Genomic DNA, 115,343 nt, shown 5'->3' on the forward strand with positions numbered 1-115,343 from the left:
AGTTAAAGTATCATAAAAATGATTCTATTGTAGTGCATGTTTCTGAAAGAGGTGAACGCCCTAATGTGTCTCACAAAAAAGCTATTACCCAACAAAAAGTTATATCTAAAATCCAAGAATTGGGCGATGGATACAAAGATGTGATTATTGAGGGCAAGATTGTAGCCAAAAATAAAGGTGGCTATATTGTGGAATCAGAGGGAGTAGAATACTTCTTATCTCGTGCGCTCTCTTCTTTAAGACATGATGCTAATCATATAGGCAAACGCATTAAGGCTTGCATTACTCGTGTAGATAAAGAAAATCACTCTATCGCACTTTCTCGCAAACGCTTTTTTGAAATTAATGATAAGCGCCAACTTGAAATTTCTAAAAAACTATTGGAAAGTCAAGAGCCGATTTTGGGCATAGTAAGACAGATTACAAGCTTTGGTATTTTTGTAGAAGTGGAGGGTATTGAGGGATTAGTGCATTATTCTGAAATCAGCCACAAAGGTCCCGTAAACCCTGAAAAGTATTATAAAGAGGGCGATGAAGTTTATGTCAAAGCTATTGCTTATGACGAAGAAAAAAGACGCCTCTCTCTTTCAATCAAAGCCACTACCGAAGACCCATGGGAAGAAATCCAAGATAAACTCAAGCCCGGCTATGCCATTAAGGTTGTGGTAAGCAACATTGAAGATTATGGCGCTTTTGTAGATATTGGTAATGATATTGAGGGCTTTTTACATGTTTCTGAAATTTCTTGGGATAAGAATGTTAAGCACCCTAACAAATACCTAAGCGTAGGACAAGAAATTGATGTAAAAATCATTGAAATTGACTCTAAAAATCGCCGCTTAAGAGTGTCTTTAAAACAACTCACTAACAGACCTTTTGATGATTTTGAGGCTAAGTATCAAGTAGGCGATGTCTTAGAGGGTAAAGTTGCTACTTTAACTGATTTTGGAGCTTTCTTGGATTTAGGTGGTGTAGATGGCTTATTGCATAACCATGATGCTTTTTGGGATAAAGACAAAAAGTGCAAAGACCACTATAATGTTGGCGATGTGCTTAAAGTAAAAATTCTTAAAATCAATAAAAAAGACAAGAAAATCTCTTTAAGCTCTAAACATTTGATGCCTTCACCCACTGAAGAATTCGCCCAAAAGCACAAAATAGACGACATCATTAAGGGCAAAGTGGTTAGCATTAAAGATTTTGGTGTGTTTGTCCATGCTGATGGTATTGATATACTTATCAAGAATGAAGACTTAAGCCCTTTGAAAAAAGAAGAAGTTCAAATGGGCGAAGAAATCACAAGCGTGATTGTTGCCATTGAAAAATCCAACAATAAAGTGCGTGCTTCTGTGCATCGTTTGGAGCGTAAAAAAGAAAAAGAAGAATTGCAAGCCTTTAATGCAAGCGATGACAAGATGACCTTGGGTGATATTCTTAAAGAAAAACTTTAAGAGTATTAAAAGAGCATGAGATTTAAAACAACTCTTGTTCTTATCTCTCTAGCCATTGCTCTTGGCTCCTTAGCCTATTTATTTTTGCATCTTAATAAAGAGATTCCTCCAACCTCTCCAATCAGTCAAGCAAAAAAGCCAAGAGAACCCAAAATTATAAAGACAATTGATGATATTCTTTTAGAAGACCCTGATTTTGATGACGATAAATCATCTAATGACACACTTTCAAAATCCCCCACAAATTATCCTGTTGTAGAACGCCACTTTGAAGTCTCTTTTGATAAACATGCGTTTCAAAGCTCTAAACTGCTTGTTAAAGATTTAGAAGAATACCAATTTTTATGTTTAAAAGAAATCTTAAAGCAAGAAAAGATTGAATTTGCCTACGATAACACTCCCAAACAATCCAACATGATAATTTATTTAGATGATTCTAAACGAGAACGCCTTTTAGAAGACTTGAAATATTACAAAATACGCTATCATGCCATTCCATAAAATCTTAAAGGAATTTTTATGTATCAAGTAGCCATTTGCGACCCAATTCACACTAAGGGCATTGAGCTTTTAGAAGCTCAAAAAGATATTATCTTGCATGATTATTCTGCATGCCCTAAAACAGAGCTTTTAGAAAAGCTTATCCCTATGGATGCCCTTATTACTCGTAGTATGACCCCTATTACAAGCGATTTTTTAAGTCCTTTAACTAATTTAAAATCCATTGTAAGAGCGGGTGTGGGCGTGGATAATATTGATTTGGAAAGCTGTTCTCAAAAAGGTATTGTGGTCATGAATATTCCTACCGCTAACACCATTGCTGCAGTAGAATTGACTATGGCGCATATCATTAATGCAGTGCGAACATTTCCTGGCGCTAATGAACAAATCAAACACCAGAGATTGTGGAAACGAGAAGATTGGTATGGCACAGAATTAAAAGGTAAAAAACTAGGCATTATTGGCTTTGGAAATATTGGCTCAAGGGTGGGCATTAGAGCCAAAGCTTTTGAAATGGAAGTTCTAGCCTATGACCCTTATATCCCTTCTTCAAAAGCCACTGACTTGGGGGCGATTTATACGAAAAATTTTGAAGATATTTTACAATGCGATATTATCACTATCCATACCCCTAAAAATGAAGAAACCATTAACATAATAGGCACTAAAGAAATTGAACGCATGAAAAAAGGGGTTATCTTAATCAATTGCGCTAGGGGTGGGCTTTATAACGAAGACGCCCTTTATGAAGCCCTAGAGACCAAAAAAGTGCGTTGGCTTGGTATTGATGTCTTTTCTAAAGAACCTGGCATTCATAACAAGCTCTTAGACTTACCTAATGTCTATGCAACCCCTCATATTGGTGCTAACACCTTAGAATCTCAAGAAGAAATTTCTAAACAAGCCGCACAAGGGGTTATGGAGTCTTTAAGGGGTTCAAGCCACCCGCATGCTCTCAATTTGCCTATGCAAGTTTTTGAACCTAGCATGAAAGCTTACTTAAATTTAGCTCAAAAATTAGGCTATTTTGCTAGTCAAATCCATAAGGGTGTTTGCCATAAGATTGAGTTTAATCTTTGTGGAGAGATTAGCAAGCACGAAGATGCCCTTGTAGCCTTTATGCTCGTAGGTGTGTTAAAACCTATTGTAGGGGATAAAATCAATTATATTAACGCCCCCTTTGTGGCAAAAGAAAGGGGTATTGAAATCCAAGTTACTCTCAAAGAAAGTGCATCACCTTATAAAAACATGCTCTCTTTAACTTTAAATGCAACCAATGGCACAATGAGTGTGAGTGGCACCGTGTTTGAAGAAGATATTTTAAAACTCACTAATATTAATGGTTTTGATATTGATATAGAACCAAAGGGTAAAATGCTTTTATTTAGAAACACGGACATTCCAGGTGTTATTGGAAATGTGGGGAATGCGTTTGCTAGGCATAGTATCAATATCGCTGATTTTCGTTTGGGGCGTAACGCACAAAAAGAAGCCCTAGCACTTATTATTGTAGATGAAGAAGTTTCTTTGGAAGTTTTAGAAGAGCTTAAAAATATTCCTGCATGCTTAAGCGTTCATCATGTTATCATCTAAGGTTATTTGAGAATGCGAGATTTTTTAGAACTTTTAAAAGAGCATGATGAATTAGAAATCATTGATACCCCCCTTGATGTGGAACTAGAAATCGCTCATCTAGCCTACATAGAAGCTAAAAAACCTAATGGGGGAAAAGCCCTATTATTTAATCGCCCCATAAAAAAAGTCAAACACCAAACAAAAGTGTTTGAAATGCCTGTTTTAATGAATGCTTTTGGTTCGTTTAAACGCTTGGAGCTTTTATTAAAAACCCCTATAGAGAGTTTGCAACAACGCATGCAAGCTTTCTTACATTTTAATGCCCCTAAAAATTTTACTGAGAGTTTGAAGGCTTTAAAAGACTTATGGACTTTAAGACACATTTTTCCTAAAAAAACCACTCGCCCTAGAAATCTCATCATCAAGCAAGATGAAGAAGTCAACTTATTTGATTTGCCCATTTTAAAAACTTGGGAAAAAGATGGTGGGGCATTCATCACTATGGGACAAGTCTATACCCAAAGCCTAGATAATAAGAAAAAGAATGTAGGCATGTATCGCTTACAAGTCTATGACAAAAACCATTTAGGCTTACATTGGCAAATCCATAAAGACTCTCAACTCTTTTTCCACGAGTATGCTAAGGCTAAAGTAAAAATGCCTATAAGTATCGCAATTGGAGGAGATTTACTCTATACATGGTGTGCTACAGCCCCCTTACCCTATGGCATTTATGAGTTAATGCTCTATGGATTTATTAGAGAGAAAAAAGCACAAGTTATGCCGTGTTTGAGTAATGCTTTGAATGTGCCAAAAGATTGTGATATCGTTATAGAAGGGTTTGTGGATTGTGAAAAATTAGAGCTTGAAGGACCTTTTGGAGACCATACTGGTTATTATACCCCCATTGAGCCTTACCCCATCTTAGAAGTTAAAACCATTAGTTACAAAAAAGACGCCATTTACTTAGCCACCGTAGTGGGTAAGCCCCCCTTAGAAGACAAATACATGGGATATTTAACAGAACGCTTATTTTTGCCCCTGCTTAAAACAAACACCCCAAGTCTCATAGATTATTACATGCCAGAAAATGGAGCTTTTCATAATTTAATTTTAGCTCAAATAAACACACACTACAACGCCCATGCCAAACAAATCATGCATGCTTTTTGGGGTGTGGGGCAAATGAGTTTTGTCAAACATGCGGTTTTTGTGAATATTGATGCTCCAAATTTAAGAGACACTAACGCCATCATTGAATATATATTAAAAAATTTTTCTACCCAAAAGGTGCTAATCTCTCAGGGCGTGTGCGATGCACTAGATCATGCAAGCCCTGAATATGCTATGGGGGGCAAACTTGGTATTGATGCCACAACTAAAAGCGATACCCCCTATCCTACGCTTTTAAACGATGATTCATTATTAAGGCTTTTACAAGATAAAATGCCAAACATCATTCTTTTGAAACAATATTATACGCACACTAACAATCCCATTTGTGTAGTTAGCGTAGAAAAGAAAGACAAGAGTATCATTGAACTAAGTAAAAACTTGCTAGGTTTTGAAGAGTATTTACGCATTGTAGTATTTGTAGAGCATAGAAGCAATGATTTAAACAACCCCTACATGCTATTATGGCGTGTAACTAACAATATTGACGCACAGCGTGATATTCTCATCTCTAAGCATTGTTTTTTTATAGACGCTACTAATAAGGGTGTTATGGACAAGCATTTTAGAGAATGGCCTTTAGAAACTGATTGCTCCATAGAAGTCATAGAAAGTTTGAAAAATAAAGGGCTTTTAAAAGATTTTGAAAACTTAAATCAAAAATTTCATCTCACGCACTCTTTTAGCACGCATAAGGAAGAGTTATGTTAGATTATAAGCAAAGAATTGACACCCTAATTTCTACAATAGAAAAAGCTCGCATCGCTTATTCAAGACACCATGTCGTAAAAATAGTGGCTATTTCAAAAAACGCTTCCATAGAAGCCATTCAAAATTACTATGATTGCTCTCAAAGGGCTTTTGGAGAAAATAAAGTTCAAGATTTAAAAACTAAAATGCAAAGCTTAGAGCATTTACCCCTTGAATGGCACATGGTAGGCTCTTTACAAGAGAATAAAATTAACACCCTTTTGAGTTTAAAACCAGCCCTTTTACATTCTTTAGACTCTTTAAAACTTGCTTTAAGCATAGAAAAGCGTTGTGAAAAACTAGGCGTTACTTTAAACGCCCTTTTACAAGTTAATAGTGCGTATGAAGAAAGTAAAAGCGGAGTAATGCCAGAAGTTGTGCTTGAAACTTATGCTCAAATTAAAGAGTCTTGCAAGCATATCACATTAAAAGGGCTTATGTGTATGGGAGCTCATAGTGATGATGAAAAGAAAATTGAAAAATCCTTTGTTATTACTAAAAAACTTTTTGACAAACTAGAGAATGCAAGCATTCTTTCAATGGGCATGAGCAGTGATTTTGAATTAGCTATTGCTTGTGGGGCTAATCTTTTAAGGATTGGCTCTCATCTATTTAAATAAGGAATGGATATGAAAGTTATGATTAATGGCGAAACTAAAGAATTACCTAAAGATTGCAATGTCTCCCAAGCGCTTGAATTTTTGCAAATCAACCCAGAAATTCTTATGATTGCTTTAAATTGCATGGGTTTAAAAAGGGAGTTATGGGATAGCACCCTTTTAAAAGAAAATGACAAATTAGAATGCTTGCAATTTATGGGTGGTGGGTGATTTGAATAAAGAATATAAATTGCAAATTGGAGCTATCTTTATCTCTGATGCGCATTTTTTACCTAAAAGCTCTCATTTAATTGAGTTGCTTAAAAAACTTTTACAAACTAAACCCCCACAAATCTTTTTTATGGGTGATATTTTTCATGCGCTTGTGGGCTACTTGCCCTTAGATAGCGTTGAAAAAGAAATTATTGATTTAATCAATGCGTTAAGCAAAACTTCGCAAGTCTTTTATTTTGAAGGCAATCATGACTTTGGCATGCGTTTTATTCTTAATCCTAGTGTTATAGTTTTTAAACGCAAGCACCAACCCGCATTATTTCAATTCAATGACAAACGCTTTTTACTAGCCCATGGGGATTTGTTTATCACCAAAGCGTATGAATTTTATATCACACAGCTTACTTCCACTTGGGCGAGATTTTTTTTAAGTTTTCTAAACTTAATGAGCTTTAAAACCCTATACCCCCTTTTTAAAAAGCTCATCTATAAAAAGCCCATTCGCCATTGGGAGCTAGAGTCAGCCAAATTACAATCTTTTATTGAAAAACGCCTAAAAGCCTATCAAAACTATATCGCACAAAAAGGTCTTAAAGGAATTGATGGCATTATAGAGGGGCATTTTCATATTAAGCAAACAACCTCTTTGTGTCTTTCGCATAATAAATACACGCTTTTTTATTGCCCTTTGCCGTCTTTTTATAATCAACAAAGTATTTTTAAGGTATCATTAGACACTTTAGAACTATTTTAATCCTAAGGTATTTAAAGTTATGACAAACAAAGCATCAAGCGCTTTAAAATTAAGCGAAATAGAATTAGTAGATTTTCGCATTTATGGCATACAAAATAATATCCCCTATGAGGGTATTTATGGGATTAATGTTGCCAAAGTTCAAGAAATTATTCCCATGCCCACCATCTTTGAATACCCTACCGATTTGGACTATATTATTGGTGTATTTGATTTACGCTCTACAATTATTCCGCTTGTGGATTTATCCAAATGGATAGGAATCACTGCTGATTCAAGCAAAGATGAAGAAAAAACCGTTATTATCACTGAATTTAATAATGTCAAAATGGGCTTTTTAGTCCATTCAGCAAGGCGTATTAGACGCATTAGCTGGAAAGATGTAGAACCTGCAACTTTTAGCGCCTCAAATAATATTAATAAAGAAAAAATCACCGGTCTTACACGCATTGAAAACGACCAAACTTTGCTGATTTTAGACTTGGAGAGCATTTTAGATGATTTAGGGCTTAATGAGGTCTCAAAAGATGTTCCCGAGGAGTTTCCACAACAAAGTTTTGAAGGTGATGTTTTATTCTTAGATGATAGTAAAACCGCTAGAAAAACCCTAAAAAACCACTTAAGCAAATTAGGATTTAATATCACAGAGGCTGTAGATGGCGAAGATGGCTTGGCAAAACTAGAAAAACTATACGAGCAATATGGTAGCGAGCTAAGAAAACATTTGAAGTTTATCATCTCTGATGTAGAAATGCCCAAAATGGATGGCTACCACTTCTTGTTTAAAATTCAAGAAGATGCTCGCTTTGCCAATATTCCTGTAATTTTTAATTCTTCAATTTGTGATAATTACAGCGCTGAAAAAGCTAAGGAAATGGGAGCTAGTGTCTATTTAGTCAAATTTGATGCAGAAAAATTCTTAGAAGAAATTTCTAAAATTTTGGATAAGAATGTTTGAAACTACTCACAAACATTGTAAAATACTTTCACTTTATGAAAAAGGGGTTCTTTAATGGATGATTTACAAGAAATAATGGAAGACTTCTTAATTGAAGCCTTTGAAATGAATGAACAACTTGACCAAGACTTAGTAGAGTTGGAGCATAATCCTGAAGATTTGGATTTGCTCAATCGGATTTTTAGGGTAGCTCACACGATTAAAGGTTCTAGTTCTTTCTTGAATCTAAACACGCTCACACACCTTACCCACAACATGGAAGATGTCTTAAATCGTGCTAGAAAAGACGAACTCAAAATCACACCCGATATTATGGATGTGGTGTTGCGCTCAATTGATTTGATGAAAACCCTGCTTGTAACCATTCGTGATAGTGGCACGGACGCTAATAGTGGTAAAGAAAATGATATTGAAGAAGTCGTTAAGCAACTTCAAGCTATTACCAACCAAAGTGGTGAGGCTCTTACAGAAACACCACAAGAGCCTAAGAAAGAAGAAAGCGCTAAAGAAGAGTCTAAGACAGAAGAGAAAAGTCAAGCTAACCAAGACTCGCTTGATACTAGCAACCCACTAGCTGATGAGCCCGATTTAGATTATGCCAATATGAGTGCTGAAGAAGTTGAGGCTGAAATCGCACGCTTACTTAATAAACGACAAGAGGCCGATAAAGAGCGCAGAGCACAAAAGAAACAAGAAGAGGCACAAACAGAGGGCACTAAAGACGCTCAAACTCAAGCAACTCCAACACCAACTCAAGCTCCCACTCCAAAAGCCCCTACTCCTAAAGCAGAGACAAGCAAAGCTAAACCAAAAGCTGAAGAAAACAAGTCCCCCTCTATTGGCGTAGAACAAACCGTAAGAGTAGATGTGCGTAGGTTAGACCATTTGATGAATCTCATCGGCGAGCTTGTTTTAGGAAAGAACCGCTTGATTAGAATCTATAGTGATGTGGAAGAACGCTATGATGGCGAGAAGTTTTTAGAAGAACTCAATCAAGTTGTTTCATCTATCTCTGCAGTAACAACAGACTTGCAACTAGCTGTTATGAAAACTAGAATGCAACCGGTGGGTAAGGTATTTAACAAATTCCCTCGCATGGTAAGAGACTTAAGCCGAGAGCTAAACAAGAGCATTGAGCTTATTATTGAGGGTGAAGAAACCGAACTAGACAAATCTATTGTAGAAGAAATTGGCGACCCACTTATTCATATTATTCGTAACTCGTGCGACCATGGTGTTGAATCTCCAGAAGATAGAAAAATGCTAGGCAAGCCCGAAATGGGTCGTGTGGAATTGAGTGCTTATAATGAGGGTAATCATATCGTCATTAAAATTACTGATGATGGTAAAGGCTTAGACCCAGATGCTTTAAAGCAAAAAGCCATTGAAAAGGGCGTAATCAGCGAAAAAGAAGCTGATAGCATGAGCGATAAAGAAGCCTTTGGCTTAATCTTTAAACCCGGATTTTCTACCGCCAAGACCGTTTCTAATGTCTCTGGAAGAGGTGTTGGAATGGATGTGGTAAAAACTAATATTGAAAAGCTTAATGGTATTATTGAGTTAGAATCCGAAGTGGGCGTAGGCACTACTCAAAAGCTTAAAATCCCCCTTACTCTTGCCATTATTCAAGCCTTGCTTGTAGGCGTGCAAGAAGAATATTATGCTATCCCACTTTCTTCAGTTTTAGAAACCGTGCGTGTTAGTCAAGATGAAATTTACACCGTTGATGGCAAGAGCGTGTTGCGTTTAAGAGATGAAGTGCTTTCTTTAGTGCGTCTTTCAGATATTTTCAAAGTGGATGCAATTTTAGAATCAGGCTCTGATGTATATGTAGTTATTATAGGATTAGCCGACCAAAAAATTGGCGTGATTGTGGATTATCTAATTGGTCAAGAAGAAGTGGTCATCAAATCTCTAGGATACTATCTCAAAAATACTAGAGGCATTGCTGGGGCTACAGTAAGAGGCGATGGTAAAATTACTCTCATTGTAGATGTAGCTGCTATGATGGAAATGGCAAAGAGCGTGAAAGTTAATATTACTACCTTAATGAATGAATCAGAAAACGCTAAAGTAAAGAGCTCGCCAAGTGATTATGTGGTCTTAGCGATTGATGATAGTAGCACCGATAGAGCCATTATTCGCAAAAGTTTGAAACCACTAGGAATCACTCTTTTAGAGGCAACCAACGGATTAGAGGGACTAGAAATGCTTAAAAATAGCGATAAAACCCCCGATGCGATTTTGGTGGATATTGAAATGCCTAAAATGGATGGCTATACTTTTGCCTCTGAAGTGCGCAAATACAATAAGTTTAAAAGTCTCCCCCTAATTGCTGTAACAAGTCGGGTAACAAAAACTGATAGAATGCGAGGGGTTGAATCAGGAATGACTGAATACATTACCAAACCCTATAGCACTGAGTATTTAACCAGTGTGGTTAAGCGCAGTATTAAACTAGAAGGAGGCGAATAATGAGTAACCAGCTCAAAGATTTGTTTGAAAAACAAAAAGAAGGTAATGCAAGCACTAAGCAAGAGGATAATGAAGAAATTTTACAATTCATCGGTTTTATTATTGGCGATGAAGAATATGCTATCCCGATTTTAAATATTTTAGAAATTGTTAAGCCCATTGGCTATACACGAGTTCCTGAGACCCCTAATTATGTGCTTGGCGTATTTAATTTGCGTGGGAATGTTTTCCCCTTAATTAGCTTACGCCTAAAGTTTGGCTTGAGCGCTGAAAAACAAAACAAAGACACTCGCTATCTTGTAGTGCGTCATAACGACCAAATCGCTGGATTTTTTATTGACCGCTTGACTGAGGCAATCCGCATCAAGCAATCTGATATTGACCCTGTTCCAGAGACCTTGAGCGATAACAACAATTTAACTTATGGAATCGGAAAGCAAGATGATAGGCTTGTAACTATTCTCAATGTTGAAGAAATCTTAAAAAAAGATTTCTAAAATTATCAATATTTCCTAGATTTCTTAGCAAACCCTCTCAATCCTTTTTTTGGGGGGTTTGTTTAATTTTTCTATCACCCAAAATAAACATGTGTCTGTTGGGTTTAAAAGTGTATAACCCTAAATTCCCACCACTTAAACAAAATATAGAAAAATAATGTTAGCAAGCACTCTACTTGTCTGGCTCAAATTATTTTTTACAACCACTAACATTTTTGCCCTTGTTATAACTTTCATCAAATACAAATAGTATTTTTCTAAAAAATAGTTCAATTCTTTAATGCTAAACACCCTACCTTAACTCATCAATTGTTATCATTTCTGCAACAATTTTGATTATCAACAAACACTTCTCTTTCTGTTTAATTTTGACGCCTAAAATCTATCTAAATAAACCAACTCTCTTATCTTAACAACACCATGTAATTATTAGTGCTACTTAAATTAAAAAAATCATATCTTTTTATCTTCTCTTGTTTACTTTTTAATCCATTTAATAATTGCCATTTAACCCCCTATTTTCAGTGCTTTTCATCTATATGTCTATTTTCTTATGTTACTTTTTCGCTATTATCTTTTATAAAAAAGTGTTACTTTTTAAATAAAATTAATACTATTTCTGTTAAAATGCGTTTGCCCTTGAGGCTTTTATTTAATTCTAATCACAAGGAGAAAGGATGAAATTAACTCCCAAAGAGCAAGAAAAATTCTTGTTATATTATGCAGGTGAAATCGCCAGAAAGCGTAAGGCTGAAGGCTTGAAATTAAACCAGCCAGAAGCTATTGCCTATATTAGTGCACACATTATGGATGAAGCAAGGCGTGGTAAAAAAACGGTTGCGGATTTGATGCAAGAATGCATGCACTTTTTGAAAAAAGATGAAGTCATGGAAGGTGTGGGAAATATGGTTCCTGATTTAGGCGTTGAAGCATGTTTTCCTGATGGCACCAAGCTTGTAACGGTGAATTGGCCTATAGAGCCTGATAATCATAAAGCGGGTGAAATTAAATTTGGCAGTGATGAAGATATTGAAATCAACGCCCATAAACAAGCCACAGCCATTAAACTTAAGGTTAAGAATAATGGCACAAAATCTTTGCATGTGGGTAGCCATTTCCATTTCTTTGAAGCTAATAGAGCCTTAGAATTTGACAGAGAAAAAGCCTATGGCAAACGATTAGATATTCCAAGCGGAAATACGCTAAGAATTGGTTCTGGTGAGACTAAAGAAGTTACTTTAATTGATATTGGTGGGTCTAAGAAAATTATCGGTATGAATGGGCTTGTCAATAATATCGCTAACGAACGCCATAAGTCTAGCGCAATTGAAAACGCTAAAAAACACGGATTTTTAAAATAAGGAGTTTCCTATGAAAATGAAAAAACTTGATTATGTCAATACTTATGGGCCTACTAAGGGGGATAAAGTAAGACTCGGCGATACTGAGCTTTGGGCAGAAGTTGAGCATGACTATACAATCTATGGCGAAGAGTTAAAATTTGGTGCGGGCAAAACCATTAGAGAAGGCATGGGACAATCTAATAGCCATGATGAAAACACTTTGGATTTAGTGATTACAAACGCTTTGATTATTGACTACACCGGCATTTACAAAGCTGATATTGGGATTAAAAACGGCAAAATCCACGGCATTGGAAAAGCTGGGAATAAAGACATGCAAGATGGCGTTAGCCCTAATTTAGTCGTAGGTGTAGGCACAGAAGCTTTAGCGGGAGAAGGCATGATTATTACAGCTGGTGGGATTGATAGCCACACGCATTTCTTGAGTCCGCAACAATTTCCCACAGCCCTAGCTAATGGTGTAACCACAATGTTTGGTGGCGGAACAGGTCCAGTTGATGGCACAAACGCTACAACCATTACTCCGGGTGAGTGGAATATCCACAGAATGTTAAGAGCCGCTGAAGAATACGCTATGAATATAGGATTTTTAGGAAAAGGCAATTCTTCTAGCAAACAGCAATTAGTGGAGCAAATCCATGCAGGGGTTATTGGTTTTAAATTACACGAAGACTGGGGCACTACACCGAGCGCGATTGATACTTGCTTAAGTATTGCCGATGAGTATGATGTGCAAGTGTGCATCCATACAGACACCGTGAATGAAGCTGGGTATGTGAATGACACGCTCAATGCGATGAACGGACGCGCCATTCATGCATACCACATTGAAGGGGCAGGTGGAGGACATAGCCCAGATGTTATCACTATGGCTGGTGAGGAAAACATCTTACCAAGTTCAACTACCCCGACCATTCCTTATACCATAAATACGGTTGCAGAACACTTAGACATGCTAATGACCTGCCACCACTTGGATAAAAAAATTAGAGAGGATTTACAATTTTCACAAAGTCGTATCCGCCCAGGCTCTATTGCAGCTGAAGATGTCTTGCATGACAATGGCATGATTGCTATGACAAGTTCTGATTCTCAAGCTATGGGAAGAGCGGGGGAAGTCGTGCCTAGAACTTGGCAAACCGCCGATAAAAACAAAAAAGAGTTTGGTCCTTTAAAAGAAGACGCTAAAAATGGGAATGATAATTTCCGCATTAAACGCTATATTTCTAAATACACTATAAATCCTGCCATTACGCATGGCGTGAGTGAATACATCGGCTCTGTAGAAACAGGAAAAATCGCTGATTTAGTCGTGTGGAATCCAGCCTTTTTTGGTGTGAAGCCTAAAATCATCATTAAAGGTGGCTTGGTTGTATTCTCTGAAATGGGCGATAGCAACGCCTCTGTGCCAACCCCTCAACCTGTGTATTACAGAGAAATGTTTGGCCATCATGGAAAGGCTAAATTTGATACTAGCATTACTTTTGTCAATAAGCTTGCCTATGAAAATGGCATTAAAGAAAAGCTTGGCTTAGAAAGAAAAGTATTACCCATTAAAAATTGTCGCAATGTAACTAAGAAAGACTTTAAGTTTAATAACACAACAGGGAAACTCAGCGTAGACCCAGAGAGCTTTGAAGTCTTTTTGGATGGTAAGCTTTGTGTCTCTAAACCAGCGAGCGAACTACCCTTAGCCCAACGCTATACTTTCTTCTAAAAAAGATTTTTATAATGGAGAAGACTTAAAAAGTCTTCTCTACAATGAATTTAAATTCTACTTTCTAAATAATACTGATTAGAACAAGCGTTGATAGATAACTATCTTTTAGATTAGTTTTATATTCACTTCACACACTCGCTAAAATAATGCAAGAAACCTTGCTTAGCCGTTTTAAGTCAGTTCTATAGATTTTGGTCTTTTTACTCTTAAAATTGCTTGACTGATTGCATCTCTTACAACTTAAAACACCCATCCATAGTTCATAAACACATGCATGTTTTGTATGTTTTGATTCAAAGCCACTTCGTTAATCAAATTTTCTGTAATCAATTGCGCCTTGATGCTTTGTTTAATAAGGGGCATACTAATACCTAATGAAATTTTAGAGTGTTTGTAACGATAGTTAAAACCTGTAGTGAAATACACATTGCCTCTATGCTTATTGGCATTTATAACCCCATTAAATTTATAGTAATTATATAGACCCCTAGCTCCAGCAAAGACTCCAAAAGAAGATTTAAAATTTTTGCCCGCATACACATTGATAAAATCTATTAAGAGATTGACGCCACCCCCTACTCCATATTGCTGTGTTTGATTGAGTAAGCCTTGTCTTTTAGAAAAATTGTAATTAAACATCGCATAGTAAGAAAGACCAACAACATTGTTGAAGTAATTTTGATAGCCTATTTGAGTGTTAAAGCCTAGCATAGGGGATTTTTGTCGCTTGCTTGTGTGTGAAGGATTTATAGATGACTGAATCGTGTCATTGAGTGTTTGCATCATATTTGAAACATTTGATACCATGAAATTGTAAGCAAAATAATGCGCATTGCTTGGGGTATTTAGATTTTTAAAATAAGGAACATCTTCACTTTTATTATACAAGGAGCAAGTCTTCTCATCCCAAGTGCATTTAATCACTTGAAAGGGAATTTCACCTTTTTGAGCCATATTAAGCCATACTTTAGCTGTTATTGAAGTAAAACCCTCGCCATGCGCTATCCTATCGCCACCATTATAAGTCATATTTCCATAATGCATGTAACCTTTTGTGTGAGCATATTCATGCATGAATTGATAAAACTTTTCTAAATGACCATAGGAAACAGCTTTAGAATCCCAAAGGAGTGGGTTGGTATATTCACTAAAAGTAGAAGTGTCTAAAGCATAGAGGTCTCTAATTCCTAATCCCTCAATCCCATTTTTCTGTTTCAAAGCATTGCTCATTACCGAAAATCTTAATTCCTCACTATCGCTACGCATTTTTTCAACAATAGTTTCTTTAGAAACAATATTGTTGCAATTTTCTAACCTAGTATGAGAACCACATCTATCTTTAAAATCAAATTGTGCATTTAAAATAGCATTTTTCCATTCTTCAGAGTCTAAAACATAGGCAAAATTAAAAAGAAGTTTGGTAAGCCCTGTAGCATATTCTTGCGTAACGTCCTCAAAACATTTAGACAAACCACATAATTTATAAGGTGTCCAACCACCATTATAATATTCTTCATTGGTAAAATGTCCATGAATATTAGTGGTGATTTTTCCTAAAGCTGTAAGTGCTTCTTTAGTCTCTTTGCTTGAAGTCTCACTAGCTTTAATCAAAAAATCGCTTGGGTCAATACCCCCTTCTAACTCTGCTAACGCAGAGATTTTGCTACTATCAAAAGTAGCGCTTGAATCTTGTGGCAAATCGGTAATTGTAGCGATTTTCTTTTCTACTATTTGTCCATTTTCGCTCACTTTCACATATAAATCTATATTAGTTAAATTGGTAGGCACAAAATTTTGTAAAGTAACCTTTTGATTAGTGCTGTCATAGTCTAAACGCACCGGAATTTTAGTAGAAAATTTAATGCTCCCATTATTAAGCTTTATCGTATCGGCAAAAAGAGAGTTGGCTGTGGGATTTCCTAAATCACTTAGAGAAAGATTGCTAAAACTTATAGAAGCATTATTTTTTATGGTTACAGGCTTAGAAAAATCATTTTCTACTTGAGGGACTATCTCGGCATTTTGCGTTGTGGTTTGTGAATTATTTTGTTGATTAGATGAGTTGGCTTGGGTTTGTGTTTCTTGCTCTTTAGGACTAGACACACTCTCTACACTCGCTGTAGGAGTTTTATTTTGAGAATTTTCTGTATTGATTTGACTTTCAGGTTGGTTCTTACTAGGATAACTTATATGACTATTAGCGGTTTCTTTTTTAGAAATTGTTGTGCTAGGCAAAGATTCTTTTTGATATGAGTTATCATCTAACAATGGCTGTGGATTAGGACGCCTTTGAATGCTTTCAACTACGCTTGACATGCCACTTTCAAACCCTGCCTCTATAAAAAACCCGCTTTTTGGGTGAGCCTCACACTCACTTAGCACACTTACTAAAATAATGCATGAAATTTTGCTTAGATGTTTTAAGTTGGCTTTCATAATATTTTGCTTTTTACTCTCTCTCGTTTAGTCATATTCTATTATCTTTTTGTTTATGTTATTATGTAACTACTATACCAAAAAACCACTTCAATTTAAATATTAGGTTTAAAAAACCTCTCGTTTAAGACTCGCTTAACACAATAATTGACATAATACCCCCATAAAGCCCCTTATTCAAACAATCTATATTAAACAATAAGGAGTTATCTAACATGGGGTTTTTCAAACTTAAAGAACACAACACCAACATAGCCACCGAATTTAGAGCTGGCTTAACGACTTTTATCACAATGATTTACATTGTGCCGCTAAACGCTCTCATTCTTTCTCAAGCTAACATGCCCTATGAAGCCCTTTTATCTGCAACCGCTATCATCACCATATTAGCAAGTATTTTTAACGGACTATGGGCAAACACCCCTATAGCTATGAGCGTTGGTTTGGGACTATCAGCATATTTTAGCTACGGACTTGTTCAAGGCTTAAAAATACCTTGGCAGAGTGCTTTGGGTATTGTGGCACTCTCTGGAGCGATTTTTGTCATTTTGTCTTTTACAAATTTTCGTAGCTGGGTAATGCAGAGCATTCCTAGTGATTTAAGACGAGCCGTAAGTGCGGGAATAGGAGCATTTATCGCCTTTATTGGGCTTAAAGAAATGCACATTGTTACCACAAGTCAAGCTACTCTGGTAACCTTAGGCGATTTTAGCGACCCACAAGTTTTATTGGGAGTTTTTGGGATTATTCTTATTTTTGCCTTACACACCCTAAAAATTAAAGGTTCTTTTATTTTAGCGGTATTAATCACTTCAATCATTGCTTGGGTCTTTCAACTAGCCCCTTATCCTAAAGAATTTTTCTCCATACCTGCTAGTATTAGTTCTATTGCTTTAGAGCTAGATATTAAAGGAATTTTTTATGATGCTAGTGGGGCTTTTACCTTAGCCTTAGTGCCGGTAGTCATTACATTTTTTATTACGGATTTATTTGATTCGTTAGGCACACTTGGAGGCATTGGCTATAGAACAGGCTTTTTTGACAAAAAAGAAAAGAGCAAAGCTTTAGAAAAGACTTTAGAAGCTGATGCGGGAGTTTCTTTAGCAAGTGCGTTTGTAGGCGTTTCTACCACTACTGCTTTTATAGAAAGTGCAAGTGGGGTTGAAGAGGGTGGCCGCACAGGGCTTACGGCAGTTTTTACCGGATTATTTTTTGTTTTAACGCTCTTTTGCTTACCGCTTTTAAAAGCCATTCCTAGTAATGCGATTTATCCTGTGCTTGTTATGGTGGGGGTTTTGATGTTTAGTGCCCTAGAAGGTGTGAATTTTAAAGATATTGCCATTAGTGTTTCTACTTTTTTAACCACAATGATGATGCCCCTAACTTATTCCATAACCGATGGTCTAGCCTTTGGCTTTCTCTCTTATGCAATCATTAAAGTCGTGCAAAAAGACTTTAAAGCCATTAATCTTGGCATTATCACACTCTGTATTATTTCACTCTTTGTATTCATTTTTCGTTAAGCCCTTTTGATAGGGCTTGGGAATTTTTACGCACAAACGCTTAATTTTTTAATAATTTATAACCTTTCTAGCACCAAAATAGGTTAAATTACAATAGCATTATAATTATAGTTAGCACACCATAACAAAAGGAATCAATATGCAAAAAACTTCCAATAATTTAGCATTGATAAGTTTAACAGCGTTATTTTTTTTAATGGGCTTTATCACGGTTTTAAATGATATTTTAATCCCACATTTAAAACCCATTTTTGACTTGACCTATTTTGAGGCCTCACTCATTCAATTTTGCTTTTTTGGAGCGTATTTTATTATGGGTGGGGTGTTTGGAAATGTGATTAGTAGAATTGGCTATCCTTTTGGCGTGGTGCTTGGTTTTGTGATTACGGCTAGTGGGTGTGCGTTATTTTATCCGGCGGCTCATTTGGGCTCTTATGGGGTGTTTTTGGGAGCGTTATTTATTCTAGCTAGTGGCATTGTGTGTTTACAAACCGCAGGTAACCCTTTTGTAACCTTGCTTTCAAGGGGCAAAGAGGCTAGAAATTTAGTTTTAGTTCAAGCATTCAATTCACTTGGCACGACCTTAGGGCCTATCTTTGGTAGTCTATTAATCTTTAGCACGACAAAAACAAGCGATAATTTAAGCTTAATAGATAAATTAGCTGATGCTAAAAGCGTTCAAATGCCCTATCTAGGCTTAGCAATGTTTTCTCTTATCCTAGCACTCATTATGTATCTTTTAAAATTACCCAACATAGAAAAAGAAATGCCTGAAACCACGACGCAAAAAAGCCTGTTTTCGCACAAACACTTTACTTTTGGGGCTTTAGGAATCTTTTTTTATGTAGGAGCAGAAGTTGCGATTGGTTCATTCTTGGTATTAAGCTTTGAAAAGCTTTTGGATTTAGACGCTCAAACGAGTGCGCATTACTTGGTGTATTATTGGGGGGGTGCGATGATTGGGCGTTTCTTAGGAAGTGTTTTGATGAATAAAATTACTCCTAATAAATACCTAGCTTTCAATGCTTTAAGCTCTATTATTCTAATTATGGGAGCGATTTTAATGGGAGGCAAAGTAGCGCTCATAGCACTCACGCTCGTAGGGTTTTTTAACTCCATCATGTTTCCTACTATTTTTTCTCTAGCCACACTTAATTTAGGGGCTCTTACTTCAAAAGCCTCTGGAATCATTAGCATGGCTATTGTAGGGGGAGCATTAATCCCACCTATTCAAGGGCTTTTGATTGATATTTTCACAAAAAATTATATTGCCTTATTATATTCTTATATTGTGCCACTATTATGCTACTTTTATATCCTCTTTTTTGCTCTCAAAGGACATAAGCAAAAGGAAAACCCTTAAAAAGGTTTTTTCTTTTTCTCCCCTTATTCCATTTTCTGCTACAATTCAAGCTTATTTTTCATTCGTAAAATCATTAAAAAAGGAAATTCTTATGTCTCATCACACCATAAAACTTTTTAGTGCTTTAAGTCTAACTTTGGCTAGTTCTTTAATAGCTGAAGAAAGCTCTTTCTTTCTTGGAGCTAACTATCAAATGGCACAAATGAAAGAAAACTCTTCTATGACTAACCCAAACTACAACCTTAACGATTTTTCGGGGGGGGGGGGTAACACCTTTGCCCCATTAAGTGATAAACGATTGCTAAATATAGACAATTTAAAGCTTTTTAACAAGCAACAATTACAAGCCCTAAAACAACAAATTAAAACTTTAGAAAAACAAAATAATTCTAATCTCTCTTATTTAAATATCCAACAAAGCGTAATTGATTTTTTAGAACATATTCAAGATAGCTCTATTTTAACAAAAAATCATTCTTTAAAAAACCTTGTGAGACTTTTACAATATGGTGCAGGACTTGAGTCTTATGTAACCGATTATCAAGGTCTTAATTCTCAAAACCCCAATTTTAAAAATCTCTTTACATCTCTATACTATGCTAATAAAATTTTAAAAGAGTTAAAAAATGATAAAAATATAGACCAAAAAAGTCCTGCCTATTTGGATACTATCAATCTTTTGCAAAACATTCAAATTAATTGGTTATCATCTATTGGTTCAAATTGTGGTGCTATATGCTTTTCCGTATTACCCTATGTTGCCGATTCAGCGGATGTCTATCAAAACGCTCAGTCTAACAACGGCACTATTTTGAGCAAGCTCAATAAAACATTATCTCTCTTAACAAATGGTTCAAATATTTCCACAACTGAGCGCTCTACAATAATCCAACAAGCTATTAAAGAAATTGATTTAGCTATCAATCAGCTTGCTCAAGCAACACAAGGTAACCCAAATTACAATCCTAAATTTACACCAAATGTCAGTAATGATCTTGGAGCTCCAGTAGGTCCTAGTCAAGGGGTTTTAGGGACAAAAATTTTAGAAACCTTTAAAGAAATTTTAGAACAAAAATCAAACATAGATTACACCCCACTATTAATTATTGAAACCTTCAATCAATCCCAAAATTCTAACCCACCAAGCCAAGCTTTAGGAACTTTAAGCGACCAACTACTTTCTGCAATCCAATCAAACATATACAATCCTCCTACAACCACCATTACACATGACCCCTATGCAGTTAAAGCTAAGGACACCATCTCTAATTCTCCCTCAGCTTTGCAAACCATTCTACAAACAATTAATAACCCCCATCTCAATGAAATTTATGCCCAAATTCCTAAGCTTTATGCACAAATTTATCTCAATGGTAATTTCAAAAATAATTCAAGTGCCTTAGCCGCTTACTATGATTCTATTATTCCTATTTTGAACGAATTACAAGAATCATTAACAAACATGCCAATCTCAAAAGAAACCACATCAGCTCTATTTGCTATCAATCAACTATTCACTCTAAATGGTAATTTATACAATGACATACAAGCTACTACGCAAACAGATAATTCTATTTTTAAAATTGCTAGCTGGGCTTGTTCTGTTTTTTGCGATATTGAAAGCATGCAAGGATTTGGACAATATTTTAATTCTATCCCCATTGTCAATGCAAAAGGTATTAGCAACAAACAACTTTATCAAGATACCTTGCAATGGTTTAGTGAATTAAGTAATCTTGTTAGCTCTCTTATATCTGATAATAAGCAAGAAATAGGCAAAGCTATCAATAAGTTTTCAAACTACTACAATACTATGTGGAGTAAATACCCCCATTTCCAACAAGGTAGTATAGCAACAACAGACAATACATTTAATGCAAACGCACGAGCACAATGGAGCTACCCCAATAAAGACCAAATCAAGCAAATCCTTAACAATATCAACACATCTCTACCCAAAGCTGACCAACAAACCTTGCATTTTACTTTTATGGCTTTACCCACCAACTCTACTACTCTCTCCCAACAACACCAAGCTACCTACAATACTCTACAATCTTCTAAACCCATAGCCTTAGCAAGTCTAAGCACTTTAGCGAGTATGTTTAATCAAATGAATTATTTAAGCTCTCCTACCACTAAGCTTACTAATAATGACAAAGACATAGAAAGCACTCAACAAGGTTATATGCTAGGCTTTGGAATCAAGGGTGGCTATAAACAAATGTTTAATCATTATATTAAAGGCAATAGAGAAAGTAAAAAGAAGTATGGTCAATTGGGGTTAAGATATTATGCTTTCTTAGATTATAACTATGGAGTCTTAAATCAAAGAAACACTAACAAAGAAAATATGAACATGCTAACCTATGGAGTAGGTTTAGATATTCTAGTAAATATCTTTGAAAACAAACTAGCTAGTTATGGAATCTTTGGTGGGTTTCAAATTGCTGGTAATTCATGGTTAGCTACTAAAAATTATTCTAGTAGCATTAAAGATAAGATTAGAGCTACTCATTTTCAATGTTTGTTTGATTTTGGATTAAGAAGTAATATTCTTAAACACCATGGTATTGAATTAGGCGTAAAGATTCCTATGCTTTCTCAAAAGTATATTGATACAGCTAATTATAAAGTGAATTATAAAAGAGAGTTTGTTTATTATGTGGGGTATGTGTGGGGGTTTTAGGATTAAGGAAACAAGCAATAAGTCTAATAGCTAAAAAACTTTATGGCTTTTTAGATTTTGAAAATAAGAACACATAAACTAATATTTTAAAAAACTCTTATGTTTAGGGTGTTTAATAAACCCCCTAAACAAAAACCTATATATCTATACAAATACAAAAACTTAATTCTTTTGTTTTGTCTTAAAATACAACATTTTTTAAAATAACGCTTTTTAGTGTTCTATGACTAATTTTCTATAATTGAAAAACTTAAAAGGCTCAAGCAATATTTTTAGCTTGATTCAAACTCTCTTTAACTAAATTGATGATTTTATCCCACTCTTTGTTTTTAATTAAGTCTTTAGGTGTAAGCCAGCTCCCCCCAACGCATAAAACATTTTCTAAATTCAAATAAGCATGCATGTTATTCAAACTAATACCGCCTGTGGGGCAAAATTTCACTTCCCTAAAAGGACCATTAAAAGCATTTAAAAGTTTAGTGCCACCGCAATTTTCTGCTGGAAAAAATTTTAAAGTATTGTAGTCAAACTCTAAGGCTTGCATGACTTCACTACTACTAGAAACTCCGGGTATTAGGGGGATATCTTTTTTCTTTGCATATTCTAAAAGAGTGGGTGTAAGACCCGGACTAATGAGAAACTCTGCCCCCCTGCTTTTAGCTTGCTCTAATTGAGTGGTGTTTAAAATCGTGCCAGCACCCACGCACATATCTGGCACACTCTTAGCAATAAGCTCTATACTTTCTAAAGCACAGCTTGAACGCAAAGTTACTTCTATGATTTTAATACCCCCTTCTATTAAGCTTTCTGCAAGCGGCACAGCGTCTTCTAAACTCTCAATCACAACCACAGGAACAATAGGGCTAATTTGTAAAAATTCTCTTATTTTTTTTTGCATTTTAACTCCTTAATATTATATTTTTATACCAAAACTCATCGCACCTTCTTCGGCACTATTCACATTCAGCCTTAAGCTAGTAAATAGCTCTCTACCCACGCCAAAACTTGGCTTTTCTAAATCTTTTAAAGTTTCTAAAAACAAGGGGTTAATTTCTCTATTCTCAAAATCCTTTTCAAGCACATTCAAGGCGTTATTAGGGGCGTCTAATTCTATTAAATCGCCATCTTTAATCTTAAGTATCGCTCCATTTAATGCCCCTTCAGGGCTCAAATGAATCGCACTAGGCACTTTTCCACTCGCCCCACTCATACGCCCATCAGTAATGAGTGCGACCTTGTAACCCATATCTTGTAATGCCCCTAAAGGCGTGGTGAGCTTGTGTAACTCTGGCATGCCATTAGATTTAGGCCCTTGGAAAGGTAGAATAGCGATAAAATCTTTCTCTAATTCTTTACTTTTAAAGCGTTCTAAAAACTCGCTCTGAGTTCTAAAAACAATCGCTTGTGCTTTGATTTTTCTATGCTCTTCTTTAATGGCTGAGATTTTAATCACGGCTCGCCCCAAATTACCTTTTAAAATTTTAAGCCCCCCATTAGTTGCAAAAGGCTCGTAGAAGGGGCGTAAAATCTCCGTATTTAGGCTATTTTCTATGGCATTTTTATACACCAAATGATTGTCTTCTAAAAAGGGGTTTTTAGTATAATTTTGCATGCCTTTTTCTTTTTCTGTATCCATAATAGTGTGAGCGTCTTCAAATAAAAGCCCATTTTTTAACAATTCCTTAATGACAAAAGCTAATCCCCCACTCGCTTCAAAAGCATTCACATCAGCTGAGCCATTAGGATAAACTTTAACTAAAAGGGGCGTAAGATTTGAAATAGCGTCAAAATCATCCCAATTAAGAATAATCCCACAAGCCCTAGCGATAGCAATTAAATGTAAGGTATGGTTTGTGGAGCCCCCTGTTGCCATTAAACCTATAAGAGCGTTAAGGATATTTCTTTCATCTATGAGTTTGGCTAAGGGTAGAACCTTGCCACTGGCTAATTTTCTAGCGCTTTCTTCTACTAAAACAGGGCGTAAGGGGTTGTTAGGGTTGATAAAACTAGAATTTGCCACATGTAAGCCCATAAATTCCATCATCATTTGATTAGAATTAGCGGTGCCATAAAAAGTGCAAGTGCCTACGCTATGATAACTTTGCATTTCCACTTTTAGTAATTCTTCTCTACTAATTTTTCCTATCGCAAAATCTTGGCGTGCTTTGGCTTTTTTATAATTTTCTATCCCACTACTCATAGGACCACTTGGCACAAAAATACCCGCTAAATTTCCAAAACTTAACGCCCCTATAAGTAAGCCTGGCACAATTTTATCGCACACGCCTAGGTAAAACGCCCCATCAAAAACATTATGGCTTAATCCAATAGCTGTGCTTAAAGCGATAGTATCTCTACTAAATAGGCTCAATTCCATGCCTTCATAGCCTTGCGTGATACCATCACACATCGCTGGCACACCACTAGCTACGCTTGCATAGGCATTATGCTCTTGCAACTCTTTTTTAATCAAATCGGGATAGTTTTTCAAAGGCTGGTGGGCTGAAAGCATGTCATTATAAGCTGTGATGATAGCAAAATGCTTTTTTTTGTGCGAACTTAAGGGCATTTTCAAATGCTCTGGCACGCTCGCATAGGCGTGGGCTAAATTCGCACAGCCTAAGCTCTCCATTTTTGGTTGGTTCTTGGGGTTAAAGGTGTTCTCTAAATAAAAGTCTCGTGTGGCTTTGCTACGCTCTGTAATTTTTTCTTTGATTTGTTTTAAAGAATGCTTAGGCATGGGCGTTCCTTCAATTAAGATTAATTATAATAATAACTCAAAAACACTCTAAAAGGGTTGGTTATGCTGGATTTTGATTTGGTTCTTTTTGGGGCGACGGGGGATTTGGCTATGCGAAAGCTCTTTATTTCGCTTTATGAAATTTATATCCATTATGGGTTTAAAGAAAGCACTAAAATTATCGCATCGGGGCGTAAAAACTTGTCTAGCAAAGAATTTTTAACACTTCTTTGTGAAAAAACACAATTAGACAAAAGAGAAAAGGGCAAAGAATTTTTAGCTCATCTCAGTTATTTTTGCGTGTGTTTGGATAATCCCAAAGACTTTGAAAGCTTGAGTAAAATCGTTACAAAAAATAAACCTTTGATTTTCTATTTTTCTATCGCCCCTAGTTTCTTCGCAACCACCGCTCAAAATTTAGCCAAAAACGCTCTCAATCACGCTAACGCCCGCCTGATTTTAGAAAAGCCCTTAGGGCATAATTTAAAGACTTGCAAAGAAATCGCTCAAACTATCAGTGCCTATTTTAAAGAAGAGCAAATTTTTAGAATTGACCATTATCTAGGAAAAAAGGGTGTTCAAAATATCCTTGAATTACGCTTGAATAACCCTATTTTTAACTCGTTATGGGAGCAAATCAGTTCGGTTGAAATTTGCTTGTATGAGACTTTGGGGGTAGAAGAAAGGGGCGAATTTTACGATAAAGTCGGAGCTTTAAGAGATATGGTTCAAAACCATATTTTACAAATTTTATCTCTCATTGCTACAGATTTACCAAAAGATTTAAAAGATTTACGAAAAGAAAAAATCAAGGTTTTAAAGACCTTACAACCCCCTAAAGATTTTGAAAAACAAGTCATGCGAGCCCAATATCAAGGCTATAGAGATGAAAATAATGTCAATAGCAAGAGTCAAACAGAGACTTTCGTCGCTATTAAAGCCTTTTTAGACACACCTAAATTTAAAAATGTGCCTTTCTATCTCAAAACCGCTAAAAAAATGCCCCATAATCAAGCAAGTGTGAAAATCCATTTTAATTCAGCTAACACACTAGAATTTTCTCTCTCTCAAAATAAAATCACTCTCACTCTAAAAGACAATCAAAACCCCCTTATTTTAGAGACCCATAACACCCATGAGTTTTTGCAACCCTATGCCAAATTACTCTATGATGCAATACAAAATAACCAAAACAATTTCGCCCACCAGCTAGAATTAGAAGCGTCATGGGTTTTTATTGACACACTTATAGAGAGTTTTACAAACAACACCACGCCCTTACATTTCTATGAAAGCCATAATCTAAACGAATTAGAATTTTTAAAACCACTCTATCAATAAAAGGAATTTCATGGGATATCAATTATTTGAATTTGAGAGTTTAGAAAGTTGCCACAAGGCTTTAATAGAAAATTTTAAAGATTTTTTTAATGCCACTTTAAGAGAACACAACGAAGTTGCTATCGCTTTTTCTGGGGGTAAATCGCCCATTAGTTTATTGCAAAAATTGAGCGTTTTAGATTTAGAATACCAACATTGCTCGGTAAGTTTGGTAGATGAACGCATAGTAACACCAAGTTCTAATGATAGTAACACCAAGCTACTACACGACTACTTATTACAAAATAACGCCAAAAACGCACGCTTTATCTCTCTTTTAGGCGATGATTTGGGCGATAAAAATACACTTTTAGACTTCGCTAACAAGCATTTCAAACAGCCCCATTTAGCCATTTTAGGCATGGGGACTGATGGGCATACGGCTAGTCTCTTCCCTGAAACGAACGCCTTTTTAAATGAAGAAAAAGAAAATATTGTCTTTACAAAACCTACAAACGCCCCTTATGAGCGACTCAGCATGTCCATTAATGCCTTAGAAAATTGCGAAAAACTTTTTTTAAGCATTAGCGGAACTGAAAAAAGAGAAGTTTTAGAAAAAGCGTTGCAAGAAAATGCCCCCTACTCTCTGCCGATTGCTAGAATTTTACACTCTAAAAAAGTTACTACGGAGATATATTATGCCAAAGACTAAAACTTACCCAAGACTATTAGCGGATATCGGTGGCACAAACGCACGCTTTGGCTTAGAAATCGCCCCACGACAAATTGAGTGCATTGAAGTCTTACAATGTAAAGATTTTGAGAGCTTAAGCGATGCAGTGCGTTTCTATCTCTCCAAATATAAAGAAAATCTTAAATTGCACCCCCTTTATGGCTCTTTTGCTGTGGCTACGCCCATTATGGGCGATTTTGTCCAAATGACTAACAACCACTGGACTTTTTCTATAGAAACCACAAGGCAATGTTTGGGCTTAGAAAAATTGCTTGTAATCAATGATTTTGAAGCACAAGCCTATGCCATTAGTGCGATGCAAGAAAGCGATTTAGCTCAAGTGGGTGGAATCAAATGTGAAATCAACGCCCCTAAAGCCATTTTAGGGCCAGGAACTGGGCTAGGGGTAAGCACTCTTATTCATAATAGTGATGGCTCTTTAAAAGTATTGCCCGGCGAAGGGGGGCATGTGAGCTTTGCCCCTTTTGATGATTTGGAAATTTTAGTGTGGCAATACGCTCGCTCCAAATTCAATCATGTGAGTGCGGAAAGGTTTTTGAGTGGGAGTGGCTTGGTGCTGATTTATGAAGCCCTATCTAAGCGAAAGGGCATGGAAAAAGCAGCCAAGTTAAGTAAGGCTGAGCTGACCCCACAAATTATTAGCGAACGGGCTTTGAATGGGGATTATCCTTTGTGCAGATTAACTTTAGACACTTTTTGTGCGATGCTAGGCACACTAGCGGCTGATGTGGCTCTTACCTTAGGTGCTAGGGGAGGCGTGTATTTGTGTGGGGGAATCATTCCACGATTTATTGATTATTTTAAAACTTCGCCTTTTAGAGTGCGTTTTGAGACTAAGGGGCGTATGGGGGCGTTTCTAGCTTCTATTCCTGTGCATGTCGTGTTGAAAAAAACTCCCGGACTTGATGGAGCAGGCATTGCGTTAGAGAATTATTTGCTAAACTGAAAACACCTTAGCTTTGTACAAAAAGAAAAAGAGTATTAAAAGCGTAATAGCAAAATGGGTAGTGATAATGCTTAGGGGCGAAAAATAGTGCAATTCTAAACTACTTAGTGATAAAACTAGCACAGAGACTACACGCACACAGCTTGACATCAGTGAAGAGAGCGATGAAATATTGTTTTTGGAAACAAAGCTTGAAAACTGATAGCCCAAACAATAGCTCATGTAAGTGAAAAAAGCCACCATTAACGCATACACCCCTATGAATAAATAGGGCATGTTAGTGAGTAGTAAAGGGCTAACGCTCAATAATACCACAAGAAAACTCAAAGTGATTTTTTGACTATAGCTAGATGCTTTGAGAAAATGAACCAGTATAGAAATCACTTGAAAAGCGATGTAGAATATAAAAAGGTGTTGCTCTTTGATTCCTTGAGCCAAAAAATACGCTTGCCACATTTGAAAATGGCTCATAAAAAAGAGTGGCACAATCAAATGCCCTACTAACAAAATTTTAAGCTTGGGATTGTCTCTAAGCTCTTTAAGACTGCTTTTGACCTGCTCTTTGAGTAAGCTCAAACTCTTTTGATTTTTAGGAGTAACTTTATTTTCCTTAAAATAAAAGATGACGACTAACATGCATAATAGCACTAATAAAATCGCCACCATATACATGCTTGCATGCATTTTTGAATACAAAAACGAGCCAAAAGAACTCCCTATAATCATGCTTAAATAAGTGATTTGATTATTTCTAGCTAAAAATTTGGATAAATCTTGCTTGTTCTCTTTAATATCTGTAATGAGTGTGGCTTCAATAGTGCCACTATTACAAGCGTTAGCGATGCCATAAAACCCCCATGCTAAAAGCATGAGCATAAAGCTATCAAAAAATAGCACGCAACAAAAACTAGCGATTAAAAAGAGATTAGAAAAGAGAAACAAAAATTTCTTACTCATCAAATCTGCTAAAACACCACTTGGATATTCAGCCACTAACACACAGAAGCTAAAAAAGGACTGCATGAGTAAAATTTCACTCAAACTTAGTCCCTTAGAAAGCAATAAAGGGGTCAAAATCGCATGCGGCAAGCTCTGTGCTAGAGTTAAGAGAAAATTCGCCCCATAGTAAGCTAAAATGTTTTTTCTTAAAGTTTTCATTTGAGAATTATAGTAAAAGCATTGAGTTTTAATTATTATTACAGCAAATTATCTTAAAAAATATTTTTCCAATCATTACAAAAACGATGCAAAAGACAATAAAAGCTTAGTATATAATATATTTATTAAAAAGAGGTTTTCTATCGTTAAACTTGATGTAAATAATGCTTAGTAGCGCTTTACTCTCAATTCTAAGATTAAGACACTACCAAGCAAGGCTTAATTTTTAGATTTTTAATGAGCCAATGCTTTTCTTGCTTGATTTTTTTAAACGACCTCTAATCAATAAAATAATACTTAATAAAATAAAGGCTCCACAAGCAAATACGGCAATTTTTAATGCTAAGAATTTATAACTCGCATAGCCTAACTCTGAGGCTTTTTGATGATAATAATTAGCAAGCTTTTGACTCCTAAAGAAAAAATATGTTGCTAAATTATCACAGCTAAGGGCATTGCCTAACTCACAAGCTCTTTTATAAAGAGCGATAGTTGTTTTGGAATCTTTGGCCACACCTTGTGCGTTATCATACATACTTGCTAGAGAGTAGCACCCATTATCACTGCCCAAATCACAAGATTGCTTATAAAGCTTAAGTGCTAGAGCATTATCCTTTGCTACGCCTTGTCCTTGAGCATACATAAGTCCCAAATTATTACAACCTATAGGGCTTTTTAGCTCACAGCCTCTTGCATAAAGTGCTATAGCTTGTTGCATATCTTTTGCTACACTTTGAGCCTTTTCATACATAGAGCCCAAACTAGCGCAACCATAACCATTATTTAAACTACAAGCCTTTTTATAGAGCATAAAAGCTTGTTCTAAATCAATTTCTACTTCTTGCCCCCTTTGATACGCATACCCTAATTGATAACAACCATCGCCACTATTTAAATCACATGCTTTCTTGTAGAATGTAAGAGCAAGTTTATTATCTTCATTTACGCCCTCACCCCTATCATACATAGCCCCAATATTCAAGCAACCACCTCTATAGCCCAAATCACAAGAGGCCTTATAGAAAGCAAAAGCAAGCTTATCATCTTTATTCACGCCTTGAGCTAAACTATACATAGCGCCTACATTATAGCAACCAATAGCATTTTCTAAATCGCATGCTTTTTGATAAAAAGCTAAAGCTTGTTTATAGTCTTTGCTAACTTTATACCCCTCTTCTGCTTTTTCATAAATAACACCTAGGCTATTACACCCCTCACTATTTCCTAAATCACAAGCTTTTCTATAAAGAGCAAATGCGAGTCTTAAATCCTTAGCAATCCCAAACCCATTATCATAAAAAGAGCCCAATCTATAACAAGCGCTACCCACATAGCCATCTTCTAAACTACATGCTTTTTTATAAAGTTTAAGCGCTTTTGAATAGTCCTTGGTTACTACTTCACCAAATTCATGCATACGACCTAAGTAATAGCAAGCATAAAGGTCATTTAACTCACATGCTTTTTGATAAGAAGTAAGGGCTAATTGCAAATTCTTATTTACGCCTTGTCCCCAATAATACGAAGAACCCAGATTACGACAGCCACTATCACTATTCAACTCACATGCTTTTTTATAAAAATTAAAAGCAAGTTTATTATCTTTTTCAATACCTTGTCCCATGCTATAAATAAGACCTACCTCATAACATGACGCACCATTTTTCAAATCACATTCTTTTTGATAAAGAGCAAAAGCCTTTTGATGTAATTCAAGAGCCATTTTAGAATCTTTAGCTACTTCTTGCCCCTTTTCATACATATTGGCTAAATAATCACAGCTCTTGGGATACTCTAAATCACACCCTTTTTGATGAATCTTGAATGCTTGCTTATAGTCTTTAATATCACTCATAAAATTATATGCAAAACCAGCCTCATAACAACCTTGCTTATTCCCTAATTCACAAGCTTGCTTATAAAATTCAGTAATTTGTTTGGCTGAATTGGTTTTGTCCTTATTAGTTGCCTTGAGATATTTAGGATAAATTTTTCCTAATTGATAACACCCCTTATCATTCTTTGAATCACACGCTTGCTTAAAAAGATTAAAAGCTTGTTTATAGTCCTTGCTTTTAAGCGCTTTTTGAGCTTTTTCATACACAGGCGTTTTGTCTTTATGTGAAGTTTGTGCTAGTGCCACATTCACACATAAAATCCCTAGCATTAATGTTTTTAATAATGCTTTATAAGCATCAACTTTTTTCAACATAGCATCCCTTTACATTTAGATGAAATCAATAAAAATAGCATATGAATTTTAGCAAGTTTTTAACTATTATCATGCGTATTGCAGAAACTTATCTAAAGATAAAACTAATCTTTAAGCACTTTTAAGCCAATCAATAAGAGAAAATTCACCCCATAGCAAATTAAAATGTTTCTTTATGGGGCTTTCATTGGGAAATTATAATTAGAACCTTTTTATAATAATCGCTAAAGCAATTTATATCAAGGGATACTCAATGCTCACACAATTAAAAACTTATCCAAAATTACTCAAGCATTATGAAGAGTTCAAAGAAGTTTGCATGCGTGATTTGTTTCTCAAAGATAAAGAGAGAGCGAGCCGCTATTTTGTGCAATTTGGTGGCTTAAGTTTAGATTATTCTAAAAATCGCTTGAATGATACAACCTTAAAGCTTTTATTTGAACTAGCCAATGATTGCTGTTTGAAAGAAAAAATTGAAGAGATGTTTAAGGGCGAAAAAATCAACACCACCGAAAAGAGAGCTGTTTTACACACCGCATTAAGAAGTTTGAATGATACAGAAATCTTACTAGATAATATGGAAGTGTTAAAAAGTGTTAGAAATGTTTTAAAACGCATGCGAGCCTTTAGCGATAGCGTGCGAAGTGGTAAAAGACTAGGCTATACCAATCAAATCATTACCGATATTGTCAATATCGGTATAGGGGGGTCGGATTTAGGGGCATTAATGATTTGCACCGCCCTAAAACGCTACGCCCACCCACGATTAAACATGCATTTTGTTTCTAATGTAGATGGCACACAGATTTTAGATGTTTTAGACAAACTCAATCCTGCAAGCACGCTTTTTATTGTGGCTTCTAAGACTTTTTCTACCCAAGAAACTCTAACCAACGCCCTAACAGCTAGGAAGTGGTTTGTAGAAAGAAGTGGCGATGAAAAATATATCGCTAAACACTTTGTGGCGGTCTCTACTAATAAAGAAGCGGTGCAACAATTTGGCATTGATGAAGATAATATGTTTGAATTTTGGGATTTTGTAGGGGGGCGTTATAGCTTGTGGTCTGCTATAGGATTGTCTATTATGATTTATTTGGGGAAGAAAAATTTTAACGCCCTTTTAAAAGGGGCGTATTTAATGGACGAGCATTTTAGAAACGCCCCTTTTGAAAGCAATTTGCCTGTTTTGATGGGCTTAATTGGCGTGTGGTATATCAATTTCTTTAAATCAAAGAGCCATTTAATCGCCCCTTATGACCAATATTTAAGGCATTTTCCTAAGTTTATCCAACAACTTGATATGGAGAGCAATGGAAAACGCATTACCAAAAAAGGCGAAGTAGTCAATTATGACACTTGCCCTATTGTTTGGGGCGATATAGGAATCAACGCCCAACACGCTTTTTTCCAGCTCTTACACCAAGGCACGCATTTAACGCCCATTGATTTTATCGCCTCATTAAACAAAAAAGGTAATGCTAAAGGGCATCATGAAATTTTATTCAGCAATGTTTTAGCTCAAGCTCAAGCTTTCATGAAAGGTAAGAGTTACGAAGAGGCGTTTGGCGAATTGCTTTCAAAAGGTTTAGACAAAGATGAAGCTAAGAGCCTAGCCAAACACAGAGAATTTTCTGGCAATCGCCCCTCTAATATCCTTTTGTTAGAAGAGATTTCACCAAGCAACATGGGGGCATTGGTGGCTCTTTATGAGCATAAGGTCTTTGTGCAAGGGGTTATTTGGGATATCAATAGCTTTGACCAATGGGGTGTAGAACTAGGCAAAGAGTTAGCGGTGCCAATTTTACAAGAATTAGAAGGGCATAAGAGCAACGCTTATTTTGACAGCTCTACCAAGCATTTAATAGAATTGTATAAAGAGTATAACAACACCAAGAACTAACACTTTTTGAAGTGTTAGAACCCCCTAATTTTTTAATAATCCAATAGAGAACCAATAAAAAATCCTTAGACTAAAGATTTAAAAAAATATTTAAACCAAAAGAAGTTCTTTATTAATATGGTTGGTATTAGTTCTATATTATCTAAATCTATTTAGCAGCATGTAATCAGGTCATACAAATATAAAATCAGACTATTTTGGTATCCAAACTATCAACAATCAACACAGAATAATCAGCATAGATATTTAAAAAATAATTAAAACTTAGTAGCAAAGCAACTTAAATACTTTGATATAATTATCCTATCCACCATGATGACATTTGTGATTTTTTCAAAGAAAGGATAAGAAGTAGTATTGATTCAACATAAAATGGTGGAAAAGTTAGTTTTAAGTAAAAACATTTCTCAAAAAAAATAATACTCTAAAAGGGATAAAAATATGAAACAATATATAAGAGTCTTAGTAAAATAATGTTGTTTAAATTAATCAACCAAGTGTTAGATAGCACTAAATTTGTTCCCTATCTAAAAGAAGAGATAAAAGGAATTCTGCCAAATTTTAGAGTAAACACCAATACTTCTATGCCCATTAGTATAAGTGAATTTCTAAAAGCTACTAATCAAGTTTATGAAAAAATAGATAAGAAAATACTTGGGGCTTATTACACCCCCAATGATGTTTGTCGTTTTATTATTGAGCAAATGGTGTTAAAAGATAATGATTTATTGCAAAAAAATATCTTAGACCCTACTTGTGGGAATGGGGAATTTTTATTGGCCTATTTTCAATTTATTAAAGAAAACAATTATTTAAAAACAGATAAGCAAATTTTAGAATACTTACATGCAATATATGGAAACGATATTAAAAAAGAAGCTTTAGAAGTCTCTAAAATAAGACTATTGTTTTATACATTTTCTATCTTAAAAAATAAGGAAAATATTAAAGGAGTTGCTAAAATTCTTAATGCCAATTTTTATAATTTTGATGCCATTAATGACTTGAATAAAGTCAATAAATTATTTGATTATATTATTGGTAATCCACCCTATATTGAAGCTAACCAATCAAAAATAGCTCCAAAAGAAAAAATGGGAAATGTGTATACCAATGTGTTAAAAAATTCTATGTTGCTTTTAAAAGAAAATGCTTATCTTTCTTTTGTGATACCGATTTCTTATGCCTCCACACCTAGAATGAAAATTTTAAGAGAACATGTCAAAAATAATAGTGCTAAACAGATTTTATATCATTTTGCTGATAGGCCTAGTTCATTGTTTATAGCACACCAAAAATTAAGCATACTTATTTTAAAAAAAAAGAACCTAGCAAAAAGCATAAAATTTACAGCTCTAAATACTTGTATTGGTATAAAGAAGAAAGAAAGGATTTATTAAGTAATGTTTCAATAGTAGAAGTCAATGACACTTTAGAGTTTATCCCAAAAATTGGCTCACCATTAGAAAAAAATATCTTGCAGAAAATATCTGACAATAACCAAAAAAGCCTTTTAGACTTGCTAAAAAAAGATAAAAACAAAGCTAATCTATTTTTAAGCTCAAGGGCGACTTTTTGGATTAAATGTTTTAGAAAAAATAAAGAAAGCAATGAATATGCCCACTATTATACCAATGAACCTGATTTTATATTTTGCTTATTTAATTCATCATTATTTTTTTGGTATTGGAGTGTCGTTTCTGATGGGTGGCATATCACCAATAAAGAACTTAAATATTTTACTATCAACAAGATAGAATTTACCCCTATTTTTAAAAATTTAGCTAATGAGTTAGAAAGAAAGTTAGAGAAAACAAAAAAATTCATAGGCACTAAGCAAACACAATATGAATACAAGCATAAAGAATGTAAAAAGATTATTGATAAAATAGATGATAATTTAGCCAATATCTACAAACTCAACGATAAAGAAATTAGCTACATTAAAAATTTCGCCTATAATTATAGAATGAGTAAGGGGGCTGTTTGCAACCATTAAAAGTATTAGATTTATTTGCAGGAGTTGGAGGGTTTTCAAAAGGCTTTGAGAATGCAAATTTTAATATTGTTTTAGCAAATGAAATAGATAAAGAGATTGCTTATTCCTATAAGGAAAACCATAAAAATACAATTATGATAGATAGTGATATCAATGATTTTTTAAAGCATTATCACAATCTAGAAACTAAAGACAAAGAGAAATGTAAAGATATTGATGTAATTATTGGGGGTAGTCCTTGTCAAGGTTTTAGCATGGCAGGAGCTAGAATTAGACAAAACAAGCAAGATTGCTTTATTGATGATAAAAGAAATTATCTATTTAGAAAATATTTTGAAGTTATCCAAGCATTTGAACCAAAATTTTTTGTTTTTGAGAATGTTGTTGGATTAGCTAGTATGAATAAGGGAGCGATTTTACAAGAAATAGAAAGCTTATTTTCTAATGGCAATAACTTTAAACAAGGCAAATACTACCTATATAAAAAAGTGTTTGAAGTTAATAAAATTGGTGTGCCTCAAAATAGAAAAAGATTGATTATTTTAGGCTCTAAAACCCCATTTAATGGAGAAGAGATGATAAAAAAAGTTAGGCAAAAAAATTCTAAATTTAATCAATCAAATACTATTAAAGATGCCATTAGTGATTTGGCATTTAAAACAAATAAATTATACATTGACAAACAACAATATCTTAAAAAATCTGCTTCAAACTATCAAAAAGAAATGCGTTTTATGTCAAATGTTATCTATAATCACACCCTTTTTAATCATAAGAAAATTGCCCTAGAAAGAATGCAACACATTAAGCAAGGGCAAAACTACAAAGATTTAAAAGAAAAAGATATGATTAAATCCGTGCATAGTGGAGCTTATGGTCGCTTAGAATACAATAAACAAGCCGTAACGATTACAACTAGATTTGATACCCCATCAGCAGGCAGATTTATACACCCCTTATTTGATAGAACTATTACCATAAGAGAAGCAGCACGATTGCAAAGCTTTAGAGATGATTTTATTTTTTATGGTAGCAAGACCTCTATTTGTAAGCAAATTGGCAATGCAGTGCCACCTTATTTAGGGGAATTTTTAGGTTTAATGATTAAGGAAATTATACATGAATGTAGATAAAAGATTAGATGAAATAAGAAAATTAAAAAAGGGGGGAACATTGGTATATTGTTAAACAAAGCCTTAATTTTAAGGATTTATGTTATGCGACTTTTATTGTAGAGGAATTTCAAAGACATTTAACATTGCATTCTAAAGAAAAAGCTAATGATAATTTTGAATCTTTTTTTGAAACATTAAGCAAAGAGCTACCCATTATTAGCCCTACACATAGAATGACTATTAATAGCTATTATGTAGGATTACCAGAAAGGCAAAGCACCAGTTATAAAGATGCCAAACCATCACAAGTTTATTATCGCATTAAAGAGTTGTGCAAAGGGGATTTTAGTGATACTTCTAGCTATCAACACATTATAGTAGAACAGATAGAAAAGATTTATACCACAAATGAACTAGATGAAAAATCTAAAGACTTAAGAAAAGATTTTGATATTTTACTCGCCTTTTTTCTTTATAAAATTTTATTATTAGTTGGGGATATTACAGGAAGTTATCAAATTTCTAAAGAAGAATTTAGATACTTTGTCGCAAGTGCCAAACAATACAATCTATATTATTATTCTACAAGTATCTCTTTGATTCTAAAATACAGAAACAAAGAATTTGATATACCAAATAAAGATAATTTTACAGATATAAGATTCCATAAACTTTTTGAAAATCTATATTTTTTAGAAAGTAGCTCTGAAAATATAAAAATTAGAGATAATTATATTGATTTAGTGAGACAAAAAGTTGCCGACTATGAGCTAGGAAAAACACAAATTGAAAAGTCTATTCATAACTTAGTCAGCTTAGATACCCCACAAAATACCCATGCTAATATTATTGATTTAAAAGCCCCTATTCAAAAAATCTTTTTTGGAGCGCCCGGCACTGGGAAATCTCATAAGATTAAAGAAATGTTACAAGGTATAAATGAAGAACAAATAGAAAGGGTGCTATTTTATCCCGAATATGATTATCATAGTTTTATAGGGAGTTACAAACCCATAACAAAAGATGACAATATCTGTTATGAATTTGTCCCTCAAGTTTTTACCAATATCTATGTAAAAGCTCTTAAAAATAAAGATAAAGATTATTATTTAGTGATTGAAGAAATTAATCGTGGCAATTGTGCTGAAATTTTTGGAGATATTTTTCAATTATTGGATAGACATTATTCTATTACGCCAAGCAAAGAGTTGCAAGAGTATTTAAAATCACAAAATTTAGGGACTAATCACAAATTAAGTCTACCAAACAATTTACATATTCTAGCTACCATGAATACAAGTGACCAATCCCTATTCCCTATGGATAGCGCCTTTAAAAGGCGTTTTGATTTTGAATATATACCTATTTGCTATGAAGAACACAATGAAAAAGGGCTAAAAAATATGTCTTTTGATTTTGTTGTCAGGCTTAATGAGACAGAGTATTTCAAATGGATTGATTTTATTAAAAAAGTTAATATAAGAATCAAAGCCAATACTAATTTAGGCATGGATAAATGCTTGGGAAATTATTTTATCAAGCCAAAAGATAAGAAAATAGAATTGGAAGATTTTATCCATAAAGTTATATTCTATCTTTATAATGATGTTTTTAAAGATGAGCCTGAAGAAGATTCTATCTTTAAAGACAATACTTCTTATGAAGACTTTTTTCCTATGGCAAGTAACGCTCTAGAAAAACTTAAGGATATTCTTAAGGAATTAGAAGTAGAAATCAGGACTTTTGATAGCGATAATGAAAATACTCATTGAAGAAGAAAATTATCCTTTAAAAGAGCTTGAGAGCCTTTTTAATGATTCTAGTTTTTATACTAAAAATAGCAAGAACAAAGCACAAGCACGAGTTAATTGCGTAGGATATTATTATGCTAATAATCAAGTGGTGTATATATTGCCTAAAGTTTTTATGTTAAATAAAGACACAACTATTTTTAACACCCCCAAAGAAAATCTATTAAACATTTTAAAAGATTTCAAACATGCTAAAGAATATGCAAGTTTGCGCTCTTTGTGTGTATATTTTTATAATAGCTTGAAAGAATTTAGGCGTAGGCATTCTTACTAGAATGTTAGTTTTTGTCTCTAAGTCTCATAGAAAGGGACTTGAAAGACATGGGAAAAACGCTAAAACCTAATTTAGATAAAAATGAGTTAAACACGCTTTATAAAGCAAATCTTACTTATGCTAAGAATACGCATGAGCATTATTTCAAATTTAAAAAAGATTTAGACTACAAACTCTTTAATCCTAGCATTATGCATGAACAAGGCTCTATAAGCTTTGTGGGAGGGCAAGGCGCTAAACGATTACTAGACATTTTATACAAACTCGCATTTAATGCTAAGTCTAATAAGATTGCCCTAGATAGACATTACGCCAAAATGTTTTTGCAAGTTGTCGCAAGAACCTTAAGAAAAAATGTCAACATACTAGAAGAACAAGGCTTAATTGAGACTATTAAGGGGAAACAAAGATACCTGTATGTGTATCTCAAGGACTATAGAGAGTTAGAGGGTTACACTTCAATAGGAGCTAATCAAAAGAACAATATCCCATCGCCCTTTTTCTCACAGATTATGCGTTTCTTAGAAAAGTTTGCCAAAGAAATTGAGAGAGTAAAAATTAACAAGCATGAATGCATTATGCACATTCCTAGCCAAGAGCTTATGCAAAGAGTTAATAATGTTGTTTTAAAATTCACGCCTATTTCTAATCCTAACACCACTTACACCTTATCCTACAAGGATTTAACAAACAAAGACATTCCTTCTAATCTTTGTTTTTATCAAACAGCCATTGTGAAGAAAAATCTCTTAAAGGCTTTAAAAGATAGAGAATGTGTAGGCGAACCTATTAACAACTCACCCAAAGTTTCAAACTACTTTCAAGAGAGCGCTTAGAAATGAAACCAAACAATATTTTGAATATTTGTTTTGATTTGAATGAAAAAACTTTGCAAATTGATTTTTCGCAGACAGACACAGAAACACAGAACAAAATTTTAGAAGAATTGTTTTGAAAAGAATTGTTGCAAGAGAAACTAAAAGGTCATGTTTTTAAAATGCTTGACCCAATAAGTGAAATTTTGTTTCCAAGCCAAAACCAACCATTTACAAAAAAAGGAAGATAATGATTGAATTAACCTTAGACAAAAAGTCCATACAAATTGATGAAGAAGTGCTAGACATTAACGAACATTTAGAAAAGTTTTATTCAAACAAAGAGCAAGATTTAATCGCTCAAACCTTAGAGGGTGAAACAGAAATTTCTTGTAGCTATTTATGGGATAAAGATTTTTCACTATTAGAAAAACATTTAGAGAACAATTTAGGTCATTTTACTTTTGAGAGCGAGTTTGCTCTACTAAAAGACAAAGAGCCTTTAAATTTAGCTCAAATCAAACAAATGGGTGTTTTAAAGGTTCTCACACATCCAATGATACAAACCTTAAAAAATCAAATCATTCATTTAGCGCAAGTTGTCAATGAAGAAAGTTTAGAAAAAGATGAAGAGCTTGTTGTCTATCACTTGGATTTTCATCTCAATCAAAATGCCTACAAGGTGTTAGCTAAATTTTGCGTGATTAAAAAAGAAAGGAACATCGCATGAAAAAATTAAAGCATTTTAGAAAGCTCATTGTCTTTTTAGGATTTTCGCCACTTTTATTACAAGCGGATTTGACAACCTTTTTTAATTCCCTTGAGCAACAACTCCAAAGCCCTACAGGTAAGGGCATTTTAATGATTATTTTCATTGCTGTTGGTATTTTTGTATGGAAAAACCTAGATAGATGGAAAGAAATCTTAATGACAGTTCTAGCTGTTGTTTTAGGAGCGCTGATATTTTTTAAAGCCCCAGCCTTAGCTCAATGGGTAATGAATAGTGTTGGTAACTAAGGCTTATCAATGCAATTAGTTGGTATTTCAGTTTCTAATCTCAAAGAAATCAGTTCCAAAGAAAAATTTCTTTGGCTCAATGCTAAGAGTTTTTTACTCGCTGGATTTGTGCCATTTGTAATGATGCCTTGGTTTGACTTGTTGAACTCTTTTATGCTGTATGCGTGCTTTCTCTTAATTTTTAGCATAGCGGAGTTCTTTGATGAAGATATAAGTGATATTTTAATCGCTCATTCCAAGATTAAAACCAAAGCCAATTCATTTTACGCTTAAAAGGAAAAATATGCAAAAAGAAATCGTAGTAGAAAAACCTAATAGGATAAACATTGCTATAAAACTACAACAAACTATCTCTAAATTACAAGAGAGTGTGGGATTGTTAGAGAAAAATAAGCAATACAATGATGCCTATGCCCTTGTTTGTGGTATCAAAAGCATTGTAGATGATTTTCATAACGATGTAGTTATTCATGTAAGCAATAATTCTAACCCCCCTAAAAGAAAAAGAAAGTCTTCTTAATGCTAGACAATGCCCTTAAATATTGCAAGGAAAAAGCCATAGACCTTTTAGCAGGGTTTGTGCCAAAAACCTATTCTATGGCACAAGAATGCAATATTTTAGGCTTGTATGATGACACTTTTATTATTACTAAGCAAGAAAACTTAGTGGGTATTATGTCTTTACAAGGACTAAGCTATTCTAATTTAATGCAAAAAGACTTAGAGGGGTATTTTGATACTAGAGCTAATGTTCTTAATACTATTAGTAAAGACATTCAATTAAGAATTGTTGCTAAAAGAAGAAAGGAATTTATCAATCAAAGTCCAAACATTGACAACCCTTATGCCAAAGCCATTATCACGCAATTTGAGAGCAAGGAAATCTATAAAACAGAGTATTTTTTAGTGTTTGAAACTATCACTTCTAATGTCAAATCTTTCTTTGAAAAAAAGAAATTAGAAATGACTACTTCAATCAATGAAGAATTAGAAGAAAGCGAGCAAGAGACAGAAAAAGTAGAAGATAAAAGTAAAAAGAGCCATAAAAAAGCTCCCAAAAAGACAACTTTTAGCTCTACCAATAAAAGAGCCTTGCTTATTCAAACCATAGAAAGAGTAAAAAACGCTCTTAAAGAGTTTAAACCCACTCCCTTAAATTCTAAAGAAGTGTTGAATTTCTATGCAGAATATATCAATGGGCAATATATTGCCTTTAATCCTAAATTAAAGCGCTTGAGCGATAGCTATATTGCTAGTAATGTGCATTTTAAAAAAGATTATTTTGTCATTGAATTTCAAAATCAAAATACCTTTTGTGCGTGTGTGGGGATTAAAAACTATGAGAGTGAAGAAATCACATCACTTCCTATTTCTACGCTTTTACACACTCAAATTGAACTAGATTTAATCTTTCATATCCGCTCTTTAGGGCAATTTGAAAGCTTGAATTTTTTAAAAACCAAGAAAAAGCTCACCCTTTCTAAAATAGTAAAAGCTGATATTGATGACTATATAGAATTAGTGCAAGCCAATCGTTTGAGTATGCAAGAGTGTGCTTTAAACTTAGTTTTAAGGGCTAAAAGTAAAGCCAAATTAGACAAGTCTTTAAAAGAGATTTTATCTTTGCTGAATAATGCTGGACTAGGCAGTGTTACAGAAACTATAGGACTAAAACCATCTTATTTTTCATTCTTCCCTAATAATGCCAATATCAACCCTAGAATGAGACATCAAACTTCCCAAGTGATAGCATCTTTAATTTTGTTTGAAAAAAATAATACAGGTTTTAGAGCAAATTCATGGGGGGATATGCCCTTAAGCGTGTTTAAAAATCTAGACCATAGCCCTTATTTGTTTAACTTCCACAATCAAGAAGTTAAACATAAAGGCGTGTTAGCGCATAATATCGCACGAGTGGTAGGACATACCATGATTATTGGAGCAACAGGAGCTGGTAAAACAACACTTATTAGCTATTTGATGATGAGTGCCTTAAAATATTCTAATATTGATATTTTAGCTCTTGATAGATTGAATGGCTTATATTCCTTTACCAAGTATTTTGATGGGGTTTATAATCAAGGCGAAAATTTTTACATTAACCCCTTTTCATTAGAAGATAGTCAAAGCAACAGAGCCTTTTTATTGCATTTTTACGCCCAAATGGCAAAAGTGGATAGTTATGACACCCACAAAGACAAAATGGAAGATAGAAACGCCCTAATGAATGCTATTGACACGATGTATAGGCAATATAATGATGAAGTCAAACAAGCCAAATTTAGCAAGTTAGAACTCCCACTCCCTTATGATTTAAATGAGTTTGTTAATTGTATTGTTAAAACTAATACGGATATTTTAGATAGTAGCTTTGAAGAATATTTAAAATCCCCCTTATTTTCTAGTAGAGCTGATAGCCTAGATTTTAAAGAGCGTATCACTACCATTAACACCGATAGCATTTTGCATAATGATAATGACGCTGGGCTTTTAGCTTATTATGTCTTTCATAAGATGATTGATAGAGCCTTAAAAATCAATCGTGGGTTTTTATGTTTTATTGATGAGTTTAAATCTTACGCACAAAATGAAATGATGAATAAAAAAATCAATGAAATCATCACTCAAGCAAGAAAGGCTAATGGCGTGATTGTTCTAGCCTTACAAGACATTAACCAACTTAGTGAAGTGAGAAACGCTCAAAGCTTTATAAAAAATATGGGGCAATTAATTTTATATCCCCAAAAAAATATTGATACCAAATCCTTAAATGATGAGTTTGGCATTAGATTAAGCGATACTGAAAAACATTTTTTAGAAAACACCGCCGTTAATGAATACAAAGTCTTACTTAAAAACATGAATGATGGCTCATCTAACATTATAGATGTAAGCTTAGGCACACTTGGCAATTACTTACAAATCTTTAGCTCCAATTCTAGCATGGTAGAACATATTGATAATCTCATAAAGCACTACCCTAAAACTTGGCGAGAAATCTTTATTTCTGACAAACACGAAAGCTTTGATGACAAAAAACACTTAAAAAAGGTGCTTAATTAAATGAAAAATATCATGCGTTTAGTTTTTGTAATAGTGGCGATGTTTTTATGTGCATGCTCAGATAAATTCATAGAAATGAAAAAATCCCCTTGTGCATTAAAGGACTTAAACAACTCTTTTTTAAGGGGGGCACATGTCTAATTTGCAAGAGCTTAGAGAGCATTTAAAAGAATTAGAAAATTCCTTTGAGATAGGCTCTTTTACCAAAGAAAATATTAAAGAATATGCTAAATGCTTTTTTATGAGTTTAAGCATGTTTTTAGAAGAACAAGAAAAAAACCAACAAGAAGAGCCTTTAGAACAAGATACTAAAGAAAATCAAGAAGAACTCATTAAAAGCATTCAAACAAGCATTGCCAAAAACCAAGAGCTAGAAAAAATCTCTTTTGAAAAATGGGCTAACAAAGTGCAAGAAAGAGTGTTGCCTGAGTTAGAACGCATTGTTACGCATAAATTGCAAGAAAATATCACATCTAGCATAAACACACAATTAGAAAGTTTTAAAAAAGATGAATTAGATTTAGCAAGCGTATTTGAAATACAAAGAAAAAACACTCAAATTGCTTATAGACTAGCTATAGGCTCACTAATAGGCGTTGTCTCTTTGAGTTTGGCTCTAGTCTTTTTAATGCCTTTAAAACAGACTGAACCTTATTTTGTAGATTTTGCTAATAGTGATAAGCATTTTGCTGTAATTCAAAGAGCTGATACTAAAGTAGATTATGGCGAGGCATTTTTAAGAAATCTTGTAGGCTCTTATATTATGTCTAGAGAAACTATCAATCATATTGATGACAAAATCCGCCTTAATGAAGTCATTAGAGAGCAAAGCTCTGAAGAAGTGTGGAAAACTTTAGAACAATTAGTATCAGGCAAAGGAAGTATCTATTCTAACTCTAATATGGATAGAGAAGTAAAAATTATCAATATTTCTATCTATAAACAAGGCAAACAGCAAAATATCGCTGTAGCAGACATTGTAGCTAAAGTCTTTGATAAAGGCTATTTAATTTCTGAAAAACGCTATAGAGTTTCTTTAATCTATCATTTTAAGCCACTTATTCAATTTGACTATAGCACTATGCCTAAAAATCCTACAGGCTTTATTGTAGATAAATATTCCTTGAGTGAGATTGCTAGTATTAAAGCCCTAGACAAGACTTATAAAAAGATAGAAAGACCCCATTCAAAAATTGAATATAAAAGCCCCAAACAAACTAACGCTCAAAATAAAGAAGAACCTAAAGAAAAGCCTAATAATAAGGGAGAGCAATGATTAGAGCGTTTAGGGGAATTAGTCTCACTTTGTCTTTTTTAACTCCCTTATTAGCAGAAAATAATATTCAAAATTATAGTGAGCCAATGGATTATTCACAAAATCCTACCATACAGCCCTTTAATAATGCGCCCACTAATAATTATAACCAACCACAAAACCCTAATACACAACCCTATGTGCAACAAACAATGCAAAACTATAACACACAATCTTATTCACAACAAACAACGCAAAATCAAAACACCTATCCACAACAACAACCTACTATGCAAAACATACCAAGTGGTAATAACCAATCAAACACTATTATCAACAATACTAAGCAATTCACTAATAACGCTCTTAATAGCACCAAGCAAACTATCAATAATGCCACTAATTATGTTGGTAATCAACTCACTCCAAAACCTAATGATGTGCCTATTAGTGCGTTTAAAAACAATAATCCATTTAACAATAAAGCAGAACCTAATTTACAAAGTAGTGAAACAGAAGAAAATGATGAGAATAACGATAACGCTCTAAAGCCCATGACTAATTTTAACGCTATTCAGACTAATTTCTTTTCTAAAAATCGCTCTATCAAGGATAACGCCCACTTTATCCACTACACCATAGGCGATACTTTTAATGTGCGCCTTAGATATGCTATGACTACTACCTTTATTTTTGATGAACCCATCTCTCAAGTGGTCTTAGGCGATGACATAGGCTTTTCTACTAAAATGCTTGGCGAAGATAAAGAGCATTTGATTTCTAATATCTTACTCATTAAGCCTTTGCAAATTGGCGTAGATAGTAATTTAACTATCATTGGAAAAAGTGGTAAGGTCTATAGCTTTTATGTGTTTTCAACCACTTATACGAGTTCTAAAAACCCTGCCTTAATGGTGTATGTGTCTTCAAAAGAGTATTTTAAAAATTTCACTACCACTAAAAAAGAAACCAACAAAGAAAATAAACCCACTCATAGCACCCCAAACAAAGATATTAAAACAAGCCATAACACCCCTAAAAAGATAGCTCAAACTAAAAACCCTTTAAATGCTAAAGAGCCAACTTCATTTTCAAAAACAAAAAACCCTACTAAAACAGCAATTACACCTACTTCTTCATATCGTTTTAAATCCCCTAGCTATCCACCCAATAACGCTCTAGCTAATTCTAGGAAAGCTTCAGAAAATTTTAGTGTCATTAGCAACAAAACTAAATCAGCAAAAGAGCATAGACATAGCCAAGATGAAATGAAGTATGTGGATTACTCAGCCAAAATCAAAGATGATGGCAAGTTCATCAAAATTGGAGATGAAGTCAATCATATCTATATCAATAAGAAAAAAATGGAATATGGCTATGTCATCATAGATAAGAAAAAGCGTAAATGGTATTGCCTATGGATGTGCAAAAAGGTTGTCAAATCCAAATATAAAGATGATTTACCCACTCAAATTTTTAATGATGAGCAATTTACCTATTTTAAGTTCAACCGCTCTAATGCTAGAAGTAAGTTCCCTGTAGTCTATAAAGTCATAGACGGCTATGATAACCCTGTTAATAGCCGAATAGTAGGCGATTATCTAATTGCTGAAGATGTCTCAAATCAGTGGAATTTAAAGCTTGGTAAAGCCTATCTTTGTATAGAAAAGATAGCAAAGAGAGCAAGATGAATAAATCGTTGCTTAAAAAGATAGGCTTAGGCGCTTTAGGTGCTATTACTTTAATGGCACTAGGCATACTTGCTAATAAAAATCAAAACCAAAATAACCAAGAAGAAATCTTTCAAGTAAGCGAGAGTAAATTCCCACTAAGCGATTATTTCTTTGAAGAAGTCAAAGAAGAACCAAAAGAAAAAGCAAAAGAAACTACGCAAACAACTACACAACAACCTACAACGCAAGCTAATGTTTCAACTAATCCTATTGTCGTGGGTTACAACCCCCTTAATCATAGTCTTAATAATCAAAATAGCACACTTAATCATTTGCAAAATGTTTTACAGCAAAAGCCAAAAGAAAAATCCAAAAAAACAAAGCACACCAAAGAGCAATTAGAGTTTTTAAATACACGCCTTAAACCCCTAGAGCCTTTAAAGAATGCCACTAAGCCAGAGACTGAATATGGTGTGGATAGTTTTACTAATTTGAAGTATAAAGATGTCGGCACTAATGAGCATAAGCTTTTAAGAACTATTACAGCTGATAGAATGATACCAGCTTTTTTAATCACGCCTATTAGCTCTCAAATTGCTGGCAAAGTAACCGCTCAAGTAGAGAGTGATATATTTGCTAATATGGGAAGAGCGGTGCTAATTCCTAAAGGCTCTAAGGTTATAGGTTATTACAACAACAATAACCAAATTGGCGAATACCGCCTAAATATTGCTTGGACTAGAATTATCACCCCTCAAGGCATAAACATTATGCTCACTAATGCAAGGGGAGCTGATGTAAAGGGCTATAATGGTCTAATTGGCAAAGTCATTAAGCGTAATTTTGAACGCTATGGACTTCCTTTACTCACTTCCACACTCTCTAATGGGCTTTTAATAGGCTTAACTTCAGCCCTAGCTAATAGACAAAATAAAGCAGGTGTAGGCAATCCTTTTTTTGGGGATTACTTACTTATGCAACTCACTAGAAATACAGGCATGAGTATCAATCAAGTCATCAATCAAATGTTAAGACAAAACGCTAGACAAAACCCCATTATCATCATTAGAGAGGGGAGCAGAGTGTTTATTAGCCCTAATTTAGACATTTTTATCCCTAAGCCTAAAGATGGGGAAGTTCTAGCAGAGTTTTTTAAGGAGAAAAAACCATTGATTAAAAAACAAAACGAGGAAATTAGCAATGAAGATGAAATCTAATGTTTTAAAAATTTTAATGAGTTTATGTGTAGCTATCTCAACTAGCCATGCTCTTGTCATACAGACTATGCAAGATTGGAATTTAAGAAAAAATAGCGAATTTAAAGCTTTAGTCGTTGTGGGTAATAAGGTGCAAGAAAATACCATTGCTATGGGTAATTACAAAGTTTCTAAAAATAGGGCTAATCTCTCAATTCTTGTAACGCATATTAAAAAGGGTAATGACTATAAGACCTTGCAAAGTCCCCCAAATGCCATTAAAGAAATTAAAGGCAAATTGGTGCTTAAAAAAGGCACTAGGATTGTCTTAGGCGGTGAAAATGATAGCGAGATGTCTAATGCCATAGGGGTGAGCAAAAGTGCGTATGTTTCTAGCAAAAATGGTAAAGGATTTAGTGGGGGCAATGTGGGTGCGTATGCAGGTAGCTATGGAGCAACTCACGCAAATAGTGGCTCTAATGGGTCTTATGGCACAAGCACAAGTGCAAGTAATGGCACTGCATCTGCAAATGATGGAGTTAATGGAACAAGTGGAGTTAATGGGAGCAATGGGTCTAAAGGGGCAAATGGCACTAATGGAAGTAGTGGCTATCAAGGCGTAGGCTCTAATCCATTCCCCCCAATTGCTGGAGGCAATAGTGGCTCTAGTGGCTCTAGTGGGAGTTCTAGCTATAACCCATTTGTTGGAGGCGGAGGTATAGGGGGCATGGGAGGGGGCTTTATTCCTTTCCCTTATTCGCCCGGACTTCAAAATGGTAGTGGCACTAATGGAGCTAATGGAACTAATGGGGCTAATGGAAGTGATGGAGCAAATGGCACTGGAGCGAGTGCGAATGCAGATAGCCATTATACTAATGAATTTTGCACCGCTCCTATTAGAAATGGCAATACAATGAATATAGACATTGTAGATAGAAATGGCTCTTGCTTTAAAATGCAAGCTTTTAGAAACGACAATGTCTGTCAATACAACTACGACTTTGAAAACATGAAAGCCATTAAGCAGACACAATTTTATTTTATCAACAGAGAAAATAAAAGCATTAACATTGGGGGTTGTGTGGATTTATATGGGGAGCAATTTGAGTTTCCTATGTATGAAGACGCCAATAAATGCAAATTAGATACCACTACCAATAAAGGCTATGGAAGTGGCATGGCAAGTTTCTTTCAAACAGAAATCTTGTTTCGTGGATTAGATAACCTTATTCATGTAGCTAAACCTTGCACTGATTTTGCTAGTGTGCAAGAACAATTAGTTAAATATGATAATGACCCAACCACTCGCACCGTTCAAAGAGTGGTTAATCAATACTATATTAATCCTATTACTAAGCAAAAAGTCTTTATTAGTCATGATGTGGTTAGTCCTTTAAAATTTAGCTACCAAACTTATGCATGCGGTAAATGGCAGTTTGATAACGCTAAATTAGAGGCTTATCGCCCCACTCAAATTCGTATCTTTGACACCGTAGCTAATCAATACTACAATGTAACAGGCTGTGATTACACTTCTGATATGGGTAAAGTGCCTAAAATTATCCAACCTTATACCAAAATCAATGTAGAAAGTAGCGTTAAGGGCGAAGATGTAGGCGATTTGGACACTATTAGTGGCTCAAATTATGATTTTCCAGAATATACTACTTTTGAAATTCAAGAAATGTCTTTAAATGCTAGTCAATGGACAACCACTTCTTATTGTGATGATGGCTGGGGTTCTTGGACTAAAACACACAGCTATACAGGCTATTCTCAAGGTAATTTACGCACCCTAGCTAAATGGGTTACACGCTATCAAACTATCAATCAAGGCACTACGATTGAATATATCCGCCCTAGAAATGAGGGCGATAGTGATGCAGTATATGACACTTATAAATATTACTATGTCTCACAAGCTAAAAAAACACTCAAGCGCTTTCCATCCACTATCTATGTGAATACCCCTAATTTAAGCGATGAGTATCGCAAAAATTTTGAACTCACTATTTTAAGCCAAAAGCTTAATCTCAATAATGGTGTTAAACAGCTCATTAACACACAAGATTTTACCAATTGGCAAGCGACTTATTATCGCCCTAATGGTAATGGCAATCTTTGCATGGGCTATAACTTTAGCTCTGGAAATGCTTGGAAATCTAGCGATAAAGGCAAATATTGCTCATGGGCGCAAACGCCTAATGCTAATTATTCATGCGCTTCACACAACAATTGGGTTGTCCCCAACAATAATTAAGAAAGGAAAAAAAATGAACACTAATTTAAAAAAAGCCTTGTTTTTAACTACTCTTAGTTGCTTACAAGCTAATGAGGGCTTTTTAGCCATTATGCCTAATGAGAGCAAAGAAGAAAGTATCTCGCAAGAAAAGCAATTAGAGCAAAAGATTGCTCCACAAAATACCATTAAAAAACAACAATCAGCTCCTTTGCAAAGCGCTGAATTGTTGCAAAGTCAAGTTAAAAGAGAAGTTAAAGAGCAAAAAAAGTCTCAAAAACACTTAGTAGCTATGCAAACTAAAAATGGCTTTTTCTTAGGCTCAGAAATTGCCATTACAGGCACAAGTTTAACTCAAAGTTTAAGCCTTATTTCTAATGTTACAGATGATTTGCTAACTTATAGCAAGACTTCTAAAAATGCTAATTTTAATATGGGACTATTAGTAGGTTATCAGCATTATTTTGGGACTAAGAAAAGACATGGGATTAAAATCTCAAGTCATCTTTATGGAGGCACACCTAGTGAAATAAGCACAGATATAAAGATTTACAATTCTAAGGTTAGCACTAATTATACGCCTTTAAATTTTGGACTAGATGTGAAGTATTTGTTTGACTTTTTAAATGTTATTAAAAAGAACCGCCATACACTAGGGCTAAGTGTAGGCTTTGGCTGGCGTATGCAATACTATTTTGCAAAAATAGACCCCATAAAAACCAGCCATAGTGAGTTTATCACTAATAAACCTAAGGATATTTTTAATCATGGTTTTTATCCTACCATTGGACTGCATTATTACTTAAACCACCATCAATTTGAAATCAACTATCGTTTTGGAGGGGCAATCAATTATCAATTTGTTGTGCCTAGCAAAATTGTCGCTCAAAACGGGAATTTTAAGGGCGAAGTCTTGTTTTCTAATTTTCTTACCAAAGCAACTAATTCTAGCTACATAGCGTTTAACTACGCTTATTTATTTTAATTTTAAGGAGTAATCAAATGTTAGATGAAGTAAGCAAAAACCACGAGTTAGAAAATAACTCAAATAAGCAAAACCAAGAACCAAAGGAAGTAGAAAAAATGCAGTTGAATAATATTCAAAGGGCTAAAGAGTTAAAAGATAATGCCATTTTGATTGTAAGACGCACTGATGAGTTAGACAAGGCTATCAATAAGCGTGAAAGCTTAGAGAGGGAATTTAACAGACGCATTAAACACTGGGATAGCAAAATAGAAACTCTTAGCAAAGAGATTGATGAATTGAAGAAAAAGTAATCCTATGGACTTAGACAAACTCAAAGATTATAGAGCTTTAAGGCATTGCATTTTAAAGCTCTTGCCCTATTTAAAGAGTGGTATTACAGAACTCATTATGAATAGAGAAAAAGAAATTTGGCTCTATAAGCTTAATGGGACTAGAGAAAAAGTCTTTGATGAAAATTTAGACAAAGCCTTTTTATTAAGCTTTGGGGAGCAATTAGCAAGTTTTAGAGATTTATTTTTTAATGCCAATTACCCCACCCTTAACACTTCAATCCCCACATCCAGATACAGGGTGAGTATGAACCACTTTGCTATTAGTGCGGATAATGAGCTGAGTTTGAATATTAGAGTGCCTAGTGAGAAAAAGTTTAACTTAGAAGCTTTTAAACTCTCTTCTATGTGTCAATACGACTATGAGTATTTACAAACGCTTATGATTGAGGGTAAGAACTTACTCATTAGTGGGGGAACAGGCAGTGGAAAAACAAGCTTTTTAAACGCTTTGATTGAGTTTATCCCTAAACACACAAGAATTTTAAGTGTTGAAGATAGCCAAGAGCTAGATTTAAGGGCGTTTGATAACCATAAATCCTTGTTAGTGGATAAAACCGAAAGCTCTCATTTTACTTATGAAGACGCTTTAAATATGGCAATGAGAATGTCTCCTGATAGGCTTATGGTAGGCGAGATTGACACACGAAATGCCATGCTTTTTTTAAGATTTGGCAACACTGGGCATAAGGGCATGGTTTCTACTCTACATGCAGATAGCGTGCGTTCAGTCATAGAGGCGATTGGCTTAAACTTGCAAATGCGTAATAAAAGCGATTTGAGTTTAGATGTAGTGAGAAAATTCTTTGAAAGTAGCGTAGATGTGGTCGCACAAATTGTTTTAGATAAAGCCACTAACACTAGATATATCCAAGAAATCTTACCTGCAAAAGAATTAAGAAGTAGCCTATGAAAAAGTATCAAAACAAACGAAAATTGGGTAAGCGTATCAATTGCTTTATTTCAATTGAATGCAAAGATATTTTAGAAAACTATTTAAAAGTCAAAAAACTTAGTGTTACTGAGTGCATAGAAAGCCTTTTATTAGCCCTTGACCCTAGCAAAGAAACCATAAAGGCAAAAGAATTTTATGAAAGCTTGTTTAAAGTTATTAGTATCAACCAGCATGTCTATAGGGAACTTATGGCTAATAGCAATAATCTTAACCAATTAACCAAGAATACTAATATCGCTATAAAGTATAACAAGCCCTTTTATTTGCAGAATTTAGCGTTCTTAGAAGAGCTTTTTAATGTTATGGATACGCTCAATAAAAATGTAGAAGAGTGTAAAAAAATATCTTTAGAATTGTTACTCCAAATCTATAAGGAGCAAAAAAGCCAAACAGAGTTTAATGCCATCTCAAAAATTCTCAATGCCCTTAATGAAAAACAATCTACTACTGAGCCAAAAAAGGATAATTTATGAAAATGCAATTTGTGAAAGCTTTTTGTGTGCTTTTTAGCATTTTGCTTATCCCCTTATTTTTTATCTTGGCTAATTACTACACTTTTGATGCCCTAAAGTCGTTGAGACAAGCTTATTTCTTTTCTCAAAGCGTTTTTGTAGGGCTTTATAACGGAGCGAGTATCTTTGATTTAAAATTTGAAGTCTATATCACCATGCTTATGTCTTTAACACCCTTAGTAGCTACAATCTATATCAGTTTTCCAAAGACTACAGAAATTTCGCATGGTTATGCGAGATGGGCTAATGTTAAAGATATAGAATGCTTTAAAGTCTTTAGTAAAGAGGGCTTTTGTAAGGTAGTGCATAGATTAGGGGTGCAATTTGATAATGGCTTTATTTTAGGTAAATTTGGTTTTCCTAAGCTTAGAAATGTGTGCTATGACAAACCCTTAGGAGCGATGATTGTTGCACCCCCTGGAGCTGGAAAAACTGCATGTATTGCTTTGCCAAACTTATTGACTTTACCTAATAGCTGTATTATCACTGACATTAAAGGCGAACTAAGAGATAAGACTGCTGGATATAGACAAAAATTCTTAAACAACAGGATTTTAATCTTTAATCCCTATGGTGATGATAACACTTGCTATTTCAATCCTTTTGATAAAAGGATTGTTGAAAAGATGACCTTTGCAGAGCAATTAAGGCATGTTAAGGCAGTGGGCGATGGCATTTTTGTAGATGAAGAAGACCACTGGGTGTCTAAAGCCAAAGAACTTTTTGTCTTTTTTGCTCTTTTACAAATAGTAACCAAAGGGTATAGCTCTTTTTATGATGTCTCTATCGCTCCAACAGATGATTATGCTCCCTTAATACACCCTAAAAGCCCTTACTACAAGCAACTCTATCAGCATGATAAAAAGACAGGTGAAGTTATCCTAGACCCACAAACTAACGCCCCTATGCCAGTCCTACAAGCTGATATTTTAAAACTCTTTTTAAAGCAAACGGCTGACCAAAAATACATAGATGTAAATGATGAAAGAAATTATAATCCTAATGAGCCTAACCCACCTTATGGAACAAAGGACGCACTAGATGAAATCATAAGAACTGGTGCGAGAAAATGGGCTAGAACTCCTGATGATGAGTTTGGGAGCATTATGTCTTCTTTTGTGCGATTTATGTTTGTTTATCAAGACCCCAAAGTGCGTGAAGCCACTTCTAAAATGAGCTTTGATTATGAAGAATTAAGAACAAGCAAAATTAGTATCTACATCGTGATTGCTCAAATTGATATAGGCACACTCTCTCCGTTAGTGAGAACTTTTTTAGAAAGCATTGCTAAAAATCTTATGGTTAAAGAAAGCTCTAAACCTGAAGAGCGTATTTTTATCATCGCTGATGAATTTGTTAGATTTGGTAAGTTGCCTTTCTTGTTAGAAATGCCAGCATTGTGTCGCTCTTATAATGTCGTTCCCTTATTCATCACGCAAGACTACGCAATGATTAGAAAACACTACAGCGATGATGATTTGAAAATCCTAAAAGGCGTGGTGCATTATAACATTGTCTTTAAGATGAATAGTGCAGAAGATGCTGAGATTGTCTCTAAGGAAGTGGGCGAATTTACAAGACAATCTAAAAATTATTCTACTGAAAAAGGTCAGTTAGTCTTTGGAGGTAGCTCTTCTTATAGCCATGAGGGTAGAAACTTACTCACAGCCCAAGACATTATGAACATCAATTCTGATGAAGTCATTGTCATTGTTACAGGGGCAAAAGCTACCCCCTTAAAACTCAAGGCTAACTATTGGTTTAAAGATAAAGAGCTTTTAAAAAGAGCTAATTTGCCTATTGATTTAGAAGTAGAGAGAAAAAGAGTTGAAGGACCTACGCAACCCACTACAGAGATTGAAACAACTCCTAATCAAAACAAAGCTAATTTAGAACCAAGCAATGAGGGGGAAAACACAGAGAATGAGAGTAATGAAAGCAACAACAAGAATAACCCCACTACAGAGCTTGAAAATTCTAATCTCATAGAAAGCGAACAAGATAATGAAAACCCCATTACTTCAGAAAGCAAGAATGAAAATACAGAGCAAGGAAATCACAATGAAATTGATGAGATTTTAAAAAAGCCAATGAGTGAAATCAGCATGGAAGAAAAAAGAGCCTTGTTTAAGAAAATGCAACAAGGCGATGAAGAAAGCGAACAAGAAATTCTACAAAGCACCCAAAATTAAATTTTAAAAGGAGCAGAAAATGGCATACATTCCCAGCAAAAAGAAACTTCAAACTCTTAGAGAGCAACCTAATTTATTCAGTATCTTAGATGATGGCGATATTATCCCTACTAGCACTCATAAAGAGATAGTTGATAATGAGATTAAAAGCAAAAACCCTACACCACTAGAACCAACGACTGAATTAGATAAAACCAAAGAACAAGAGCCACTTAATTATCAAGTGAAGTTTAAAAGCAACACGCTAAGCATGATTAACAGAAACCCTATTGAATGGGCGGAGTATCTAAGCTCTGAACAACGCCAATATGATGACAATAGCACAGAAGAGGTTAGTTTCTTTGCTAATGGTGAAGTAAAAGACAGCTCACGCTATTATGAAATCAATAATGAGGGGTTTAAAAAGCGTGTAACTAAAAACTACAAGCTTATTGATACAAAAACTAATCAAGCACTTAATGACAAAGAAACTGAAAGACTAACCTATACAAACAGCTTAGAAGATTTAAAAGAACAAGGTTTAGAAGTAGAGCTAACCCACCACTATGAAACACACAAGAAAGTCTTAGAAAATGGCAATGAAATCACCAAAGAATACGACCATATTGCTGATGTTTACACAGAAGTAGAAAGAACAAGCAATTATGAATTAGTAAAAGAGATAGTCCCCCCTATGTCTAGCAAAGAGTATTTTAAGCTCTGTAACAAATTGCCCTTTGAAACTCAAGGTAATGACAATGCTATGAGTAATGATATATTAGAACCCAGCACTTCTAATACTATTCTCTCTACTCAAAATCCTAACACCCCTATTAAAACATTAGAATTTGAATTAGCTCAAAAAGTGCAAGATTTTGTAAGAAATATTGAAGATAATGCTAGAACAACTCGTTATGGTGCGTGGCTAGATAAACATGAACCCTATCCTAGTTTCTCTTGGAAAATATACAAATTGCTACGAAATTCTATTGCTAAAGAAAATAACCTTAGCATTGAAAATGCCACTAGAATTGAAGAGTTTATCTCTCATAATAATCATATCTTAGGCTGGACTAAAGAAGAACAAGAGACTATGCAAGATGATTTAGATTATTCATTGATGAAAGATTTTTATGGAAAAACGCCACGCAAACTTCTAAGCTTAGAAGAAGTATCTAAGGCTAAAATGGAGTTACAAGAATACTATCAAAAGGTTTATGTCAAAGGGCGTAGTCAATGGGACAAATGGAATATCAAAGAAAGAGAGATTAAGCCGTTTGAAGACATTCTAAGAGATATAGACAATTTTGAAAAAGCTTACAAAGAGCGTTACAATGATTTTATCAGCTTGAATGAAACAATCATTCAAGCTAAGGAGAGCAAAAATAATGACCTTGAAAATTCTAGAACAAAAGAACAAACTCTTTTAGAAACATACTTTATTGACTTAAAAGCCTTACAAGATTTAAAAGAGCGCTATGCTACAGAAAATAACCCTACTTTTAGTGATTATAAAAACTTAAAAGCAGAGCAAAACGCTATGCTTTTTGCTAGGAGTGATGAAGAGATAGAGGCAAAATATCCTTTAGGATTTAAGTTTTCTCAAATGAAAGAAAAATACCAAAGCGAACTCATCAAACTTAGTATTAACTCTACTTTATACAACAACGCCCCTAAAGATAATGGCGCAGAAATTCTACAACTTTTAGATAATGCCTTTATGCTCTATGTTTCAAACAAAGACTTGTCTTTAGGGCATTTAGAAAGCGTTTTAGCCCAGCTAGAAATTCAAAAAACCCTTGAAGATTTAAGGGAGTTTGACCTTTATCAAGCATTTGAAAATGCCAATGAAAACACCTTAGGATTGAATAATGATACTCTAAATAATGCAGAGTTAAACCATACTAACCATTCTATTGAGAATACTCTCAAAGAACAAAACAATCCCAACCCAACCCTATCTACTCAAAGTCTTTTTAGTGATTTAGAGATTTTTGGGATTAGTAAGCAAGAATTACAAAAGGCAAAAGAAACTTACCAACAAAATAAACCTTATAAATACTCAACAGAAGGTTACAATGTAATGCCTTTTGTTTATCAAACAAGCCTTTATCAAACTACCCAAGACTTTAACTATATAAGACTTTCTGATTTAGAAGACAGAATGGTTGGCATTATTAAAAAAACCCTTGAACACTACATCAAGAATGAAAACATGTCTTTAGAACATGTAGAAAGCATGTTAAACAAAGTCGCAAATGCCTTAGAAAAGATAGATAAAAATACTAAAGATTTAAGATTTTTAGAATTAAATCACGCTCAAAAAGAGCCTTATGTAATAGCGAACACCGAATTTGAGGTTTTTGATAATGTTTTAGATTTATTTCCTAATGAAACTATCAATCAGTTTGTTGATAATGAAATCAATCCTAATGACACGCTTATGGATATTGCTTATAGTGTCCAAGAAAAAGTAAGAGAAAATTACCAATTATCCCAAGAGTTAAACAGACCTATTGAAAACACTACCCCACAAGAAAATACGCTTTCTACTCCCCCAAATCCTATGATAAATGAGATTAAAACAGCTATTGAAGAATTAGACCAAGTAGAAAAAGAATTTTACAGCGTTGATTACAAAACTCAAGCGGATAATCTCTATAAGGAAATGTTTGAGAACCCAGAGAATTTAAGCGAGTTTAAGCTCACTCAAATGGCTAAAGGCATTCAAAACGCTAAAAATAACCTACTAGAGCAAGAGAAAAAACGCCAAGAGATTTCTAAACTCAAAGAGCATTACAACCAAAGCTTAGAAAACTTGCAAACTAGAGATAGCCTTTCTATACTCAATCAACCTAATGGTGCTATGAAAGAGTTTCTAGCTAAGGAATTAGGCACACCTTCTACAAGCAATGAGTTTGTTAAAAATTTAGAAGATTTGTTATGGGATATTGATATTTGCAAGCGTAATTTTAATAGCCTTTTAATAGACAGAAATACTTTAAGAGATGAAAGCTCACTTAGACCCCTAAAGGCAAAAGCAAGTGCTTTAAACAATCCTTTTTTAAATCATTTCTATGAAATCAATTTTGATGTAATGGGGGCTGATAATCTCAACCCAGCTACCCCAAAAGACATCATAACCATTCCTACTATGCAAGAATACTATGAGTTTAAAAATGCGGTGCGTTTGAATGGAGCGTATCATCAGAGCCTAGAAACTAAACTAGACAAACTAGAAACGCTTATGAGAGAGTTTTGTGCTAAGTTTCACAAAGAGTTTGGCATAGATTTAATAGATTTAAATAATCCATTAAACCAGCCATTCAAAGCTAGTAAAACCCCCTTAGAGCAACTACAAGATTTAATTAACAATGAGCCAAACAAAGAAACTCTAAAAGAAGAGTTTAATCAAAAGCTTAATGCCATTGTATCTAATAACGCCATTATCAACACCTTTAAGAGAAATATAGACATTACTGAGATGGTGTTAAATGACTTTAAAAAAGATATGAGTATGGATTTTGAAAATCTCTACTATAACAACAAGGAATTTAATGCCTTAATCACACAAAGCCTTAGCGTTATTGTGGGGGATTTAATTAGTGAAAATAGCCTTATGGATAATAAAACTATTGATAATACAATAGAGCCTAATCAATCTATTAACAATAGTATTACTGAAAATAATGATAATAATAATCCAAGTTTAAGTAATGCTAGTTTAGAATTAGAACAACAAAATTTAGGAGAGCAAAATGCAAACAACAATGATGCAAGGATTGAGCGAGATGGAGCAGAAGTTCATAGAGACTTACATACCATACGGATACCCAGAGAGACGCAAGAACGCACTCAAAAGGAAATGGGCGAACGCATTCAAGAGAAGATACCCAAACAAAACATTCAAAACAAAGACCTTGCCCTACATAATGAGCCTAGAGAAACAACAAGCGAAAGAATTCTTCAGTCTAGCGACCCAAGACTTGTTTCCAGGGGAACACCCCCTAGACAGCATGTGGAGAATGACCACTTGGCTAGAAATGGTCATAGAACCAGCACAGGAGGAAATGAGACTGAAAGAAGAGAAGAAACAAGCGGACATCAAAATGATGTTGGAGGCAGAGAAGAGAGGGATTTATCCCAAGATGAGAGAAGAACACCACCCTTATCGCAACAAGAACCTAGTCAATCAGGTCAACGCAACGATATGGTATCTCATGGAGCAGATGACAGAGAAGAGGGACTTGGATTACTACGCCTATCTAATCCTAGAGAGATGGGTGCATTATTTCCCACAAACGATGAAATCAATGGAGAACGAAGTTCTAGGGAGCATATCAACAGCGATAGAGAATCAAACCAAGATGGAACTAGAAGTCCTAGACAGCATGCAATCTCAAATCAAGAGAGCGCAAGGGATGACAGATATGGAGCTACTCAAAGAGGCTCAAATCAATCAGTATCACTATCTACTAATAAGCAGAATTACAGAGAGCCAAGCGTGGAAAGAGGATTGGAAAGTGCTAGAGAAAGCAGGGATAAAAAAACAAGACTTCAGGCAAATTTAGACAACCTACAAGGCTTACTCCACAGCATTAAAAACAACACTATAGCGAGTGAGCCTAATTTTAGAGAGAGGCTCATACAAGCTATCTCAACCAACCCTACTTTAAGCGCTCATCATTTAGGCAAACAACTCTTAGAAAACCCTACTACTAAAACTTTTATTGATGAATGGGGCGAGAAAATAAGCTCTAAAGAAGTGATAGGTTTATTTGAAAATCTTTTAGAGGGAACTTTAAAAGATTTAGAAAGCTCTCAAAAAACACAAGAGCAAGAGCCTATCCTAGAAAAACAAAATGAGCAAGAAATCTCTAATCTTAGACTTTATACCATGAGTGAAAAGCTAGAACTCTTAATTCAAAGCATAGAAAAAAAGGAATTAGTAGATAGTCTCAAAATAGATACTGATAATAAGTTAGAAGAACTTTTTTATATTATGCAAGAAAGTTTAAGTGATTTAGATGGGCTTGAAAGTGCGAGATATACAAGAATTGTAGCAAAAGTGCAAGATTTGCCTTTTTATCTTAAAAAGCAAGATTTCAAAGATATTGAATTTAGCGATAATGAAAAAATGCTTTTGCAAGAAGTCATTCAAATGCAAAAAGAACATGAGCAAAGACTTATCTATGATAAAACCATTTCAACTTTAGATAAAAAAGAGGCTTTGAAAACCCCTTTTATTTTTTCACCATTAGAGAACCCACTCTATTTGGATATAAAAGAAAAGCTTGATAGTGGTAGTTATTACTATGGGATAATAAGCGAATTTTATGACATTCTCTTAAAAGCTGAAATTAAGCAAAAAGTCTATGAGAATATTAAAAAGAAAGATACGATTATACTGACTGAAAATAGCATTTCTAAAGAGATTGCCAATCTAAGAAAAAACACTGATAGATACGATAATTTAGTTATCGGTCCTAGAACAACAGAAAACACACTAAAAGATGTTAAGCGCCTTTTTAATGAAGAATTAGATTTAAGCTCTTATGTCAATCTAAGTGAGGCTATCTTTTCTGCCAACGCAGAAGTTTTATCATCAAAGACAAACGCACAAGAACTACAGACTATAGAGCCTATTGCAGAAAATAGCAACCAAGAAATCTCTAATTTTATACAAGAGCCAAACGCACAAGAACTCTCACAAACTAGCCGATTACAAACTACTCCACTTTTTGAGAGTTTGCTTAAAAATTACAACCCAGCTCCCCCTGAAATTCCTAATTTTAAAAACGAGAATGAATTGCTTAATGCAGTGTTTCAAGAAACTATTACGCAAAAAAATGGCACAGAGCCACAAGCCACAGAAAATGCTAAAGAAGAGCAAACTCCACAACAAGTCCAAGAAAATCCTAAGCTTGATTTTAAACCTAACGAAGAAATTTTGATTAATGGAAAAGTCAGTCGTTATAAGGCAAACATCAAAGCCATTGAGTTATTAAAAGAATTGCAAATTAGAGAAAAAGCCTTACAGGACATTAACTCTGATTTGCACTACTATGCCACTAAAGAAGAGAAAGAAATTTTAGCTCAGTTTAGTGGTTGGGGCGGACTTGAGAGCTACTTTAAACAAGAAAATCCTAAAGAACACCAAGAATTAAAAACTCTTTTGACTAAACAAGAATTTGAAAAAGCCTTGTTAAGCACAAGAGACGCTTACTATACTCCTAAATTAGTCATTGATAGCATTTATGCAGGTTTAGAGCAATTAGGGTTTAATAATGATGACAATAAAAAAGAAATCTTTGAACCTAGCTGTGGGACAGGCAAGTTTTTAGCTTATGCCCCAAGTGATAAAAACTACCACTTTGTAGGCACAGAATTAGACCCCATTAGTGCTGGGATTTCTCAATTTCTCTATCCTAATCAGAGAATAGAAAACAAAGCCTTACAAAACTATGATTTTTACCAAGATTATGATGCCTTTATCGGTAACCCCCCTTATGGACAGCATAAAATTTATAGCTCTAATGACATGGAATTAAGTGGGGCAAGTATCCATAATTACTTCTTAGGCAAAGCTATCAAGGAATTAAAAGAGGATGGTATAGGGGCGTTTGTGGTGAGTTCTTGGTTTTTAGACGCTAAAAATTCTAAAATGAGAGAACACATCGCCAAGCAAGCCACCTTTTTAGGAGCGATAAGATTACCTAATAGCGTGTTTAAAGGCACAGGGGCAGAAGTAACAAGCGATATTGTGTTTTTTAAAAAGGGCGTGAATAGTGAAATCAATCAAGATTTCACTCACTCTAAGCTTTATTATGAAGATTTGATTAAAGCTTTAAACAATTACCATGCAAAAGCTATAGAAATTTTACAAGAAAATAAGCTTGATAATTTGGTTGATAGAGCCAAACTAAATATTATCAATATTCTTGCTAATTATTTCAATTTAAAACCACAAAACGAACAGAGCGACTTTTATAATATTGACACTTCTACTTTTGGATATAGCGAAGAAGACTACCAAACTATAAAAGATTTCATTGATAAAGTTGGCGAAAATAAGATTGATTTAAACGAACAAACCTTAAATGAATACTTTACTAACCACCCACAAAACATTCTAGGTAATCTCAGTTTAGAAAAAACTCGCTATAGTGAAGAAGTTAATGGCAAACGGATTTACAAATACGAGTTACAAGTTTTAGAAAATAAAGACTTAGATTTATCTAACGCCATTAGTAAAATCATTAAAAACTTGCCTAAGAATGTCTATCAATACCACAAGAAAACCATAAAAACTAACGCTCTTATTATTGATAGAAACGATGAACGCTATAAAGAAGTCTCAAGGCTCATCAAAGATTTAGAAGTAGGCGAATTAGTCAAATTTGATAATCGCTATTACAAACTAGAACAAAACAATGAAAACGCTATTTTTTTAGCCCCAACTAAAATTGCTGGCAAAACCCAAGAAAAAAGGATTGTTGAGTATTTGAAATTAAAAGTTGCTTTAAATGATTTAACGAATGCCGAATTAAACCCCCTAAGTTCTGATTTAGAGCTAGAAAATAAGAGAGCTAAACTCAATGCTGTTTATGAGGGGTTTGTCAAAAAATTTGGCTATCTCAATGAAAATAAAAACCGCAAAGACATTAGACAAGATTTGTATGGGGCAAAAGTCTTAGGACTAGAAAAAGACTTTGAAAAAGAAATCACTCTTAAGTCTGCCAAAGCTCAAAACATTTCCCCAAGAAAACCAAGTGCTAAAAAGGCTCAAATCTTTTTTGAAAGGACTTTAAACCCTAAAAAAGAATTTTCTATCACTAATGCTAAAGAGGCTTTGATAGCAAGTCTAAATCAAAAGGGCAGACTAGACTTGCATTTCATAAGAGATAATTTTAAAACCCAAAGCTTAGAGGCCACCATAAACGAGTTATTAGAGCAAAAGCTTATCTATAAAGACCATAGCGATAATGGTGATTACATTCTAGCCAATGACTATCTAAGCGGTAATGTCAAAAAGCAATTAAAGGAAGTCAAAGAGGCAATAGAAAGGGGTGTTGAAGGGCTAGAGAATAATTTAAAAGACCTAGAACGCATTATCCCTAAAGATTTAAAGGCTACTGAGATTATGGCTAATATCAATAGTCCTTGGATACCTACCAAATATTTAGAAGAGTTTTTAGTTGAATTAGCAAGCAATCATTATGAAAAGCAATATGGCTACAAAATGAATGACGCTCAAATAGAAAACATAAAAAAAGACATTAACATCTATCATTTTCAAGGGACTTTTAGAGTAGTAGTAAATGGTTTTAATAATGGATTAGATGAACTCTTTGGCATAAGAGATAAAGTCCATACTTCTTATTATAAAGTGCCTTTTAGTCATCTATTAGCTAAAGTCTTAAACAATAAGGATTTGAGTGTTAAATACGAGAAGCCCCATCCTACAGAGCCTAAAAAGACCATTCAAGTAACCGATGAAGAATTAAGCAATGTTGCTAGAAGTAAGGCAGAAGAATTAAAAGAAGCCTTTCAAGACTGGATTTACAAAGATTATGAGCGCCGAACGCATTTAGAACAAATCTATAATGACACTTTTAATAACTCCGTTTTAAAAACCTATGATGGCACGCATTTAGAATTAGAGGGCTTTAATTCTAACATTACTTTAAGACCCCACCAAAAGAATGCGGTGTTTAGAACTATCCAAGATAGAGCGGTGTGTTTAGACCACCAAGTTGGCGCTGGTAAGACCTTGTGTGCCATTGCAAGTTGTATGGAGCAAAAACGCATGGGGCTAGTCAATAAAACTCTCATTGCTGTGCCAAACCATTTGACTAAACAATGGGGCGATGAGTTTTATAGAGCCTATCCTAATGCGAATGTCTTAGTGGTAGATAGTAAAGACATTACAGAAAATGAAAGAGAGCTTTTATACAACCAAATTGCTAATAACAATTATGACGCTGTGATTATCGCTCATAGTCATTTAGAATTATTGTCTAATCCTAGAGAAATTGTAGAAGAATTAAGGGAGGAAGAATTAAATAAAGCTGAAGAAAACTTTAGAAGACTAGAAAAACAATACTTAGCCAATAAGAAAGAGTTTAAAAAACCTAATGAAAAAGCACATAAAAACAAGCTAGACAAAATCAATGATAAATACGACAAGATTTTAGAAAAGCAAGGCTCTCACATTGATATTAGCCAAATGGGGATTGACAACTTAATTGTTGATGAGGCGCATTTGTTTAAAAACCTAGCCTTTGAAACTTCTATGGAAAAAATTGCAGGGCTTGGTAATCAACAAGGAAGTAATCGTGCTAGAGACTTATTTATTAAAACTCGCTACTTGCATAAAAACAATAAAAAGATGATGTTTTTAACAGGCACACCGATTGCTAACTCCTTAAGTGAAATGTATCACTTGCAACGCTATTTAACCCCTGAGATTTTAAAAGAAAGGGGATTAGATTACTTTGATGACTGGGCTAAGACTTATGGGGAAGTGGTGAGTGATTTTGAATTAGACACTTCAGCTCAAAGCTACAAAATGGTGAACCGCTTTTCTAAGTTTAGCGATGTGCAAGGTTTAAGCACGATGTATAGAGCTTTTGCTGATATTGTCTCTAACGATGATATTTTAAAGCATAACCCTAACTTTGTGCCAAAGGTTTATGGAGGAAAACCTATCAATGTGGTTGTGCCAAGAAGTGAAGAAGTCGCACAATATATCGGTATTGCTGATGAGAATGGCAAATACAACGAAGGCTCAATCATTGATAGAATGCAAAAATGCGAGGGCAAGAAAAACAAAAAAGGCGAAGACAATATCCTTTCATGCACTACAGACGCACGAAAAGTGGCTTTAGATTACAGATTGATTGACCCAAGCGCTAAAGTAGAAAAAGAGTTTTCTAAAAGCTATGCTATGGCAGAAAATATCTATCAAAACTATATAGAAACTAATGAAGTCAAAGGCACACAGCTTGGCTTTATAGGGCTATCTACCCCTAAAGTGCATTCTCAAAAAGTGAGTCTAGAAGAAGTAGATTATTCTTTGGGAGCGTTAAATGAGATTAAAGAAAAAATTCAAAAGCAATTTAGTGATAGATATGGGAGTGGGGTTAACTTAGAGAGCAACTTTGTAAATGACTTCATTAAAATGCACCTAGACAATATCAAACAAATTAAAGCTGGAACTTTCCCCCTTGAAATGAGTTTGAATGAGTATAGAGAAGAAAACTCCATAGATGATTTTGAAAATGAACTCTTGCATGACATAAGCGAGAATACTAAGGATTATGAGAAGTATCTTAATCTCTTAGAAAACACTAACGAACTAGAAAACAAAAAAGCTATAGATGAAACCCAAGAATTGCTAGAAAGCCTTTCGCAATACGATGAAAATGGCAAACTTATAACTCCTAGCAAGAAAGAGTTAGAAAACGAGCTTGATGAGAAAAAGGCTAAGAGTGTTGATTTAGATGAAGAACTAGCCAAGAATTGTAAGTTTGATGTCTATAGTGATGTGTTAAGGCACTTAGTCAAAATGGGTATCCCCCAAAATGAAATCGCCTTTATCCATGATGCAAAAAGCGAAGAACAAAAGCAAGATTTGTTTAAACGAGTTAATCGTGGCGAAGTTAGGGTTTTACTAGGCAGTCCAGCTAAAATGGGCGTAGGCACTAATGTGCAAGAAAGATTAGTGGCTATGCATGAATTAGATTGTCCGTGGCGACCAGATGAGTTGTTGCAAATGGAGGGGCGTGGGATTAGACAAGGTAATCTCTTACATCAAGCAGACCCTGAAAACTTTAGCATGAAAATCTATCGCTATGCGACTGAAAAAACTTATGATAGTAGAATGTGGCAAATCATAGAGACCAAATCTAAAGGCATAGAGCAATTTAGGAATGCCCATAAATTAGGCTTAAATGAATTAGAAGACTTTAATATGGGAAGTAGCAATGCGAGTGAGATGAAAGCAGAGGCTACTGGTAATCCCTTAATCATTGAAGAAGTCAAGCTTAGACAAATTATTAAGAGCGAAGAGGCAAAATACAAAGCCTTTAATAAAGAGCATTACTTCAACGAAGAAAACTTGAAGAACAACACTTCTAAATTAGATTATCTTAACAAGGAACTAGAGATTTTACTAGCCATAGATAAGGCTAAAGAAAATAAGGGGAACAATGTAGAAATTAAACTCTATGATTTAAAAAATGAAACTAGCAAAGACTATGAGCTTATTAAGGCGAAAGTTGTAGAGCCTTTAAAGGAAAATGCCACAATGAGCGAAGAATTAGAACACAAGAAACTTAAAGAACAAAACAAGAAGGTTGGCGAACAAAACAAGATTGTGTTAGATGAAATCAAAAAGCAATTCGCTAAAAACATGGATACCTTGTTTTACAATGAAGAAGAAAATTTTAAAGTCTTAGAGTATAGGGGATTTGTAGTGAATGCTTACAAATCTAAATATGAAGTAGAATTTACTTTAAGCCCTAAAGATAATTTAGAAGTTGTCTATAGCCCTAGTAATCCTAGAAATTTGACTTTCATAAACGAAAACGAAACTATCAGTGTGCTTGACACTTCTTATAATTTCTGCAAGGATATTAAATTTGATGGCTTTTTAAGAAGGCTAGATAATGCGATTGCTAAATTACCTGAAAAAATCAAAGAAAAACAAAATGATTTTTCATGGATACAAGAAAATGTTACCAAATACACTAGATTAGTGGAGCAAAAAGAAGAATATCCACGCTTAGAATACTTACAAGCTTTAAAACTAGACCATAGAACCTTAATAGATGATTTAGCCAAAATGGGTAAAGACAGAGAGTATAAGCCAGTGTTTAACCCTAAATCTAAAGAAATCTTAGAAAGAATGGAGGCTGAAAAGAAAGCGAGTTTAGAGAGTGAGAGTAAGGCAATGACCGAAATTGAAAACAGCAATAAAGAGCAAGGAATTAAGGGGAACACAAAGAGCCATGATGAAATAGAGCCAACTATAAAACAAGAGATTGGGGAAGAAATAGAAAAAGGCACTGAAATTATCTCTTCTAAGGAAGTTGCAACCACAAATAATGTTGATTACTACGAAAATGAAGAAGAAGTAGAAAACACCAAAACAAGGGGCAGAAGATGAGAAAGAACTCTAACAAACTCTTTAGCTTTTTAAATGGCATTAAATGGCGTGATTTACGCCTTGTTATGCGAGTAGTCAAGCTAGTGAAACGCTTAGCAAAATTTAAATAGGAGTAAAAGATGATAAAAAAATATGAATTTTTAGAAAAATACCCTCCAATTTGGAAACGCCCCAATTATCAAAGACCCCCTGAAGTCAATGAAGAAATCTTAAATAAAGGCATAATAACTAAAATTATGTTTTCCAAACACTCGTTAATGGCGGAGTTTAGCAGGAATATATTTTCTAAATTAGAGCCATATAAACAGCTTTTAGTTCCCTTAGAAAAAATTGATTTCAATCATTTAATTTTTACATTACTTGAAAAAGCTATTTGTCAAACTTTAAAAGATGAAAAGGATTTTTTAAGTTCCTTTACTAAAGCCAAGCAAGAAAATTCTCTATTAGAGTTTAGTGAATTGAGAAAAAGGGACTTAACAGAAGTATTGAGTAAGCTTTGCGAAGAAATTTTAGCAGATGGCAATAACGCTCAAATCATTATGGATACGACAAATTATTTAGTTGGAATAGATGGTGGCTTATTTTTAACTAGCACCACTCCATTGATACCCCTTGAAGACTACGATGATATTTTTTAAGGACTAAGAATGCAAAAGCTACTAGAAACATACAAACAAATAAAAACTAAAGACAAGTTTGCCAACTTGATAATACCTAATCAACTAGAAACTAAGAGAGATTTCTATCTTTTCAATAAGATACTATTTCAATACAATTTTCTTTTTGGCATTAGATTTGTTATTGAAAATAACAAATGGCGCAAATCAGGGTGGTGTAGAGTAGAACTACAAGATGTAGATTTTACGCATTTGGTATATAATATTTTATCCCCTGCCATTCTAAAAACATTTAAAAATACAGATTTTATAGAAAATTTTAAACAAGACCTAGAAACAAAACGCCCTATTGAATTATCTCCAAAATACAGAATAAGACATAAATTTGAAAATCTGTATAAAAGGATTGCTACAGAACAAAATAGAGAAGTCATTCTCAAGACTTCTGAATATTTAATAGAAGTAGTGCATAGCTAAATTGAATTAAGGGGTAATAATGAAACAAAATCAATGTGTTATAAATTTTAGGTTTCAGTGCGAACTTGAAAACCTATTAAAAACATTCAATAAGGAAGAGCAAGAGAGTTTTAATCATTCGCTTTGCTCTATTATGAAACTCTTACTAGACAAGAAAGATACTAAGCCTAATCAAAAACTAAAACAAGACTTTGAAAGCTTAGGTAAGACTTACACGATTACCTATGAGTTTTTTTGGCTCTTAATGGAACATAATATGAAATTAGAAAAGCATTTATGTTTGCAAGGGCTAACAAGATGAATTGGATAATTTTCTTTTACATACTCTTTGTAATCAAATCTATCGTTGATTTGCACTTTTTAAATAGGGATTTCAAGGAACTTAAAAGTGAGTGGGACAATCTTAAGAACACTTTTGATGAATTTGAAAACTATTGCGAATATTGTGGGCTTAAAAAGAACCAAAATGGATAAGGAGTTAAAACAATGTTTGAATTAGGATTTTTTCTATTCTTAGGGCTTTATATTGTTAATTCTATCTACTTGTATAAAGCCTTAAATTGCACCAAGCAATCTCAAGAAAATTTTATAAATAGACATAGCGAACTATTAGAAAGTTTGCTTGATGATGTAAGTGAGTGCAAAAAGAGATTAGAAATTTTAGAACAAAAATCAATTAAGGAGTTAAGGTAATGAAAGAGAGTATCAAAGAAGTTATCTTTGCCGACAACGGCAAATGGGCTAGAGAATGGTGGGCTGATGAGACATACTATTGGACTAAATATATCGTTTATGATGGATTTGTTACAACTAGCGATTGTATTTTGCTAACCCCTAAATCCATAGGGCAAGATAGTAGCATTCATGGAATGCACCCTGTGGAATACGCTTTAAAGAAAAAAGGCGAATTAAATATCCAAAAAGTTAAAAAAATAGATTGTCCTATGAGTGAAAACATGCGAGAAAAACTTATTAAAGAGGGCAATATCGTTGAGCTAGTTCTTGAGACTATGACCCACAAGAATGAAAAAACTATTTCATTTGTCTTTGATGTATTGCTAGGTAAAGACAGCGACTTGTCTAACAAACATCGCATTGAAACGCTTATTGGACTAGAGAAAGAATTAGAGAAAGATGATTTTAACAAACGCTTTAGAGAGGAATTAGAGAGCTATAAAAACTATACAGACCCTAAGCTCTTTGTAGAAGTGTATTTTGAAAAGGAAAATGCCTTTGATAGCATTTCCAAAATGCTTGTTATTCTACAAAGGCTTATGCACTCTATGAGAAAAATTTTCTATCACTATGAAAAACGAGAGCTAGGTGAAGAGTATTTTTACAATGACATTGATAACTACAAGGAAATCTTGCAAGAACACCAATACCAAGAGCAACAAAACTTTTTAATTCAAATGGAAATGTTGAGCCTTGATGAGATTAAGGGGTAAGTTATGAATAACAATAAATTTACCCTTATTAAAAGGGATTATTACTTTGTCAATGGCGAATTTTTTAATAGCTTGCAAGAGCTTAAAAATGCTAAACAAAGGATTAGAGATAGTTTTTTAGATACTTTAAAAGACCAAAATTTTGGCTTTACTACACAATGTGTCTTTTTTAAAGCCCTAACTGAGCATGTAAGCGTAATAGCTTTAGAAGTGGAATACAAACATTCAAAAGCTCTTTTTTTCTTGATCTGTGCCACTAGCAAACAAAGAGCTGAGTGGTTTATTACGCAGAAGTGCTTTAAAGACTTTTTAAAAGCAAATGGCTATGAAAAACAAAAGAAAGGAGTTAAGCAATGAATTACGATGTTTTAATGGGATTTTTAGCGTTAATCTTGCTAATTCTTTGGTATGCCTATGGATTAAGGCAATATCTTAAGTTAAAAGATGAGAATAAGAAATTAAAAGAGAAATTACAACGCTGTAATCTAAATAAGGAGTTGCAATAATGAATAATACAGAAATAAAAGACACGCAGTTAGAGACTTTACAATACAAACATTGTCCTTTCTGTTGTGATAAAAAAGATTGTAGTTGCTGGGATTTTTTAGTAGGTTACAATAAAGAACTAGAATATTTTTCAAGAAATTTAAAATCTTTATGGAAATTACTTGAAGTTACAGACAGAGAGTTTATTGATAAAAAAATAGCCAATTTTTATCCTTTTGGTTCGGCTTATGCAACTCGTGTTAATGAAAATCAATTTAAAGATAAATTAATGAAGTTACATAAAAGTTTTTCTTTTTACCAATATATTTTGTATAACATTGTCAATATGATTTCAGAAAAATACACACTTATTCCTAATAAAAAATACAATAAGCAAATTCTTATCCCCAAAAAGACTTTTAATAAGCTTTTCTTAGATTTAAGTCGTAACCATAACTTCACGCTAAAAACAAGTCAAAAAATAATAGAAAAAGCCCAAAAACTTAATGAAATTTTATGCGAAATGCAATCTTTAAAACAATAAGGAGTTAAACAATGAATAACAGCGTCATTATTATTGAAAGTCCTAATAAAGTGGCTAAGATTAGAGAAATCACAGGGGCTAAAGTTTTTGCTACCATAGGGCATTTTTTACAGCTTAAAAGTTATGATGCAAACAATGGCTTTAAGCCGACCTTTGAATATGACCCCCAAAAGAAAAAGCGTATTTTTGAGATGATAGAGGCGTGTAAAAACAAAAAGGTTTATATCGCCACCGACCCTGATAGAGAGGGCTATGCTATAGGCTATATGTTCTATCATAAAATCAAAAATGTAGCTAGTTCTATTTATAGGGCAGAGTTTTTTGAAATCACGCCAAGTGGGATTAATAAGGGCTTACAAAACGCTCTTTTATTTGAAAACACCAACAAGCAAATGTATCAAAGTGCTTTAGCAAGACGAGTTGCTGATATGCTCTTAGGTTTTACGCTTTCCCCTTATTTAGGTAAGGCTTTAGGACAAATGAAAGGCTCTAGTGCCGGAAGAGTGCAAACGCCTTGTTTAAAGCTTATTGTAGATAGAGACAGAGAGATTGAAAAATTTAAGGCTTTACCAGAAAATGAGAAAGTAAGCTATCAAATCCAAGCTAAGATTAATGACAATGCTAATAGAGAAGTAACTATCAAGCATTGCGATGAAAAGGGCGAAGAAATCAAGTTCAATTCTAAAGAAGAGGCTTTAAAACTCTTTGAGAGTTTAAAGGATAATAAAGCCTGTCTTTTAAAGGATTTAAAAAATTCTGTTGTAGAGACTAAACCCAAAAAGCCCTTTATCACTTCTACGCTTTTAGAAAAAGCGAGTTCTGAATTAGGTTTAAGTATCGCTGAAGTGCAATCTCTAGCTCAAAATCTCTTTGAGGCTGGGCTTATTACTTACATTAGAACGGACGCTGAAAGTTTGAGCGTGGAGTTTTTAAATGAGGCAGAGAGCTTTTATGCACCTATTTATAAAGAAGTGTATCAAAAAAGAGAATACAAGGCAGGTAAGCAAAGCCAAGCAGAAGCCCATGAGGCGATTAGGATTACGCACCCCCATACTACTGAAGATTTAGAAAGCATAGTCTATAATGCTAACATTACTAATCAAGACGCTTTAAAACTCTATAGATTGATTTTTGAAAGAACTATTGAAAGTCAAGGCAAGAATGCTATCTATGACAAGCAAGACTTGCTCTTTAAAATCAAAAATGAGTATTTTAAATGTTCTGTAAAGAGTTTAAAAAGTGCTGGGTTTTTAGCAATGTTTTCTAAAAAAGAGCCAGAGAGCGATGAAAGTAATGATGACAAAGACCATAAAGAAAAAGAGCAAAACGCACAATTTAATCTTAAAATTGATGATATGTTAAATCTAAATGCCCTAGATTTAGCTACCATTAAAAGAAATGCCCCAAGTGCTTATAAAGAGGCAGGTTTTGTAAAGCTTTTAGAAAATAAAGGCATAGGAAGACCTAGCACTTATGCGAGTTACTTGCCTACGCTTTTAAAAAGAGAATATATCACTATTAGCCAAGATAAAAAACACACCATTACCCCCACAAATAAGGGTAAAAGAGTGATAGAAGTGTTTGAGAATGCTTATCAATTCATTATTGATTTGACCTACACCAAGCAAATGGAAGAAGTGCTAGATGAGATTGTAGAAAATAAAAGCTCTTATGTAGATTTTATAGGCAATTTAAGTTCTAAATGCCCCAAAATTGAAAAGCTAGAAAGAAATGATGATGAGACAATAAGACCTAGTAGTGAGGGGCAAATCAAGTATGTAGAAAGCATTCTAGCTGATTTGCAATTAAGCTTAAGTGATGAGTTTAAACACTACAAAGAAGATAACAGAGTGGCTAAGGCATTTTTGGATAGATACATTAAAGAGCATGAGTTCTTTAAGAAAAACAATAAAAAGGCTAGTAACTCTAACAATGATGAGATTAGACCTGCTACACCTAAACAGATTAGCTTTGCTGAGAGCTTGGCTAAAAAGCACAATGTCAAGCTCCCTAAAGATTACAAAAACAATATTAAAGTGTGTGCGGAGTTTATTGCTAAATATAGTAAGAAGTAGTAAGTAAAATTTTGCTAAACTAGAACCTAATTAAAACTAATGAGGGAGTTTAGCATGTTATACATTCCACCCACTTCTAAAGAAGTCTATGTTAGCTCTATTGTGGCTTTAAATATCCACTCCCCACAAGGCACAGGGGATTGGCATAGCTCAAGGGCTTTAATGCCTAATGCCATTGATTTGTGTTACTACATTTATGGTAAAGACCAAGAAAGAAACACCAATCATCTACTAGGTAGTTTAGGCATTATAGATGGCACAGAGAGGCTAAATAAAATGGGCTATTACCCTAAAAATACCCCCACTTATATTGCAGACCACCCAAGAGCTTGTGTGGATTATCTCTATATGTCTGTGTTGCAGTCTGGCATTTTAGGGGAAGTTATGCTAGATGAATGGTTTCCTAGTATAGAAGATAAAGAGAGTGTATATGCCCTTATAGAAGTGATGAAACCAAAACTTAGTGCTAAAGAAAGAGAGAATTTAGATAAATGGATAGCAAGAAACCCCATTATAGAGTGATTTTAAGCGAACAAGAAATCTATCATGAAAAACTCATGAGAGCCATTGTTAAAAATCTAGCCGACACGCCTATGGTTTTAAAGGGAGGAACGGCTTTATATTTAGGCTATGGCTTAAATCGTTTTTCAGAAGATTTAGACTTTGATTGTCATAAAAAAATCAATCTCTTAGGCAGGGTAAAAAGCGCTATTCCTAGTGGCATTATTTTAAATGATATTCACATTAAAAAAGATACTGATAGCGTGGGGCGTTATATGGTGCGCTATGCTACCAAAGACAATAAGGAAGAACAAACCTTAAAGCTAGAAGTATCCTACAGAGACGCACCAAAAGAGAGTGAAGTCAATGTGATTGAGGGAATGAAAATTGCCAAAGTAGAGCGTATCATTGATAACAAACTCTGTGCTTGTTTTGATGGGGAACATACAAGAACTAAAGCAAGAGATTTATTTGATTTACATTTTTTAGCCAAACATTATGAAGAACACTTTAACTTAGATTTAGCAAGTCGTTTAAAAGAATTTAGCAAAGACCCTGATAAATTAGTGAGCGATTATAAACAAAATAAGAGTGAAGATATTTTGCTTAACAAGGTTATGGACTTAGAAGAAACAGCCCTAGAATTAGGGATAATGGCTCATTTAATGCATAAAAAACTTAATAAACAATCTCATTCCCTTAATGCCTTACAAGAACCTAACATTGATGATAATAGTTTAGATAATTCTAACAAAAACACCCACACACCTAAGCGTAGGCGATAAGTAATCTTATTAAGTGGGTATTTGATAGTTTTAGTTGTTTTATCTTGTTAATTTAATTTTATTCAAATTAGCTTAATACCCTTACTCTCTAAAATCTCTTTAAAACTTTCTTGCAATTTCTTAGAAAATAGCTCTATGGCGTCTTTGTCTTTAAAATCTTTGATTTCTTCTGTAGGTTCATAACTCAAAAATTCTCTAATCTCTTTAGCATACTCTTTTACTAAAACTTGCAACAAGTCAATGTCATAAGAAAACTTATCTTTAAGAACATTTTGAGCGAAATCTAGCATGCATTCATCATAGGTTTCTATGCTTTCTGAAACCACTTCTGTTAAGTCGCTTTCTTTAACACCATTTAGAAATAGATAGTAATCAAAGAGCCTATCTTCTTTTTCTTCATTTAGCCATTCTAAGTCATCTTCATATTCTTCTTCATCAATGGGGCGAAAATCACTAGGAATAGTGCTTTCATAATCAATAGGACTAAATTTACACATAAAGCGTGAAATGAGTATTTTGGGAACCACATTAGATAGTGTTTTATGAAACACCATATTGGCTAAGGCATTAGCTAAGATTAACTTCTTTATTAAACTAGCTTGGCTAATTTCTTGCTCTAGTGTATCCTTAAACTTTAAAGGGGTGTCTTTATAGACTACCTTGTTAGTAAAAAATTCATTCAAGTTCATTGTTTTCATTATTGCCCTTTTTTTGTAATTGTTCTAGTTGTTTTAAAAGCTTTTGCTCTTGGGTGTTTTTCTGTGTTTTAAATGTCTAATAAGCGCTTCTTCAATAAAAGTGCTTCGTGTCTCTTTAAATGAGCCAAATTCTAGCAAAAATTCATCAAGTTCTTTTATTACAAAAGGACTAAAGGCAATGTTAAAGCTCTTCTTCTTATCTTCATCTAACAAGCTCTTTTTACGCCCCCTTTTTTTAGGGGTTTTTACTTCTTTTATGTTAGGCTCTTGTTCTAAGGGGGTATCTTTCTCTTGCTCGGCTTTTTGTCTTTCTTCAAGCTTTTTTTCTAAATCATCAATTTGTTGTAAATCCATACTTGTATGCTCCTTATTATATTTATTTTTGTGCTTTTTAACTCTTCTAAAGCGCATGCTTTCTCTCTTTTTCTAAATGGCTTTTTAATTCGTTATAAAAATTAGCCCATTCATTGATAGCTTTCTTATCGCTATATTCTATGACCCCTAAACCTTCGCTTACACTACGCTTATAAACAATGCGTTCACTCAAAGAATTTTCTAAGAGCGTAATTCTATCACTAGGATTATTTTCTTTAATAAACTCTATTAAAGCTTGTCTTTCTTTAAGGGTAGGAATAGTAGGCATTCTATTGATGACAATTAAAGCTCTTAGATTTTCATTAAGCTCTTGGAGTTGCTCAATTCTTTCTAACATATTAGCTAAGACTTCAGTGTCTAATTGGCTAGGGGTTGTTGGCACTAGCACAATATCACTTAAAAGCATAGCTTTTTGGGTTTCTTTGCTATATTCCCCCTTAGTATCAATAAGGATATTTTCATACTTAGATACCATTTGTTTTAAAGTATCACTAAAGCCACTACTACGATTAAATAGGCTAAAAGTTTTATGTTCTTTTTCAGCACGAATTTCAGTAAAAGTCTCCATAGATTTTTGACTATCTGTATCTAAAACAACCACTTCTTTATTGTTTTTTAGTAATTGCACAGCTAAGTTTAAACAAAGCGTGCTTTTACCACTACCACCCTTTTCATTAGCAATACAAATGGTCATGCTATTTTCCTTAATTTAATTGTTTTAAAAGTATATCACAATTATATAGATTTTGAATTAACTTTAAACAATTTGATTATTTAAGATTATTTGTATAAACAGAATAGATAATTAAATTTAATAAGGGATAATAAAACTATGTTGTTTAAAAAGTATTTAGTCTTTAATTTAATATTACAATGTTAAAAGAATTTATTCTTATCTAGCTTATATCATTAAACTATCAATAAATTAAGTTATCAATTAAATTTAAAGCATTTTAAGTGGGACTTTTACAATGGTGTTGTTGTGTGATAACTAGAACTTATTATCTAATGTTTCTTGTATAAAGAAAGGTAAAAATAAGCATAGCCAAAGCATTAGCCAAACTCCCTATAGCTCTGTCTATATGATTGATAACTAAAAGCACGATTAGAATAAAGACACACAAAGGGAATACGCTTTCTGGGTGTTTATTAAAAAAGTCTTTTAGTTTTTTCATGCTATTTACTCATTGAAAACTTTTTGAAATTTCAAAAAATAAGGGTCTTTAAGCATTTCTCTAGCAATCTTTAAAGTTTTAGGTGGCATTAGAATAAGGGTGTAGTTATCCTTATTATTCACGTCAAAAAATACGCCTATAATACTTTTTTGGCTTTCTAAATGCGTAAATTCCTGATGAATAGGAGCATACATGGCAGATTCTATCCCTAGATTTTTTAATAAATCTTCTATAGCTCTTTTTCTTACTTTGACAATCTTTTCATAGCTAGTAAGCTCTTTAAAATCCACGCTTAAAGCAAAAGTTTTGTCTTTTAGTTTGATAAATTCCATGTATTCTCCTTATTTTATCTTTGTCTTTTTAGTTTTGATTTTTTTATAAGTATCTACACAAAAATCAATAATAGCTCCCACTAATATAGCAAAAGGAAAAATGCCAAGTAAAACAATTTTTTCTAGAGTGTAAAATACTCTCTTGTAAAATCTATCTTTAATCCTTAAGCATAGCTCATCAAAATCTATAATTGCCTTTAATTCTCTCTCTATTAAACTTTTATTTTCTAGCATTTTAAATAGACTTTTTTTAACCTTTTTGTCGTATCTAATAACGATGTAAAGAGACTTTTTATTGGCTCTTTCTCTTACTTCTATATTTTTAAAATGTTCTTTGGTTAGTTCTACATTACAATGTTTAAAAACTTCTAGGATTTTTTCTTCCATTGTTTTAATTCCCTTATTTAGTTGTTTTATTATTATAGCATAATTCTATATGTTTTTAATTAACTTAATAGATTTTACTTAATTAAATTGTTTTATAAGTATTTAGTTGTTTTTTATTGATTATTTAAATAATCAAATACTTAAAAATTATATAGTCTAATATCAAATTAGAATAGATAAAAGCAAAAATAATCCTAAGCACTTCTACACTTGATAGATAAAAAATGCGTAATTTCTTTAAAAAAAGATTTTTTTAACATTAAAAAGGAGTGAAAAACTATCATTTTAGCTTAAAAATAGCTTAAATTTTAAGGTTTTTTACCTAAATTTTTATGTTCATTTACTTTTCATTTACTTTTAGACTAAGTTACGCATTTTAGGGGGTTATAGCGTTTGAGCCTAAAAAATGTGTGCGTACACACTTGCGTTTTTTGCTTAATTTTAGCTTAAAAAGTGGCATATGTGTGCGTACACACTTTGAAAAAGTAAATAAGTCAAGACCTTGATTTCTTCGTAATCTTAATGGCATTCTAAAAAGATTTTTCAAAAACAAGGACAGACAAAATGACACAAGATTTTTTAGAACTTACAGAGGGAAATTACCCTATAAGCGAGGAGCAAATGTTAGAGTTTAACATTATGGGAGTAGAAGTAAAACAAGAAAAAGAAATGACATTAGAGCTAGAAAATTCATTAGAAAATGAAGTCAATAAAAACAAGGAGCATTAAATGAAAGCGTGGAATGAAATGGATATTAAAGAGCAAAAAGACATTTTTTCTAAGTTTTTAGCTAATGAAATTGCTAAAAGTTTAGAATCTGGATTAGAGTTTAAAGCTAACAATAGAGCCTATAATGGTTCTGTAGGCAATGCCTATAATGGCTTAAATTCTCTTATTTTAGATGCCAAGCAACATGAAAATGGCTATGAGAGCAATGTTTGGGTAGGTTTAGATGATGCTTTAAAGCTTGGGGCAAACCCTAAAGAAGTAGAACATATCAAAAACAATACTAAGGCTAAAAATAATCCTAACGGCTTTTATGATAAGGCAAGTATCGCCTATATTAGAGATTATGAAATGCGCTATGTTAAAGCTAGAGATGAAAAGGGTAATTTAATCCCCCTTAAAGACAAAGAGGGCAATCTTAAGCATTATTCTAATGGTGAAGTGATTTATGAAAATGAAAAAGTCCCCCAAAGAGACAAAGAGGGCAATATCAAGTATATGCAAGATGGCAAAACGCCCTTTTATGAGTTCAAAAAAGAAAAAGTAGCTATAGAGCCGACTTTAGAAATTAAAAATCTCTACAATGTCAATGTTTTTCAAACACTAGACAAAACTAAGCTTAAAGAATTAGACCCTAAAACTTTAAGAACACAATACATTAGCCATACTTTTTCTAGGGATAATCAAAATTTAGTGATTTATGATTTATCCAAGCATTTGAATGAAAATCAGTATAACAAAGTGCTAGATTATGTCAATCAATATGGGGCAACCCATCATGAAGAAAAAAAGAGGCACAAAGTTTTTCAACAAGAGCCTACACAAGAAAATGCTCCTAATACAGAAAATCATGTTAAAGAAAACAACGCCAAAGAGCCAAACAACAATGAAATGAATATGGCAGAGTTTTCTAAAATGCTTGAAACAATTCAAAACAACCCCCAAATGTTAGCCATGTTGCAACAAACTCTTAATAAGGGAGCAGAGCAACAAAAGCATGACCACTACTTTGCTAATGAGGAAGTAGCACCTACTCAATCTAAAGGTAGGGGCAGATAATGCAAGATTTTATCAATGGGTTTTTAAAGGCATGGAAAGCTTGGAGTGATGATGGCAAGGACGCTTTTTTAGAGAGTTTTTTAGATGAAGTTAAAAGCTCTCAAAACGACCCCTCCAATTTCTTAGGCATTTTAGAACAAGAAATCAAGTCTTTAAGCCAAGAGGGCTTAAAAGATGACATTTCTTCTATGTTAGAAGTCATTGAGAGCATGAAAAATGAAATCTCACAAGAGCAAAATAATCCTAACGAAAATGTAGATGATTTTATGAATGCCTTACAAGATGAAATCAAAGAAGAGCAATCTATCTCTAATGATAATCCTAACGAGTTTGTAGAAAGTTTAGCTCAAGCAATCACAGAGACACAAGAAAATGCTAATGAGCATACAGAAGAAAAAAGCTTTTTAGAAATGAGTGAAGATGAATATTATGAACACATGCAAGAGCAATACATACAAATGAATGAATATGATGGTATTGCACGAGTTAGCGCAGAGTTAGAACAACAAGAGATAGAAAGAGAGGAGGCTGAGCTTGAAAATAAAGCACTACAAGACTACGAAGAAAGCCAAATACAAAGAGCTGAAGAAATTAGTATCACAGAGCATGAAAATGAGTTAGCAAGAGAAGAGCTAGAAAGATACGCTATAGAGGGCGAAAATAAAGCCCTAGAACAATATTATGAGAGCCAAAACCCTGATACTCTTCTCTATGAGCAACAAGTCGCACAAGAGCAAGATAAAGAAAAACAACTATCAAACAATCAAGACTTAGAATTAGAAACATTAAGGGATAGCAATATCAAACAAGGTTTGAATAATGAGAGCATAGAGCTTTTAGAGAGTTTGCAAGTTATAAGAGATGAAACAAGTGAAGTTACCAACTCTTTAAGAGCTAATGATGAACTTTTAAGACCTACAGGAGAAAACACTACAAGTAAAATCGCTTCCATTGCTTTAGAAGAAAACAAACAGCTTAATGAAAAAGAAACTAACGAGCAAGAACTAGCTAAAACACAAGAAAGCGAACAAGAAGGTCCACAAGAAAAGCCTAAGATTACCCCTAGTAATGACATAGACCTTAAGGACAAATACGCTAATTTGCATAGTTTCTTTAAACAAACCGAGCTTGATATTAAGCAAAAAAGGATTAAAACCAAGCTGGATTTTAAAGAGAGCTTTTTAAATTACGCTAAAAACCATATGAGCGAAGACGAGTTAAAAGTCTTATTAGTGGTCAGTCAAAAAGAACCCACCAAACTCACTAAAGAGCATATCAATTTAATCACCGATTGCTTAGAACAAGCGCATGGCAATAAGCATATGCAAGATAAGGGCTTACAATTAAGCGTTAAGTCTATCTTAGGGCATGAATTAGAAAAAGAACACCAAATAGTATTAAAAGACTATTTAAAAAAATCTAAAGACAGCTTAGAGCCTATGGATAACAGAGTGTATGAAGTAATGCAAAAGCATTTAGACAAACAACAAGCAAAAACGCTCAAAAATTTAGATAGCACCACTCAAAGCGTAGGAGTGAATGTTATTAAAGAGCAAGCTAAGGCTAATAAAAATGCAGAGCAACCTAAAAACTCACAAAGTGAGCCGACACAAGAGGCAAATACACAAGACAATAATTTAGATTTGCAATACCACCAAGCCAAAGAAATCATGGAGCAAACAGAGCAATACTTCCCCTTAGATGTCAAACCAAAAAACGAAAAGATACCTACAAGAGAGCAGTTTATTGAAATGCAAGAGAGTTTGTATGAGCGTATGGTTGAATTTGGAAATCACCCATCATATTTTAAAACAATCAATGAGTTTATCTCAAAGGCTTATATCCAACAAAAAAATTCTACAGAAATGCAAATGGATTTTAGAGACCTTAATCAAAAACTTATGGGAGGAAAATACAAGAGTTGGTCTGAACACATGATTGATGCTGGACGCATCATTAACGCAGAGTATGCTCGTGCGTCTTTAGAATTTGATAAAAAACGACAAGCTAAACAAGAACAATCTAAAACCTTACACCCTGATGAACCATGGCTAGATTATGACCCAAAAGCTCACAAAGGCTTACAAGAACGCCAAAAGAGCCAAGAGAAAGCACAAAATAAGGGAAATAACAATGATGAGCCTTGGATTGAATTTGGCAAAAAGGAACAAGCTAGAGCTAAAGCACATTATCAAGCTATGCTAGAAAAAGAGCGTGCTAAAGAATTAGCCAAAGAGCAAAACAGCACTCAAAAAGAAGTGAAAAAAGAAATTCTTGATTATGGCTACACACAAAACACGCCAGCTAAAAGCAGAAAGCGTTAGGAAAATCCCATGAGTTATATCCCTAATCTCACTTCCTTGCCATTACATGAGATTTTATTAGATAATGGCTATGTCTATAATAAAGATAAAACAAGCAAGAACAACCCTGTTTTAAAGCATGAAAATGAAGAGGGAAGTTTGGTTATCTTTAAAAATCAAAATAAAGATGGCTCTATTAGCTATACCTACAAAGAAACCCATACGGACAAGGTCGGCAATATCATCACTTTTTGTAAGGATAGAAACCTTAAAGTTGAAGATTTAATTGCTGGGAAGTTAGAAGATTATCTTAACAAACAAGATAATCTCAAAGCAAGGGATAACTCTAATGAGAATAATGAAGAAATTCAAAAGATAAGAGATGAATTTAATGCCCTTAAATTCTATGATTTAAAAAATGCTACACTCATTAAAAAGCGTGGTCTTGATACAAGCTTATTAGAACCTTATAAAGAGCATTTAAAGACTGATAACTTTAATAATCTAATCCTTGCAACCTACTTAGCTTTTGAAGATAAAAAGCTTAATGTCATACCCATTCATCAATGTGGCATTAACAAACGCTTAAATACCCCCTTAACTACAGATAAAGAGGGCAACATAAGAGACAAACCCTTAAAATCTATCGCACAAGGAAGTAAAGGTATAGAAGTCTTAATGCCTAAAGACTTGAGCTTAGTTAAAAATATCATTTTAAGCGAAAATATCTTTGATAGTCTGGCTTATTTAGAATTACAAGGCTTAGAGCCTAAAGAAAGCGTTTTAATTAGCACCGCTGGACAATTTAATGAGCAAAAATTAGAACTCTTTTTTCAAAGCTTTTTTAAGCAATTACATAACAGACAACAAGGAGCATATAATAGCTATTTAAGACAAGAAGAACAATGGCAAGAGTTAGTAAGACAAGGCAAAGCTACAGATGATTTTAAGAGCGTGGTAGTAGAAACTTACACAGACATTATTAAAAATTATCAAAGAGAAAAGAACACTCCTATTTATAACAAAAGAGTTGAAAAGACTAGAGAATACAGAAAACCACAACCTGTCAATCAACCACAAGAGAGTTTTAATATAGTGTTAGCCTTTGATAATGACATTAAGGGTAAAGGATATAAAGAAAAATGCGAGGGTATTTTCTATGCCCTTTTACAGCAATTCCCCACTATCTATACACCTTTTTCAAAAGATTGCAATGATGATTTGAAGTTAGCTCACATTATAGAAAATAAAGCGATTAACATTGACATTATGGCAGAGTTTCTAGATTGCTCTTTAGAGAAACTAAATAGCAATGACACACCAACACAAGAAAAGGAAAATATTATGGATAAATTAGAACAAATTGATAGCATTAAGCCCTTTAATGAAAGGCTTAAGGGTATTTTAGAGAATGCTAAAGAAAACTTACAATTACAGAGTTATACTAAAGGGAGGGGGAGATGAATTTTTTTGACACCATTATGGGCATGTTTGTTGAACCATCTCAAAAAGTCGCTAAAAGTCTAGCTGAACATGTGGGTAGCTTTTTTCATGCACAACTCATTTTAAACACTATTATTACTATTTTATTTATGATATGGGCATATAAGCGTGTGAAAGAGGGGGATATGTTTGAGTTTAAGACCGCTATGGGAGTGGTTGTATTCATCGTGTTTGTGGGGTTTATTAATTGGGGGATTAAAAATCCTAGCGAATTTAACACCTATTTTATCAACACGATATTTTATCCAGCTGAAAAACTAGCCATACTTATCGCTCAAAGCTTAAATGATGGCTTAGAAATTCCTACCAATGCTAATGCTAGTCCTAGTGAAACTTTTAATATAGGCAATCTAGCATCAAGTGCGTATGCGATGATAGTTAATCTTTGGGATAATGCTTTTGATGGTATGACTATGTTTAATTGGCTTACAATGATACCTAAAATAATCATGTTTGTTTTAGTGATTTTAGGGGAATTATTGTTTTTAGGGCTATTACTCATTATTGTGCTATTAGTAACTGCAGAAATTTTTATGTGGTCAGCACTAGGTTTAATTGTATTACCTTTAGGTTTAATTCCCCAAACTAAAGGCATGCTTTTTAGCTATCTTAAAAAGCTCATTTCCCTTACTCTTTATAAGCCTTGTATGATGTTGGTAGCCTTTTTTAATTATGGAATAATCTATAAAGTCAATGCTTTAATCCCCACTAAACATGAAATCGCACAAGGCTTTTATGGCAATGCGGATAAAATGGCAAATGAGGGAAAAATCATTGATGCCTTTGGAAATGTCTTAAAAGGGGATTGGAACTCATATATAGCTCATAGCTCTATTGTAGGCTTTTTAACCATTATTGTTTTAGGTTCTGTGATTTGTTTCTTTCTAGTTAAACGAGTGCCTGATTTTATCAACAACATGTTTGGCACAAGTGGAGGTATAGGAGCAGTAACTGAAATGATGCAAAAAATTGGCATGACTATAGCAGGAGCTGTATTTGGAGGTTCTGCAGTTATGGTTGCTAATCAAGTTAAGCAAGCCTATCAGAGTGCTGGAGGAGGATTAGCTGGACTTCAAGCTGGGGCTAAAGCTCTTGGACTTGCTGGACTAAGTGGAGGGGCAAATGCAGTGAATGCAAGAAGTGCTAAAGCTGGTGTGAGACACTTTGTAGCAAGTGTTAAAAGTGGCTTTGGACTTGATAATGATAGAAATAACAGATGAAAGGTTTAGGAATGAAAAAATTAGTTTTTAATATAGGTTTTAGTGTGCTTTTATGTTGTAAAAGCGTGTTTGCAGAGGGGGAAACCCCATTAATTGTTAATGACCCAGAGGTTCAAGCAAGTCAAGTTACTATCATAGGAAAAATGGTAGATAGTATCAAAAGATACGAAGAGATTATCTCTAAGGCTCAAGCCCAAGTCAATCAGCTAGAAAAAGTCAATAACATGATAAATACAACTAATTCTTTGATTAGTAGTAGCGCTATTACTCTAGCCAATCCTATGCAAGTGATACAAAACGCTCAGTATCAACTTCAAAGCATTAGATACAATTATGAGAATTTAAAGCAAAGCATAGAAAATTGGAACGCACAAAATTTGCTAAGAAACAAGTATTTATCGCAACAATGCCCTTGGCTTAATGTCAATGCTCTTACTAACAATAAGATTGTCAATCTTAAAAATCTCAATAACTTAATCACCAAAAATGGCGAACAAACCCAAACCGCAAGAGATGTGCAAAATTTAATCCAATCTCTAAGTAGCAATGGTTATGAAAACATGCAGTCTCTTGCTGGGCAATTAAGTGGTAGAGCGTGGGGGGAAATGTTGTGTGAAGAAATGACTAAAGCTGATAATGACGCTGAAATAGCTCTTTTAAAGACAAGAGGGCAATACAAACAAGCGTTTATTAAACAGATTAAGCAAAATGTCGCAGAGGAAAAAAGAATGAGTAAAAAAGTTAAACTACTATCAAAAAGACTTGATGCCTTACAAACTAATTTTGGCGTAACCGACCCTACAGCCAACCATAACAAGCAAGGAATACCTTATTGTGAAGAGAATAAAGAAACAGGCAAATGCGACCCTATTGAAAATGTATTTAGGACAACTCGCTTAGATAACGAATTAGAGCAAGAAATCCAAACGCTTACACTTGATTTAAGCAAAGCCCCTAATAAAGACGCTCAAAGCCAAGCCTACGCAAATTTCAACCAAAGGGTTAGACTACTCACTGTGAAGTATCTCAAAGAAATTACCAATCAAATGCTCTTTTTAAATCAAACAATGGCAATGCAAAGTGAGATTATGGCAGATGATTATTTCAAGCGTTATAGCAATGGTTATAACACGCCAAAAAGCCAAAAAGAAGAAGAGCTAGAAGAAGAAAGGATAAATAAAAGAGAGATGGCTAGAAGATACTTTCAACACCCTAATGTTAAATTTGACCAATTTGGTTTTCCCATTTTTAGCATATGGGATTAAGGGCTTTTAAGAATTAGGGCTTAATGCTTGTATTTAAAAGCGACTTTGTTTTCTTCATTGTCAAACGCTTGGGTTTTTAACAAAGCGATTTGACTTGAATTGTCTTGTAAGCCTTTTTCTTGCTCTTCAACATAATTTTCTACACCATATCTGATTATATCTGCTTCTTCGCCATATTCATTAAAACCAAGTGCTTTAATAGTTTCTTCTGTATTTTTATACCCATACTTTCTATGTAAATCATCAAGCCACCTAGAAATCCCTGTTTCATATGCTTTATCAATTATTATTCTTAATTGCTTTTCATTTGGAATATATTTAGACTTTTCTTTTATCTCAAAAGCCATAAATTGTTCCCTTACTTTTTTAGCTTTTTCTTTAGCTTTTCGCATAATTTCTGCATTCTCTTTTGCGACTTTTTCTTGGCGTTCTTTTTCGGTTGCTTTAATTTTTGCATCTATTTTATCTTGCAATTTATCCACAATACATTGCTGAAATTCTTTCTTCCATTCGTTAGGAATTTTTTGTTTATAATCCCACCCAGCAGAGAAATATTTAGTGCTATCAACGCTACGATTACAAGCTAAAATATCTTCGTTATTAAGGACTTTGTTATAGACTGAAACACGCTTAGGTAATTCAGTGTCTGTGAATAAAGGTTTTGCCATTAAGGGAGCAGAAACACCTAGTAAAACCCCAGCTAATAAGCTTGTTTTTAAAGTTTTATTCAAACCACTTAATTTAATCATTTTTATTCCTTTTAACTTAAATTGAATTGTAATCATTATAGCATAGAAATTTAAAGAAATACTAATAACAATTAAATATTAAGTTATTTTGTATGTATTAAATTAGTTTTAGTTATTTGAATTGTTGATTAAATATATTCTTAATGAGTAATAACAATCTTTTATAGCTAATTTTGTTTGTGTTATAATTGGCTTAACAATCCATTTAAGAGACACTATGCACGATTTACAAGATTTTAAAAATGATATTGCTCTCATTCTATCTAAAGACAGACTAGAGACTTATGACAACCTAGAACAATACAAAGAAAATTTAAAGCTCATTAGCCTAATTACGCCTAAAATCTCTAATTTAGAGATTTATTTGCGTAACGCATTAGATTATTGCCTAACTCAAAATAAGGGGAATGAGTGGGTGTTTGAAGTCAATAACAAGGGCATTAAAAAAGCTATTAGTCATTTTGAAAAAGAAAAATTAAAGCACCCTAATAAAAACGATATTCTATCTAGGCTGACATTAGGGATTATTGTTAGTCTTATTAGTGCTAATCATTTACAATTTTTAATTCTTAGCCTTAAAGATATGGATTTTAAGAGATATTATAGTGGCAATACTAATAAAATCCGCATTGGCTCTACCAAGAGTAAAATTTCTAATATTTTAAAGGCTAAAATCGCACTTAATCTTTTAAGAAATATTAGAAATCGTGCGTATCATTGGGAAAACTTACTAAAGACCAAAAATGATACTCCAAATATAACTAATGAAATTGATGGGGTTATTGTAGGGATTATGCCAAATAAAATTGTTTTATTTTTAGATGATTTAATTAAAAGTATTGGAAACAAGGATTTAGAGAAGTTGAGCGAGTTTGGGTGTCAGTCCACCCTATAGCTCTTGCTAAGTATTATAGCAAACTTTTAGCAAAATTTCTTTATTTTTAGATGATTTGATTAAAAGCATTGGAAATAAAGACTTGGAAAAATTAAGTAACTTGTAAGAAAGTGGGCTTCGGTTAGCCCATTGAATGTATGCGTATTATAGCCAAATCATTATCAATAGTCAAATATGGTATCACCAACTAAGTTACAGCAAGAAAGTCTCTAAATATACTCACTAAAGACTTTTATAGCCAAGATGTTCCCAAGCCAACTTGCCATATCTAGTATAGTATAAAAACAACAACTTCTTAATATTTTCTATCTTTTATTAAAGCAATAAGACCCCAAATAGCAAATAGAGGCAAAGCTATATCAAGGCTTTTATAAAAGCTGAATGCAAACACTTTGGTTACATTAGGGTTATCGGTAAAAAACCCATAGCCCCACACTATTAAAAAAGTTACTATGGATAGCTTGACAAGATTTACCATGTTTATCAAAAATATGTCCAAAGTAAAAAATCTACTAAGACTAGAATTTTTGAAAATGTTTTTTAAGATTTTTCTTTTAATCATTTATTGTTCCTTTTGTGTTGCAAATTTGATAGCACCCACATACATAGGCAATTAGATTTATTGATTTTCTAAAGCCTTATTTTAGTATAATCTAGCCAATAATGCAAAAAATAAGGGGATAAAAACTAGATAGTGTTTAATTGTTTTATCAGTATTGAATAGAATTTAGTTATTTGTATTACTCACTATATATACTCTTAATAATAAACAACATTCAATTTATTGCTTGTGTTATAATTGAGTTAACAATCCATTCACTAATAAATAAAAGGATAACCATGCCAACCATTGATTTTACACCTTGCGAGATTAACCCTAAAAAAGGTTTTGGGGGAGCAAATGGAAATAAGATTAGCCTAATTTATAACAATGAACTCTACATGGTCAAATTTCCCCCTAAGCCTTCCACACATAAAGAAATGTCCTATACCAATGGTTGCTTTAGTGAATATGTGGCATGCCATATAGTTAATAGTTTAGACTTATTGGTTCAAGAAACATTGCTAGGCACTTATAAAAATAAAATCGTAGTTGCTTGTAAAGATTTTACCACTCATCAATATGAGCTTGTGGATTTTCTAAATCTAAAAAATACTATGATTGAATTAGAAAAATCAGGTAAAGACACTAATTTAAACGATGTGCTTTATACCATAGATAACCAACATTTTATTGAGCCACAAGTTTTAAAGCGTTTCTTTTGGGATATGTTTGTAGCAGATACCTTGCTAGGTAATTTTGATAGGCATAATGGTAATTGGGGGTTCTTAAGAGCCTCAAATTCAAAAGAATATCAAATAGCTCCCATTTTTGATTGTGGCTCTTGTCTATATCCCCAAGCCGATGATGAAGTATGCCAAAAAGTTTTAAACAATATTGATGAGCTAAATGCAAGGATTTATAATTTCCCTCAATCTATCTTAAAAGATGATAACGATAAAAAAATCAACTACTATGATTTCTTAACTCAAACAAATGACAAAGATTGCCTTGATGCGCTGCTTAGGATATACCCACGCATAGATATGGATAAAATCCATTCAATTATTAACAACACGCCCTTTATGAGCGAAATACACAAAGAATTTTTACATACAATGCTTGATGAAAGAAAATCAAAGATTATAGATGTAGCACATACTAGAGCTATTGAGCTATCTTTGCAAAACAAACAAGCCCATTCAAATTCCTATGATGACAATACCGATGATTTAGACAATTCTAACGAATACACCCCCACACCTAAGCGTAGGCGATAAGTAATCTTATTAAGTAGATATTTGATAGTTTTTAGTTGTTTTATCAGTATTGAATAGAATTTAGTTGTTTGAATTAACTATTAAATATGTTCTTAATAAGTAATAATAATCTATAATTACATTATTTTTAGCATATTTTGTAGTTTAATTTAGCTAAGTAAATACTAATTGTTTTTAATAATCCTTATAAAATCTAATTGTTTTTTTAATCAGTTATAAACAATTAGATAGTTAAGTAAAAACTATCTAATATTAGAGTATTTACATTAACTACATTAACTAATTAATTCACCCCCCTTACTTCTTACTATCAATCAGACTATCAAATACAAGAGCCACTTTCTTATTATGCTCTTGTGTAGTATGGATATAAATCTTAGTAGAGAGCAAAGAGCTATGCCCCAAGGCTCGGCTGGTTAAAACTAAGTCTTGGGTCTCTTGATAGATAAGAGTTGCAAAACTATGCCTAAATAAATGCAAACCTGTGCCATATTGCTTATAGTGTTTGATTTGAGCTAGTTTAAAGATTAAGGGGATAAAATTATAAAGCGTTAAAGAATTTTGTGCTTTTTGCTTGTCTTTTTTAAAAAGATATGCCCCATTGAAATATTTTAGTCTATAATCATCACTAAGCCAAGCATTCAAGCTTGGTTCTAACAAACTCTTTTTTATATAAGCCTTTCTCTCTTTCCTGCCTTTACCTTGAATTAAAATAGAGTAATTTTGTTCTTCTACTTGAATGTGTTTTAATTCTATGTTTAACACTTCGCATTTTCTAAGTCCCCCAAGTATCACAATGAGTAAAACACATTTATTGCGTTTTTCATGGCTAGTTGTGGGCTTATATTCTAAAAGCGTTTTTAAAAAGCTCTTTAAGTCTTTATCATTTAAATGTCTAGGCAGACTTTCTTTAGTTTTAGCAAAGGCTAGGTTTTTAAGCATAAAATCAAAGCTATAACGCTTTTTTCTATCTAAGTAATCAAAGAATTGTCTTAAATACATCACATACTTAGCCATAGAGCTTGGTTTTCTATTTTGGGCTAAATTAAAAAGAAAGTTAATCACTTGCTCTTCGCTAAGCATTCTAAAACTTCTTAACTTGAGATTATTTTTAAAATAGTCAAAGAACAAAAACAAGCCTTGCATCATTATGGTGTGTTTGATACCTTGATTGTAAAGAATATGACAGAGTGATTTGAGTTGCTCTATATTGTGGCATTTTAAAACTTTGTTTTGTATATCTAATATCAAAGCCATATCATTCACATCTTGAATGGGTGTGAAATTTTTAACCTTAGCAACCAAAAAGGCTTTAATGTTATCAAAGAGTTCTCTTTGAGATTTAGTGAGTTTGTTTGTTAGCATATTGCTCCCTTATTAAATTTGAAAAATAAATCTTAAAGAATGAGAGTTTTATATGCAAAGTTCCGTTTTTAAATCTTAGTCTCTAAAAAGTTCCGTTTTTTAGCTAAAGCATAGAAGCAAAATTCCGCCCCCTTAAAAGTAAATAATCAAATACATAGTTATTTGCATTACTCACTAAATACAAAAATTGAATTTAGCAACGATTAAATAGTTTTTGAAAGTTGGCTTTAAGCACTTTTTAAGCTTAAGAAGTGCGTATTTATGGGTATTAGATACAAATGTGGCACTTAAGTTCCGTTCAAGTATAATAATATTAAGGGAAAGAAAGGTTTACCTTTCTTTCTAACCTATTAATTAAAAATATTATTAGTAAATATCATGTCATGAGGGGGGATTTCTTTTTTTAAAAACTATTAAATCATGTAATAGGAATTTGCTAAAAAAGAAAAAAGTTAAAAAAGAAAGAACTTTCTCATAAAAAAGACAAACTAATTAAAAGGGTTGTAAGAATGGTGTCATTTTTAGTTAAGGGATAGGTTTAGTTGATTGGAACTAACAAGAGAAAAAACATCATTATTTAATCTCATTAAGTATTTTTAAAAAAACTTTAAGTTTTAAAAATTTTTGTGCGCCGATTAAGAAAAATTTAAGCTCTACAAGGCGTTTTAAAGCGTTTTTTATTTTAAGTTGATAGTTTGTCTTATCTTATAGCTTTATTTTGATTGTAGGACATTTTAGAGTAATCTGTTTGGGTATTTGCTTGAGTTGGCTATTTTGCAAAAAGAACAATCAAAGAAATCTCTTTAATCAAAGGGTATTAAAACTAATCATTGTTTTAGAGTATTATCTATTATGACCTTTAGAGTTTGTGTTGCTATCATCTTGCTTTAATCCAGCATGAGCTTTAGGGTCGTAATCTAGCTCATTAGGGTGCAAGGTTTTCTTTTGCTCTTTGGCTAATTCTTTAGCTTTTTCTTTTTCTAGCATAGCTTGATAATGTGCTTTAGCTCTAGCTTGTTCTAATTTGGCAAATTCAATCCAAGGCTCATCATTATTTGGTTCTTTAATGATAGCTTGAATTTCCTTTTGCTCTAGCTTAGTATCTTTAGCGTGTTCTAGGACTTTTTGAAGTTGTGAAATATCATAATGACTTAAAAACCGATTAGCTCCTATGATTTCATTACAGATATAAAGAATATCCTTAGAAAGTTTAGAAAATTGTTTGTTTTGTTTGAGAAAGTCTTGGTTTTCTTTCAATGAAAAGGTCTCTTTATAACTCTCTAGGGCTTTAAAATAGCTCTCTTTGGCTCTTTTAAACTCTTCTTCTTTTGTTTTTAAGTCTTGTTCTAAAAAGAGTAGTCTTTCTTTAGCTAATAAAAGCATGGTGTTTTGATAGTCTTGTAGTTGCTTATTGACTAGCTCATAAGCATTGTCATTAAGCTTATAAGTGGGGTCATCTTGCTTAGTTTTAAAGCTCTCTAGCATAAATTGATATTTTCTAGCGCTAAAATAAGCGTTTTTAAAAGTTTTGAGCGTGGGGCGTTTATCCTTAGGAAGTTCTAAGGCTTTGGCTAAGAAAATAGGATTAGTTAGAGTGCTATATTGTGTGTTTTGCTTGGTTTTAACTTCATTTCTTAACTGAGCTAATAGTAAGTGTGAGTTTTTATCTAAAAGGCGTTTGTCTAGGTGTTCAAGCTTATTTAAAAGCATTTCTTTTTTCTTTAAAAGAGAAAAGCCCTTAGTCTCTCTTTCAAAATGGCTGTCTAAATCATTGAGAATAGCAAAATTTTTAAAGGCTGAGTGGTTTTGTTTTTTATCTAACTCTTTTTGATAAAAGCCTAAGAGTTCGTATAGTTCGTGTTTGCTGGTGTTTTTTAAGTGTTCGCTTACTGGTTTATTTTTGTCTATTCTGTCAATGTTTAGCTGTTCTTTTTCATCATCGCTTGTGTCTTTGTGCTTAAAGAGAGCGATTTTAAATGCAGAAATCTTTTGTTTTAAGGGAGTGGTTTGGTTGTTTTGAATGTCTAGGGCTTGGGCTTTATTCTTATCTTTGAGAGTTTGTAGATACTCGCTTTGTAAAGCCTTGTTTAAATCCCACTCTTCTTTTGGGGTTTTGATTTGTTCTAAGGCTTTTTCTTCTTTTTCCAAGTCTTGTAATTGGAGTTTGATATTGTCTAATTCTTTAAGCTTAGGCTCATTGACATACAAGTATTCTTCGCTTAATAAATGCTCATTCAGCCTATAAGCAAACTCATTTCTTAATTCATTAAAAAATTCTTTGCAATCCTCACGCCCCTTAAAACGCAATCTTCTTCTTGTTAGTTGATTAGTTTTATTGATAAAGCAATGGATATGAGCATGGTCTTGATGAGCATGTGGCACAAGAGCAAACTTGTATTCAGGCAATCCTATTTTTAAAGTCTCCCAAGTAGAGTGTAAAAGTCCTTGCATTGTCTCTTCATCTGGCTTATCTTTGATAGAAAAGACTAAGTGCATAGCCTCATTATAATCCTTAGTCAAATCAAAGTCATTCAACCAACTATCTAAGATGAATTGTTTATCACACTCCAAAAACATTTCATTATAGGCTGTTTCGCTGTTTTCTAAGGTATAGCTTAGGGCATTTTCTAAATGGGAGCGTTTCATTTGCCCTATATTTTTGATTAACACAGGAATAGCTGTTTTTGTGGGATTAGATTTAATAGACTTTGAGTTAGGGTTAAATTGATTGAATTTAATCAACAATCTCTTATCAACTCTATCGCTATCACTAGGTCTAGGCTTTCGCATATACTCTAAAATATCATCTAAGAAAGACAAATCCATAGGGCGACTATCTAATTTAGTGTCTCGTATAGCTGTATCTAACATACAAGCCCTTTAAGACTTAACAACATTGCTAAATTTTTATCCAAGACACACGCTTTCAAGCTAAACTTTATTCCCTTACTACAAGAGCGTTTAAAAACGCCAAAATTTTATTCAAGCTAACGCTAATTTGAAAGCTAGACTTTTGATTTTAAATCTAGCGATTTTTCAATTCTTTGTAGCATAGCACAAAGAATTGAAATTAAAACTAAATCAAAAAAGGTGCAGGATAACACCATGTGTGCGCACACATATGGTTAAAACTTCGTATTCAAGGGACTTAGCGCTAGATTTTTAAAAAATAAGGGTTTTTGCTAACTTTTTGCCTAAAAAGTTTTTAAAAAGTGCTTTGATAGATAAGCTAAATTTTTAATCTAGTAAGAGATAAAAATTTCATTCAAAAAATTCTAACTCCCTTACTACTAAATTTTAAGAACCAAGAGCTTGTTGAAAACACCATAAAACTCTATAGTGTTTAAAAAAAACTTGTAGTCAAAGCATTAAGAACTAGATAGCTAAATGATAAGAACTTAGTAGCTAACAAAAAAGAACTTACAGCCCACTAATAAGAACTCGCAAGCTGAATACTATAAACTGACAAGCAAGTGATAAGAACTTGTAAGCAACAATGATAGAACTAAGGGCTACACGATAAGAACTAAGAGCAACAAGTTAGAAACTAATAGCTCATACTAAATAAAGAACTAAGGGGAAAAGATATTAAGAACTTATCTGCTCTAATGATATAAATGATATAAACTAGGTTGCCTGTATGATTAAGAACTAGGAGCAAAACACCCTTAGAACTTACTAACAATTCATATAAGAACTACTAGCTAGAAGTAAAAACTGCCAGCCCATTTAACAAGAACTCACAATCAATATTAAAGGAATGAAACTATTCTTTAAGCTTTTGTTTAAAAAATTTATGCTACATTTTCAATGATTTTTTAATTGACTTAGATTGAAACTTAGAGAACACTTAAAACTTATATTCTTTTAGTGAAATCTTATGTCCTTTTAAATTACAAGAATTGCATACAAACTTAGACAAAAATGAATATTCTTATATGGATTTATTATTAAGTTTTGTAATTTTTTATAAAAAACATAAAGATTATTTGCTCTATCAAAACACTTTGCAAAAATCTAAATACATCAAAAAAAACTCATTGGGATAAAACCATTAGAAAAACAATGCCCTTAATGCTAAATAATCATCAAGTGCTATACCAAACTTGCTACAACAAACAACAAGTTACCAATCACAATGAAACCTTATTAAGCATTTTTTATTCTATTATCTATCATTTTAACCAAGAACACCATTTGGGCTTAAAAATTAATAGTGCCTATAAGATTATCAAAGATAAAGCGTTTGAAATTTTGCAACAAAGAGGTTTAAAGCATCTAAGAAAGATTAAGCACAATTATTTTTGTGATATTTTAAAAAAGATGTATCAATTATGCGAGATTTACTTTAATTCAACACAAAAAGCTCATAGCAAAGCTAAAAGTAAAGAATTTTTAATGGTTAAAAAATATAACATCGTTTTTGAAGATATGATTGATAAACTCCTTACTCCAAAGGCCTTAGAACAAGGGCTAAAAGAACTTAAAAATAATCAAGATGGCAAGATTATAGACCATATATTCCCCCATCAATCCTTATTAGATACTAGCGATATATTTTACATAGGCGATTCTAAGTATTACAAACCAAACAATGAAGTAACAGATGTTTCTAAATACAAACAATTTAGCTATGCTAAAAATATTATCCAATACAATATTAATTTGCTTAATGAAAATACCCCTTATCCCAATACTCGCTACAGAGACCCAATAAGCGAGGGCTATAATATCACGCCTAATTTCTTTCTCTTTGGAGCTATTGAAAATGATAAAGACTTTGAAGAACCAAATTTAAAGAAAAAAGGACAGCCCATTACAACTTATCATTTTAAAGAAAGATTATTTGATAGGGATACCTTATTTGTCTTGCAATATAGAATCAATTTTTTATTTGTTTTAAAAGTTAAAGACTATTTTTAATTTCTAAGGCTTTTGAAAGCACGAATTTAAGCGCATGCAAATTTAAAGCACCGACTGCTGAAAGGGGCAATACAAAAAGCGCTGATTTTTCTTTATTCTCAAATTCATCTCTTAAAATAGGGTGTAAAAACCCTAAATAAGGCTCTAAATCAAACGCTTTTAATTTTTCAGCCTTTAAGTTTAAAAATTGACAAAATTCCTTAGTGGTGGCGTCAATATCTTCTAAAATATCGCATTTATTCAACAACACACCAAAGGGCTTATTAGCAAGTGTGGGTGAAAATTTTTCTAATTCTAATCTTAAGCGTTTGTATTGCTCTTTAATATTCAAATCTAACCTAGAAGTATCTAGCACAAAGGCTAAAACTTTGGTGCGTTCAATATGCTTTAAAAAGCTAATGCCTAAGCCTTTTCCCTCACTAGCTCCTTCAATAATGCCCGGAATATCAGCCATTAAAAATTCACTTTTTTCATCTACGCTCACTACCCCTAGATTAGGCACTAAAGTTGTAAATTCATAATTAGCAATTTTGGGTTTAGCGTTAGAGAGAGTAGAAATAAGCGTGGATTTTCCAGCATTTGGAAAGCCTACTAAGCCTATATCAGCAATGAGCTTTAATTCCAAACGCACGCATTTTTCAACCCCGGGTAAGCCTTTTTGTGCGTAAGTGGGGTGTTGTTTGGTAGCGCTTTTAAAATGTGCATTTCCTAAGCCCCCCTTACCCCCTTTTAAGGCTAATACTTTTTGCTTAGGTGTTACTAAATCAAGCCATAATTCATCATCTACAAAGACTTGAGTTCCCGGTGGCACGACAATCACTTTATCTTCACCCTTTTTGCCCGCACAATTTCTTGTTCCCCCCATAGCTCCATTTTTAGCCTTATGGTGTTTGGTGCCCCTAAAGTTTGCTAGAGTATCGGTGTTATTATCCACTTCAAAATACACATCGCCCCCATCGCCCCCATCGCCCCCATCAGGCCCGCCTTTAATGACAAATTTTTCTCTTCTAAAGCTCACCATTCCAGCCCCACCTTTACCGGAGGCTATAATAATTTCTACACTATCTACAAACATGAAAATCCTAATTTTTAATTTTTAAATCGTTGCTTGATTTTTTCTACACTTGGCACAGCATTCAATAATTTTTGGGTGTATTCGTGCTTTGGCGCACTAATGATTTCATCTGTGCTCCCACTCTCAACAATTTCACCATTATTCATCACAATAATTCTATCACTAATATGCTCTACTACCCCTAAATCATGGCTAATGAATATATAAGTTAGCCCCATTTCTTTTTGCAAATCTAATAGCAAATTTAAAACTTGTGCTTGGATAGACACATCTAGTGCGGATACCGGTTCATCACACACTACAATGCTAGGGTTTAAAATTAATGCCCTAGCAATGCCTATTCTTTGTCTTTGTCCTCCAGAAAATTCATGCGAATAGCGATTAATCCATTCTGATTTTAAACCCACTTTTTGCATAATCTCTAGCACTTTTTCCCTAATTTCAGCTTTTGAAAATTTAGAATTTAAAAATAAGGGTTCAGCGATAATTTCGCCTACTTTCCATCGTGGGTTTAGGCTAGAATAAGGGTCTTGAAAAATCATTTGCACCTTTTTTCTATATTCTTGCCATTCAGCTTGATTAAAGGTGTTTAAGTTTTTTAATGAGCCATTATTTAAAAATAGCACTTCCCCACTATCTGGCTTTTCCATACCTACTAAAATTTTGGCCGTGGTGCTTTTCCCACAGCCACTCTCGCCCACAATACTTAAAACTTCTTTAGATTTAACTTCAAAGCTCACGCCCTTTAAAGCTTGGATATGGCTTTTTGGCTTAAACCACCCCTTATCAATGCTATAAGTTTTTTTTAAATCTTTAATTTCTAAAAGATTCATCTAATTTCCTTAGGAAAGCTTAAATAATCTATATTTTCATCTACGCTCTCTAAACGCTTTTTTCTATATTCTTTGCCAGATTTTGGAATCGCATTTAAAAGGGCTTTGGTATAGGGGTGCTTAGGATTATTAAATAACTCTTTAGCGCTTGCTTTTTCCACTACATGCCCTCTATACATAACTACCACTTCATCAGCGATTTGCGCTACTACCCCTAAATCATGGGTAATGAAAATAATTGAAGTGCCTTTTTTAGTTTGCAATTCTTTCATAAGCTCTAAAATTTGAGCTTGTATCGTTACATCTAATGCCGTGGTAGGCTCATCAGCGATTAAAATTTCAGGCTCACACACCATAGCCATAGCAATCATTACTCGTTGGCGTTGACCTCCACTTAATTTAAAAGGGTATTCAAAATACTTGTCTCTAGGCTGTGGAATACCCACTTTTTCTAACGCCTCTATGACTAAATTAAAACGCTCTTTTTTATTTAAATGAGGGTTATGGATTTTTAAAACCTCATCAATTTGAAAACCTATCGTATAAGAGGGGTTAAGACTTGTCATAGGCTCTTGAAAAATCATGCCTATCTTTTTACCCCTAATCTCTTTTTGCATGATTTTTGGACTAAGTTTTAATAAGTCTTGCCCTAAGAGTTCAATACTCCCTCCTACTATTTGACCGGGCTTTTCAATAAGCCCTAAAATAGAAAGCGAAGTAATGCTCTTCCCGCTCCCACTCTCCCCTACAATACAAAGTGTTTGAGATTTTTTTAAACTAAAGCTCACGCCATCTACGGCTTTATTCACGCCCCTATCAGTAAAAAAATAAGTTTTTAAATCCTTTACTTCTAATAACATCATAACCCCCTAAGTAGTGCGTTTAGGGTCTAGTGCGTCCATAATGCCATCACCAACGAGATTAAACCCCATAACCGTTAAAAATATCATCGCTCCCGGAAACACCAATAATTGAGGCGCTGTAGTAATATAAGTCATTGCATCCATTAGCATTGCCCCCCATTCAGGTGTAGGTGGTTGAGCCCCAAGCCCTAGAAAGCTAAGTCCAGCTGCCTCTAACACACAAGATGCAAAACCCATAGTGGTTTGCACAATTAAAGGCACAGAACAATTAGGTAAAATCACTTTAAACATTAAACGCATAGAGCTAGAGCCATTAAGCCTAGAGGCAGAAACATACTCCTTTTCTTTTTCTGCCATAACAGAGCCTCTTATTAGGCGTGCAAAACCCGGAATCCCCACAAATCCAATCGCAAGCATAGCATTAAAAAGCGAGGGGCCTAAAATCGCCACCACAATAATGATGAGTAAGATTGAGGGCAAGGCAAGCATAATATCCATTAAGCGCATAATAAGCATGTCTATTTTACCTCCAAAATAGCCAGCAAACAGCCCTAAAATAACCCCAAAGAATACCGCAATACTCATTGCTACAATCCCAATGCTTAAAGAAATCCTAGCCCCATGCATTAGCCTAGCAAAAATATCACGCCCTAAATCATCAGTGCCTAGAATATGCTCCAAACTCCCCTTTTCATTCCAAAAGGGTTTTTCTAATCTTAACTCAGCGTTTTGGGCTAAGGGGTCATGCTTAATGAATAAGGGCGCAAAAATAGCGCTTATAATCAAAAGCGCTACAATAAATGCACCGACTAGTGCGCTTTTATTTTTCTTAAATTGCTTATAAAATTCTCTTATATTCATTAGGATAGCCTTATTCGTGGGTTAATTAAAGCATATAAAACATCTACGAGCAAATTTGCCCCAATATAAAACACTGCTATAACTAAACTCATAGATTGAATAATAGGAAAATCACGCTGATTTAAAGCATTAACTATCCACTTACCCACTCCCGGCCATGAAAAAGTGGTCTCTGTTAGAATACTCCCCCCTAAAAGTCCCGCAAGCATTAAGCCCACAATCGTGGTTACAGGAATTAGAGCATTCCTTAATACATGCACAAATACCACCCTAAAAGATGAACACCCCTTAGCTTTAGCTGTGCGGACATATTCTTCTTTAAGCACTTCAATAATGCTCGCTCGTGTCATTCTAGCAATAATAGCTGTAGGAATAGTAGCTAAAGCAATGCTTGGCAAGATTAAATGTCTAATAGCGTCTAAAAAAGCGCCATAATCTCTTGCTATCAAACTATCTATGAGATAAAAGCCACTAGGCCCATCTAAATAATACGCATCGCTTAAGCGCCCAAATACAGGAAACCACCCCAATTTCACACTAAAAATATAAATCATCATAAGCCCTAGCCAAAACACCGGCATTGAAACCCCAGCTAAGGCTATAGTCATGCTTGTATAATCCCCTAGGCTATAGCGCTTAATCCCTGCAATAACCCCTACTAAAACTCCCACTACAATAGATATTACTAAAGCACTCAAAGCTAACTCAATAGTGGCTGGAAAACGCTCTAAAAATTCATGCGATACCTTTTCTCCAGAAACAAGCGAAACACCCAAATCACCATGCAAAAGATTATTGATAAAGAAAAAATACTGCTCTATTAAGGGCTTATTTAAGCCCATTTGTTCTCTTAAGGCCTCTATAGCCTCTTTATTAGCATGTTCGCCTAAAATCACTAGCGCAGGGTCTCCTGGCACTAAATGCACCATCATAAATACAATTACACTCACACCTAATAAAGTAGGAATCGCCCATAAAAGACGCTTTAATATAAAACTTAGCACCCTTTTATAACCCTTTCTTATTCTCTAAATACACCTCATAGAATCTATGCACGCTTACTCCTGTTGGCTTATAACCTTTTACATTCTTTAAATGAGGGACAATCGTATAAGGATAAGCTAGTCCTACCCAAGGAGCATCCTTATGAAAAACTTCTTGGGCTTTTTGATACAGCTTAGTGCGCTCTTGTTTGTCAATCACCTCTTTAGCCTTTGTAACTAATTTTGAAAATTCTTCACTTTCATAAAAGGCGACATTTTGCGTGGGTAATTCAAGAGCTGATTGCTTACTCCATAATAAATACAAGAAATTATCGGGGTCTGGGGTATCTGCCATCCAACCAGAAAAGCTCATAAAGTATTCCCCCATAGAAACTTTTTTGAGATAAGCACCCCATTCTAAAAACTCAATTTTAACCTTAATGCCAATCTTAGCCAAACTCGCTTGAATAAATTCTGCACCTTTTTTATTGTATTTAGACGCAGTATAGAGCGTAGTAGAAAAGCCTTTTTCAAAACCGGCTTTTTTAAGCAAATCTTTAGCTTTTTGAATATCAAATTCATAAGGCTGAATGCTTTCATTATAACTCCACATGCCTAGTGGAATAGGATTTATAGCTTGTTTGGCATAGCCCTCATAAACCACTTTAATATAAGCATTAGCGTCAATAGCATGATTTATGGCTTGACGCACTAAAGCCTTATCAAAAGGCGGTTTTTTGAGATTAAGAGAAAGCCAAGTAACAAAAAGTGCCGTAGCCTTATCTACAACAACATGAGGTAATTGCGCTAAAGAAGCAACCTCATTAGGATTAGGCGCTGAAATCATAGAAACTTCGCTAGTTCTTAAAGCCAAAGCACGGATTGAGGCATTTGGCACAACACGAAATACCACCCTATCTAAATACGCCTTTCTATCCCAATAGTCTTCGTTTCTTAAAAGCACAATTTTTTCATCTTTCATCCACATCGCTAGTTTGAAGGGGCCTGTTCCAATAGGCTTTTTAGCTAACTCATCTTGACGCTGATTTTTAGCCAAGTAGTCAGCATAATCCTTGCTAACAATCCCTAAAAAGTCCATGCCTAAATCAGCTAAAAAGGGGGATTCTTTATGCTTAAGAGTGATTTGAATCGTATAATCATCTAAGGCTTTAATACTAGCAATCAAATTATCCATGCCCATGCCTTGCCAATATTTATAGCTTTTATTCTTATAGTAAGTTTTAGCGTTCTTCATTTGCCTTTCAAATGAAAACACCACATCTTTAGCCTTTAGCTCCACTTTTTTATTCCAATATTTCGTGGTGTGGAAATAAACGCCCTTTCTTAAATGAAAGGTATAAACCAAAGCATCTTTTGAAATCTCCCAACTTTTAGCCAAGCTAGGCTCTAGTTCGGTCGTGCCATATTTAAAGCGCACCAAAGTTTCATAAACATTGCCTATCACACTAAAGCTCTCTGCATCAACCACTAATGCTGGGTCTAGGGCTTGACTATCGCTTGCTCTTGCATAAATAAGTGTGCCACCATAACGCTCTTTATATAGTGGTGGTGTATCATTTTGTTCGTTTGATTGAGAAAGGCTTGAAGTGGCGCTTAAAAATCCCCAAAAAGCCCCAAAAAAAAGAAAGAAAAATAGATTTAAAACCTTTAAAAAAGCACCATACATTTGAATGAATCTCCACAACAATTTTTACAAAGGGTAGAGACTCTTTTTTTTAAAAAAGACTTTTTAATAAAGTTAAAAACCTATAAAAAGACTTAAGCTAATCCTTAAGCCAATAAAAAGAAAACTCTATTCCCCACAACTTCCACTAGCTAGAACAGAAACTTTTCTGCGACTTCTGTCTTTGTGTTCAAATTTTACAATACCATCTGTCAGTGCGTATAAAGTATGGTCTTTACCCATACCGACATTATTTCCCGGATGCACCTTAGTGCCTCTTTGACGCACAATAATATTTCCTGCTCTAACAAACTCTGAGCCAAATTTTTTCACGCCTAAGCGTCTTCCTGCAGAATCTCTATTATTCTGCGTGCTACCTTGACCTTTCTTGTGTGCCATTGTTTAAATACTCCTTTATTTATGCGACAATTTTAGTAATCTTTACACGAGTAAAGTCTCTTCTAAAACCACGCTTAGTTTTACTATCTTTTCTGCGGCGCTTTTTGAAAATAATTACTTTCTTAGAGCGCCCCTCATTAATAACCTCGGCATGAACTTTAGCGCCCGCCACAAAAGGTTTCCCACAAGAGAGCTTGCCCTCTTTAGATACGGCTAGAACTTCCTCTAGCTCCACTTGAGCCTTAGGCTCTTTGTTCATTTTGTCTAGTAAAACAATATCGCCCTCAGCGACTTTATATTGTTTACCACCATGTTTGAATATTGCGTATGACATTTCTGTTCCTTAAAAAGTTTGAACGCTTTCTTTTAGCAAATGCTAATTATAGCGAGTGTTTGCTAAAATATAACTTTAAAATTCATTAAAAAATCTCTTTTTATCATAAAGCTACAAAATTTATTATGGGATTAAATTTTTAATGCGCCTTGTCTGTGCTAATCCCTATTTAAATTTTTCAAAGTTATCTTGCATATAAAATACCATGATTTCATTTAAATGATGAGTTAAAAAGAAATTAAGAAGAATATTTTTCAAAAGCCAAAGGCTCAAAAAGCCTCTAGCCCTATTAAAACTTGTTAAACCCCCTATTTTAGAAATTAATCATATAGTTAAGATACATAGAGAAGTTACGCTTATAGAATACATCTACATCACCATATTCCCCACGCTCTTTGTAGAATTGATTGACAAATAAAGGCACTTTAAAGCCTAGTTCAATACCACTATGCTTAGCAAAGTTAGTTCTAAAGCCCACTTGAACAGGCATTTGGAAATAGCTTGTATTCATGCTTGCACTACAACCTGTCATAGCATTACAAGCATTCATCATGTTTTTAAAATGGCTCTCTCCTTGCACAAGCCATGTTTCACCTCCTAAACCAAAGCCAAAAAAGATTCCTGCAGTGTTATAGCCCTCTTTGCTCTCATAGAAGTTATAGAGTGCATCAAAGCCTACACCATAAGTGTGGTTATTCACCTGGCTTGCTCCATTCATATAACCTGCTTGAGTGCCTACAAAGCTTAAGTTAGCATGATTAAAGCTATAGTAAGCATAAGTTCTAAAGCCCCAGCGCTTTTTCTTACCAAAGAAGTGTTTATAACCTGCCATAACATTCACCCCATACATTTGACCATGGTTGTTGGTGTTGGTAACAGTAGCAACGGTAGTTTTCTTCGCACTAGCTATAGCCATATTAACATTCTTTTGCACACTCAGCAACGCATTCTTTTGGTTGGTTAAAGTGGTTTTTAGGGAAGTGAGCAAATCTTTTTGCGTTGAAGTTGAAGAATCAGATGGATTTGTTGATGCACTTGATTTGACTGCAAAACGCATTGTTGGTATGGCTTGGGAATTTGAGTCAAGTTTTGATAACTGCAAATCCACCTCTTTAAGAGCGCCATTAATAGTTTTAAGAGTTTCTTGGGTAGAATCTCTTAGTTGCCCCACACTAGCACTAGAGCCATTAAGATAACCACTCAAAGTAACTTGACTTTTCTCAACTGCCTTAAGCGAATCGCTAAGTTTGCTTAGATTGCTAAAACTTGTTTGACTTAGCGTATCTACCGCACTGCTTAACGCACTCATTTGCTGTTGCATATCTTGCACTCCCTTAGCAGTCATACTAGCTTGCTCCACCATATCACTAAGATGGCTTGATTGTGTAGCTATTGTTTGGGCGAGCTTATGACTAACTTGTTTTATATCTGTTGCAATAGAATCTATAGTCTCTTTAGTTTGATGTTCTTTTTCTTCATTTGAGATATTTTCTTGCATATTAGGGGAGTTATCGCTTTTTCCATAGGAATCATCTTTAGTGGCAACATTCTTGCTTTCAGAGATTTCGGGGTCTTTTTTAGTATGATTGGAATTTTGCGCTGTGCTATTTTCCCCAACCAAATCATTTTTGGAGTCATCAACCTGCTTTTTTGTATCTTGCTGTGGCATACTAATATTATCAGCACCTTGAACCATGGTATTGTCTTGCTCATGCTGTTTATTAGGATTAGTATTGCTAGAGGCATTAGTAACGCCATGATGTTCTTTTACTTCCTTGTTATATTTGTCTGCAAGCGAATCTTTTTGAGGATTTTCTGCACTTCCTGGTATTTCAGTGCCTTGCTCATTTGTTGTTTTACCATAGAGCGCTTCGGCAAGTTCTTTATACTTCTCTGCCAAGCTATCTAATGCAACCAAAAGCGAGCCATCTTCTGTAACAATATAAGACTCATCGCCTTGAGGGTTCTTGGTATCCTTAGTATCCATTTTGGAAAATAGTGTATGCATGGCATTATCATATCTCTTTGCTACTGATTTTTCAGCCGAAACTTCTTGAATATCGCTCATATCAGTAGTATTGGGGATTTTATCTGTTTGTCCGGTTAGATTTTGCAAACTCGTGTGTAAGTTATTCATAGCAACCTTATAATTGGCTGCTATAGAATTATTTGCTGGGCTTTCAGCTGTCCCGCTCTCTATTTGATTATTGCTACCCTTATGCCCATAAAGAGCTTGCTGAGCGTCTTTAAGCTGTTGTGTAACGACATTACTACTATCATTTGGTGTCTGCGAAGAATTAGTTTCAGCACTGCTTGAACCCATGCCTATAGCTTTTTCTAAGGTTTTAACATGTGTTTCTAAATTTTCATAGTTTCCGCTTTTTACATCACTTTCTAGTGAACTTTTGATTGAACTAAGCGCTGAGCTAATAGTGTTATCAATTTGCGTAGCACTATTTTTAAGGCTCTCATTCTGACTGCTTTTATCATTCGTTAGGCTACTTTGCAACCCTTCTATAGCCTTAAGCACATCAGCAACAATAGCCGAAGTATCTTCACTTGAAACGCCATCAACAAGTTGCTTTAACCCAGAAGAAAATGACATTTCATCGCCATCGCCACTATTTCCATAGAGTATGGTATCAATTTGCTTGTCAACTTTTTCTATAGCATTGATTGTTTCAAGCGCAGTATTGTATTGTTCTGCGAGACTGCCTTTTTCTGGAGTGGGGTTATTTTGAGATACGCTTTGATTTTCTGTAGGTTCTTTTGCAACTTGATGAACTTCTGGTGCTTGCTCGCTTGATTGACTTTTCTCATTTTTATAAAGTTTATTAAAATCATCTTTAAATTGGCTATCGTATTCTTTAAATTCACTTGCTAAGCTGTTTTCTGCAGGCTTATCATAGGTGCCTTTTACATGAGTAGTCCTATCATCGCTTGTCCCCCAATAAAGGCTCTCATAGGCGACCCAAAACTTGTCATAAATACTTGTTTTTTCCCCTATAATTCTACCGCCAACAACTTTTGCATCCTTGCCATAGAGCTCATTAAACTTATCTTGATAATTTTTTATTATAGAGTCTTCAACTTCTGCTTTATTTTCTGTATTTTGAGCGTTTGAGACATTTAAAAGAATAGCGCTACCAATAATTGATACTAAACTTATACGAAGTAAATTTTTCATTCTTTAATCCTTTTATGCTTATTTATTGGTATTTACAGCATTATTGTTTTTCTGAGAATCGCTTGTCTGAGTCTGTGGGGCTTGAGGGGTGTTTGTGCCATTTAACGCCTCCAAATTCACTTGTGTATCATTGTTAAACCCGGGTGAGCGAGTGGTTTGCTGATTATCTAAATTAGAGTATTGAAACCCTCCTCCTAAAAAGCCTCCGCTATTTTCTGCGATAAGACTTGTTAAACTCAATAAACTAATAACTGCCAATTTTTTCATAAAATCTCCTTTTTTTAAAAAAAATAATTTTAAAAATAGTTTAATCATACTATTTGCCAATAATTTACCAAATATTTAATACTTGATAAACTTCTACTATGCTATCAAAGACTATCTTAAATCTATCTTTATTTATCATTGTTTATATAAAAATGAGTATTTTAGTATCAATTTTAGCTAATTTATGAGATTTTAGATAACAAATAGTATTGTTTTTATTATTATTCAAAGCTATAAAATCGTTGGTATATACCTTAATAATTTTACAACTAATAGTAGCTATTTTAAAATATGAGTATAAAAGTAATGCTTAAAATCTATAATACATTTTTTACATTTTTAATATTTCTAATCAAAGAAATTTGATATTGATACGATTTGATTGCTTTAGAAGATGCGAATGTGTTTAATAACTGATAGACATTATTTGATTACTGATAGATTTCATTTTGCAATAATTATTTGCCTTATTTATTGGATTATGCTTAAATCTCTTGGCATTTGCAGTAAGATTTGAACCGCTAGTAACTTAAAAGAGATGGTTTAATGGTTTAACATGTTATATAAAGGCTTGAAAACTTATATAGCATTTAGTAAAATAGCCTCCTCTTTAATCAAAAAATCAAACACCCCAAAAGTTAAGAGTAAATCTAGCATTTCTTAAAGGAAAACCCCCACCCTAAGCTTATAGAGGAGCTTTGACTAATTACCTTTCTATAGAAAAGATTGCTTTAAGAGCCTTAATAAAATTTTTAATGCCCTTATTTAATATAATCCCTAAAAATAACGCAAGCATACAAACAGCTTGACATTGGCTAAAATGTATTGTATATGTTGCAATAACCTTAATCCAAAAAAGCGAACTCAAAGCATTTTCTTTAAGAAAGCTTTTATTGCCTTTGTATTTTATGGCATTGTTTCTTAAGAAAATAAATTTACTGCATATCCAACCATAAGACAAGCATTCATATTATCTCTAGCGCCCATAATTCTTGCGCCCTTAACCCTATATCCATACAGATTTAACCCTATTTTTTAAGCCTTAATCTTACTTTTGTCTTAACCCTAAAAATACTAACAGACTTAGATTGATAGCAAGCTTAGAGCAATATTACACCCATTCTATCTAAAGACAAACTAAAGACCTATAGCAACCTAGAACCACATAAAGCAAATCTAAAGCCTATTAACCTAATCACGCCTAAACCCCCCATTAAGAGTTTTACTTCTATAAAAAGATTATCCAATTCGTATTAAAAGGGAATCATAAGTCTTTAATAAAAACTTTAATCCCCTTAAAACTTTGCATAAATAATGTATAGTAGAGCTGTTTTTAAAAATGCAAACTTTCTTTAAAAAATCATGCATTCTTTAATCTTATCTAAGATGTCTTTAGGAGTTATGATTAAGCGCTTTTTTGTAAGCTAGAAAACTCAATATTAAATTTTAAACCATTAAACACTATACTACTATCCAATTAATTGTTATTATCAAAATACAATACAATGAAACCCACCAAATGATGTTAGCAAGCAAGATGTTTCTACTTAATAAAAGATTGGGTTGTTTTAATAGGAATAAAAAAGAGACTTTCATTCTTTGAGGTTAATTTTTCATTATTGCATAATTTATTCTTGGTTGCACTAAGAAATTTTAATTAATTTATCTAGTTTATTGTCAATGTTTATTGTTAATGTTCTATTTAACCATTTCTTTTAAATCTACAAGGTTATCTTATCTTTCCTAAAATTCTTATTCTATTTTTGTAGTTTTAAATAGAGAGCTACTAATTATCCTATTATGTGGTGGCAACCTTTGGTATATAAAAACCTTTCTTTAAAAATAGAAAACCATAATTACTTAACCCCTCCTACTATAAACAATGGTAAAATCAAATCATTTTACCTCATAAAAAATCAAACAAAACCTCCCCTATTAAACTAAAATCCTATTAAACTAAAATCCTAAGCCATTAAAACAAAATTGATAAAAATTCAACACTTCATAAAGCTACTCGCTAAAGATAGAGACATAGAAGTTAAGTGTAAAATGCAAGAAAAACTAGAGATATAAGAGATATAAGAGATATAAGAGATATAAGAGATATAAGAGATATAAGAGATATAAGAGATATAAGAGATATAAGAGATATAAGAGATATAAGAGATATAAGAGATATAAGAGATATAAGAGATATAAGAGATATAAGAGATATAAGAGATATAAGAGATATAAGAGATATAAGAGATATAAGAGATATAAGAGATATAAGAGATATAAGAGATATAAGAAAACTAAAGATAAGAGATTGAGAATACAAAAAATAAGGCTCTATTTAAACAAAGTATTGCTACCTAAAATCATTTAATTTTTAAAATTACAAAATAGGCCTTAAGTCTAAAAATAGTTATTAGGAGGAAAACTACACCCCCCTTTTTTTATTTTATTCAAAAGAACTTTTTTAAAAAGTTTAATCACTAAATAAAAGAAACAATAATCTATCAATACAATGTTTTAACAGAGTTAAAAATAAATTTAAAGGGGAAATGAATGAGATTCAATCTTTCAAAACTAAGCAAAAAGAAGTTCTTTAAAATGAAGTAATACTCTTAAAGGTTATGGCTTTTAATAAGCGAATATTAAAAGCTCTTCTCTAGAAAGGAGGTGATCCAACCGCAGGTTCACCTACGGTTACCTTGTTACGACTTCACCCCAGTCGCTGTGTGTGCCGTGGGCAGTAGCTAGTTTAGCATCCTGACTTAAGGCAAACACAACTCCCATGGTGTGACGGGCGGTGAGTACAAGACCCGGGAACGTATTCACCGTGACATGGCTGATTCACGATTACTAGCGATTCCAGCTTCATGCAGGCGAGTTGCAGCCTGCAATCCGAACTGAGAGATGTTTTTGAGATTTGCTCCACTTCGCAGTATTGCTTCTCTTTGTACACCCCATTGTAGCACGTGTGTAGCCCTAGGCGTAAGGGCCATGATGACTTGACGTCGTCCCCACCTTCCTCCTCCTTACGGAGGCAGTATCCTTAGAGTTCTCAGCATAACCTGTTAGCAACTAAGAAAGGGGGTTGCGCTCGTTGCGGGACTTAACCCAACATCTCACGACACGAGCTGACGACAGCCGTGCAGCACCTGTTTTCAGGGTCTAGCAAGCTAGACACTCCACTATTTCTAGCGGATTCTCTCAATGTCAAGCCTAGGTAAGGTTCTTCGTGTATCTTCGAATTAAACCACATGCTCCACCGCTTGTGCGGGTCCCCGTCTATTCCTTTGAGTTTTAATCTTGCGACCGTACTCCCCAGGCGGGATGCTTAATGCGTTAGCTGCATTACTGGAGAGACTAAGCTCCCCAACAACTAGCATCCATCGTTTAGGGCGTGGACTACCAGGGTATCTAATCCTGTTTGCTCCCCACGCTTTCGCGCAATCAGCGTCAGTTATGTTCCAGCAGGTCGCCTTCGCAATGAGTATTCCTCTTGATCTCTACGGATTTTACCCCTACACCAAGAATTCCACCTACCTCTCCCACACTCTAGGATAGCAGTTTCAAATGCAGTTCTATGGTTAAGCCATAGGATTTCACATCTGACTTACTATCCCGCCTACGCGCTCTTTACGCCCAGTGATTCCGAGTAACGCTTGCACCCTCCGTATTACCGCGGCTGCTGGCACGGAGTTAGCCGGTGCTTATTCGTTAGATACCGTCATTATCTTCTCTAACAAAAGGAGTTTACAATCCTAAAACCTTCATCCTCCACGCGGCGTTGCTGCTTCAGGCTTGCGCCCATTGAGCAATATTCCCTACTGCTGCCTCCCGTAGGAGTCTGGACCGTGTCTCAGTTCCAGTGTGTCCGTTCACCCTCTCAGGCCGGATACCCGTCATAGCCTTGGTAAGCCATTACCTTACCAACAAGCTGATAGGACATAGGCTGATCTCTTAGCGATAAATCTTTCCCCCGTAGGGAGTATCTGGTATTAATCATCGTTTCCAATGGCTATCCCAAACTAAGAGGCACATAACCTATGCGTTACTCACCCGTGCGCCACTAATCCACTTCTAGCAAGCTAGAAGCTTCATCGTTCGACTTGCATGTATTAGGCACGCCGCCAGCGTTCACTCTGAGCCAGGATCAAACTCTCCATAAAAAGTGTTTGTCCTAAAGCTCTTTCTATTTTAAATGCGTATCACAAGAACTCGTTTTAATAATAAAACGGGTTGTGTTCTTAAGTATTACAACAATACAAAAAAGAAAGAAACTTTTTAAAATTAAAGGTTTAACAAAATGCTAACCCAAATAAATATCATAAAAAACAAAAAGAAAGAATTAAATCTCTCTTAGTAATTTAGAATATTCCTTTTTAAAAAGAACTTCCTATAACTTTGCTTAGTTTTCAAAGATCGTTTGCTTTAATAAGCTATCCTTGTGTTAAAAGACTTTTTTAAAAGCTCTTGCTGAAACAAGGAAGTGAAAGTATAGCTATACAAAGCTTAAGGTTTGCTTAAGTAGGTGGAGCAAAAAGAAAAAGTTGGTCTATCTTTAGGATTTTTGATAGAAATAAACCCTCTTAAGCCCCCTAAAATCAGCTATTCAAAGACAATTTTTATTGTTTCGCAAATTTTTGAAAAAATTTTTTGATTTTCTAAAAAAACTCGCTAAAAAGCTAATCTAATCAAAATTTCTAGCCAAAAATTGCCAAAAAATTAGAAAATCAATCCTCAAAATACAGATTAAAAACAACCAAAAAGTAAAAAATTAATGATAAAAAGCAAGCATAAAACAAGAATATCAATAAGCCTAAATCCCCTTTTATATTAAAGGAGTATTAAAGCTTATTTTAAAAAATTAGATTTTGATTTTTAATTGTTTGAGAGTATCACATGCACCTTTAGCGCCTAATTTACACCCTCTTTTAAAATTCTCTATCGCATTTTTCTCATCTCTTGGCATGCCATCGCCATTATATTGCATAGCCCCTAGATTAAAGCATCCTCCGCCATTTTTAAATTCACATGCTTTAGCATAGCGGGCGATAGCCTCTTTAAAGTTTTTAGCTACGCCATCACCTTTGTGATACATATTCCCCGCATTAAAACAACCCGCACTATCTTTCAAACCACATGCTTTATTATAAAATTCAAGTGCTTTTTGAAGATTTTTAGCTGTGCCACGCCCCTCATCATATAAAGTGCCTAAGATTGTGCAACCATCAGCGTCATCTAAATCACAAGCTTTAGTAAAATACTCTAAAGATTTTTTAAAGTCCCTTGTTACCGCCTTGCCATCATGATAGATGCCCCCTAAACTCGCACAACCCTCAGCGTATTTTAATTCACATGCTTTAGAATAGTATTGCAAAGATTTTTTAATATTTTTAGATACACCTTGCCCATCATAATACAAATTACCCGCATTAAAGCACCCACTACTATAGCCTAAATCACACGCTTTCACATAATATTCGCTCGCTTTTTTAAAGTCCTTTTCAACACCTTGCCCCGAATAATATAACACACCTAGATTAAAGCACCCGCTACTTTCTTTTAACTCGCAAGCTTTTTCAAAATGTTTCTTAGCTTTAGCAAAATCTTGCGCTTTATAACTTTGTGCGCCTAAACTTACAAGCTCTTTGGGGTCTTGCTCTGCCATAAGCCCCACAACACATAACCCACTTAATAACAAAACCTTAAAAGCCACTTTTTTGACATTTTGTAACATCAATTTCTCCTTATTAAAAAAATTATTATAGTGTTATTAAGCAAATCAAATTAATTGCTAAAGCCTTTCTTTTATTGAGGATTTCATATCTTAGCGCCTATTTGGAGTAAAACAATTTGTTGTATTGTTTGGTTTTTGTATCAATTTCCCATGTGCTTTCATCAATATCGCCTAAGTTTAAATAATCCTCGTTAGAATCTAAAAGGTTGCATAAAATCTCTTTTTGCTCATCTAAACTAAGGGTTTTAAATTCTTCGCTAGTTAGTGCATGCATATCACAATCTATGCGTTTGAGAATGCGTTCGCTTAGGGTGTTAAAGATTTCTAAGCATTCACTAGAATTTGTAGCGTTACAAATATCTTTTTTAATCTTTAAATTAACTTCTTTTAATTCGCAATAGACAAAACTCCCTCCCCCTTTAAAATTAAGCTTTTTTGAAATGCCCCCTTGTTCGCCCTCTATGACCTTTTTAAGTCTCTCTTTAGTGATAGTCTCTATATAGTCCATTTGCTCTATACCGATATAACGCCTATTCATTTTGTGTGCGACCGCACATGTGGTGCCACTACCGGCGAAAAAATCTAGCACTAAGTCGTTTTCGTTTGTTACCATATCTAAAATTCTATATATTAATTGTTCGGGTTTTTTGCCTGAAGGGAATGAAACCGAGCCTTCATTTTGTGTATTATTAAAATCAATATCATTCCAAAAATCACATAGTAAAATTGCTATTTTTTGTTCTATTCCTTGCGATGATAAAACAGAGTGGATTGAGCGTGATAAAAAAGACATTCTTCTACCATTATAAGCATATTGTATGCCTGTATCACTCTCGTATTTTATAGGAATATCTTTATTTTCAGTTTTTAAACTAATAGCTCTAATACGCTCTGGTAAGCTTTTTCCAGTTTGAAAAATTTTATCAGCATTAGAATATATAAAATTACAAAAATCTTTATCATTTAGATAATTTTGTGTAGCTTTTAATTTTTCATATAATCCATTTTGCCTTAAAATATGGCTTAATGGAAAAACTCTATTATGCTCTCTATCAAAGTATAGATTAAAATGGGTATCCCATGTAGTTGCTTCTTTATATTGTGGTTTAAGTTGGATTAATAAAGAATTTTTAGCATATACTAATAGATAATCTTTTGTCTTAATAATTGTCTTATTTCTATGTGCTGTTTTTACTCCGCTTGGGGTTGATGATAACATAGTTATACAACTAACAAAATTATCCCTCCCAAACACCTCATCCATAAGCACTTTCAAGTAAGCTTGTTCGTTATCATCGCACTGCACAAAAATCACGCCATTATCTTTTAAAAATTCCTTAGCGATTTCAAGTCTATTTTTCATAAACACTAACCAAGAGCTATGATTAAAATTATCGTTGTAATTGAAGCTATCATTACCGGTATTATAAGGGGGGTCAATGTAGATACATTTAACTTGTTTAGCAAACTTCTTTTTTAAAGAATGCAGGGCAATTAAATTATTGCCCTTGATAAGATAATTAGTATTTTTATCTTTTAGGGCGTTTTCTAAATCGCCATGTCCATGCATTTCAAAATTACATAAGACTTTTTGGTTTAATAGCGATTCAATTTCGTTTTTATGCAAGATTTCATGGTAAAAAAGCTCGTTAGATTTGGTGTTGTTATCCTTAGCGTTGCCTAGTAAGATATTGTCTTTAAAAGGGAAATTTAAGACCACTAATTCGCTAGATTGTAAGAAATGCCCCTTTTTAGTCAAACCGATTTTATTTTTAAAGCGTGTGTAAGAATTATTGAGTTCTTTATTTTCTAAAACTTCTAAAAGGGCTTTTTCTTTAAACACTAAACTTCCGGCGATTTCTTCAAAAAAATGTTTTTTATATTCGTTTGCTAATTTAGAATTAAGCATAAAATCTAGTAGCTTTTCGTTATGCTCTATGATTAAAGTAACTAAGTTTTCTTTACTATTAAAATGCGTGGTTAAATTGTCTAATAAGTCTAACATGTTGTGTCCTTAAAGGTTTCTTTAAAGGCGTTTGTAAAGGGGGCGTTAATTTTGTTGTTTTCTAGGATAAAAAAGGGCAAACCTTTTAAGTCTAGCTTTTTATTATTAAGATTTGTTGGCGTGATGTTTTCTAGTGCTTTTAGAAATGTTTCTTTCCATGCATTGTCTTCACTCTTTTCTCTATCCTTGCCTTTGACTTCCAAATAGCAAGTGAAACCCAAAAATTCATCGTTATGCGTTTTAGCAAAAAGGATAAAATCCGGCTCAAAGCCTTTCGCATAACTCTCACTCCCTTTAATATGGCAATAGAGTTTGAGCTCTTCAAAGCTATCATTCCTTAAAACGCACCATTCTTTGAATTTATTATTGATTAAATCCTTTTTAGCCTCAATGAATTTTAAAAACTCTTTTTCATGTTCGCTGTCTGTAGCAAGGTCTTTATAAAGCAACCATTCATAATCAAACTTTTTCATCTTATTTTTAGATTGGTATAAATGTCTTTTATTAGGATTAAAGTCTTTTATTTCAAAGGGGGTTACGATTTTTTGATTCTTGTCTTTTTGAATGCATGATTTAATATTTTTGAGGATATATTGCGCCATTTTAAGATTGAGTGTAGGGTTGTCAAATCGTTGCTTAATGCTGAAGTTTGTTTCTAAAGGGCGGATAATGTTGTTGATAAATTCTAATTTATTGTTAAAAGAATCAAATAAATTAGAATTAAAATGCGCTTTTAAAAACTCAAAATCCATATTTAAGGTGCTAAGGGCTTTAAGGAAAAAGGCTGTGGGGATTTCTCTTAAAGAGTAGGGTTCATAAAGGGAGCTATCGCTTTGAGTGGTCTCAAACCTTACTTGTTGCTGGCTGATATCTAAAGCAAATAAAGGCACTTGTAGTTTTTGTAACTCTTCTTTGGCTTGATTGATTTCAAAAAAATAATCTTTTGTATCTTTTTTCATAAGCCTTGAGTTAGAAACATAATAAAGCTTGAAATTCTTAGTGGGCTTTAGGGGGATTATCTCTTTGTTATCATCATTATTGACATTAAGCCCTATTTTATTCATTTCTTCATTAAGCTTAGCAATGAAATCGGGGTTATACACCGCATGATAGTCTAAGCGTTCTAAGGTGCTTAAGGGGTTGTCTAAATCAAATTTTCTTTTATCTATAGACTTCTTTTGATAGCTAAAAGGATAATACCTAGCTCCCCTACCTATAAGCTGAGCTTCTTTAGTGGTATCTTTAGAACTTGCTTTATTTTTAAGCCTAACAATATCAAACAAATTTAAAACATCCCACCCCTCATTGAGCTTATCCACGCTAAAAATCACTCTTTTAGGATTATCTTTGTCTTCTAATGAGTTTAATAAAAGCATGTTAGTGCTCTCTTTAGAAGTGTCGTTCGTGTTGATTTGATAGCTTTCTTTAAACTTAGCTTTTAAAAGAGAGACTATAGTTTTGAAAGTGTATTTTTGGTTTTTGAAAAAATCGCTTGCAAGGTTGAATAATTGGTTTTGTGAATGTTCTAAAAACTCTAAAATATTATTTTCATGCAAGTTTTCTAAAAATTCATTAAAGCGTTGTTGGCTTTCTAAACTCTCTTTGATATTCTCACTTTTAAACAAAATACAAGGCTTTAAAACGATGTTTTGTTTCTCAGCAAGGAGCTCTTTATACAAGCTTGATAATATTGCACCTAAAAATCGTTGTTCTAAACTCTCATCTTTATATAAAAGTGAAAAAATATTTTTGCAATACTTATCCTTGCTAAACTTTTTCAAATCGTATGAAAACACGATTTTGTCTTTGTATTTTTCTTTTACTTCTTTGTTTTTAGGAATGGTAGCGCTAAATTCTAAAAGCAAATTTTCTTGATGTTGTTTAAAGGCTTGATTAATTAAGCTCTCCCAGCCTAATTTGTTCTCATTCTCTTTTTGAGTGAGCTTTTTCTTAGTCTCAGTGTTTAAATGATGTGCCTCATCAGCTAGAAACACGATTTTTTGATGAGCTAATTCAGCAATTGTTAGGGCGTTTTCTCTCTCAGTGGTAAATAGCGAATAAAGAGCTTGAATGGTTGTGAAATATAAATTAATAGCATTGTCTTTTGAGTTATCCAAAGAGTTGATAGAATGGATTTCAACTTGTTGCTCATCAATCATAATATTGTCATTAAACAGATATTTTGAAGAAGTGCTGTCGGTAAAATTGAGCTTTGTTTTTTCCAAAATGCTATTAGAATTGACAAAAAAGATAAAATTTCTATAGCCCTTAGCATAACAATCTAAAATCAAACTTGCCATAACTAGAGTTTTACCGCTACCGGTTGCCATTTCAAACATCAAATGATTGGCGTTATTATCTTGTTGTCTTTTTATCAAAAAGGCTTTTAGGGCTTTTTCTTGATAAGGGCGTAAAGATTTTTTGAGATTATCTCTTATATGAGAGGGTAGCTCTAATTTTTCTTGATTATCTAATCGCTCTTGATTATTGGGGGGGGGGGGGTAACCTTACCTAAATTTTCTTGCATAATCTCTCTTTTTTAGAAAATGTAAGGATTATAGCGTAAAATTATTGCTTAATCCCTAGCAAGGTATCTATCATTTTATCAATAGCCGTAATCACCTTAGCATTTGCCGCATAGCCACTTTGAAACTTGATGAGATTGACCATTTCTTCATCTACGCTTACTTGCGAAATAGAGAGTTGCTCTTTTTTA

90 protein-coding genes, 1 rRNA gene and 1 pseudogene (2 of these 92 running past the window's edge) are annotated in these 115,343 nt (G+C 33.8%); 62 read left to right on the forward strand and 30 right to left on the reverse strand.

Annotation, left to right across the window (positions count from 1 at the left end):
- The 12 genes from HCW_RS07965 to ureB all read left to right on the forward strand — a co-directional run.
- Positions 1–1,451, forward strand: the 3' portion of a protein-coding gene (locus HCW_RS07965) for a 30S ribosomal protein S1 (protein ID WP_014661703.1). 208 nt of this gene lie to the left of the window's left edge; only the last 1,451 of its 1,659 coding nucleotides appear in the window; its start codon lies beyond the left edge, outside the window; it ends in the stop codon at positions 1,449–1,451.
- Between the two features lie 15 nt (positions 1,452–1,466).
- Positions 1,467–1,952 (forward strand): hypothetical protein, encoded by a 486-nt coding sequence (locus HCW_RS07970; protein WP_014661704.1) that lies wholly within the window; start codon positions 1,467–1,469, stop codon positions 1,950–1,952.
- Between the two features lie 18 nt (positions 1,953–1,970).
- Positions 1,971–3,545: a phosphoglycerate dehydrogenase gene (gene serA / locus HCW_RS07975; RefSeq protein WP_014661705.1), complete on the forward strand. Its 1,575-nt coding sequence runs from the start codon at positions 1,971–1,973 to the stop codon at positions 3,543–3,545.
- Positions 3,546–3,557: 12 nt separating this feature from the next.
- On the forward strand, positions 3,558–5,411 hold the full coding sequence (locus HCW_RS07980) for a menaquinone biosynthesis decarboxylase (RefSeq protein ID WP_014661706.1): 1,854 nt from the start codon (positions 3,558–3,560) through the stop codon (positions 5,409–5,411).
- Positions 5,405–6,070: a YggS family pyridoxal phosphate-dependent enzyme gene (locus HCW_RS07985; RefSeq protein ID WP_014661707.1), complete on the forward strand. Its 666-nt coding sequence runs from the start codon at positions 5,405–5,407 to the stop codon at positions 6,068–6,070. The genes HCW_RS07980 and HCW_RS07985 overlap by 7 nt, the downstream gene beginning before the upstream one ends.
- Positions 6,071–6,079: 9 nt before the next feature.
- The gene (gene thiS / locus HCW_RS07990) at positions 6,080–6,280 is read left to right on the forward strand and encodes a sulfur carrier protein ThiS (protein ID WP_014661708.1); all 201 of its coding nucleotides are present in this window, start codon (positions 6,080–6,082) and stop codon (positions 6,278–6,280) included.
- 1 nt (position 6,281) lies between these two features.
- Positions 6,282–7,037, forward strand: coding sequence for a UDP-2,3-diacylglucosamine diphosphatase (locus tag HCW_RS07995; protein WP_043902690.1), 756 nt, complete (start codon positions 6,282–6,284; stop codon positions 7,035–7,037).
- Positions 7,038–7,056: 19 nt separating this feature from the next.
- Positions 7,057–7,995, forward strand: a complete 939-nt coding sequence (locus HCW_RS08000) for a chemotaxis protein CheV (protein WP_014661710.1) — start codon at positions 7,057–7,059, stop codon at positions 7,993–7,995.
- Between the two features lie 54 nt (positions 7,996–8,049).
- Entirely contained in the window at positions 8,050–10,470 is a 2,421-nt protein-coding gene (locus HCW_RS08005) for a hybrid sensor histidine kinase/response regulator (protein ID WP_014661711.1), read from the forward strand.
- Entirely contained in the window at positions 10,470–10,967 is a 498-nt protein-coding gene (locus tag HCW_RS08010) for a chemotaxis protein CheW (RefSeq protein ID WP_014661712.1), read from the forward strand. The genes HCW_RS08005 and HCW_RS08010 overlap by 1 nt, the downstream gene beginning before the upstream one ends.
- Before the next feature lie 677 nt (positions 10,968–11,644).
- Positions 11,645–12,328 (forward strand): urease subunit alpha, encoded by a 684-nt coding sequence (ureA, locus tag HCW_RS08015; protein ID WP_014661713.1) that lies wholly within the window; start codon positions 11,645–11,647, stop codon positions 12,326–12,328.
- A 16-nt stretch (positions 12,329–12,344) separates the two neighbouring features.
- Entirely contained in the window at positions 12,345–14,048 is a 1,704-nt protein-coding gene (gene ureB / locus HCW_RS08020; RefSeq protein ID WP_196794383.1) for an urease subunit beta, read from the forward strand.
- A gap of 243 nt (positions 14,049–14,291) precedes the next feature.
- Here the strand turns inward: ureB and HCW_RS08025 are convergent, their stop codons facing one another.
- A complete protein-coding gene (locus tag HCW_RS08025) occupies positions 14,292–16,487 on the reverse strand; it encodes a hypothetical protein (protein ID WP_014661715.1) in 2,196 nt (731 codons plus the stop codon).
- 215 nt (positions 16,488–16,702) lie between these two features.
- Here HCW_RS08025 and HCW_RS08030 point away from each other — a divergent pair, with 215 nt between their 5' ends.
- From HCW_RS08030 to HCW_RS09790, 3 genes are all read left to right on the forward strand, one after another.
- The gene (locus HCW_RS08030; RefSeq protein WP_014661716.1) at positions 16,703–18,010 is read left to right on the forward strand and encodes an NCS2 family permease; all 1,308 of its coding nucleotides are present in this window, start codon (positions 16,703–16,705) and stop codon (positions 18,008–18,010) included.
- Between the two features lie 139 nt (positions 18,011–18,149).
- A complete protein-coding gene (locus HCW_RS08035) occupies positions 18,150–19,373 on the forward strand; it encodes a sugar MFS transporter (protein ID WP_014661717.1) in 1,224 nt (407 codons plus the stop codon).
- A gap of 91 nt (positions 19,374–19,464) precedes the next feature.
- The gene (locus HCW_RS09790) at positions 19,465–22,062 is read left to right on the forward strand and encodes an outer membrane protein (RefSeq protein WP_014661718.1); all 2,598 of its coding nucleotides are present in this window, start codon (positions 19,465–19,467) and stop codon (positions 22,060–22,062) included.
- 259 nt (positions 22,063–22,321) lie between these two features.
- On the opposite strand, the gene HCW_RS08045 is transcribed toward HCW_RS09790, so the two are convergent.
- On the reverse strand, positions 22,322–22,960 hold the full coding sequence (locus tag HCW_RS08045; RefSeq protein WP_014661719.1) for a bifunctional 4-hydroxy-2-oxoglutarate aldolase/2-dehydro-3-deoxy-phosphogluconate aldolase: 639 nt from the start codon (positions 22,958–22,960) through the stop codon (positions 22,322–22,324).
- 15 nt (positions 22,961–22,975) lie between these two features.
- Positions 22,976–24,802, reverse strand: coding sequence for a phosphogluconate dehydratase (edd, locus tag HCW_RS08050; RefSeq protein WP_014661720.1), 1,827 nt, complete (start codon positions 24,800–24,802; stop codon positions 22,976–22,978).
- 63 nt (positions 24,803–24,865) lie between these two features.
- On the opposite strand from edd, the gene HCW_RS08055 reads away from it, so the two are divergent.
- From HCW_RS08055 to HCW_RS08065, 3 genes are read left to right on the forward strand one after another with little or no spacing between them, the layout of a single operon-like run.
- Positions 24,866–26,143 (forward strand): glucose-6-phosphate dehydrogenase, encoded by a 1,278-nt coding sequence (locus HCW_RS08055; RefSeq protein WP_014661721.1) that lies wholly within the window; start codon positions 24,866–24,868, stop codon positions 26,141–26,143.
- 10 nt (positions 26,144–26,153) lie between these two features.
- Positions 26,154–26,834: a 6-phosphogluconolactonase gene (gene pgl, locus HCW_RS08060; RefSeq protein WP_014661722.1), complete on the forward strand. Its 681-nt coding sequence runs from the start codon at positions 26,154–26,156 to the stop codon at positions 26,832–26,834.
- Positions 26,821–27,822, forward strand: a complete 1,002-nt coding sequence (locus HCW_RS08065) for a glucokinase (RefSeq protein WP_014661723.1) — start codon at positions 26,821–26,823, stop codon at positions 27,820–27,822. The genes pgl and HCW_RS08065 overlap by 14 nt, the downstream gene beginning before the upstream one ends.
- Here HCW_RS08065 and HCW_RS08070 read toward each other — a convergent pair.
- Positions 27,814–28,980 (reverse strand): HP1165 family MFS efflux transporter, encoded by a 1,167-nt coding sequence (locus HCW_RS08070; RefSeq protein ID WP_014661724.1) that lies wholly within the window; start codon positions 28,978–28,980, stop codon positions 27,814–27,816. The genes HCW_RS08065 and HCW_RS08070 overlap by 9 nt on opposite strands.
- A gap of 226 nt (positions 28,981–29,206) precedes the next feature.
- Positions 29,207–31,192, reverse strand: a complete 1,986-nt coding sequence (locus HCW_RS09150; RefSeq protein WP_014661725.1) for a tetratricopeptide repeat protein — start codon at positions 31,190–31,192, stop codon at positions 29,207–29,209.
- Between the two features lie 253 nt (positions 31,193–31,445).
- On the opposite strand from HCW_RS09150, the gene pgi reads away from it, so the two are divergent.
- The 35 genes from pgi (at position 31,446) to HCW_RS08245 (ending at position 73,609) form a co-directional block, all read left to right on the forward strand.
- Positions 31,446–33,092, forward strand: coding sequence for a glucose-6-phosphate isomerase (gene pgi / locus HCW_RS08080; protein ID WP_014661726.1), 1,647 nt, complete (start codon positions 31,446–31,448; stop codon positions 33,090–33,092).
- 473 nt (positions 33,093–33,565) lie between these two features.
- Positions 33,566–34,492, forward strand: a complete 927-nt coding sequence (locus HCW_RS08085; protein ID WP_014661727.1) for an Eco57I restriction-modification methylase domain-containing protein — start codon at positions 33,566–33,568, stop codon at positions 34,490–34,492.
- Positions 34,456–35,091, forward strand: a complete 636-nt coding sequence (locus HCW_RS08090) for a hypothetical protein (RefSeq protein WP_014661728.1) — start codon at positions 34,456–34,458, stop codon at positions 35,089–35,091. The genes HCW_RS08085 and HCW_RS08090 overlap by 37 nt, the downstream gene beginning before the upstream one ends.
- Positions 35,079–36,224: a DNA cytosine methyltransferase gene (locus HCW_RS08095; protein WP_014661729.1), complete on the forward strand. Its 1,146-nt coding sequence runs from the start codon at positions 35,079–35,081 to the stop codon at positions 36,222–36,224. Before HCW_RS08090 ends, HCW_RS08095 begins: the two co-directional genes overlap by 13 nt.
- Before the next feature lie 125 nt (positions 36,225–36,349).
- Positions 36,350–37,978, forward strand: coding sequence for an McrB family protein (locus HCW_RS09155; RefSeq protein WP_014661730.1), 1,629 nt, complete (start codon positions 36,350–36,352; stop codon positions 37,976–37,978).
- On the forward strand, positions 37,962–38,291 hold the full coding sequence (locus HCW_RS08105) for a hypothetical protein (protein WP_014661731.1): 330 nt from the start codon (positions 37,962–37,964) through the stop codon (positions 38,289–38,291). Before HCW_RS09155 ends, HCW_RS08105 begins: the two co-directional genes overlap by 17 nt.
- Before the next feature lie 47 nt (positions 38,292–38,338).
- On the forward strand, positions 38,339–39,127 hold the full coding sequence (locus tag HCW_RS08110) for a hypothetical protein (RefSeq protein WP_014661732.1): 789 nt from the start codon (positions 38,339–38,341) through the stop codon (positions 39,125–39,127).
- 229 nt (positions 39,128–39,356) lie between these two features.
- The gene (locus HCW_RS08120) at positions 39,357–39,836 is read left to right on the forward strand and encodes a hypothetical protein (RefSeq protein ID WP_014661733.1); all 480 of its coding nucleotides are present in this window, start codon (positions 39,357–39,359) and stop codon (positions 39,834–39,836) included.
- Positions 39,833–40,123, forward strand: coding sequence for a TrbC/VirB2 family protein (locus HCW_RS08125; protein ID WP_014661734.1), 291 nt, complete (start codon positions 39,833–39,835; stop codon positions 40,121–40,123). The genes HCW_RS08120 and HCW_RS08125 overlap by 4 nt, the downstream gene beginning before the upstream one ends.
- Positions 40,124–40,132: 9 nt before the next feature.
- The gene (locus HCW_RS08130; RefSeq protein ID WP_014661735.1) at positions 40,133–40,396 is read left to right on the forward strand and encodes a hypothetical protein; all 264 of its coding nucleotides are present in this window, start codon (positions 40,133–40,135) and stop codon (positions 40,394–40,396) included.
- Positions 40,397–40,406: 10 nt separating this feature from the next.
- Complete coding sequence (locus HCW_RS08135; protein WP_014661736.1) at positions 40,407–40,643, forward strand: hypothetical protein; 237 nt, start codon at positions 40,407–40,409, stop codon at positions 40,641–40,643.
- Positions 40,643–43,186: a VirB4 family type IV secretion/conjugal transfer ATPase gene (locus HCW_RS08140; RefSeq protein ID WP_014661737.1), complete on the forward strand. Its 2,544-nt coding sequence runs from the start codon at positions 40,643–40,645 to the stop codon at positions 43,184–43,186. The genes HCW_RS08135 and HCW_RS08140 overlap by 1 nt, the downstream gene beginning before the upstream one ends.
- Positions 43,187–43,327, forward strand: coding sequence for a hypothetical protein (locus HCW_RS10050; RefSeq protein ID WP_014661738.1), 141 nt, complete (start codon positions 43,187–43,189; stop codon positions 43,325–43,327).
- Positions 43,320–44,462, forward strand: coding sequence for a VirB8/TrbF family protein (locus HCW_RS08150; protein ID WP_014661739.1), 1,143 nt, complete (start codon positions 43,320–43,322; stop codon positions 44,460–44,462). Before HCW_RS10050 ends, HCW_RS08150 begins: the two co-directional genes overlap by 8 nt.
- A complete protein-coding gene (locus HCW_RS08155) occupies positions 44,459–46,132 on the forward strand; it encodes a TrbG/VirB9 family P-type conjugative transfer protein (protein ID WP_014661740.1) in 1,674 nt (557 codons plus the stop codon). Before HCW_RS08150 ends, HCW_RS08155 begins: the two co-directional genes overlap by 4 nt.
- The gene (locus tag HCW_RS08160; protein ID WP_014661741.1) at positions 46,129–47,331 is read left to right on the forward strand and encodes a DNA type IV secretion system protein ComB10; all 1,203 of its coding nucleotides are present in this window, start codon (positions 46,129–46,131) and stop codon (positions 47,329–47,331) included. Before HCW_RS08155 ends, HCW_RS08160 begins: the two co-directional genes overlap by 4 nt.
- Positions 47,315–49,570, forward strand: coding sequence for a hypothetical protein (locus HCW_RS08165; RefSeq protein WP_014661742.1), 2,256 nt, complete (start codon positions 47,315–47,317; stop codon positions 49,568–49,570). The genes HCW_RS08160 and HCW_RS08165 overlap by 17 nt, the downstream gene beginning before the upstream one ends.
- 13 nt (positions 49,571–49,583) lie before the next feature.
- Positions 49,584–50,534 carry a membrane protein gene (locus HCW_RS08170; RefSeq protein ID WP_014661743.1) on the forward strand — a complete coding sequence of 317 codons (951 nt, stop codon included), beginning with the start codon at positions 49,584–49,586 and terminating at the stop codon, positions 50,532–50,534.
- A gap of 17 nt (positions 50,535–50,551) precedes the next feature.
- On the forward strand, positions 50,552–50,827 hold the full coding sequence (locus tag HCW_RS08175; RefSeq protein ID WP_014661744.1) for a hypothetical protein: 276 nt from the start codon (positions 50,552–50,554) through the stop codon (positions 50,825–50,827).
- A 4-nt stretch (positions 50,828–50,831) separates the two neighbouring features.
- Positions 50,832–51,779: an ATPase, T2SS/T4P/T4SS family gene (locus HCW_RS08180; protein WP_014661745.1), complete on the forward strand. Its 948-nt coding sequence runs from the start codon at positions 50,832–50,834 to the stop codon at positions 51,777–51,779.
- Entirely contained in the window at positions 51,776–52,294 is a 519-nt protein-coding gene (locus HCW_RS08185; protein WP_014661746.1) for a hypothetical protein, read from the forward strand. Before HCW_RS08180 ends, HCW_RS08185 begins: the two co-directional genes overlap by 4 nt.
- A complete protein-coding gene (locus HCW_RS08190) occupies positions 52,291–54,525 on the forward strand; it encodes a type IV secretory system conjugative DNA transfer family protein (RefSeq protein ID WP_014661747.1) in 2,235 nt (744 codons plus the stop codon). Before HCW_RS08185 ends, HCW_RS08190 begins: the two co-directional genes overlap by 4 nt.
- A gap of 127 nt (positions 54,526–54,652) precedes the next feature.
- Positions 54,653–66,676, forward strand: a complete 12,024-nt coding sequence (locus HCW_RS08195; protein ID WP_419470993.1) for an SNF2-related protein — start codon at positions 54,653–54,655, stop codon at positions 66,674–66,676.
- Positions 66,677–66,795: 119 nt separating this feature from the next.
- On the forward strand, positions 66,796–67,314 hold the full coding sequence (locus HCW_RS08200; protein ID WP_014661011.1) for a hypothetical protein: 519 nt from the start codon (positions 66,796–66,798) through the stop codon (positions 67,312–67,314).
- A 9-nt stretch (positions 67,315–67,323) separates the two neighbouring features.
- Positions 67,324–67,770, forward strand: a complete 447-nt coding sequence (locus HCW_RS08205; RefSeq protein ID WP_014661010.1) for a hypothetical protein — start codon at positions 67,324–67,326, stop codon at positions 67,768–67,770.
- A 19-nt stretch (positions 67,771–67,789) separates the two neighbouring features.
- Positions 67,790–68,071: a hypothetical protein gene (locus HCW_RS08210; RefSeq protein WP_014661009.1), complete on the forward strand. Its 282-nt coding sequence runs from the start codon at positions 67,790–67,792 to the stop codon at positions 68,069–68,071.
- The gene (locus tag HCW_RS09495) at positions 68,068–68,244 is read left to right on the forward strand and encodes a hypothetical protein (protein ID WP_155802237.1); all 177 of its coding nucleotides are present in this window, start codon (positions 68,068–68,070) and stop codon (positions 68,242–68,244) included. The genes HCW_RS08210 and HCW_RS09495 overlap by 4 nt, the downstream gene beginning before the upstream one ends.
- A gap of 12 nt (positions 68,245–68,256) precedes the next feature.
- Positions 68,257–68,463 (forward strand): hypothetical protein, encoded by a 207-nt coding sequence (locus HCW_RS08215; protein WP_014661008.1) that lies wholly within the window; start codon positions 68,257–68,259, stop codon positions 68,461–68,463.
- On the forward strand, positions 68,463–69,218 hold the full coding sequence (locus HCW_RS08220) for a hypothetical protein (RefSeq protein ID WP_014661749.1): 756 nt from the start codon (positions 68,463–68,465) through the stop codon (positions 69,216–69,218). Before HCW_RS08215 ends, HCW_RS08220 begins: the two co-directional genes overlap by 1 nt.
- A 3-nt stretch (positions 69,219–69,221) precedes the next feature.
- Positions 69,222–69,575, forward strand: coding sequence for a hypothetical protein (locus HCW_RS08225; RefSeq protein WP_014661750.1), 354 nt, complete (start codon positions 69,222–69,224; stop codon positions 69,573–69,575).
- Complete coding sequence (locus HCW_RS09500) at positions 69,572–69,724, forward strand: hypothetical protein (RefSeq protein WP_014661751.1); 153 nt, start codon at positions 69,572–69,574, stop codon at positions 69,722–69,724. The genes HCW_RS08225 and HCW_RS09500 overlap by 4 nt, the downstream gene beginning before the upstream one ends.
- Positions 69,724–70,248 (forward strand): hypothetical protein, encoded by a 525-nt coding sequence (locus tag HCW_RS08230; RefSeq protein WP_014661752.1) that lies wholly within the window; start codon positions 69,724–69,726, stop codon positions 70,246–70,248. The genes HCW_RS09500 and HCW_RS08230 overlap by 1 nt, the downstream gene beginning before the upstream one ends.
- 11 nt (positions 70,249–70,259) lie before the next feature.
- A complete protein-coding gene (locus HCW_RS08235; protein WP_014661753.1) occupies positions 70,260–72,323 on the forward strand; it encodes a type IA DNA topoisomerase in 2,064 nt (687 codons plus the stop codon).
- Between the two features lie 54 nt (positions 72,324–72,377).
- Positions 72,378–72,845 carry a hypothetical protein gene (locus HCW_RS08240; protein WP_014661754.1) on the forward strand — a complete coding sequence of 156 codons (468 nt, stop codon included), beginning with the start codon at positions 72,378–72,380 and terminating at the stop codon, positions 72,843–72,845.
- Positions 72,815–73,609, forward strand: coding sequence for a nucleotidyl transferase AbiEii/AbiGii toxin family protein (locus tag HCW_RS08245; RefSeq protein ID WP_014661755.1), 795 nt, complete (start codon positions 72,815–72,817; stop codon positions 73,607–73,609). Before HCW_RS08240 ends, HCW_RS08245 begins: the two co-directional genes overlap by 31 nt.
- Before the next feature lie 62 nt (positions 73,610–73,671).
- Here HCW_RS08245 and HCW_RS08250 read toward each other — a convergent pair whose 3' ends face one another.
- The 6 genes and pseudogenes from HCW_RS08250 to HCW_RS08270 form a co-directional block, all read right to left on the reverse strand.
- Positions 73,672–74,307 carry a hypothetical protein gene (locus HCW_RS08250; protein WP_043902694.1) on the reverse strand — a complete coding sequence of 212 codons (636 nt, stop codon included), beginning with the start codon at positions 74,305–74,307 and terminating at the stop codon, positions 73,672–73,674.
- Positions 74,285–74,661, reverse strand: a pseudogene (locus tag HCW_RS08255) (hypothetical protein). The gene HCW_RS08250 and the pseudogene HCW_RS08255 overlap by 23 nt, the downstream one beginning before the upstream one ends.
- Before the next feature lie 46 nt (positions 74,662–74,707).
- Positions 74,708–75,376 (reverse strand): ParA family protein, encoded by a 669-nt coding sequence (locus HCW_RS08260; protein ID WP_014661758.1) that lies wholly within the window; start codon positions 75,374–75,376, stop codon positions 74,708–74,710.
- Positions 75,377–75,683: 307 nt separating this feature from the next.
- The gene (locus tag HCW_RS09505) at positions 75,684–75,857 is read right to left on the reverse strand and encodes a hypothetical protein (RefSeq protein WP_155802267.1); all 174 of its coding nucleotides are present in this window, start codon (positions 75,855–75,857) and stop codon (positions 75,684–75,686) included.
- 5 nt (positions 75,858–75,862) lie between these two features.
- Entirely contained in the window at positions 75,863–76,189 is a 327-nt protein-coding gene (locus HCW_RS08265; protein WP_014661759.1) for a hypothetical protein, read from the reverse strand.
- Between the two features lie 9 nt (positions 76,190–76,198).
- A complete protein-coding gene (locus HCW_RS08270) occupies positions 76,199–76,576 on the reverse strand; it encodes a hypothetical protein (RefSeq protein WP_014661760.1) in 378 nt (125 codons plus the stop codon).
- A gap of 564 nt (positions 76,577–77,140) precedes the next feature.
- Between HCW_RS08270 and HCW_RS09610 the strand changes: the two genes are divergently transcribed.
- Genes HCW_RS09610 through HCW_RS08295 form a run of 6 tightly spaced genes read left to right on the forward strand, consistent with a single transcriptional unit; the run spans position 77,141 to position 84,652 of the window.
- Complete coding sequence (locus HCW_RS09610) at positions 77,141–77,305, forward strand: hypothetical protein (RefSeq protein ID WP_014661761.1); 165 nt, start codon at positions 77,141–77,143, stop codon at positions 77,303–77,305.
- On the forward strand, positions 77,306–78,361 hold the full coding sequence (locus HCW_RS08275) for an ArdC family protein (RefSeq protein WP_014661762.1): 1,056 nt from the start codon (positions 77,306–77,308) through the stop codon (positions 78,359–78,361).
- Positions 78,361–80,685 (forward strand): hypothetical protein, encoded by a 2,325-nt coding sequence (locus HCW_RS08280; protein ID WP_014661763.1) that lies wholly within the window; start codon positions 78,361–78,363, stop codon positions 80,683–80,685. Before HCW_RS08275 ends, HCW_RS08280 begins: the two co-directional genes overlap by 1 nt.
- Positions 80,686–80,694: 9 nt before the next feature.
- The gene (locus HCW_RS08285; RefSeq protein ID WP_014661764.1) at positions 80,695–82,128 is read left to right on the forward strand and encodes a hypothetical protein; all 1,434 of its coding nucleotides are present in this window, start codon (positions 80,695–80,697) and stop codon (positions 82,126–82,128) included.
- Positions 82,125–83,387 (forward strand): type IV secretion system protein, encoded by a 1,263-nt coding sequence (locus HCW_RS08290; RefSeq protein ID WP_014661765.1) that lies wholly within the window; start codon positions 82,125–82,127, stop codon positions 83,385–83,387. The genes HCW_RS08285 and HCW_RS08290 overlap by 4 nt, the downstream gene beginning before the upstream one ends.
- The gene (locus tag HCW_RS08295; RefSeq protein WP_014661766.1) at positions 83,384–84,652 is read left to right on the forward strand and encodes a hypothetical protein; all 1,269 of its coding nucleotides are present in this window, start codon (positions 83,384–83,386) and stop codon (positions 84,650–84,652) included. The genes HCW_RS08290 and HCW_RS08295 overlap by 4 nt, the downstream gene beginning before the upstream one ends.
- Positions 84,653–84,672: 20 nt before the next feature.
- Here the strand turns inward: HCW_RS08295 and HCW_RS08300 are convergent, their stop codons facing one another.
- On the reverse strand, positions 84,673–85,401 hold the full coding sequence (locus HCW_RS08300) for a hypothetical protein (RefSeq protein ID WP_014661767.1): 729 nt from the start codon (positions 85,399–85,401) through the stop codon (positions 84,673–84,675).
- 217 nt (positions 85,402–85,618) lie between these two features.
- Here HCW_RS08300 and HCW_RS08305 point away from each other — a divergent pair, with 217 nt between their 5' ends.
- On the forward strand, positions 85,619–86,296 hold the full coding sequence (locus HCW_RS08305) for a CAAX amino protease (RefSeq protein WP_014661768.1): 678 nt from the start codon (positions 85,619–85,621) through the stop codon (positions 86,294–86,296).
- A 295-nt stretch (positions 86,297–86,591) separates the two neighbouring features.
- On the opposite strand, the gene HCW_RS08310 is transcribed toward HCW_RS08305, so the two are convergent.
- The gene (locus HCW_RS08310) at positions 86,592–86,858 is read right to left on the reverse strand and encodes a hypothetical protein (RefSeq protein WP_014661769.1); all 267 of its coding nucleotides are present in this window, start codon (positions 86,856–86,858) and stop codon (positions 86,592–86,594) included.
- A gap of 278 nt (positions 86,859–87,136) precedes the next feature.
- Between HCW_RS08310 and ctkA the strand changes: the two genes are divergently transcribed.
- Positions 87,137–88,117: a serine/threonine-protein kinase CtkA gene (ctkA, locus tag HCW_RS08315; protein WP_014661770.1), complete on the forward strand. Its 981-nt coding sequence runs from the start codon at positions 87,137–87,139 to the stop codon at positions 88,115–88,117.
- A 297-nt stretch (positions 88,118–88,414) separates the two neighbouring features.
- On the opposite strand, the gene HCW_RS08320 is transcribed toward ctkA, so the two are convergent.
- On the reverse strand, positions 88,415–89,482 hold the full coding sequence (locus HCW_RS08320) for a tyrosine-type recombinase/integrase (protein WP_014661771.1): 1,068 nt from the start codon (positions 89,480–89,482) through the stop codon (positions 88,415–88,417).
- A gap of 843 nt (positions 89,483–90,325) precedes the next feature.
- Positions 90,326–92,353 (reverse strand): relaxase/mobilization nuclease domain-containing protein, encoded by a 2,028-nt coding sequence (locus HCW_RS08325; RefSeq protein WP_014661772.1) that lies wholly within the window; start codon positions 92,351–92,353, stop codon positions 90,326–90,328.
- A gap of 1,194 nt (positions 92,354–93,547) precedes the next feature.
- On the opposite strand from HCW_RS08325, the gene HCW_RS08330 reads away from it, so the two are divergent.
- Entirely contained in the window at positions 93,548–94,405 is an 858-nt protein-coding gene (locus HCW_RS08330) for a hypothetical protein (RefSeq protein ID WP_014661773.1), read from the forward strand.
- On the opposite strand, the gene obgE is transcribed toward HCW_RS08330, so the two are convergent.
- From obgE to flgK, 15 genes are all read right to left on the reverse strand, one after another.
- Positions 94,389–95,480: a GTPase ObgE gene (gene obgE / locus HCW_RS08335; RefSeq protein ID WP_014661774.1), complete on the reverse strand. Its 1,092-nt coding sequence runs from the start codon at positions 95,478–95,480 to the stop codon at positions 94,389–94,391. The genes HCW_RS08330 and obgE overlap by 17 nt on opposite strands.
- 14 nt (positions 95,481–95,494) lie before the next feature.
- The gene (locus tag HCW_RS08340; protein WP_014661775.1) at positions 95,495–96,313 is read right to left on the reverse strand and encodes an ABC transporter ATP-binding protein; all 819 of its coding nucleotides are present in this window, start codon (positions 96,311–96,313) and stop codon (positions 95,495–95,497) included.
- Positions 96,310–97,173 carry an ABC transporter ATP-binding protein gene (locus tag HCW_RS08345; RefSeq protein WP_014661776.1) on the reverse strand — a complete coding sequence of 288 codons (864 nt, stop codon included), beginning with the start codon at positions 97,171–97,173 and terminating at the stop codon, positions 96,310–96,312. The genes HCW_RS08340 and HCW_RS08345 overlap by 4 nt, the downstream gene beginning before the upstream one ends.
- Before the next feature lie 9 nt (positions 97,174–97,182).
- Positions 97,183–98,037, reverse strand: a complete 855-nt coding sequence (locus tag HCW_RS08350) for an ABC transporter permease (protein WP_014661777.1) — start codon at positions 98,035–98,037, stop codon at positions 97,183–97,185.
- Positions 98,037–99,041 carry an ABC transporter permease gene (locus tag HCW_RS08355; protein ID WP_014661778.1) on the reverse strand — a complete coding sequence of 335 codons (1,005 nt, stop codon included), beginning with the start codon at positions 99,039–99,041 and terminating at the stop codon, positions 98,037–98,039. Before HCW_RS08355 ends, HCW_RS08350 begins: the two co-directional genes overlap by 1 nt.
- A 4-nt stretch (positions 99,042–99,045) precedes the next feature.
- Positions 99,046–100,707 (reverse strand): ABC transporter substrate-binding protein, encoded by a 1,662-nt coding sequence (locus HCW_RS08360; protein ID WP_014661779.1) that lies wholly within the window; start codon positions 100,705–100,707, stop codon positions 99,046–99,048.
- 126 nt (positions 100,708–100,833) lie between these two features.
- Positions 100,834–101,103: a 50S ribosomal protein L27 gene (rpmA, locus tag HCW_RS08365; protein WP_014661780.1), complete on the reverse strand. Its 270-nt coding sequence runs from the start codon at positions 101,101–101,103 to the stop codon at positions 100,834–100,836.
- Positions 101,104–101,122: 19 nt separating this feature from the next.
- Complete coding sequence (gene rplU / locus HCW_RS08370) at positions 101,123–101,437, reverse strand: 50S ribosomal protein L21 (RefSeq protein ID WP_014661781.1); 315 nt, start codon at positions 101,435–101,437, stop codon at positions 101,123–101,125.
- 313 nt (positions 101,438–101,750) lie between these two features.
- Positions 101,751–104,624, reverse strand: a complete 2,874-nt coding sequence (locus tag HCW_RS09795; protein ID WP_014661782.1) for an outer membrane beta-barrel protein — start codon at positions 104,622–104,624, stop codon at positions 101,751–101,753.
- Positions 104,625–104,642: 18 nt separating this feature from the next.
- Positions 104,643–104,891, reverse strand: coding sequence for a hypothetical protein (locus HCW_RS08380; protein WP_043902695.1), 249 nt, complete (start codon positions 104,889–104,891; stop codon positions 104,643–104,645).
- A gap of 2,657 nt (positions 104,892–107,548) precedes the next feature.
- Positions 107,549–109,051: ribosomal RNA gene (locus HCW_RS08390) — 16S ribosomal RNA — on the reverse strand.
- A gap of 698 nt (positions 109,052–109,749) precedes the next feature.
- Positions 109,750–110,622 carry an SEL1-like repeat protein gene (locus HCW_RS08395; protein WP_014661784.1) on the reverse strand — a complete coding sequence of 291 codons (873 nt, stop codon included), beginning with the start codon at positions 110,620–110,622 and terminating at the stop codon, positions 109,750–109,752.
- Between the two features lie 97 nt (positions 110,623–110,719).
- Positions 110,720–112,627 carry a site-specific DNA-methyltransferase gene (locus HCW_RS08400; protein WP_014661785.1) on the reverse strand — a complete coding sequence of 636 codons (1,908 nt, stop codon included), beginning with the start codon at positions 112,625–112,627 and terminating at the stop codon, positions 110,720–110,722.
- Positions 112,621–115,065: a DEAD/DEAH box helicase family protein gene (locus tag HCW_RS08405; RefSeq protein WP_081478667.1), complete on the reverse strand. Its 2,445-nt coding sequence runs from the start codon at positions 115,063–115,065 to the stop codon at positions 112,621–112,623. The genes HCW_RS08400 and HCW_RS08405 overlap by 7 nt, the downstream gene beginning before the upstream one ends.
- Before the next feature lie 130 nt (positions 115,066–115,195).
- Positions 115,196–115,343: the 3' end of a flagellar hook-associated protein FlgK gene (flgK, locus tag HCW_RS08410; protein WP_014661787.1), read on the reverse strand. Its footprint extends 1,673 nt past the window's final position; 148 of the gene's 1,821 nt are visible here — the last part of the coding sequence; its start codon lies beyond the right edge, outside the window; the stop codon is at positions 115,196–115,198.

It is taken from the genome of Helicobacter cetorum MIT 00-7128 (genome assembly GCF_000259255.1).
Lineage (GTDB): Bacteria > Campylobacterota > Campylobacteria > Campylobacterales > Helicobacteraceae > Helicobacter > Helicobacter cetorum_B.

What these genes read in the sequence shown, in the direction of transcription:
- HCW_RS08340 (WP_014661775.1), bottom strand. Translation starts at nt 96,313, where the DNA reads ATGAATCTTTTAGAAATTAAAGATTTAAAAAAAACTTATAGCATTGAT.
- HCW_RS08190 (WP_014661747.1), top strand. Translation starts at nt 52,291, where the DNA reads ATGAAAATGCAATTTGTGAAAGCTTTTTGTGTGCTTTTTAGCATTTTG.
- thiS (WP_014661708.1), top strand. Translation starts at nt 6,080, where the DNA reads ATGAAAGTTATGATTAATGGCGAAACTAAAGAATTACCTAAAGATTGC.
- HCW_RS08110 (WP_014661732.1), top strand. Translation starts at nt 38,339, where the DNA reads ATGGGAAAAACGCTAAAACCTAATTTAGATAAAAATGAGTTAAACACG.
- HCW_RS08280 (WP_014661763.1), top strand. Translation starts at nt 78,361, where the DNA reads ATGCAAGATTTTATCAATGGGTTTTTAAAGGCATGGAAAGCTTGGAGT.
- HCW_RS08275 (WP_014661762.1), top strand. Translation starts at nt 77,306, where the DNA reads ATGAAAGCGTGGAATGAAATGGATATTAAAGAGCAAAAAGACATTTTT.
- HCW_RS09795 (WP_014661782.1), bottom strand. Translation starts at nt 104,624, where the DNA reads ATGAAAAATTTACTTCGTATAAGTTTAGTATCAATTATTGGTAGCGCT.
- HCW_RS08325 (WP_014661772.1), bottom strand. Translation starts at nt 92,353, where the DNA reads ATGTTAGATACAGCTATACGAGACACTAAATTAGATAGTCGCCCTATG.
- HCW_RS08400 (WP_014661785.1), bottom strand. Translation starts at nt 112,627, where the DNA reads ATGTTAGACTTATTAGACAATTTAACCACGCATTTTAATAGTAAAGAA.
- HCW_RS08310 (WP_014661769.1), bottom strand. Translation starts at nt 86,858, where the DNA reads ATGATTAAAAGAAAAATCTTAAAAAACATTTTCAAAAATTCTAGTCTT.
- HCW_RS08170 (WP_014661743.1), top strand. Translation starts at nt 49,584, where the DNA reads ATGAACACTAATTTAAAAAAAGCCTTGTTTTTAACTACTCTTAGTTGC.
- HCW_RS08055 (WP_014661721.1), top strand. Translation starts at nt 24,866, where the DNA reads ATGCTGGATTTTGATTTGGTTCTTTTTGGGGCGACGGGGGATTTGGCT.
- HCW_RS08225 (WP_014661750.1), top strand. Translation starts at nt 69,222, where the DNA reads ATGAATAACAATAAATTTACCCTTATTAAAAGGGATTATTACTTTGTC.
- HCW_RS08025 (WP_014661715.1), bottom strand. Translation starts at nt 16,487, where the DNA reads ATGAAAGCCAACTTAAAACATCTAAGCAAAATTTCATGCATTATTTTA.
- HCW_RS09505 (WP_155802267.1), bottom strand. Translation starts at nt 75,857, where the DNA reads ATGAAAAAACTAAAAGACTTTTTTAATAAACACCCAGAAAGCGTATTC.
- HCW_RS08240 (WP_014661754.1), top strand. Translation starts at nt 72,378, where the DNA reads ATGTTATACATTCCACCCACTTCTAAAGAAGTCTATGTTAGCTCTATT.
- HCW_RS08215 (WP_014661008.1), top strand. Translation starts at nt 68,257, where the DNA reads ATGTTTGAATTAGGATTTTTTCTATTCTTAGGGCTTTATATTGTTAAT.
- HCW_RS09495 (WP_155802237.1), top strand. Translation starts at nt 68,068, where the DNA reads ATGAATTGGATAATTTTCTTTTACATACTCTTTGTAATCAAATCTATC.
- HCW_RS07980 (WP_014661706.1), top strand. Translation starts at nt 3,558, where the DNA reads ATGCGAGATTTTTTAGAACTTTTAAAAGAGCATGATGAATTAGAAATC.
- HCW_RS08320 (WP_014661771.1), bottom strand. Translation starts at nt 89,482, where the DNA reads ATGCTAACAAACAAACTCACTAAATCTCAAAGAGAACTCTTTGATAAC.
- HCW_RS08150 (WP_014661739.1), top strand. Translation starts at nt 43,320, where the DNA reads ATGTCTAATTTGCAAGAGCTTAGAGAGCATTTAAAAGAATTAGAAAAT.
- HCW_RS08265 (WP_014661759.1), bottom strand. Translation starts at nt 76,189, where the DNA reads ATGGAATTTATCAAACTAAAAGACAAAACTTTTGCTTTAAGCGTGGAT.
- HCW_RS09610 (WP_014661761.1), top strand. Translation starts at nt 77,141, where the DNA reads ATGACACAAGATTTTTTAGAACTTACAGAGGGAAATTACCCTATAAGC.
- HCW_RS08290 (WP_014661765.1), top strand. Translation starts at nt 82,125, where the DNA reads ATGAATTTTTTTGACACCATTATGGGCATGTTTGTTGAACCATCTCAA.
- pgl (WP_014661722.1), top strand. Translation starts at nt 26,154, where the DNA reads ATGGGATATCAATTATTTGAATTTGAGAGTTTAGAAAGTTGCCACAAG.
- HCW_RS08185 (WP_014661746.1), top strand. Translation starts at nt 51,776, where the DNA reads ATGAAAAAGTATCAAAACAAACGAAAATTGGGTAAGCGTATCAATTGC.
- HCW_RS08210 (WP_014661009.1), top strand. Translation starts at nt 67,790, where the DNA reads ATGAAACAAAATCAATGTGTTATAAATTTTAGGTTTCAGTGCGAACTT.
- HCW_RS08235 (WP_014661753.1), top strand. Translation starts at nt 70,260, where the DNA reads ATGAATAACAGCGTCATTATTATTGAAAGTCCTAATAAAGTGGCTAAG.
- HCW_RS08070 (WP_014661724.1), bottom strand. Translation starts at nt 28,980, where the DNA reads ATGAAAACTTTAAGAAAAAACATTTTAGCTTACTATGGGGCGAATTTT.
- HCW_RS08285 (WP_014661764.1), top strand. Translation starts at nt 80,695, where the DNA reads ATGAGTTATATCCCTAATCTCACTTCCTTGCCATTACATGAGATTTTA.
- HCW_RS08135 (WP_014661736.1), top strand. Translation starts at nt 40,407, where the DNA reads ATGCAAAAAGAAATCGTAGTAGAAAAACCTAATAGGATAAACATTGCT.
- HCW_RS08270 (WP_014661760.1), bottom strand. Translation starts at nt 76,576, where the DNA reads ATGGAAGAAAAAATCCTAGAAGTTTTTAAACATTGTAATGTAGAACTA.
- HCW_RS09500 (WP_014661751.1), top strand. Translation starts at nt 69,572, where the DNA reads ATGAATTACGATGTTTTAATGGGATTTTTAGCGTTAATCTTGCTAATT.
- HCW_RS08220 (WP_014661749.1), top strand. Translation starts at nt 68,463, where the DNA reads ATGAAAGAGAGTATCAAAGAAGTTATCTTTGCCGACAACGGCAAATGG.
- HCW_RS08330 (WP_014661773.1), top strand. Translation starts at nt 93,548, where the DNA reads ATGCCCTTAATGCTAAATAATCATCAAGTGCTATACCAAACTTGCTAC.
- HCW_RS08130 (WP_014661735.1), top strand. Translation starts at nt 40,133, where the DNA reads ATGCAATTAGTTGGTATTTCAGTTTCTAATCTCAAAGAAATCAGTTCC.
- HCW_RS08125 (WP_014661734.1), top strand. Translation starts at nt 39,833, where the DNA reads ATGAAAAAATTAAAGCATTTTAGAAAGCTCATTGTCTTTTTAGGATTT.
- HCW_RS08175 (WP_014661744.1), top strand. Translation starts at nt 50,552, where the DNA reads ATGTTAGATGAAGTAAGCAAAAACCACGAGTTAGAAAATAACTCAAAT.
- HCW_RS08360 (WP_014661779.1), bottom strand. Translation starts at nt 100,707, where the DNA reads ATGTATGGTGCTTTTTTAAAGGTTTTAAATCTATTTTTCTTTCTTTTT.
- HCW_RS08065 (WP_014661723.1), top strand. Translation starts at nt 26,821, where the DNA reads ATGCCAAAGACTAAAACTTACCCAAGACTATTAGCGGATATCGGTGGC.
- HCW_RS08205 (WP_014661010.1), top strand. Translation starts at nt 67,324, where the DNA reads ATGCAAAAGCTACTAGAAACATACAAACAAATAAAAACTAAAGACAAG.
- pgi (WP_014661726.1), top strand. Translation starts at nt 31,446, where the DNA reads ATGCTCACACAATTAAAAACTTATCCAAAATTACTCAAGCATTATGAA.
- HCW_RS08395 (WP_014661784.1), bottom strand. Translation starts at nt 110,622, where the DNA reads ATGTTACAAAATGTCAAAAAAGTGGCTTTTAAGGTTTTGTTATTAAGT.
- HCW_RS08085 (WP_014661727.1), top strand. Translation starts at nt 33,566, where the DNA reads ATGTTGTTTAAATTAATCAACCAAGTGTTAGATAGCACTAAATTTGTT.
- rplU (WP_014661781.1), bottom strand. Translation starts at nt 101,437, where the DNA reads ATGTCATACGCAATATTCAAACATGGTGGTAAACAATATAAAGTCGCT.
- HCW_RS08380 (WP_043902695.1), bottom strand. Translation starts at nt 104,891, where the DNA reads ATGAAAAAATTGGCAGTTATTAGTTTATTGAGTTTAACAAGTCTTATC.
- HCW_RS08160 (WP_014661741.1), top strand. Translation starts at nt 46,129, where the DNA reads ATGAATAAATCGTTGCTTAAAAAGATAGGCTTAGGCGCTTTAGGTGCT.
- edd (WP_014661720.1), bottom strand. Translation starts at nt 24,802, where the DNA reads ATGCCTAAGCATTCTTTAAAACAAATCAAAGAAAAAATTACAGAGCGT.
- HCW_RS08105 (WP_014661731.1), top strand. Translation starts at nt 37,962, where the DNA reads ATGAAAATACTCATTGAAGAAGAAAATTATCCTTTAAAAGAGCTTGAG.
- rpmA (WP_014661780.1), bottom strand. Translation starts at nt 101,103, where the DNA reads ATGGCACACAAGAAAGGTCAAGGTAGCACGCAGAATAATAGAGATTCT.
- HCW_RS08300 (WP_014661767.1), bottom strand. Translation starts at nt 85,401, where the DNA reads ATGATTAAATTAAGTGGTTTGAATAAAACTTTAAAAACAAGCTTATTA.
- HCW_RS08230 (WP_014661752.1), top strand. Translation starts at nt 69,724, where the DNA reads ATGAATAATACAGAAATAAAAGACACGCAGTTAGAGACTTTACAATAC.
- ctkA (WP_014661770.1), top strand. Translation starts at nt 87,137, where the DNA reads ATGCCAACCATTGATTTTACACCTTGCGAGATTAACCCTAAAAAAGGT.
- HCW_RS09150 (WP_014661725.1), bottom strand. Translation starts at nt 31,192, where the DNA reads ATGTTGAAAAAAGTTGATGCTTATAAAGCATTATTAAAAACATTAATG.
- HCW_RS08140 (WP_014661737.1), top strand. Translation starts at nt 40,643, where the DNA reads ATGCTAGACAATGCCCTTAAATATTGCAAGGAAAAAGCCATAGACCTT.
- HCW_RS08260 (WP_014661758.1), bottom strand. Translation starts at nt 75,376, where the DNA reads ATGACCATTTGTATTGCTAATGAAAAGGGTGGTAGTGGTAAAAGCACG.
- serA (WP_014661705.1), top strand. Translation starts at nt 1,971, where the DNA reads ATGTATCAAGTAGCCATTTGCGACCCAATTCACACTAAGGGCATTGAG.
- HCW_RS10050 (WP_014661738.1), top strand. Translation starts at nt 43,187, where the DNA reads ATGAAAAATATCATGCGTTTAGTTTTTGTAATAGTGGCGATGTTTTTA.
- HCW_RS08030 (WP_014661716.1), top strand. Translation starts at nt 16,703, where the DNA reads ATGGGGTTTTTCAAACTTAAAGAACACAACACCAACATAGCCACCGAA.
- ureB (WP_196794383.1), top strand. Translation starts at nt 12,345, where the DNA reads ATGAAAAAACTTGATTATGTCAATACTTATGGGCCTACTAAGGGGGAT.
- HCW_RS08245 (WP_014661755.1), top strand. Translation starts at nt 72,815, where the DNA reads ATGGATAGCAAGAAACCCCATTATAGAGTGATTTTAAGCGAACAAGAA.
- HCW_RS08165 (WP_014661742.1), top strand. Translation starts at nt 47,315, where the DNA reads ATGAAGATGAAATCTAATGTTTTAAAAATTTTAATGAGTTTATGTGTA.
- HCW_RS08120 (WP_014661733.1), top strand. Translation starts at nt 39,357, where the DNA reads ATGATTGAATTAACCTTAGACAAAAAGTCCATACAAATTGATGAAGAA.
- obgE (WP_014661774.1), bottom strand. Translation starts at nt 95,480, where the DNA reads ATGTTTGTAGATAGTGTAGAAATTATTATAGCCTCCGGTAAAGGTGGG.
- HCW_RS08005 (WP_014661711.1), top strand. Translation starts at nt 8,050, where the DNA reads ATGGATGATTTACAAGAAATAATGGAAGACTTCTTAATTGAAGCCTTT.
- HCW_RS08200 (WP_014661011.1), top strand. Translation starts at nt 66,796, where the DNA reads ATGATAAAAAAATATGAATTTTTAGAAAAATACCCTCCAATTTGGAAA.
- HCW_RS07985 (WP_014661707.1), top strand. Translation starts at nt 5,405, where the DNA reads ATGTTAGATTATAAGCAAAGAATTGACACCCTAATTTCTACAATAGAA.
- HCW_RS08350 (WP_014661777.1), bottom strand. Translation starts at nt 98,037, where the DNA reads ATGAATATAAGAGAATTTTATAAGCAATTTAAGAAAAATAAAAGCGCA.
- HCW_RS08295 (WP_014661766.1), top strand. Translation starts at nt 83,384, where the DNA reads ATGAAAGGTTTAGGAATGAAAAAATTAGTTTTTAATATAGGTTTTAGT.
- HCW_RS09790 (WP_014661718.1), top strand. Translation starts at nt 19,465, where the DNA reads ATGTCTCATCACACCATAAAACTTTTTAGTGCTTTAAGTCTAACTTTG.
- HCW_RS07970 (WP_014661704.1), top strand. Translation starts at nt 1,467, where the DNA reads ATGAGATTTAAAACAACTCTTGTTCTTATCTCTCTAGCCATTGCTCTT.
- HCW_RS08305 (WP_014661768.1), top strand. Translation starts at nt 85,619, where the DNA reads ATGCACGATTTACAAGATTTTAAAAATGATATTGCTCTCATTCTATCT.
- HCW_RS08000 (WP_014661710.1), top strand. Translation starts at nt 7,057, where the DNA reads ATGACAAACAAAGCATCAAGCGCTTTAAAATTAAGCGAAATAGAATTA.
- HCW_RS08010 (WP_014661712.1), top strand. Translation starts at nt 10,470, where the DNA reads ATGAGTAACCAGCTCAAAGATTTGTTTGAAAAACAAAAAGAAGGTAAT.
- HCW_RS08045 (WP_014661719.1), bottom strand. Translation starts at nt 22,960, where the DNA reads ATGCAAAAAAAAATAAGAGAATTTTTACAAATTAGCCCTATTGTTCCT.
- HCW_RS08345 (WP_014661776.1), bottom strand. Translation starts at nt 97,173, where the DNA reads ATGTTATTAGAAGTAAAGGATTTAAAAACTTATTTTTTTACTGATAGG.
- HCW_RS08035 (WP_014661717.1), top strand. Translation starts at nt 18,150, where the DNA reads ATGCAAAAAACTTCCAATAATTTAGCATTGATAAGTTTAACAGCGTTA.
- HCW_RS08250 (WP_043902694.1), bottom strand. Translation starts at nt 74,307, where the DNA reads ATGAAAACAATGAACTTGAATGAATTTTTTACTAACAAGGTAGTCTAT.
- HCW_RS08155 (WP_014661740.1), top strand. Translation starts at nt 44,459, where the DNA reads ATGATTAGAGCGTTTAGGGGAATTAGTCTCACTTTGTCTTTTTTAACT.
- HCW_RS08180 (WP_014661745.1), top strand. Translation starts at nt 50,832, where the DNA reads ATGGACTTAGACAAACTCAAAGATTATAGAGCTTTAAGGCATTGCATT.
- ureA (WP_014661713.1), top strand. Translation starts at nt 11,645, where the DNA reads ATGAAATTAACTCCCAAAGAGCAAGAAAAATTCTTGTTATATTATGCA.